We start from the raw sequence: 115,343 nt of genomic DNA, 5'->3' as shown, positions 1-115,343 counted from the left end.
TCTCGGATGATGACTTAATGGGAGGTAACACAGCGGTAATTGCTGAGCTATTTGCCCATGATGAAAACACACCTGAAATTAACTTCTCAGGTACATTCCAAACACTTCGACAAATCTTCAATAAGTCGGTGCAAAACACGAACGGTCAGGTTCAGTCCACATATAATCGTGGTTACATTACTATAAACTTGGCCAATATTGTGCTTGCTAACTTAGACCAAATCGAAGACCAAGCCACAAAAGATCGCATTCAGGGCGAAGCATTATTTATTCGAGGAACTACATTCTTTGAATTAGTGAAGCTATTTGCTCTTCCATATAGTGCGGGTAGTACGGATACTAATCCTGGTATTCAGCTAGTAACGGAACCTGAAGAAGATTACGCGAATATTCGTATGATCGACCGCAGTTCTGTAGAAGCCACGTACGATCAGATAATTTCTGATTTAACTACGGCTCGAGATTTACTTCCCCTATCTAATGGAAGTTTCGCAACTACCTATGCGGCATCAGCCATGCTGTCAAGAGTGTATCTGCAGCAAGCTGATTATCAAAATGCGGCTACAGAAGCGAACCGAGTTATTCAATCGTTTGAGTATAGCTTAGTATCTGATTACGAAGATGTATTCAATAATTCGAATAACAACACTACCGAGGATATTTTCGCTATTCAGGTGAGTGATCAAGATGGCGCGAATGACCTTAACTTATATTTCGCATCTGAAGAAAACAGTGGGCGTGGTGATATCAATATCCTTGACGCGCACACAAACCTCTATGAAGCTGGCGATGATCGACTAGATTTATTCTATTTCGATGTTTCAGGCGATAACTCAACTCCTCGTAGAACCGGTAAGTGGATGAACCAATATGGTAACATCAACACTATCCGATTAGCTGAAATGTACCTAACCCGTGCAGAGGCTAATTTCGAATTAGGCGTTGGTAATTATGTAGGGCCAAATACTCCTCGTGAAGACGTGAACGAAATTCGTGACCGAGTGAATGCCACTCCAATATTGGAAGTAAATTTCGACCTTGATGATATCTTACTAGAACGTAAGTTAGAATTAGCGTTCGAAGGGCAATTACTGCACGACTTAAAAAGACGTCAGATGGATGTAGGTACAGAGGCGTATAATTCTACCAGTATTATATTCCCAATTCCACAACGTGAAACGGATATCAATCCGAACTTAAATTAAAAGAATACCTCAAATCTTTAGGAGCACCGGTGAAAGCCAGTGCTTTTTTTATGCCTTTCAATGGTTGTTTTAAAGATTTTACACCATAGCTAAAAATCTACTTGATTAGCTCATCGCATTATCTGACTTTATCTTTCTATAAATTTTCACTAAAAAACAGATGCAATGAACTACGGTGTTAAGATGATGAGCAAAATGTTTGCTCTATCGCTCTGTTTGGTTTTAGTGGTTTCGGGTTGTAAAACAACGGGAACTACATCAAAATCAAATGGTGCTTCAACGGCTACTAAGCGGCCAACCCCAAAAGGTGATCTCAAGAAATTCAGTGAGGTGATCACGAAAGATGCAAAAACAGATGAGGGTCTGTTTAATGTGCATAAAGTAAAGGATTCGTTTTTCTACGAAATTCCGAATGAACTATTGAACAGAGAGATGCTACTAGTAAGTCGTGTAGCTGGTTCAGTTGAAAACTTTAGCTTTGGTGGTGCAGGCCAGAAAGCTCGTGGACAACAAGTAGTGAGATGGGAAAGAAAAGACAATAATATTCTACTTCGTCATGTGAGCTATTCGAATGTAGCTAGCGAAGAAGATCCTATCTACAAATCTGTTCGCAATAATAACTTTGAGCCTGTGATCTTTTCATTTAAGATTGAGGCCAATAACAAAGACACTTCAGGTGTAGTTATTGACGCTACAAAACTATATACCACTGATGTAGCATTATTAAGTGGATTGAGTAGTTTTCAAAGAAGAAACTTTCAAGTTCGAAGATTAGATGGTAGTCGTTCTTTTGTAAACAAAATTTCAAGTTACCCAGAGAACATTGAAGTACGTCACGTACTTACTTACGATGCGGCTAACCCGCCAGCTAATGGTGCTACAAATACACTTTCTATAGAAATGAATCAGTCGATGATTCTTCTTCCAGAAGAACCTATGACTCCAAGAAATTGGGACCAACGTGTAGGTTATTTCTCGATTAGCCAATACGATTATAGTTCTGATGAACACCGTGCGGCTCGTAATAGATTTATTACTCGTTACAAGTTAGTACCAAAAGACAAAGAAGCTTATTTGAGAGGTGAACTTGTTGAGCCTGTTGAGCCTATTGTATACTACCTAGATCCTGCTACACCGATTAAGTGGAGAGAATATTTAATCAAAGGTATTGAAGATTGGCAAGTAGCTTTTGAAGAAGCTGGATTTAAAAATGCGATCATCGGTAAAGAAGCACCATCTCCAGAAGAAGACCCAGAGTTTTCTCCAGAAGATGTGCGTTACTCTGTGATGCGTTACATCACAAATCCAATTCAGAATGCTCAAGGTCCACACGTACATGATCCAAGATCTGGCCAGATTTTAGAAAGTGATATCCTTTGGTACCATAACATTCAGAATCTACTTAGAAACTGGTATTTCATTCAAACAGCGGCATCGAACCCTGATGCTCGCCATGTAAAACTGTCGGATGAGATTATGGGCGAATTACTTCGTTTCGTAATGGCTCATGAGGTTGGTCACACGCTTGGTTTACCTCATAACATGGGTTCAAGTGTTGGTTATACTGTAGATCAATTAAGAGATCCTGAGTTCACCTCAACGCATGGAACAGCGCCTTCAATTATGGATTATGCTCGTTTCAATTACATTGCACAACCAGGTGATGGTGTAACTCAGTTTTACCCAAAAATAGGTGAGTACGATAAGTGGTCAATTAAGTGGGGTTACACTTGGTTACCAGATATCGATGAGCCATCTGACGAAGATGAAATCTTAAATGAATGGATTGTTGAGAAAAGTGGTGATCCGCTATACTGGTTCGGATATGCTAACGGCGCTGACCCAAGATCACAAACCGAAGCTATTGGTGATGATGCTATGAAAGCAAGTGAGCTTGGCTTAGCTAACCTTCAAGTGATTACGGATAACCTCATTGACTGGGTGGAAGAAGATGGCGAGAACTTTGACGATCTAGCTGAACTTTACAACAACGTATTAGGTCAGTGGAGAAGATATATGGGCCACGTTACTACTTATGTTGGTGGTGTTTACCAAAACTATAAGACCTACGACGAAGAAGGTGCTGTATATGAAGTGGTTTCAGAAGAAGATCAGCGTAGAGCGATGGAGTTCTTAAACAGACATGCATTCACTGCTCCAAGCTGGGCATTCAATAAAGAGATCTTAGATCGTATCAACCAATCTTCAGCAGTTGAGACTTTCCGTGGAGCACAAGCGGGCGTACTAAACAACTTGCTACGACCAGATCGATTAGGAAGACTTATTGAAGCTGAAACACGTACGGATAGTGATGTTTACACACTCATTGAAATGATGGATGATGTAAGAAATGGCGTATGGTCGGAAGCAAGAGCTAAGCGCAATATCAATGTCCACCGTCGTCATCTACAACGTGCTTACTTAGAAGCTATGGAAAGATTATTAACTACAGATAGCGGTAGAGGCGTTGATGTAAGTCAATCTGATATTCGTCCTGTAGTACGTAACGAGCTTAATATCCTTAAGCGGGATATCAATAGCGCTATTGCTGGCGGAGGATTAGATCGTGCAACTCGTATTCACCTAGATGATTCTAGAAACCGGATTGACGATATCCTTGACGGTAATAACGACTAATATTTATCTATAATATCAAAAGGGTAGCCTCGTGGCTGCCCTTTTTTGTTAACACTAAAAAAAAACCTATGAGAAAATTTTATACGATTAGTTTTGTTGTAGCTTTATTTCTAATGCTGAGCGCTACTGGGGTATCCGCTCAACAGTTAGATATGGAGTTATTAAAAGGGATGACCCCAAGGAATGTGGGGCCGGCAGGCATGAGTGGTAGAATCACAGCCATAGATGTTGTGAATTCAAATCCAGATATCATGTATGTTGGAGCTGCTTCAGGTGGCGTATGGAAGTCTGAAAGCGGTGGCATTAAATGGGAACCAATTTTTGATAATTACGGTGCAGCATCTATTGGTGCGATCGATATCCATCAAAAAAACCCTAACATTGTTTGGGTTGGTACTGGTGAAGGTAACCCAAGAAATAGCCAAAGTAGTGGTGCTGGAGTATACAAGAGTATAGATGGTGGCCGCACATTTGAGCTTATGGGATTAGAGGAAACACGTAATATTCACCGTGTTATCATTCACCCAGAAAATCCTGATGTTGTTTACGTTGGAGCTCAAGGTTCTGCTTGGGGCGATAGCGAAACACGCGGGGTATATAAAACTACTGATGGTGGTGAGACTTGGGAGAAAATCCTTTATATAAATAACCGTACGGGTATTGCTGATATGGTTATGGATCCTAATAACCCGAATAAAATCTTTGCAGCCATGTGGGAATTCCGCAGATGGCCGTGGACATTTAAATCAGGTGGTGAAGGCTCAGGTTTATACCGCACTATTGATGGTGGTGAAAACTGGGAAAAAGTTACTTCTGATGATGGATTTCCTGAAGGTAACTTAGGTAGAATGGGTGTAGCAATTGCACCAAGTAACCCAAATGTGGTATACGCACATGTCGAATCAAAAAAGAATGGTATTTACCGTTCTGATGATGGTGGTTACACGTGGGAACTTCGCCAAACAGTTGAAAAAGACCCTGAAGTAGGGAACCGTCCATTTTACTACGCTGAAATATATGTAGACCCGTTTAATGAAAATACCGTGTACAGTATCTACACGTATATATCTAAAAGTACGGATGGTGGGCGTTCATTCGAAAGTTTATATCCATACTATAATTGGGTTCATCCTGATCACCATGCCTTCTGGCTTAGCCCAACAAACCCTGGCTTTATGCTTGATGGTAACGATGGTGGTTTGAATATCACATACGACGGTGGCGATACTTGGAGATTCATCGATAATATTCCTGTAGGTCAATTCTATCATGTTACTGTAGACAACGACTTCCCATACAACATCTATGGTGGTATGCAGGATAATGGTACCTGGCAAGGACCTGCTTACGTGCTTCGCTCGGGCGGTATCCGAAATTCATATTGGGAAGAATTATTCTTTGGTGATGGTTTTGATGTATCGATGGACCAAAGTGATTCTCGATATGCATATGCAATGTCGCAGCAAGGAAATGTAGGCCGTATCGATTTAGAAACGGGTACTTCAAGATTTGTGAAGCCAAATCACCCAGAAGGAGAAGATTTACGCTTCAACTGGAATGCACCGATTAACTTCGATCCATTTGATGACGAGACTATTTATTTCGGCTCTCAGTTTGTTCACAAAAGTACCGACCGTGGTGAGTCGTGGGAAATTATATCTCCTGACTTAACAACCAACGACCCAGAAAAGCAAAAGCAGCATGAAAGTGGTGGTATCACTATGGATGCTACGGGTGCTGAGAACCATACTACACTACTAGCCATTGAGCCAAGTTCTGTAGAGCGTGGGCTAATTTGGGTAGGTTCGGATGACGGTAAAGTTCACATCACAAGAGATGGTGGCGAAAACTGGACCGATCTTACTAAGAACATCAAAGGAGTTCCTGCAAATAGCTGGGTTGCTCAAATCAAAGCTTCTAAGTTTAATGCAGGCGAAGCAGTAGCTGTTATTAACAACTACCGCCGTGATGACTGGGGCGTGTATGTAATGCACACCAAAGATTATGGTAAGAAGTGGACCAATATTGGTAAAGACAAAGGTATTGAAGGATACGCGTTGTCATTTGTTCAAGATTTAGAAGAGCCAAACTTAATGTTCTTAGGAACAGAGTTAGGATTATATGTATCGATTGATGCAGGTAAAAATTGGACTAAATGGACTAACGAATACCCAACGGTATCAACGTACGATATGGTAATTCATCCAAGAGAGCACGATTTAGTAATCGGTACTTTCGGCCGTGCTTTTTGGGTACTTGATGATATTCGCCCACTTCGTGAGCTAGCGAAAAATGGAGCTGATGAATTGAAGAAAACCATTAAGGTATATCCTGCACCGGTTGCAATTCAGGCTAAAACGCGTCAAGCTCGTGGTGTTCGTTTCGCTGCAGATGGTATGTTCAGTGGTGAAAACAGAATGATGGGAGCGATGCTAACCTACTCTGTGAACAGCGAGAATCTGAAGAAAGAAGGCGAAGAGAAGTCTGATAAAGATGAAAAAGTGACCATCGAAGTGTTCGATAGCTCGGGCAACAAGATTAGAACTTTTGAGCGCACTCCACAGCATGATGGTATCAATAGAACGAGCTGGGGCATGGAACGTGCGGGCTTAAGAGGACCAAGTCGTCGTAAAGCTCGTCCTAATTCTCCAGAACCATACGGAAGAAGTGTATTGCCAGGAACCTACAAGTTAGTATTTACCTATGGTGGTGAATCTGACTCAACAATGGTTACGGTTAAGCACGATCCACGTATTGAAGTGAGCATGGCCGCACTTCGTAGAACAGCCGAGTTACAAGACGAAGTAGCAGAGTTGAACGCTACCCTTGCAAAAGGAACTGATCAACTTATAGAAGCGATGGAAATCGTGAATACCTATGAGACCTTAATAAAAGCTGATTCTAGAGATAAAGAAGAGCTTAAAGAGGTAATGGAAGCCAACAAAGAAACCAAGCAGAAGATCGAAGATCTTATGAATATGGTATTTGGTGCTCCTGATAATCGCCAAGGTATTACTCGTAATCCTGCTCCAAATGTGATGCAGAAAGTTCGTGCACCATACCGCTATATGGGTAACGACTTCGACGGCCCTGGTTCGAATGAGCAAAACCTACTTCGTTTAGCTGAAGAAGAGGTTGAAATGGCCTTAACGAAGATCAATGAGTTCTTAAGAACGGATTGGTCTAGTTACCAAAGAACGATGGAGAGTGCAGACTTCAAGCTCTTCAAAGACCTTAGCCCAGTAGACATGAACTAACGTTCAGTTCAAACGGTTTAAATTTAAAAGCCTTCTTTCATATTGAGAGAAGGCTTTTTTTGTTTCTAGAATATTAACATCTTGCCTTAGCACTATACTCAAAGAGGTTCCCAATGGACGCTTTTATTGATTTTTTTGAAAATATCCCCACTGTATTTAGAGCAGGTATTTTAATTGGTGGGATATTCGTGTTTTGGATAATAGAAGGGGTGTTTCCACTTTTTGAGTTTGGCTATAAAAAAGTGCGTCACGCACTCATTAATGGACTTCTCACAGTCCTATTCGTAGTGATTGGTTTAGGTTTTGCAGGGGTACTGTTGTTTACATCAAATTGGGCTACGGCAAATGAATTTGGGCTTATTCATATAGTCGAGATTCCTATATGGTTGCAAGCTGTGATTGGGGTTATGGTATTAGATCTTATTGGGGCATATACGGTACACTGGGTTGAACATAAAGTGAAGCTATTATGGCGATTCCATCTCATTCACCACTCTGATACCACCGTAGATGTTACCACAGGACTTAGGCATCATCCCGGAGAAGCCGTGTTTCGAATGCTCTTTACTGTGGTGGGAGTGCTCATAGTTGGAGCACCAATATGGATTGTATTTTTATATCAAAGTCTTTCGGCACTATTCACCCACTTCAATCATGCAAACATTCAAATGCCAAAAAAGTTAGATAGGGCGCTCTCTTGGGTATTTGTAACTCCGTATATGCATAAAGTTCACCATCATTATACACAGCCACTCACTGATACGAACTATGGAAATATATTTGCAATATGGGACCGCATGTTTGGGACTTTTGCTGAAGTAGAGGATACCAATAATCTAAAATATGGCATCGACACTCACATGGATCCTAAAGAACATGATGATGTGCTCAACCTATTGAAGATGCCATTCCAAGAATACCGCCCACCTGTAGGGTCTAAGTTTGGGGATGAGGATCAAAAAGACAAAGGATAGCATTACTTAGCTCCTTTTCAATCATAGTTTTGTTTTACTACATTCATGAATCTATTAACTAATTAGGGAACATGAAGCTAATAAAACAAAGCATTTTAGGGATGATGGTGCTATCTCTGGCACTTTCAGGATCGGCCCTCGCTCAAAAAAAGTATTCTAAAAAACAGATCAATCGTTTTAAAAAAGAAGCTGCCGAAATCGTGCAAAGTCAGCATAAACAAACACAAGTCATGATCGACAAAGTGTTTAGTTTTGCAGAGTTAGGATTTCAAGAAGTAGAGTCTTCCAAATACCTTACTGATATACTTGAGAAAAATGGATTTACCATCGAGTATGGTGTTTCAGGAATCCCAACGGCGTGGTTAGCTACTTGGGGTTCAGGAGAACCCGTAATTGCTTTAGGAAGTGACGTGGACGGTATCCCAAAAGCTTCTCAAAAACCAGGTGTTGCGTATCATGACCCTATTGTGGAAGGGGCTCCCGGCCATGGAGAAGGGCACAATTCGGGTATTCCGTTAAATATCACAGCGGCTTTAGCGGTTAAACAAATTATGGAACGTGAGGGCATGCAAGGAACACTCGTTCTGTGGCCCGGTATCGCGGAAGAGCTAGTAGCAGCCAAAGCCTATTACACGCGCGATGGATTATTCGATGATATAGATATGACCATCTTCACGCACGTGAGTAGTGGGTTTTCAACCTCATGGGGACAAGCGAGGGGTACAGGACTAATTTCTGTAGAGTATACCTTCAAAGGAGAGTCGGCTCACTCAGCAGGATCGCCATGGAGAGGCCGTAGTGCCCTCGACGCAGCCGAACTAATGAATGTGGGGTGGAATTATAAACGTGAACATTTGCACCCCTTAAAACGCTCACATTCTATTATTACCAATGGAGGGGACCAACCAAATGTAGTGCCTTCGGAAGCATCGATCTGGTTTTACTTTAGAGATGTGACCTATGAAGGAATCATGAGTATGTATGAAGATGCCAATAACATTGCAGAAGGTGCAGCACTTATGACAGATACCGAAGTGAGTTCCAAAATTATTGGTTCTGCATGGCCACGTCATTTTAACAAAGTGGTAGCAGAAACCATGTTCGAAAACATTCAACAAGTAGGTATGCCTGAATGGTCAGAGGCGGACTTAACTTTAGCGAAAGCTGTACAAGAAGAAGTAGGGTCTAGGCCTCGCGGGTTAAGTAATAAAATTTCAGACTTGAGTGGCCCACTACCATCTCCAGTAAGTGGTGGTTCGGATGATATTGGAGATGTTTCGTGGAAGATGCCGACCATTACCCTTCGATTCCCTTCAAATATACCAGGGTTACAAGGCCATCACTGGAGTAATGCAATCGCAATGGCAACACCTATTGCTCACAAAGGAGCTACAGCAGGCGCAAAAGCTACAGCTATGACTGTTCTAGACTTCTTGATGTCGCCAAAGTTGGTGGAAGATGCATGGGATTATTTCAATAATGTTCAGACAAAAGAAACCACTTATGAACCAATGATAAGCGAAGATGATAAACCGGCCATTTACTTAAATAAAGGTATTATGAATACCTATAAGCCGTTGTTGACTCCTTACTATTTTGATGAAACAAAATACGATACTTATCTAGAGCAACTTGGGATTGAATACCCAACCATCAAAAAGAAAAACTAAAAGTAGTTCTGACTTACGAATTATAGAATAGGCTAGCATTCGCTGGCCTATTTTTTTGTGCAATTCATAGAAAATGAGTCTCAAAGTTAGATGAGGCACTCTTTTTAGTGCTTAAAAACGATGAATAGAACGATTATAATTTATTTTTAAAGCTAAATATTTGATATTGATTGAGTTTAATTCATTCAGTATGAAAAGAGTTTTAAAAATATCCCTCCTTATGCTTGTAACGGTTAGTTGCGGCTTGATTAATGGTGATAAAGGCTCAGAAAAATTAAAGCTTCCTCCCTATTTACTGTTTGAAAAAAAACAATTGCCAATCTCAGTGTTCAGGGGTACAAATCTAATTGATGGAGAAATTGTTCATATTTTTGGAGATGAAAAGTGGTTAGAATCTACCAACCATGGGATGACTTTTAGCATTAACTACAATCCTGATGGGGTGAGGTTTACTAAAGTCTTAGAATTTAATGACACTTATTATGCATTAGGTTCCCATGCCGTTAATCATCCTCAATTTGGGGACGTTGATTCCTTACCATTTATATTTGGAAACACGAACAGCATTTTTGTATCTGACGATGCAGAGACTTGGGAGCAAATGATAAGAATGGAGAATATGAGGGATTTCATTTTTCAAGATGATACCCTGTTACATATGGGTACTGATGGAGGTATAACTACATTAAATATGGTCTCTGATTCATCTCGTGTGAGGTTATTTTATTCTTCAAAGCTGTTTGACCTAATAAATGATTTCCATATCACAAAGACAGGGACAATTCTTGCTGGTTGCCATGATGGTATATTTAGATCTACTGATAGAGGGGAGAACTGGGAAAGAACTTCTAGGCCAGAAATATCAAAAAATGATGACAGTATAGATCATTTCTATAGGTCAAAGGATAGTATTTATGCTGTTGGTACAAAAATACATGTTTCGAATGATGATGGAATTACATGGAATCAAGTAGAATATGGCTTTACAAATGAGGAAGGAGATTTTATTGAAATAGGTGGAGAAGGAGTCTTTATTACCGAATCTGGATATATATATTCTGCGACTTATTATGGTCTTCTTATTTCAAGAATAGAAGAACCAAAAAATTCAACATTCATCTTAGAACATCCTATAGATAATAATGACTTAACCTATTCTAAATATGATGAAATATTAGCATTTAAGAATGGAGATATTATAGTGTTTGATGAAACACTGAATCAATATCAGCGAGGTATAAAGTTAATGGAGTCTTCTTTCTGGGATTGAATACCCAACCATCAAAAAGAAAAACTAAAAGTAGTTCTGACTTACGAAATTATAAAATAGGCTAGCATTCGCTGGCCTATTTTTTATAAAATTAATATAAAAGAGTATTGGGATTTCCCCTTCTTAGGGAAAGCTAAACTGATTAAAACCCCAACTACAACTACTACAAAGGCACCAAGCGGGTTCAGCCATAAAAACTCAATGGCTTTTGAATAACCTTCAGGAACTTGAGTCCAAGGGAAGAAGAAAGAGTAGTCGCTGGTATTGACATTGAAGAATAATCGGTCGAAAGTAAAAACAGATAACATCCCTGAAATCAGGCCAAGGAGAGCACCGGTTCCATTAGCTTTCTTTACCCATAGTAATAGGATGAAGACTCCGAGAATTGAGCCATAGAAATAGCTACCAATTTGATTGATAAGCTCAATGATGGATTTGGTTTCGCCGAGCATAAGAGCTGAAAAAGTAGCAATTACACCCCACATCACTGTTACAGATCTAGAAGATTTTAGGAAATGGGTTTCACCAGGATCATCGGGGCGAAGTCGTTTATACCAATCCACAATGGAAACGGTAGTTAAGGCATTCAACTCACTATCAATACTACTCATCGCCGCCGCGAATATACCCGCTACAATCAAGCCAACTAATCCGATGGGGATATACTTTAAGATGAAATATGGGAAGATGTAATTGGTATCGTTTACATCGGTTTGGCGAATTTCAGCTTGAAGCGCTAAATCTTTGGCTCGGATTTCATTAAATGCAGCATCGGCTTCAACAAAAGCTTGTTGAGCAACCTCGTTTCGATTTTTAACCGCCTTCATTGCAGCCGCTTCACGTGCCTCTAATGCTTGCTGATATTCTTGAGCTATCTGTGAACTAGCAGCAACTTGTTGTTCGGTTTGAGCGATGGGTTCGGTTGCTCGGAAGGAAATTGGAGCAGGTTGAAATACAAAAAATACATACATCATTACCCCAAGCAGTAAGATGAAGAACTGCATAGGTACTTTAGCATAGGCCGATAAAAGCAATGATTTTCTTGCCTCGCCTACGCTACTCGTAGTAAGATACCGCTGAACTTGAGTTTGGTCGGTACCGAAATAGGAGAGCATTAAAAAGAGTGCAGCAATTACACCACTCCACACATTGTACTTCTCACTCAAATCAAAGTTGAGATCTAAGGCGGTGAGCTTGTCTAAGCTACCTGCAAGGTAAAGAGCATCACTCATGCCTACATCATCTGGCATCTCAACCATGATTACTAGAAAACTGAATACAAGACCAAATACCATCACCGACATCTGCTTAACATCGGTTTGAATTACCCCGGCTACCCCGCCATACATCGTATAAAGCGTTGCAATAAAACCAATAATGAGAATGGTGATGCTAAGTGGTAGGTTTAATAATAATGCTAATACATAGCTAGGAGCAGCGATTACGGCACCAAGTGCAAGCCCACGAGAAATTAAGAATAGCCCACTTGTTGTGAGGCGTGTTTTTAATCCAAACCGTTCTTCGAGTACCTCATAGGCCGTAAAGGCTTTCATCTTTGAGAAGAATGGCACCAAGAACATGCAGATTAATATCATGGCGAATGGAATAGCTAAGTACACTTGCACAAAGCGCATATCTTCGACGTAGGCTATTCCTGTGGTTCCAATAAAAGTAATGGCGGATGCTTGTGTAGCCATGATGGAAAGCCCAGCGGCCCACCAAGGCATGTTTCGGCCAGCTAATAAGTAGCCTTCAATATTCTCAGAGTCTTTGCCTCGTCGAGTACCGTCCCAAATGGTGTAGAGTAAAAATAGCGAAAGTACTACCCAGTCGATCCAATGCATACTACGGTAGATTAAATGTTGTAGTGAACCACCAAAATATCAACACAAATAAAATCCCGGTGATAAACACACCTAAGTAAACTTTATTCCAACGAGTTGATTTTGAATCGTTTGATTGAGTTTCCATGGGGGATGATAGGAATTGTTGAAGAGATAAAAAAAGGTAAGCATTACTCAATTTTCATCCACTTTTATTCTTGGTGCTACTCTACTACCTTAGCGCTATGCAAAATAAGGGAAAAAAGTATACAGGGATACTTGTAGGATTAGGGGTGTTCGTAGCGATGTTGCTGCTACCAAGCCCAGAAGGATTAAGTGATGCTGCTTGGAAAGTGGCTGCCGTAACTACTTTAATGGGGATTTGGTGGATTACCGAAGCCATCTCCATTCCGGCAACCGCTCTACTTCCAATTGTATTATTTCCAATTTTAGGTGTTACTAGCATTAGTGAGGCTACTACTCCATACGCCAACCCTTTGATCTTTTTATTTATGGGTGGTTTTGTGATTGCACTAGCCATGGAGAAATGGAATCTGCACCGAAGGATTGCCATTCGCATTGTTCACGCAGTGGGAGTAAACCCTTCGTCCATCATAATTGGTTTTATCCTAGCCTCCGCATTTTTAAGTATGTGGGTAAGTAATACGGCTACAGCTGTGATGATGCTTCCTATTGCAGTTTCAATACTGGAACTGGTTTCAAAAGAACGTAGCCCGGATTCAGGGAAGCATAACTTTGAAGTAGTATTGGTACTCAGTATAGCTTATGCCTGTAATATTGGAGGGATGGGAACCATTATCGGAACACCACCAAATGCATTACTTGCTGGCTTCATGCTTGAAAATTATGGTATTGAAATAAGCTTCCTTGATTGGATGCTGATAGGCTTACCTATAATATTGGTGACTTTACCGTTAATGTATTGGTTGCTCGCAAAAGTGATATATCCCATTCGACTTAAAGAGTTGCCAGGGGGAAAAGCATTTATTCAGCAAGAACTGAATCGGTTAGGAACTATTAGTAAGCAAGAACAGCGAGTGGCTTATGTGTTTGTAGGTGCGGCTGTGTTATGGATGTTTCGTCCATTGTTAAGTGATATCCTTCCCGGACTTTCTGATGCGGGCATTGCCATTCTTGCGAGTGTATTACTCTTTATGATTCCAGCTTCACACAGTAAGCATACTTTTATATTGAATTGGACCGACACGAAGTCCTTACCATGGGGAGTGCTCATTTTATTTGGTGGTGGACTCAGTATGGCTTCCGCTATAAAAACTACAGGACTGGCGGCATGGATAGGATCGGGAATAGCCACATTGGGCAGCTGGCCTGTTTGGGTGTTTGTATTCTTAGTGGTGGCATTGATGATCTTCTTAACCGAAATGACGAGCAATACGGCCTCCACGGCTACTTTTTTACCAATATTGGCATCAGTGGCCTTAGGGCTTGGGGAAAACCCATTGTTGCTAGCCATTCCAACCGTGTTGGCAGCAAGTTGCGCGTTCATGCTACCCGTAGCAACTCCACCCAATGCGATTGTTTATGGAAGTGGTAGGGTTAGCATTCCAGAGATGACGAAAGCAGGACTATGGCTTAATACACTCTTCATCTTACTATTATCTATTGCAGCACTGACTTTAATAAAGTGGGTGTTTGAAATAGAGCTCGGTGTAATACCAACTTGGGCACAGTAATTACTGAGGTGTTGGTTTTGTTAATTGATCCAATAGCTTAAAGCATTCTGGCCCTACATTAAGCATGAGGTCTAGCACCGAACAGCCTTTCTCAAAGCCATTGTAACATTGGGGGTAGATAGGATGCTGCTTATCTGTTAAGGCAATTTCATATTGACGAGATGGCCGTTGGTAGTTTTTAGATTCGTGTTCTAAAAAAACGACATCCGCACCGATGTTCGCAGCTATTTCATCAGGGTAGGTACTATATCCTTCAACCTTACTACCCAATTCATAGTGGAGTTCAATTTCCAAATATCTACACATCCGGTCGAAGAAGTAAAGATTGAATTCAAGCAAGTATTCACATTCTTCCGCATACTTTAAATCAGCTAAAAGTTCATCCTCAAAATAATCGAACCAGGTTGCCTCTTTGTAATTATGAGCAATGGCATTCCATAGTGGGTCGAACCAACGTTGGCTATGATCGAGACGAACATCCTTAATCGCTTTCTTTCGATCTTCACTCAATATGGGCAAGTTAATCCACTGCTTGCCTTGCTCTCCCAATATCTCAGCACGATGTGTGCGCCCTTTCCTAGACCATTTTTCTACATCCGTGAATACAATTTGATCGGCTTTAAGCATGGAAGCTAAATCAAATAAATTAGGAGCAAATTGTGGGGTTAAGAGCGCTAATTGCACAATACTGATGATTGAATTTGGTGTTATTTGAAGAGGGTTAAGCCGCTGAAGAATTTATGAATCTAAAGAATCAGTATTTGCTTTAATTCTGAAATCTCAGAAACTAAGAAGTACTAGGTTCTATCTAATTTCAAGCTATATAATTCTTATATTTGAGGTCTTTCAAAGTAACACACAATTTTTAGATCACAATTTTCATGAGCGTTCGCGTACGTTTTGCTCCATCTCCAACAGGATTCTTACATATTGGTGGACTTAGAACCGCCCTTTATAATTACTTATTTGCTAGACATCACGGAGGGACTTTTGTTCTTCGTATAGAGGATACGGATCAATCGCGCTATGTAGAAGGTGCAGAGGCGGATATCATTCGTTCACTTGAATGGGCAGGAATGACTATCGATGAAGGTCCAACAAATCCCGGCGGAGTTGGCCCATATCGCCAAAGCGAGCGTAAAGAAATGTACTTGGAATACGCTAAGCAGTTGATTGAAAGTGACAACGCTTATTACGCATTTGATACCCCAGAAGAAATTGATGAGATGCGTGAACGACTTAAGAAGTCAGGGAATCCATCTCCGAGCTATGATTCTATTACACGTCAGTCGATGAAAAACAGCTTAACGTTGTCTAAGGATGAAGTTGAAAAGCGCTTAGCAAACGGTGATGATTATGTAGTTCGTTTGAAAGTGCCTCGCCGTGAAACGGTTAAGTTTGAAGATTTAATTCGTGGAATTGTTTCTTTTGATACGGCAGGTTTAGATGATCAAGTGTTGATGAAATCAGATGGTATGCCCACATATCACTTAGCAAATGTTGTGGATGATCATACAATGGGTATTACTCATGTGATTAGAGGAGAAGAATGGTTGAGTTCAGCTCCTAAGCATATGCTTCTGTATAAAGCTTTTGGTTGGGAAGCACCTACGATGGCTCATTTGCCGTTAATCATGTCGCCAAGTGGTGGTAAGCTTTCAAAAAGAAAAGCCGAAAGCGAAGGTATTCCAGTAAATACGAAAGATTATATCTCAGGAAACTATGAGCCTGAAGCGCTCATCAATTTCCTAGCTTATTTAGGATGGAGCCCAGGTGATGACTCTGAGATTCATGATATGAAAGAACTGTGTAAGCTCTTTACGCTTGATAGAGTGAGCAAAGGCGGTGCGGTATTTAACTACAAGAAACTGATGTGGTATAACGAGCATTATATCCGTGAGACTTCCGTTGAGGAGTTACAGCCACGTGTAAAAGTGCTTGCAGAAGAAATGGGCTTTGATACTAAAAGTGATGCGTACCTCAAAACAGTGGTTAAACTACTTCACGAACGTGTATCCAAAATTGATGAATTCGTTTCTATGGGCTCGTTCTTCTTCGAAGCTCCAAAAGAGTATGATGAAAAAGCCGTTAAGAAATGGAAGGACGATAGCGCTGACTTAGTAAAAGCGTGGACGGAAAAAGTAGATGCGCTTTCAGAAGAGGAATTCAAAGCAGCAACATTAAAGTCTAAGCTTGAAGAAACTATTGAAGAGCATGAAGTTGGTTTCGGAAAGCTGATGATGCCATTACGTATTGCCGTTACAGGTCAAGGCTTTGGTCCAGATTTATTTGAATCGCTTGAGCTACTTGGTAAGGAAGAAGTAATGGAGCGCATTGAAACGGCATTAAAGCGTTTAGATTAAATCAATTCAATTCGATTTAATTCACAGATGTAAAAAAGGCTCGTTACCAAATGGTAGCGAGCCTTTTTAGTTTCAATAAGTAATGTATGCTTACTTCTTACGAGTAACTACACCACCTTTTTGGCTATCAACTTTAATGGTATAGTTATTACCCTTGCTAATAATCCAACGTACCGTTACTGAACTCATTCCAGGAATATTGTTCACCTCTATGCGGTCTGGGCGATTCTTTTGTTCCGTAGTTTGATTCAGATCTCTGTTATTCACAATCATACCCGCTTCAACAGTAGCACCTTCGATGCTGATGATATTCGGAGGCATGATTTTATTATTTACATCAATACTTGCATGTGTTGGCATCAAACGAGTGTTAGTTACTACAGCGGTTACTTCTTTTAAGCCACCCCCTAAGTTCTTTTCTGTAATCTCGTCGATTTCAAGTTTTGGAGTGTGATAAGCATGGTAAATAGTAAATGCCATGTTACGATGTGCATCTTGCTCTAGCAAAAAGCCAGGATGAGCACGTCCAAAGTTTTTCTTGAATCCGCCAATTTCAATCTTGCCGTACTGAGGATGATCATATGGCTCCCACTTTACAGTAGCATCACCAAATAATAAGTACTTGTCGAATTCGTATGAATCGGTAGGCTTACGGTCGTTAGTTTGGAACATTTGGTAGCTAGTCCAAAGCTCGTTCGAGAAGGTGAATACTCCACGAACTCCATAGAACCAATCCAGCTCTCCACCAAATACATCATACAGATCATCGTACACTACTAAGTAGCGGTAACCTGGAATAAGGCGCTCTCCCATTCGGCCGAGCATATCATATACTTGAACATCTTGGCGATTGTAAGTACGGATATCTTCAGCTACACCAGGGCCACGTAATAACATTCCACCAGAGTTATGATAACTTTGTGCAGCGGCAATATTAGGGCGAGTCATCACGAAGTCTTTAACAGCGCGAGTTTCTGGTAATGAGAATGGATACTTGTGTGCACCACCTTGGATGTAATCAGGCTGCCAGTTCCATCCCCAATCACGGTTAGGATCGTAATAGCCCTCGCGATCTTCGTTAATACGGCCATCACCATCGTTATCTAAGCCTTCATAACCTAACATCTCGTAATCACCGTACTCATCACGTGGTACACGAATCATGCGGTTTGGATAAGTTGGGTCTTCACGGAAGGTTCCTCGATCACTCTTGCGGCGCATCATGGTAATATGACCGTCGCCATTTAAGTCATCCATAGGATCTTCGTCGATAAGGCCATCACCATCGTTATCAATAGGTTTTAAACCAGAACGTGGTGAACTAGCGGTATTCGCTTTGGTCATAAAGTGCTCACGTGCATCTGGGTTGATGGTAGGCACAATGTAGAAGGTCTTATCATTCAGTAATTCTGTAATGAACTCCACATCGCCGAACGACTCTGTTAGATACCAAGCGGTATATAGCGACATCTCCGTTCCCTGAATCTCATTCGAATGGATGTTTCCATCGATATAAATAGCAGGTTTACGATCTGGGTTACCGTTTTCGAAGTTAGAAACGGTTAGCATCCAAATGTCACGGCCTTCATAAGATTTACCAATAGAAGTACGCTTTGCTAATTTCGGATGTGCTTTCGCAATACGCTCGGTTAATTCACTAATACCTTTGTAGTTGTAGTAGTGATTCCAAGTTGCTTCAACTTTTGGGTTTTCAGGAGTACCAGCGGCTCTGAATACACCATCGGTTAATTGCGCTTTTGCCGACCCTGAGGTCAACATCAATACAAAGACAAAAGCAGTAAGTAGGGTAGTTTTAATATTCTTCATGATGCTATTACTTAATGGTTTGTTCTTTGATTGCGAAACCGGCCATTGGAGAACCAGCGGTAATCGTGATTTTGCCAGAACCTTGAATTAGCCAAGATTTGCTTACAAATCCGTCACCTGGAATTGCACGCTCAAAGCCTTGTTTCGGTCCACTGATTAAGCTCATGCCGTTAGCTAAGTCAATTTTCGTGATTACACTTCGTGCCCAGTTAGTACGTTGGCCTAAACGTGAGGCTGTTGGAAGTACTCCGCTGTTATAAACATCTACTGTTACACGTGTAAGGTTCTTACCTACACTTTCTGTTTTGAAGTTAACAAGCTCAACTTTTGGAGCTCGCTTAGCTACTTCAAGGATGAAATCGGTGTGCTTTGTGGCTAATTCCTCAACCTCGCTGTATGGAGGGTTTAGCTTGCTGTACGGCTTGATGCCACCTACTTCAACTTTCTTGCCAGGGAAGTCTGGATGGTTAATCTCAGTCCATTCAACAAATACATCTTGATTGTTGGCATCCGCCCACGCCAAAAACTTAGCGTCTGCATTTGTGAATTTTTTAGCTTTGTCATTTTCATCGGTTACTTCTGGTGTCCACCATGCTGGTGTACTGAAGCTGAAACGACCATAGTGGTAATATGCCCACTGAAATAAGTCACCTTGTTGTGGTGCACCCGATGGAGCTTTCCCCATATCAACCGTGTCGTTATATAACTCTGAGATAAGTTTATTTACATCGATATCTTCGGAATACCATCCAGCTACCACTCTTTTTGATGAAGCAGAACGGTTAAAGCTTAGTGGGCTTGAGAGGTTGTTCTCTGGTCCAAAACTAATAACTGCAAAAGTATTGCGAGCTTCTTCAAATAAGAAATCGAGTAGTCCCATAGTTTCTTTTTCAGAAACTGGGTTTTCACTAGAACCAGGCTTGAAGTATGGGAATTGGAAACTGAAGTTCTGGTTGATATTCACACCACCTTCACCGTCCTCATTAAAAGCACCGTCGTTATCATTATCTCTTCCTTCAGTAAACAAAAGGTATTTACCTGATTCCCCTTTCTTACCATTTGCTTTTACCATCACACGTGGGTCATCATTAAGAGCCTTCCATTCCCCCGTTGGGTCTTCAACACGCATCATAGTAATGAAGCCATCTTTGTTGAGGTCTTCAAAACCGTCTTCATCAAAATATCCATCACGGTCGGCATCAGTAGAGCGCATATTGCCATCTCTTTGCTGCTTTAGGTTTGCAAAGTAGAATTCAGTCGCATCAGGATTAAGGCGAGGCACTACATAAAAAGTGGTGCTTGCTAACAGTTCTTTCGTTTCGGCAGAATTCGCATTGGCAAGAAGCTTTTCAGCAAACTCTAAGGTGATTTCACTACCTACAATATGAGAAGCTTTAGCACCACCAATCACCGCAACAGCAGGATTGTTTTTTAGGTCGCCTGAGCCAATGGTTAATAACCACACATCATTGCCACCAATGGTTTTAGTAAGAGATGTGAGCTCGGTTAAGTTTTTATGTTTGTTGTTAAGGTCTTTCAACCGCTTAGTGAGTGTACTATAATCACTGTACGTATTTTGGGCCATTAATGGGGATGTACTCCAGATAAATCCCAACATCAGGCACGTACCCAGTACCTTGAATAGTTTATTCATAGTTAATTGCTTTATTATTGGAAATGTTCGGTAAAGTCTCTAGTTCAGCTAGCATTTCAAAATTCTGCCTGTAAAAAGTTTATAAGTACATCGTTCATAAAGAGATTAGAATCCGAATATGAATGGAATTTTTGGTGGATATGAATTATTGTAACTCGTCATTTTAAATCATTGTGTAGAAGGCTGTTATGAAGAATTACGTAGTTCTATTGATACTATTAGTGCTTGGGTGTACATCAACGGAAACGATTATGGATGTAGAGCAACCTGTTGGAAGGGAAAAAGCCGTGACCAACACGGAACAGCTCAAACAGATTTTCACTCAATCTGACACCTTTAAAAAAACGATAACAGGGTTTATGTTATTCGACCCTGAAGGCGATTCAACCATTTATGCAGTAAATGAAAACAAGTATTTGATTCCTGCTTCCAATACTAAATTGTTCACATATTATGCGGGTTTAAATGTACTTGGTGATCGAATACCCGCTTTAAAGTATGAGATTCGAGGTGATTCGCTGATTTTTTGGGGAACGGGCGATCCATCATTTCTACATCCTGATTTTGGGACTGATGATGTATACAACCTCCTGACTTCCTTTGACGGAGAGTTATTTTTCTCAGATAGCAATTTCGATGATGAGAACCTCGGTCCCGGTTGGTCGTGGGCTGATTATAATTCCTATTACTCGGCAGAGAAAAGTCCCTTACCCATCTATGGAAATATAGCCCGTGTTACCATCGAGACTATTGAGAAAAGACACATTGCTCAAGAGAATGGGGAATATCTCATCAACCCGAAAATATTTAATAAGTACATTAATGAAGGGGTATTAAGTGATGAAGGGAGGTTAGTACTTAGCAGAGAGCGAGTTGGGAATAACTTTGAATATGCCTATACCTCCGATACTACCCGAACCGAGACAGACAAGCCCTTTCATTATACCCCAGAGCTTATTGTAGAACTCTTGGCCGATACATTGAATAAACCGGTGGGGTATTTGCCCGATGCTCACCTTTCGTCAAACCATGAAACGATCTATAGTATGGAGGCGGATTCGCTGTATAAAAAAATGCTTCAGCCGAGCGATAATTTTTTAGCTGAACAGATCATGCTAATGGTTTCAAACGAGATCGGAGAGGATTTGAATAGCCGAGCAGGTATTCAATATGTGAAAGAAAACTTTTTGAATGATTTGCCAGATGAGGCGAATTGGAGAGATGGCTCTGGGTTATCTCGGTACAACTTATTTACTCCGCGAAGTATGATTGCTTTGCTTCAAAAAATTGATGATCAAGTAAATGAAGCACAACTACTAGACGCCTTGCCTCAAGGGGGAGAAAAGGGAACCATTCGTAGATTGTATGCCAATAAGGATGGGGGAGCTCCTTATGTATATGCTAAGACAGGAACCTTAAGTAACAATCATTGCTTAAGTGGCTATGTGTTCACCCGGTCGGGTAAGAAGCTTCTGTTCAGTTTTATGAACAACAACTATGTGATACCAACCAGAGAAGTTCAATCACAAATGGATGAGATTCTCTGGTTCATATACACGAATTATTAAGCTGTTTCTACTTTAGCGTCTTTAAGCATTCTGAATTTAATCTTGAACACTGCAAATATGATGGTCATAAATGGACTAATCATATTGAAGAACGCGAATGGGAGATAGGTGAAGGTGCTAACTCCGAGTACATTTGCATGGAAGGCACCACAGGTATTCCACGGAATTAGTGCCGAAGTAACAGTTCCGGAATCTTCCAAGGTACGGCTCAAGTTCTCAGGAGCTAGGCCTTTTTCTTTATAAATATCTGAATACATACGGCCAGGAACTACGATGGCTAGATATTGATCAGAAGCAGTGATGTTAAAGAACACACAAGTTCCCACTGTTGATGCCACAAGTGCACCTGCAGAATTAATACCACTAATTACGCTTTCAGCGATTCGTTTCAGCATACCGCTTTTTTCCATCACACCACCAAATATCATCGCTGATAAAATGAGCCAAACCGTGCCTAACATTCCATACATTCCACCAGAAGTAAGAAGCTCGTCAACTATGTCGTTACCCGTTTCAATGCTAATGGATCCATACATGGAAGTCATAACGCCTACGTAGGCTTTTTCCCAATTAGACTCTCCGAACTCTGCTACAGCATACACTAATTCAGGCTGAAAAATCACAGCGAAAATAGCACCCATTAATGCACCAATGGTGATAGCAGGGATAGCAGGCATCTTCTTAGAAATAAGAATTACCATGATCACTGGAACAATGAATAAAAAGGGATTGATATCAAATTTACTTGCAATAGCATCCAGAATAACCTGCGTTTCAGCAATCTCTGAATTTTCACCCTTCACAAAACCAAGCACTAAGAAAATACAGATGGATATAAGAATAGACGGCACCGTTGTATATGCCATATAACGAATATGTGTAAAGAGATCTGTACCAGCCATTGCAGGAGCTAAGTTGGTAGTATCACTTAATGGCGACATTTTATCACCGAAGTAAGCACCTGAAATAATAGCTCCAGCAATCATGCCTGCCGGAAGCCCCAAGGCTTTACCAATACCTACAAGAGCAATACCCACAGTAGCTGAAGTAGTCCACGATGAACCCGTTGCAACCGAAACAATAGCACATACAATACAGGCAGCCACTAGGAATATGGTGGGGTTCAGTATTTGAAGCCCGTAGTAAATCATTGCAGGTACAATTCCACTTAAAAGCCATGTTCCCGCAAGTGTACCAATCAATAAAAGAATAATCATGGATGACATCGCTGAACTGATACTATCAACAATACCGGCTCGAATTTCAGCCCAGTTAATACCCAGCTTCATAGCTACTAGTGCAGCAACAGCGGCAGAGAGCATAAGAATAATTTGATTAGAGCCATCTAGGGAGGCGTCGCCGAAAATTCGAACATTGATAAATAGAGCGACAATTAGAAATATGATTGGAATAAATGCCTGAAAAAGAGACGGTTTATCGTATTTGTAGGTCATCTTGATTTTAAAATGGTTAACACAACGTTAAATATCGTAACGCAAAATAGGTCTGAATAAACGTGGTTTTTTAACTAAAAACCAGTTCAAAAGCATGTTCATCACGAATTTCTCCCGTTTTAGCTTCGAAACGGCGTTCAATAAATTTTGCACCCCCTTGATAATCAATAAGTAAAATGGATGAACAGCGCGTGCCATAGGTATCCGTTTTAATGAAGATGGAAGAAATAGCTTTCTCCCATTTTAAAGGAATGCGGGTTGTAGGAAGCGCTTTGTCGTCGGCTCTACGATCGTTATGCAACAGCTTGAATAGTAACTCATGATCGAAATTCGCTTCGTTAGTAATAGTAGCTAAATCGAGTTTGGCACGTTCTAATTTAGGCCAAGGGGTGTTTAACAAGGCATTACTCAAGCCATGAATACCGGGTTCTAGTGCGGTTATTTCCTCGTTGATATTGGAGAAATGATAGATACCGTCTTCGTCCCCAAGTAGTAAATTGAAGCCATTGTAATCTGAAGCAGAACCTTTCAGTTGATGCAGATACACTTGGGCAGTTAAATCATTTTTTAAATAGTTAAGTACTAAATCGCCCCGGGTAGGTGCTTCTGATTTTTCTAAAGCAGGGTCGCGGTAATTTGTGAGAGCACCCCATTTGCCCCCTCGGTGTACGCCTAACCAAGTACCCTTCCCTTTAAGATCCTTGCCCGCAAAGATATCAGGGTAACCTTCTTCGCGCCAAAATTGAGCCTCGCGAGTTGGCCGCTCATAAAACTCATCTCTATTAGTCGCTAGTATGAGCTTATAGCGAGGATGAGTATTATATGACAGAGCGATCAAACACATAAAAAGACAACGAATTAGGTTTTATAAATCGGATGAATCTAAGCATATTAGTGCAACCATCTAAAGAATTTCCGTATAGCACCCCATGTTTTTAAATACTTTTAAACGCTTTAGGGATTTATTAATCATTGTTCTGGGGATAGTAGGCCTGTTTTGGTTTTTCTACGATTTACCGAGCCTCGAACCATTAAGTATAGCTCGACTCGAGTTAACAAGAGAAGAGGCCGTAGCAAAAGGAGATTCTATTCTTCAAGCATGGAATTTACTACCTACACAAGGTCGTAAAGAAGCCGATATCAGCAGTTTTTCTAATCTTATCCGTTCGGTTCAACAAAAAGAAGGCACTCGCTCTTTTATTGAGAATGCACAATCGGAGGATAACAAAGCATTCCCTTTCTACTTTTGGAAAGTACGGGAAGTGCCCGAATCGAGTCGGTTTAACCCAGCCCTTGCTCAAGCATATTCATTAAGCTTAAAAGGAGAACTATTTGGCATCGATACGCCTAGTGAAGTTCTAAAAGCTTCGAATCCATTCAATAAAGAGCTTATTAAAAAAGTATTCGGTATCGGTAGCTCTGGGTACAACGAGACGTTAGTAGACTCTCTTATTGCTGAGCTCATTGAGTTTCAAAATTCAGGGAATCAAGCTAGAACCTATTTCAATATACAGAAGATCGTAAATGAATTAGGGATTCAACGAAGTGCTTCAGCTCGCAGCGTGGTGAATGAACGCTATGTTTGGGATATGGCACGTTTCTACCTCAATGAAAGTATGTGGAATGCATTTGATTTCGAGGCGGATAGCTTAGAGTATGTGGAGGAAGGTGGATTGCGTTATGCGCGATTATTCTGGAAAACGGATACAGATATTATTGGCCAGCAACCTACACTGATCACGGAGATTCTGCCTGCAGGTATACTCAAGAAAATGGAAGCTACCATTGATGTAGGCGCTGTAGCTAAAAAGAAGGATTTCCAAATTAAGGAGACGTTGTTTCTAGCACTCATCTTGTTTTTTGGACTTTGGGTGCTCACCGTTTTCTACCTCCGTATTAAGGCCGGCGCTATTGATACCAAACCCGCATTTATCATAGCAATTCTTGCAGGACTACTACTTCCCGTTTATCTGGCTCTCAATATCTGGCCGAGTATTTCAGTAAGTAATAATGATTTTGATACCGCAATGCTCTTCGACCAATTGTTCGTGCTTGGCATTGTTGGAGCGATAAGTGCCATTGGCTTTTTTGTACTTACGGCGGTGAGTGATTCTATTTGTAGGCAGTATTGGCCAGAAAAACTCAAGTCATGGGATTTACTTCGAAGAGGGTTATTTAATAACAAACCTGTGGGCTGGTCGCTGGTATACGCGCTGTGTATTGGAGCATCTTTGGCAGGTCTTTGGGTGTTACTGATTCGTTTATTGCCAGACCTATTTTTTGAGGGTTGGGCAACCTTCATTAGTCATGATTTTGTGTTTTCATCAGTAGCGAATTTGGTTTACAACCTGCTTATCAGTTTGCTAGTGGTAATCATCGTTTACATGATTTTTTCCAATCAAGTAATCGCGCTTACCCAAAAAAAATGGCTCATTCCGATTATTAGTGGCATCATTTTTGGTCTTGTGCTAGATGAAGTGCTTCGTATTGACCTCACTGATTCAACCCAAACATTTATACTGAATGCTTTACTCGGTGCTTTCTTTGGATTGCTCTATTTGCGCTACGATTTTGTAACTATCCTACTGGGCTTTTTTGTGTTCTTTGGTTTTGTAACTACAAAAAATGGCTGGATTATAGATCAGTCGCCGGATGCTAACTCATTTTATTTATTCATTACGCTTCTCACGGTATTTGCTGCATCAGGAATTCTATTCATAAAAAGAGGTAGTGAACGGAAAGAACTACCGGATTATGTGCCTGAGTATATCGAAGTACAAGCGAAAGAACAGCGTGTTCAGCAAGAGTTAGACATCGCACAGAAGGTTCAAAAAACATTTTTACCTACTCAAATGAAAAGCTTGCCGGGTATTGATATGGCAGGTTGTTGTATACCTGCACAGGAAACAGGTGGGGATTATTATGATATGATCTCGTTAGGTGAAAACCGCACAGCACTGGCAATTGGAGATGTAAGTGGGAAAGGGATTCAAGCCGCTTTCTATATGACTTTTGTGAAAGGGGTGCTGCACAGTTTAAGCCCATTAATACTTTCGCCATTGGAGTTATTGAATCAGTTAAATCGATTATTCAATGAGAACGCCACTCGGGGAACATTTATAAGCATGATTTACGGTGTGCTAGAAGCAGATAAACGCATATTTACTTTTGCTCGTGCAGGTCACAATCCAATGTTGTTGATGAAGGCTGACGGTACTTCTCAATGGCTTCAAACCAAAGGGATTGGGATTGGAGTTGCTAAAGGGCAATCATTTATTCGAGGTACCATTGAAAGTGAACTTAAACTTGAAGAAGGCGATGTATTAGTGCTCTATACTGATGGAATTACAGAAATGCTCAATATCAGTAATCAATTTTATGGTGAAGAAGGACTTGAAGAATTAGTGAGAAAAGTTAGAAAAAAGAACTCAAGCACTATTCTAGATATAATAATACAAGACGTTACAGAGTTTAAGGGAGTAGCGAAGCAGCACGATGACATGACCCTTGTTGTTATCAAAGCTGATACCTCCGCAAATCAATAGTTTTCGTATATTCAGCCATGAAAAGAATTCAAATTTCAATACTTGTTTTATTTACGCTACTTATGGGTAGCACAGCTTTTGCTCAAAATCCAGAACATAACTCTGGAGTAGAGTGGCAATCGTTAGAAGAGGCACAAAAGAAAGCCAAGGAAACGGGCAAAAAAGTACTCATTTTCGGTTATGCCGATTGGTGTACCTACTGCCGAAAAATGAGGAAAGAAACCTACTCTCAAGACACTGTTCAAAAGAGTTTAGATTCTAACTTTATTCCGGTGCAAATTAATGCCGAATCGGAAGAAGAAGTAGTTTTTAATGGGAAGACCTATAAATCTTGGCAGCTCGCTCAGTATTTTCAGCTCAAATCATTTCCAACGCATTATTTTATTGATGACAAAGGAGAAGTGATTGGTGCACAACCAGGGTTTTTACCTACTGATGTTTTCATCCCAATGATGGATTACATCGGAGAAGATAAGTTTGGGAAAATTTCATTTATGGATTACCTGAACCAACAAGGAATTAAGTTAGACGTAGATCAGGAATGAGCTTAAGCCAATCTGTAGAAGATTATTTGAAAGCCATTTATGTGCTTCAAACGGAAGGCAATGGAGCCTCCACCAATAACATAGCAGAAGCACTGTCGGTGTCGTCTGCTTCGGTTACTAATATGCTTAAGAAATTATCAAAGCTTAAGCTTATCAATCATAAATCGTACCGCGGAGCTGAACTCACTAAAGCGGGAGAGAAGATCGCTTTAGAAGTGATTCGACATCATCGCTTGTTGGAGCTATACCTCAAAGAAGTGATGGGTTACTCGTGGGATGAAGTACACGATGAAGCAGAGAACTTAGAGCATCATATCTCAGAACAGTTCGAAGATAAAATTGCTGAACTACTAAATCACCCTACGCACGATCCGCATGGAGATCCGATTCCAACTAAAGATGGTGTAGTACCTGAGATGGCATCATTGGCTATCACAGATGCCGAGTTAAATGAGCCGTACCTAATCGGAAGAGTAAAAGATCAAGATCCTGAACTGCTTCGATATTTAGAGAAAACTGGGATTATCCCGGGTGTAAAGCTCAAGGTGATTGAAAAAGCCCCTTTCAATGGTCCCGTTAAAATTCTGCTAGAAGGCAAAGAAACCACTATTGGTAATGGTGTTGCTAAAGATGTGTACTTAGTAGAAGAGGTTGAGAGTTAGTTTTTTAAAAGTGCATACTTTCTGAATTCCTCGTCTCCACTTTCAGTTGTATACCCAAAAACATAGGTGTTTCCAATATCAGTGATAGTAAAATGACTAGGCACTTCAATTACACCAAGCCAATCTCCATTCGTATTCAATACGTCCCATTTTTGAGGTAAACTCGTGTCAATTCGATTACGTCTTGCCCAGAGATAACAATTAGCATCTACAATAATTTCATCAATTGAAGGTACATACTTGTTGAGTGGAAGTGGCTTGTTATAAAAAACACGATATCTCTTCTTATGAGCTTCGTTTTCCCAATCTTCAATTTCAGATTTATAAGACTGCCATACATCTTTAGTTAAAACCATGGGTGCATTATAATAGATGCTATCAACAGGTTCACCCAATGAGTTTAGAATTGAAATTTTAGGGTGAACTGAAGAACTAACTAAAAATGTATTTGCTTGGTAAGCCAGTAGAATAGGGTTCTTATCAAAAGGAATGAATGGAAAACTTGTATTCTCATCTATTTTTAATACCATCCGTCTTCTACTTGGTAAGCTTGTTATTCGCTGAATCTGGTTTGTTGAAGGGTTAAAAGAAAAAACGCTCCTATACATCTCTATTAAATCTCCATCTTGTCCCCTCAAATAACCTCCACCTTGAGATGCTAAAAATATCAGATTGCCATTTATTGTTGTATCGATTAATGCTAAACGGCCATGATCATCTGCCTTTGGATAATTTAATGTTGCTTGATAGTTCAAATCGTAATCAAAGAAATGAGCTCTATGATTAGAATTGTCTGTTAATAGTAGTTGTGCGCCTAGCTCATGTATTTTAATATTGGAGAATTCAGCGAAATCATTTGGTCCACGCCCCTCCTGCCCCGTTTGCTTAAGAAAGACTCCTGCACTATCAAATAAAAGAACCTGGCTTAGACCAGAGTTGGCAATGAGAATTTTATTATTGTCTAATATTCTTCCATCGCTGGCACGATATAGTTGTACTCCCGAATCATTATTACTCGAATGAATAATTAGATCGGGTTCTTTAGATAGCTCCCAAAATGAGTCGCTGTTTAAAGGGTGAGTGTTTCGGTTTTCAGAATTAGCGTGCTTTTTGAATTCATCGCCACTACACCCTAATAGAAATGATGAAATCAGTATAATTAATGTTCTTAAATACATAACGGCAAATGGTTTAACAGTAATTAACCCATTAGCTAGCAAAAAATAAAGGTCAATAATTTTAGTCACTTCAATAATTTTATTTTGTCTGTATAATTCATAATTTAGCCATGTCTAAATTTTAAATTAGATATATAACTATGCGAGTCAAGATTCTATTCCTTTTTATACTATTCAGTCCGTCAATATCCGTTTTTGCTCAACAAGCCACTATTAAAGGCAAGGTTACGTCACAAGGAGAGCCCATTGAATTTGTGAATGTGTATGTACTTGGTGCCGACAAAGGCGCTATCACAGATTCGGAGGGGGAATATTTAGTGAAAGGCATTAAGCCTGGCAAGTATCTCATCAAAGTATCCTACGTAGGATATCGAACCATAGAGCAAAGAGTAGAGCTGAAGGGAGAAGATGTTACTACGCTAAACTTTGAATTAGAAAGTGCTTCCATTCAAGGTGAGGAAATTGTAGTTACAGGGACCTTAAAAGAGATAACGAGAGCAAAAAGTCCGGTACCCGTCGAGCTTTATACTCCCAAATTTTTCAAGATGAATCCTACGCCATCGTTATATGATGCGATGCAAAATGTGAACGGGGTGCGCCCTCAATTAAACTGCAATGTGTGTAACACGGGTGATATTCACATCAATGGTTTAGAAGGCCCATATACTATGATTTTGATTGATGGAATGCCCATTGTGAGTGGATTGAGTACAGTGTATGGATTGTCAGGTATACCTAACTCTATGATAGAGAGAATAGAAATTGTGAAAGGTCCAGCCTCATCTTTATATGGATCAGAAGCAGTAGGTGGTTTGATAAATGTGATCACAAAAAAACCTGTTAATGCCCCCAAGTTTATGGCTGAAGGGATGGCTACATCTTGGAATGAGTATAACATTGATTTGGGTGCACGCTTCAGTAAAAAAGACGCTTTTGATGTACTTACTGGGGTGAATGTGTTCAATTACAGCAATACTATAGATCAGAACAACGATAACTTCACAGATGTAACCCTTCAAAAAAGAGCATCAATCTTTCAGAAATGGTCGTTTCATCGAAAAGAGAATAGACTTTTCAGCATCGCATTAAGAGCCTTATATGAAGATAGATGGGGTGGAGAAATGGATTGGAATAAATCTCACCGAGGGGGAGATGAGGTGTATGGCGAAAGTATCTACACCAAGCGCTGGGAAGTAATAGGAAACTACCAACTGCCTACCTATGAAAAACTTCTTTTCTCCTTTTCCTATAACTCCCACGACCAAGATTCTTATTACGGGGATTTACCATACATGGCACAACAAAACATCGGATTCGGTCAGTTAACGTGGGATACTGAAGTGGATAAGCATAGTTTATTGGTAGGAGCAGCGCTTAGATATACCTACTACGATGATAATACCCCGGCTACAGCAGATAGTGATAATGCGAACTTAAATAATCCAGATGTAGTGTGGTTGCCTGGTATATTTATTCAGGATGATATTAGTGTGAATGAAGCCACGAATGTGTTGCTGGGATTACGATATGATTATAACACCGTACATGGCAATATTTGGACTCCTCGATTTGCATACAAAGTAAGTCTGAACGATAAAAATATTCTTCGCTTGAATGCCGGTACTGGATTTAGAGTAGTGAATTTGTTTACAGAAGAGCATGCTTCTCTAACAGGAGCCCGTGAGGTTGTAATAGAAGAGGAGTTAAAACCTGAACAAAGCTATAATGTGAATCTTAATTACGAGCATAAGATCTTTGGCTCAGAAGGCTTTTATGCGGGTATTGATGGAACCATCTGGTATACATACTTCACCAATCAAATACTTCCAGATTACGAGAGTAATTCTAATCAAATAGTATATGATAACTTGGAAGGCCATGGCGTGACTCAAGGAGCTGCACTGAATGTAAACCTTGAATTTGAAAATGGCTTCAAGGTGATGGGAGGTGCTTCCTTTATTGATGTGCATACTGTTGAGAAAGATGATTCAGGAGTGAATCGTAAAACACGGCCATTGTTAACAGAGCGTTGGACAGGTACATGGGCTGTTACATACCCGGTCAAGTCATTAGGCTTGAAAATAGATTATACAGGTAATGTATATGGACCGATGAAGTTGCCAGTGCTTAATGAGCAAGATCCGAGACCAGACACTTCCCCTTGGTGGAGTATTCAAAACATTCAGTTTACTTGGAACCGATCTTCCAGTCCATTTGAAGTATATGCGGGAGTTAAAAACCTATTGAATTTCACCCCTCCGGCAAATAGCATAGCACGTTCTCACGACCCATTTGATAAAAATGTGACATTTGATGGAAATGGAGAACCTGTTGCAACGGCAAATAACCCACATGCTCTCACTTTTGATCCGAGTTACGTTTTTGCGCCTAACCAAGGCACAAGAATGTTTGTGGGCATTAGATACGAGTTTAGGTAATGTGGACATTTAAAAGCATATCACTCACCGTTATAGTGCTGTTCTTCAGTGTGCAGAACTTAAATGCACAGGAGTTGAAGAAAGTGACTTTTGAAGAATTGCCTACCCTTCAAGCACAAGAAAACCGCCCAGTATTGGTTTTTCTAACAGCCGATTGGTGCATGTATTGCAAAAGAGTAAAGCACACGGCTTTTGAGCAGAATGATATAATAGCCTCACTAAATAAAGATTTCTACTTTATCGAATTCGATGGGGAGAGTAAGAAGCCTGTTACGTTTTTAGGTCAAGTATATGAGTATAAACCTACAGGGCCGAATACAGGCACCCATGAATTAGCTGCTTTGTTAGCTACTGAAAATGGGGAACTGAGTTATCCTACTTTTTTAATATTGAATGCAAAGTTTGAACTACTTTATCGATATGCCGGCTACATGAAGACCTCTGAAATCAGGGAATTGCTTACGCTTGTTAAAAAGCATGAGGTGCAATAAAAAAGGCGACTAAATGTCGCCTTTGCTCTAAGATTAGTGTACCCAATCGGCTATAAATATATTGGTTGCTCTAGTGCCACCATTATTACGATTGGAAGAAAAAACTAGCTTCTTGCCATCATGCGAGAACATTGGGAATGAGTCAAAAGTGTCATCAAAGGTGATTTGTTCAAGACCAGTGCCATCAGGATTAATCATGAACAAGTTAAATGGGAAGCCACGCGTAGAATTGTGGTTGGATGAAAATATGATCTTTTCCCCAGAAGGGTGGAAGTAAGGAGCCCAGTTAGCATTTCCTAAGTTGGTTATTTGCTTCATGCCTGTACCGTCAACGTTCACGATAAAGAGTTCCATATCAGTAGGCTCTACTAAGCCTTCGGCAAGTAATGAGGTGTATTTCTCAATCTCCTCATCGGTTTTAGGGCGAGACGCTCTGAAGATGAGTTGTTTTCCATCTGGTGAGAAAAAAGCACCTCCATCATATCCTAGCTCATCGGTTATTTGAGTAACATTAGACCCGTCTACATCCATAATGAAAAGTTCTAAGTCGCCTGTTCGCATGGATGTGAATACAATTTTTGAACCATCTGGTGATACCGTAGCCTCTGCATCGTAACCAGGTGTAGTAGTGAGAGTATCAATGATTTCACCATCTAAGTTAGCTCTAAAAATGTCATACCCTTCATAGATAGGCCACACATAAGCACCGCCTGGTCCACGTTCTGGTACTTCTGGGCAGGAAATATCAGCTAAATGCGTAGAGCCATAAACGATGGTCTCATCAGGTAAAAAATAGGAACAAGTAGTTCGGCCAAGACCAGTACTAATTATAGGTGCTTCGAACCCTGGCTCTTGTTCCTCTGCATCCATATAGTAGATTTGATCACACTCGGTGCCCCAAGCAGGATTGTTAGATTGAAATACGAGCTTAGTATTGTCGTAACTCCAATAGGCTTCAGCGTTGTCGCCACCAAAAGTAAGCTGCTTGATATTCTTTAGGTGAACTTCTTGCTCATATCTAAGTGAATCGGTGTCTGACTTAGAGCATGCCATTAGTAATAACAGGGAAAGAATAAAGAATGATCTTTTCATAATTCAATAGGGTTTAAAATTTCAGCCCAAAAGTAGCAGAATTAAATGAAGTATGTGTGAAGGATTTACGAATTAAAGAATGGAACAATAAACAAGATGCTTTATACAAATCAGTAAATAAGAATTAACACAGAACATTATGAAGTACTCAAAATTATTTTTCACAGCATTATTGTCATTGTCAGTTTTAGCTGTTTCATGCACCAAGGAATCACAGAGAGAAGCTGAAGAGCTTGGAGACCAAATGGAGCAAACAGCTGAATCAATCGGAAATGATTTTAAAGCCGAAAAAGATCAATTCGTAGAGAAAACTGAACATGAGATGAAAGAATTGAACGAAAAAATCTCGAAGCTTGATGAAAAAATTGAGAATGCTTCCGATGAAGTAAAGCAAGAAACAGAAGAGGCGATGGATGAGTTAAAGCAGGAACGCGAAGAACTCAAAGCTGAACTTGCTGAACTTAAAGAAGCGAGCAAAGAAAATTGGGACGACGTAAAAGAGTCGTTCAACGATAAAATGGATGATTTAAAAGACGGCTATAATCAGCTGTTAGAGGACATCAAGATTGGATAAATAATTAGTATTCAATCCACAAAGCCCTGAACGCATTTTCGTGTTCGGGGCTTTTTTATTTTAGCTGAAGCTGTAGGGTTACATAGTAAGTTCGTGGAGGGGAAGGAATGATGCCCGGTCCTGGATAACCTGTTGCACGGCGCGTAAAGTAGCTTTTGTCTAAAAGATTATTGATTCCACTTTCTATTTTAAACCACTTCTTCGTAAAACTAAGCGACAAATCTACAATATCATAAGCAGGAATTTCGCCCTGTATGCCACTCTGGTTATCGCGAGGGTTTTGCCTAGCATTCGAGGCATCGGTGTATTGCTTACTGAGGTAGGTATATTGCAAAGAACCAATCAGGTTTTTATAGCCAGCATTAATACCGGTTTTTAAATTTACGAGTGGGATAAATTCAACTTCATTCCCTTCTACACCGGGGACTTCCGAAGATATATATTCTGATTTGGTAATAGCCGTATTAGCAAATACCGTAAGTTTTGCTTCTTTAGGGCTGCTACCGAATAACTCAAGTACGTTTAAGTCAATAAGGCTTTCTAATCCCACCATAAATGCTTGACCGATGTTGCCACGGTAACGAACTATTCGTCCAGTTTCTTCTTGTTCGCCACTTGCGTTAGTGCGGGTTTCAGCCCTTAGCACTTCTCCTAAACGGTCGTTGTAGGATAATGCAAAACCACTTAGATCGTACGATAAAATTGAACCGGCCTTTCCTCTAATTCCGAAATCGGTAGTGAATCCACTTTCATCAGAAATATTGGGATCCACTTGATAGGTGGGGTTAATAACTCGGATATCATTAAAGGTTACTGAGCGATAATTCTGCGAAACATTCGCATAAAACTCAGTTTGCTCATTCGGTAGATAACTGAATCCTGTACCTAATAGAAGAAAGTTTCTTTTGAAAGTTCGGTTGTCTTCGAAAGTTTGATTCTGAATTGGGTTTCCAGCTAAATCGAAATTGATGCGTTTATAAGTACCCGCACTTTGAGTTTTTATGTACTCGAATCGAAATCCTGGAGTGATGGAAAACTTATCACTCAGGTAAAAAATATGCTCACCAAATACGGCTAAGTTTTTGTTGGGGAACTCAAAATCAGACTGGTTTGGGTAATTAGGATAGCTCTGGGTAGCAGGATTAAAATTGGCATCGCTATCGGCACTTCCTGGGCCTTGAAAGGAAGTGTTATCAGATTGGTAGTACTTAGAACCAATCAGAAATACCGAATTTCGATCTCCAATTTTATAGCGATGTAAGAATCGAGTTTCTACTCCACCATTATTGAAGTTGCCTAGTATAAGATCACGGGGAGCAGTTGGGTCGTCGGTTTGAGAAACTCTATTTGTTCTAAAGCCAACTGATTTACGTGAAGCATCTAAACCAAATGCAGTTACACTCCACTCTGTTTGGTAGCTAAACTTGTGATTCAGTTTAAATGCTAGCAGCTTCCAATCTACTTCGAACCAATTTCTTTCACGATTGCTGAAGGTTGGATCGGTATAAAATTGAGCGTCTGTAAGTCCGCCCGGTTGTTGAGCTAAATATTTGAAGTAGGTGAACTCTAATTGAGCCGTAGTTTTTGGCGTCAGATCATAATTTAAAACGGTATAAAAATTATGAGAGTCATAATCAGAATTCGGCCTGAAGCCTTTACCAGTTTTGTAATTGTAGAAGCTGTAGTAGCCCAATTTATTATGCGTGCCACTTATGCTACTGAAGTTTGTAATAAGTTGATTTGATCCCATCGTTTGACGAGATAGGAATTCAAATTTCTCATTCGGATTTGGCGTCTTCATTTTGAAGTTAACTAAGCCACCAAACTGAGTTCCATATTGTAGAGATGCTGCTCCTCGAATTACTTGAATTTCTTTAAGAGCCTCGGTAGGAGGGGTGTAATAACTTTCGGGGTACCCTAGAACATCGGCACTAATATCGTAGCCATTTTGGCGAATGTTGAAATTAGCAGATCTATTGGGGTCTAATCCACGGCCACCGATATTGAGTTGAAGCCCAGCGTCATTAGATTCATAAATATTTAGGCCGGCTACTTGGGCAAAAACCTGACGAGCATTGTTAGTTGCGGTATTAGCAACCATCTTATCAAGTAACACTACTTCTGTTTTCTTACCAGCATAAATGGCCGTGCCTTCAACTTCGCGTAATCGCTTAATAGTGAAAATCTCTTCTCGTTGATTGGTTACAGCAACTTCTGTAAGCGTGCCAGATACCACCTGCATTTTAATATCTACAAGCTGATCTACGCCATCTACACGAATTACCTGGCTTTCAATAGCATAGCCAAGAGCAAAATAGAATAAGGTATAAACGCCATCAGGTAGTCCCGATATGGTATAAACCCCTTCTTTGTTCGTTCGGTAAGAACGCCCTGTTTCGTTGACGAAAACTTCTACATCGTTAATGGGTTCAAGACTTTGGCCAGCTACTACTTTACCTGTAATCTTGTATTGTGCATTAACATCGGTGAATACCCCACACAATAGTATAAATGATAGGATAAAAATTGATCTAGTCATTAAAAGGGAGGATCCAGGTTCGGTGTTTTAAAGAAGGGGTAATGGTTGTGAGATCCACATTTGGGTCAACATAAGGTTGACTACTACGGCCGTTCAGGGCTACATAGCTTTCAACATAAATTTGGGGATCTTTGATGCCTTCGTTTTTATAATAGTCCTCCAGAAAATACGCATATTCAAGGATAAAATCGGGCTGCGTTGCCATTTGTTTCTCTTGAAATGAAGTGAGGAATCTTGAGTTATCTATATAAAATTGTCTGCCTGTTTCTGGGTCTACTACTTTGAAATTGGCATAGCCCGCCTTTTCCATAAGCATCACCCTCCATGAAAAGCGATAGCCTTCTTCTGTCCAATACAAATTGCCGGGATATAGTAAGAAACGGAATGGTATCAGTAACTGAGCGATGAGTAAAACCGAGACTACTCCAAGGCTGGTTTTTTTCACCAAGTCACTCGAAAATGCATAAGAGCCTTGTTCTGCCTTAGGGATTTTTAAGAAGGATGTCCCTTTTCGAAGCTTAGCTAATACTCTTTCATGGAGTTCAGGAGAAAAGAATATCGTAGCACTGGCAATCATGATATAGGGGAACATACCAATTGGGAAAAGCACCCCTGTAAGCACATGAAAGGTGATCACTAAAATGAATGCAATGGCTCGAGTTCGTTTCCATAAGAGTAGAAAAGGAATACTGAGATCATAAATAGCTCCTGCCCAACTAAAAGCATAATGAGTCCATTCTTGTTGGAATAAGGACCCTAATAAAGGGATATCATATTTAGCTGGTAACCAGATTTGGAGGGGCATGGCTTTAAATAGCCAATCAGAATTGAGCTTGGCCAAACCAGCGTAAAAATACACTATACCAATCAGTAGCTTGATTGCATCCACACACCACTGAGGTATTTCCTTAACTCTGAGTTCTGGGATTCGCTTAGCATCTAATGAAAAGTGAGCGTTAGCCGGTAGCCAAATCATTAAAAAGCTTAAAACACTGATGAAGTAATAGTGATTTAAGTAGGTGGTTTTATCCATCAATTCTATGTAGGTAAAACTGAGGAAAAAGAGCAGAATCGAAGCTCTGTATCGATATCCTAAAGTGATACCAATTGTTGAAAGGCCACAGAGTATAAAGAGTAGATAAGTGTATGAGCCTAGTGGCTTAACCCACTCAAACCCATAATAGGAGAAGAAATAAGTAGGCTCTATATAAAGTTTTTGAATCCAGCCATTAGTAGCAAAACGAATGATGCTCCACAGCATCATGATTCCAAAGAGAATTCGGAATACAGCTAGTGGAGCAGCAGAAGTAGTACGTTGAAAATATGTAGCTACAGCGGATCTATTCAATGTTAATCGCCGTCGGCGTCTATATAATCTACATTAATGTTAAGTGCTTGGAGCATGTCAACTTTTAAGAATACCACGTTGCGTTGTAGTTGATCATATGTACTCAGCATAGCACTGTTGTCGGTATTGATTTGAACTCTGAAATTTGAGCTTAATGAATTCGCTTGTGAACGTGCTGATTCAAACTGAGTGTTAATACGATTACTTAAATCGGCACCTTCTTTCATTGTATTCAAGAAATCGAGGTAGCTTTTTAAACTCTCACCCGATCCATTCCCATCAAAGTACTCCCCGTTAAAGAAAGCCTGTGCCGCATCGATAGCTTCAAGGGCTAAGGCTTTTGAAAGCTCTTGGTTGTAATAAGCTTCAACATGTGTTGGAAGTGGTGAACCTGAAAACACACCGGCAGGAATACCAATTTTACCAGCACGAAGTACTTTCTCATAGTAGAACACATAATCGTTTACCATCATGTCTACGGATGAATTGGCTCCATTTCCTGAGTTCTGAACAAATTCTTCGCGATACCCCGCTTTCCAACTATCTAATACAGTATCTGTGAGCCCCTTCATTCGTTCAGTTACAGCTAGTAAATAAGTTTTATAACCATCGGCATTTTGATGGGTGGTATAATAATCTAAGATGTCACCGTCGTTAGTTGAAAGGCCAAACAATAGATAGTCTAAAGCAGGAAAACCTTGGCGGTCGTTTTCAGCAGGTAAACTCAAGTTATACGAACCGTCGGCGATATTTTTTTCTAACTCAGTAGTGTTAACTGGATAAATGTTCATGTTATCACGGTATCGAATTTGTGCAGCAGTACCAATTTCAAATTGGGATACATTTTGCCAGCTCAAATAAGCCGTTTCCCAGCTGTTGCGAAGCTGATCTAAGGTTGTTTGATTGGGAGTGGTAGTGAATGCTTCAGCGTCCGCATGTAGCGTAGCCATATGCCCACTAAATGCTTCGTAAGATGGAATAATGATATTATCAGCCCAGTTTTCAAGCATAGCTTGACGATCGAAGTCGTTACTGCTTGGTCCTGATAAATCAGTTTCTGTACAACTAACGGTTAGTACTGATAGAAGTAAAAAAAGGATGGTTAATGCTCTCATGATAAGGGGATATTAAACACAAAAAGCTGGCTGAATCATTTCAACCAGCCTGTTGAAATTTTAAATGGTTTAGCTTGCTGCTTGTTCAACGTTGAAGTTGAATTTAGCTGCAATGCTTGCTGAGATATCATCAAGAGTTTGTGGAGTTACATCCCATAATCCATTTTCGCCATCACCCATTAAATCGTTTAAGAATCCTTCTACTTCAGAGCGAGTGAAGAACGGTGCGTTGGTTCCAGGAATACGAGTAAACTGTAAGCTGTATACAAAACCATAACCTTCAGATAGATCGTGGAATGCAGCACCAAAGTCTTTTTCAGTACCAGAAAGTGCATCTTTTCCAGCTTGTAAGTAATAGATAGCGCGGATGGCAATTACAGCTGAAATACGATCTCTAATAATATTCGCTCGCTCATCACGGATGTCATATTCACTTGCTACAATTGCTGCTCTACCCGTTTTGAATGCATTATACACATCAACTCCTACCGTGCTGAACAATGGATTATCAACTACACGACCGAGGTATTTATTTAGGAAGTTATCATCTCCTAAAGTAGCTAATGGGTTAGCTGGGTCTTGAGAAGCACCAAATAGGTAACCATAAGCTTCATCCCACTTATGTTCCATATTGGTATAGTTTTGGCCATCAACAAGTACTTCACTGTTATTGTCTTGCTGGTTACTTCCTGCATCTAGTACTGAAACAGATAAGTAGTTATTAAGCATTTGATCTGTCATCAGGGCACCAATAAGTCCCTTTGCAACTAATTGATTGTACTCAAGGCCTTTTGCACTTACATAACGAGTAGAAGAACCATCGGCGATTTGACCTGCCACTCCTGGCCTCGCTAAAGAATCTTCGTTTGGGAATACTTCATTCACTTGTGCGCTAATCCACGCCTCAAAGTCAGCTTTTACTTCAGCACTTTCGGTAGTATTCGCTGAATAGAAATCAGCAGATGCAGCTACTTTACTTTTAATGCTTTTAGTTGATGCGTTTAATTCAGCATCAGTAAATGGGTCGGCGTCGCCACCTTGTGAGGTTTCGTTACGAAACATTTCAAGTAGCGACTCTTCGGTGGAAGTATCGAAAGCCATCATTGCGCTTACAAGTTCCGTAGCCATTTTGATGCGAGTGGTTTGACCACTGAAAGAAACAGAGCTGCTACCGTTTCTCGTAAAGGTGTAATCAGCAGGGATATCTAAGTCGATATCGTTATCTGTACTAATTCCACAAGAAATAAATGATATAGATAAAATAGAGATGAATAATAGTCTAGAGATCTTCATGAGGGGGATTATAGTTGTTATCTTAATTTAGAATAAATCTAAGTTAAGGGTATTTCAACTGGTCGTCAACCCTAATATGGAATAAATCTAAATAAAAATTAGTCCTGTGTTCCGGTCGATAGCAGCTCTAGAGCTTGAGCCATAATGTTCTTGCCCAGCTTGAAAAATCGCTCTTGATTACCGAGCGCTAAGAAGCCTAAGACTGATCGGAGTTCGGAGAGTAAAGTAGGAGGGTTTGTAATTAGAGTGTCTTCAGCAATGATATGATCCCAATCTAGTGCATGGGTAAAATCAACCCCGGCTTGTTTCATCACATTGTAATACACATTGGCCATCAGCCCATAACCAATGGTGGTAGGGTGAAGTCCATCTAAACTGAAGATGCCACCTTTATATATTTTTCCCTCATCGTTAAGACGTAAGAAATCGGTAGTGAGTATAGCCTCGCCTTTATCATTAACTAGGTGACGTGTGTTTTCATTACGCAATAGTGCTTGTATGAAAGCATCTGGATAGCTTCTTAGTGTTTCACCCCCTAAACGGCGCTTAGCCATATGCGCTACATTTTTAGCTATAGGCACTACATGCCACCCATATTCTTTGGCAACTTTTCGAATAATCATATTGAATTCATCCACTGTTAAATCAATATGTATGGCTTCATCTTTCGTAAGATGGGGATGTCTATCAGGATCGAAGTCTTCATCCCATATCCAAAATCGAGTATAGTAATCGAAATAGCCTAAGCGTTCTGAACTAAGATTCGAATTCACCCCTCTACAAACAGGAGGAATGGTTGGATAAGGAATGGTTGGAACAAATACTCTTTTAACTCCTAGTTTATGAATACGCTCAGCAAGTTGGCGATATTCCTTTTCAAAATGTTCGGGGCGGTAAATGGAGTGCTGCCGATGTGGAGTAAATGCCACTAAATCTTCTTCGGTAGACCATTTCAATTCTAAGTTTACAACAGCGCCTAAGGCATTATTATGGCCTAAACACACAATTAGATTTTCGATACCACCTTGTTCTTGTAGTAATTCGATGTTATCAAGTTGTGTGTTCGTGTAGTGGGTTTCCCCTAAAGTTGGGTTGAGCACCAATTGTGAAGTTACATACTTGGCATGTTCAGGTAGTACTCCAAAAACAGAGTAGCTTTCTTTGTTTTCATTGATGTACTCTTGGCTATTTTTATGGTTTACAATCCAAGAGTCATTGATGGCAAAGCCCCAAATAGACTGATTATGATAAGGCGTAGGTTGATTTATGCTGAGATCTTTCAGCCCGCCTTCCCAATATTTCTTAATGCGTTTTAAAGTCTTAAACGTGTGCGTAGCGGCCGCTGGATATTCCATCCAGTTAATATCAGACCCAAATTCATCGGCTAAACCACGTAGAATTACCTCTAAGTTGATGGGGATTCCAGCTTGAGCCGTAAACCTTGGTTGATGAAATGGCGGAAGTGGATCAAAACAACGGTGTAAAAAAGACGGGAAATTGATATCAGTACGATAGATTCCTCCATTCTTAAAGCCTTGAGAAAGGCTGTCTCCAACAACAACGAGTTTATGTTTGTAATTCTTTTTTGCGAACATGTTATAGATGCTTGAGCTAGGGCACAAGGGTGCGTAACTTCAGGCAAAAGAATAGCCACTTAATAATAAATCCCCAAAAGAATTATGAGCAATCGACTTCAGGAATTCAGAAAAAAAAGAGAAGAGCTAAATGACAAAACTATGGAGTTGGGTCACTTAGGAATTAAACGATTCTTCAACATGGATTCGAACACCTATAGAGAGGGTGCTTTAGATTCAAAAACAAAAGAATTGTTGGGCTTAGTGGCTTCAATGGTATTGCGTTGTAATGATTGCATCGACTATCATTTAGAGCAATGTGCAAAAACTGGGTCGACCAAAGAAGAGATTACAGACGCAATGAATGTGGCTTTAATTGTTGGTGGTAGTATCGTAATCCCACATTTGAGAAGAGGAGTAGAGACGCTTGAGTTCTTGGAAGAAGAAGGCGCTTTTAACTAATTCACCAGCATTCGTTGGTTTTGAAATAGTCGCCATTTACTAAATAGTAGATGGCGATTTTTATTTAATCTTCACAATAGTACATCCAGCGCCACCAAAATCTTCATTCGCTAAATTAAAAGACTTGATGTCGTTTCGCTCGTTTAAGTAGCTATGAACTTGGTCTTTTAAAATCCCATCACCTTTACCGTGAATGATTTCCACTTGATGCATCCCTCTGAATACAGCGCGGTCTAAGTAAAGCATTACTTCGTTGAGTGCTTTATCTGCTCTCATACCACGTAAATCCAAAGTAGGTTTAACGGCTTCTTTTAATGAAGAGTCACCTTCTAGAACGGCAGTACGGACTTTCTTTTTCTGCTTTTTCTTTTGAACCTCAACTTTGATGAGGTTCTTGTATTTCGTTTTAAGGCGAAGCCCATCGGCCTGAACTACGGCTTGCTTACCATTTATTTCAACAAGTTCACCGGTGGTGTTACCATCTACAAAACGTACATGGTCGCCAACTTTAGGTGGGGTTTCCGATTTCTTAAAACGAGCTTCTCTTTTTTCTTTAATATCCTCGAGCGACTCTTCAATATAAGCGCGTTCGCTCGCTATATCTTTTCGAATATTATTCAGGTCACGTTTGTTTGTGCGCTTCTCTTCAACGATTTGTTCAACCGCTTTCTCAATCTTTTGGTTGGCGCTATCCATGATCGACTTCGCCTCGGTAAGTGCTTTTTGGCGAATCTTTTCTTTCTCTTTATTAATCCCCTCAAGCTTATTCAGATAACGATTGCGATCTGTCTCGGCTTTAGATTTGAGTTGCTCAAATTTCTCTTTTAACTCATCTGCTTGTTGGGTTTTCGTCTCCAGTTCGGAGATCAAAGATTCCATTTTATCTTTCGATTCACCCAATAGCACTCGAGCACGCTGCAATACATTCCCTTTGATATTCATTCTTTGGGCAATCTCGAATGCATAACTGCTTCCTGGAATGCCTTTCTTGAATTTATAGGTAGGGGAAAGGGAGGCTTGATCGAACTCCATCGATCCGTTTACCGCATTTTCATGTTCATGGGCAAATACTTTAAGGCTACCGTGGTGAGTAGTTACAATCACCTTGCACTCATTGCGAAGCAAATGCTCAATAAAGGATTGAAATAAGGCACCACCTTCTTCAGGGTCGGTACCTGCTGCTGCCTCATCAATTAATACCAAGCTCCCCATTGTAAAGTTGTCCAATGTTTCTTGCATCCACTTAAGGCGAGAGGAGAAGGTACTTAAGTCATTTTCGATCGATTGATCATCTCCAAGATCAATGAAGAAACCATTGAAGATGGGTATTTCAGAAGTAGGATCAGCGGGTATAGCAAAGCCAGATTGAATCATTAATGAACAAATACCCACTGTCTTCATGGCAACCGATTTACCACCAGCATTTGGGCCTGTAATCATCAAACACCGTTCGTCGGGGCTTAATTCTAACTGCAGTGGTATGATGTCGTCTCTTTCTTCGTCTTTAAGCTGTAAGTTTTTAAGTAGAAGATTGGTGTTAAAAGCTTTCTTTAGTTTGAGGCGATTGTTCTGAGATATAATAGGAATCTCACCATCTAACTTTATAGACACTTTTGCTTTTGCTGCTATTACATCTATTTGTGCTAAGGTGTCTTCATTTTGAAGGAGGTAGTCTCCATTCTGCCGAATGTGATTGGTGAGCTCTTTTAGAATACGTTCAATTTCTTGCTGCTCTTCAATTTCAAACTGACGTATCTCATTATTAAGGTGTAGTGCTTCAACAGGTTCTAAATAAACTGTTTGCCCAGTACTGGAAACATCATGAATAAAGCCTTGGATCTGCCTTTTATATTCAGCCTGTACAGGGATTACCATTCGGCCATTACGAATGGTAGCTCCTTCATCCGACGACATCCCATCTTTTACCGCCTTCCGCATCAAACGGTTGATGGTTGATCTTAAGTCGTTCTTCTTAGTGTTTAACTTTCTTCGAATTGATTTGAGCTCTGGGCTCGCATCATCTTTTAATTCACCGGTATCGGTAACCTTTCCTTTGATGTATTGCTCCAATTCCTTCATGGGAATCAGCCTCTGAGCAATTACCGCTAACTCAGGTACGCTATCCTTTCGCTGTTCAATAAACTTTTTTACAAAGCGTGCAGTGCTGATAAGTTTTAGAACCTCAATAAATGCAGGTAATGGAAGGATGCTACCCGTAGGCTTGGCTCTTTGAACATAGGTCTTTAAGCCTTGTAACTCACCTAAAGGGAATGGATCTGGATCTCTTAGCAAGCTCATCATTTCGTTTGTCTGAGCAAGAAGAGTATGAACGGTAGGGCGATGATTGGATGGGTAAATCTCTCTTAATATCTCCTCGCTTCTAACAAATTGAGAATACAAGATAGTCTCTTCTCGTAATTGTTCGTAACCGAGTTTTTCTAAAAGTGATTCGGGGTAAAGCTTCATCAGAAATTTTAAGAAATTTGCCTTAGGTTCAAGCGACTAAAGATAACCTTAATTTTCTGCTCTATGAAACTCTCTCTTTTTCAAGCCGATGCATTTACATCAACTATGTTTAGTGGTAATCCTGCCGCTGTTTGTCCATTAGATGAATGGATATCGGATTCGCTGATGCAACAAATTGCGGCTGAAAATAATCTCTCAGAAACGGCCTTTTTTGTAGAAAGAGAAAATCATTTTGAATTGCGATGGTTCACACCCGCTACGGAGGTGGATTTATGTGGGCATGCAACGTTGGCAACCGCCCATATCATGTTCGAAGAGTTAGGTTATAAGCAAAAGGCATTGAGTTTCGAAACAAGGAGTGGAACACTGATGGTAGAAAGAGAGGGAGATAAGTTGAAAATGGACTTCCCTACCGATGATATGCCTGCTGTGGTGCCACCAGAGGTGCTATTTCAAGGATTAGGCGTCCGCTCAGATTTAGTTTTTGCCACAGACGATTATATGGTTGTATTAGAATCGGAAGAAGCGGTAGCTGAATTAAACCCAAACTTCAGACTACTATCTGAAGTGAATGCTCGTGGCATAATCGTTACTGCCCCCGGAGATAAGGTTGATTTTGTATCCCGGTTTTTTGCCCCTCAATGTGGTATAGACGAAGATCCGGTAACCGGTTCTGCTCATACAAAATTGACTCCTTATTGGGCACAGCGTTTGGATAAAACGGAATTAACAGCTCGCCAGATTTCGAAGCGTGGGGGCGATCTTTTATGTCGTTATAAGGGAGACCGAACAGAGATATTAGGTGAAGCCGTTACGTATCTAAAAGGTGAAATAACTATTTAATGGAATTCGAGCTACTATTATTAATCGGGTTATTTGCAGGGGTACTAGCTGGTTTATTGGGAATAGGTGGAGGTATAATTTTCACCCCGGTGCTTTATTTCCTTTTTGATGAACAAGGAGTAGAGAACCCTGTGCTATGGACGATTGGGTCTGGGTTGTTTTGCACCTTTGTGGCTGCGGTGGGTGGTACAGTTAGGCAATACATCCAAGATAATTTCTACTTAAAAGAAGGGGTGTTTTTAGGTGTATTAGGAATGATTGGGATATTTCTAGGTAAACAAATCATCACCTCACCCTATTATAATCGTGAGGCTTTCGTCATTTTCTTTAGCTGTATGCTTCTATATGCAGCCTTTATGTTGTTTCAGCGAGGTAGAGATAAGACGGATGAGCGTTCTAGAACATTTAGTGTAATCGGCTTTAAAACCGCATTTATTACCGGTGGTATCGGTGGTTTTGTAGCAGCTCTTGCAGGTGTTGGTGGGGGAGGAATCATGGTACCCATGATGAACTTATTTTTTAAACAACCTTTCAAAAAATCGGTAAGTGTTTCTCAGTTGGCTATGGTGATTATGGTTTGTTCAGGCTGGGTGCAATTAGCTTTTCTATCACCAATGGATGTGGGTATTACAATTGTAACGTATGGGTATGTTGATTTCGGAGCTTCTTTACCCTTGTCGATTGGGGGGCTTTGTGGTGGTTTTGTAGGGGCATTATGGAACCAAAAAATAAATAGAACTTATCTTCAGTGGGGCTTCGCTCTACTTGCCTTTGTAATGGCTTCTCGTTTAATCTGGAGCATCATCTAATAGCCTTCTCATATACGCTGGAAGTTACAAAGTGAGGGTATTGTTTGATGGGATACCTGTTTTTACGACTCTCTTTTGTCATGTCGACTGAAAGGAGACATCTAGAGATGGTGGATGTGGTAGGATAGATCTTTAGACTTCTCACATCCGTTCGAAGTGACAAGGGGTATCATCAATTAAAAAAGGAACCTCTTATCCAGAGGCTCCTTTTATTGTTAGCAATCTATAGCCAATCACCGAGTGATTGGAACTATAATCCAGTAAATCGAATGCTTGTTGAAGACACCAATCCCATGGTACCGTTCAAAAAGCGATATTTTTCGCGTTTCTTAGTCCATTATTTTTCTTAAGAAAGCAGGCTGATCGGTATCATCCTTACGGATTCGTTCAGTTCTACTTTGGAATGGAGCGATGTTATCACGCGCTGAAGTATCTTGAGTTGGCTCAGATTGTGAAGGTCTTGCATCTTCATAGTGCGATGACTCCACTTCAGGTTCTTCTTCCTGGCGAACGTTTAAGTCGCGACGTAGGTAAGAAGGAGTATCCAACTTCTTTAGGTTTCCTTCACCTTTATAAAAATCTCCAGATGTACGAGAGAATTTACTTGGTGTACCTGTTGGTTCTGCTACTTGAGAACGAGCTACATTTTCAGCGGCTGCATTTAGAGCAGATTTAGGAGCTACTTTTGCCTTCGTACGATCTTCAGCTAAATCGAAGCCTGTAGCGATTACAGTAACTCTGATTTCATCACTGAAAGTCTCATCAAGTACTGTACCTAAGATGATTTCCGCATCATCGCCAGCTTCTTGTTGAACAATACTAGTAGCGGTTGTTGTTTCACGCATACCTAATGCAGCACCTGCCGAGATGTTTACAAGTACGCTACGTGCTCCGCGGATACTAACCCCATCAAGTAGTGGTGAGTTTATGGCTGAACGAGCAGCGATTTCAGCGCGATCTGGACCTTCTGCTGTTGCAGAACCCATAATTGCAGCGCCACCATCAGTCATAGTAGTTCGAACGTCTGCAAAGTCAAGGTTGATAAGACCAGGCATTAAGATTAAATCGCTGATACCACGAGTAGCATTGTAAAGTACTTCGTTGGCAAGGGCGAAAGCTTCCATTAAAGAAGTGTTTTCGTCAGCGATATCAAGTAGGCGCTCGTTCGGGATAACGATAACCGTATCACAGTTTTTCTTTAGTTCAGTAATACCTTCAAGGGCATACTTTTTACGGATCTTACCTTCGCAATCGAATGGGGTAGTGATAATACCCACAGTAAGAATTCCTTTACGTTTAGCCATGCCTGCAACAACTGGGGCGCCACCGGTTCCGGTACCACCACCCATTCCTGCTGTCACAAAAATCATGTCGGCTGTTTCAATAGCCTCTTCAATTTCATGTCTGTTTTCTTCAACAGCTTCACGTCCTACTTCAGGGCGTGCACCAGCACCTAATCCGTTGGTTAGGGATGTACCTACCTGGATTTTGATGTCGGCGTGACTGTTTTTAAGTGCTTGGGCATCGGTATTAAGTGCGATATACTCTACACTATCCAAGCCCATGTTAATCATGTTGTTTATTGCGTTTCCGCCGCCGCCGCCAACGCCGACCACTTTGATCTTTGCGTTTTCTTGGCTTTGTTCGTCGAAAAAGAAGCGAGTATTATGGTTAGCCATGATAACTCCTGTTTATTTTTTTATTTACTGGATTACTATTTGTTAGTAGATGATTGCTGTTTTCTAAAGCTCTTTGAACCAACTTTTCATACGGTCAGCGATTTTAGTCATCACTTGTTCCATATTCTTACTTGGTTTTTGGGATGCAGGCATCATAGTTTGGTTGGTGGTCATGCCGGTTTTTAAAGCATGAACAACCAAACCTACACCTGTGGCGTAGATGGGGCTATTAACCTCTTCTACCAATCCTCCGGTTATACCGAGAGGGATACCGATCTTGGCATCCATACCTAATATTTCATTCGCTAATGGACAGATGTTTTTAATCAAGGAACCGCCACCTGTAAGTACTACACCAGCACTTAAGGCATCCGAGTATCCACTTCGTTTAATCTCGATGCCTACGATTTCCATGATTTCTTCCATTCGAGCCTGAATGATTTTGGCTAAAATGCTTTTGGTAATTTCTTTTGGAGGACGGCCAGCGATACCCGGTACGGTAATCACTTCGTCTTCCTGAATCATATCTGCATAACTTTCGCCATGCTTACGTTTTAGAGTTTCTGCTTGGTCGTCGAGTACACTTAGCCCAAGTCGAATATCGTCGGTTACTTTTTGCCCAGCTATGGCAATTACTGCGGTGTGACGGATGGTATTGTCTTGGAAGATGGCTACATCAGTAGTTCCCCCACCAATATCAACAAGTACCACGCCTGCCTCTTTCTCTTCTTCATCTAGTACAGAGTAAGAGGACGCTAGTGGCTCAAGAATTATATCTGCTACTTGATAGCCTGCTCTTTCCACACAGCGATAGATGTTTTTAGCCGCAGATACCAAGCCCGTGATAATGTGTACTTCTGCCTCCATACGCATTCCGCTCATTCCTACTGGGTCGCTGATACCGTCTTGCCCATCTACTACGAACTCCTGTGGAATTACGTGTAAGATTTGCTGATCGGTAGGAAGCATGATGCGTTGGCAATCTTCAAGTAGGCGCTCAACATCAAGTGCGGTAATTTCATTGTCTTTGTTGTTGATGGTAATCACACCTTTACTGCGCATACTACGGATGTGATCGCCCGCAATACCCACATTCACAGAGTTTACCTGAATCCCTGATGCTAACTCGGCTTGAGCAATAGCATCTTTAATGGCGTTCACTGTTTTATCGATATTAACAACTACACCACGATTAAGTCCATCGCTGGGTGCTTTCCCCACCCCCAGGATGTTGATCCTTTCGTGTTCAATAGAAGCAACGATCGCGCAAATTTTTGTGGTCCCTATATCGAGACCTACCATGATGTTTTCTGATTCAGACATTATAAATACCGCTGTGTTTTTTGATTGCTAAAGGCATTTTTTTGGGTGATTAACTTTCACGGGTTACCACCTGATTTATAAATCTTAGGTCTACCTGTTGCATACTTTCAATCCCCTTTACTCGGATTACATCAGTATAAAAGGCTTTCCAATTTTCGAGTTTAATCTGGAAGTCATTATTTCCGAATACCAGTTTAACTCCGTTTTCGTGGCTTAGGGCCACTACTCCTTCTTCAGGATGATATGCTACTTCACTAATCGTAGCCCATCCAAAATGATCTTTCTGAGCGTTCATCAGAAAACTACTGATCTGTTTGAACGCTGAACTTTTTAATGTGTCTCTACCCACTTCCGCTTTGAACCCATAAAGGAGGGGTAGGTCATGTGTAAATCCATCTACTAAAGGGAGGCGAACTCCTTCAGCATCTACGTATGCTCTTTTGTCTCCATCAATGAGTAAGGCAATAGGCTTACGCTCGGTTATATGAAAATTTAGATCACCGCTTGGTTCAACATATGGTGATACATGCTTCACGTAATGGAGCTGTTCTATTCGGTTTGAAATTTCATCCAAGTTTAAGCTATCAGGGCTGATTCCCATTGGAACTTGAGCTTGGCTTAGCAATTCTTCTGCTGAAGTCACATTGTTACCATCAAATGAAACGCTATCTACCACTACATTACGGTTCCAGTAGAGTGCTGCAAGCACAGCAATTCCAAGCACCATCATCACTGTGGTGGCCCAAGGAATTATTCTTCCTTTTTTAGGAGCGTTATTGGAATCCGTTTTACTCAGCGTTGCGATCCTCTGGTTTTCTCGGTTTAAAAGTTCCGGTTGTGAGCTCCTGTACAAAAGCTTCGCCAAATTTGTAAATATCTCCTGCCCCCATGGTGATGATGATATCACCGGGTTGTACAATTTCACGCAGGGTGTCGGTTACTAATTCTTTGTTCTCAACATATACCACATTCTTGTGCCCATACTGCTCTGCGGTATCCGAAATCAATTTTCCTGTAACACCTTCAATTGGTTTTTCGCGGGATGGATATACATCCGTAACCACCATCACTTCCGCATCAAAGAATGAGAGCCCAAATTCTTTGTAGAGTTCTTGAGTTCGAGAGTATAAATGCGGTTGAAATACTGCTACAATTCTGCGTTCAGGCCAGCCTTTATGGGCTGCACTTAAAGTGGCTTGTACTTCAGTTGGGTGGTGAGCGTAATCATCAATCACGATTACACCTTGCTCTTCAGCTTTCAACTGGAAGCGTCTAAATACGCCTTCATATCGTTCGAGGCCTTTTTTAATCAGCTTGAAGTCGATGTTCAATTCGATACCTGTGGCAACAGCTGCTAAGGCATTTTTCACATTATGATCGCCAGGAGCTTTGATAGTAATTACACCGAGTTTCTCACCGTCATTCATTACGGTAAAGGTGCTCGTAAACTTATTCATCTGAATGTCTACAGCACGAATCTGAGCTTGCGGAGTAAGACCGTAAGAAATGATACGACGCTCTAACTGTGGCAGTATACTGCGTACGTTTGAGTCATCAAGGCATACAACCACGGCACCATAAAAAGGGACTTTGTTCGCGTAGTCGATAAAAGCCTGCTTCACATCGTCTAAGTCATCGTAAATATCTAAATGCTCCGCCTCGATATTGGTGATAATAGCAATAGAAGGAGTAAGGCGAAGGAATGTTCGATCAAATTCATCAGCTTCAACAACTATAACATCACCTTTGCCTACCACGGCATTAGTTTTGTCGAAGCTATGCACTTTCCCGCCTACCATAATGGTTGGGTCGTAGTTACCATCTTGAGTAACATGGCCAATCATAGTAGTAGTGGTAGTTTTACCATGCGTTCCAGCTACGCCAATCCCGAACTTCATCTTCATTAATTCGGCTAACATCTCAGCTCGTTTAATGGTAGGGATGCGTTGCTCTATAGCCGCTTTAGTTTCCTCGTTTTCGTGAGCATTTACAGCACTGGTATATACAACTACATCTGCTCCTTCAATATTTTCGGGGGCATGGCCTTGATGAACAATAGCTCCAAGTTCTTTCAAGCGATCGGTTGTTTCGTTAGACGCACCATCCGAGCCTGTTACTTTGTAACCTCTTTGTAATAAGATTTCAGCCATCCCGCTCATACCAATACCACCTATACCTACCATGTGTATATGCTTGGTTCTTCCAAATACGGGCTGTGTTTGTATTCTATTCTCCATCAGTTCAGTTACGCGAGGTTTTGGCTAGTTCTAAAATATCTTTAGCAATGAGTTCAGCGGCATTTGGCTTAGCAAGCGATAATGCAGCTTTATTCATAGCTCTTAATCGTTCTTGGTTTCTGAGTAAATCATTTACCAGGTTGGGTAAAGCAGCTTTTGCCTCTCTATCAAGTATGAGTTCAGAAGCTCCTGCATCTACCATCGATTTGGCATTCATTGTTTGGTGATCTCCAGCAACATTTGGAGACGGGATTAACACACTTGGTTTGCCTGTAATCATCAACTCTGAACAGGAGCTGGCTCCAGCACGGCTCACAACTAAATCACTAGCTGCATAGGCCTCAGGCATATTGTCGATAAAAGCGGTGAGGCGAACATTGGAATATTTCTCTAGATCCACTTCGTCCAGCAAGCTATCGATATATCGGCTACCACACTGCCATATCACTTGGATATCTTTTAGCTCTTCTAAATTTTCTTTTACAGCTTCGTTGATAGTCTTGGCACCACCACTGCCACCCATAACCATGAGTACAGGTTTGGTTGACTCAAAATCAAAAGCTTCTAAGCCTACCTGTCTGTCGGCTGTTACCAGTGTGTTACGCGTTGGGTTTCCAGACTCCACGATATTCGCACCTGGGAAATACTTTGCAGCATCCGAAAATGCGGTATACACCTTAGAGGCATATTTAGCTAACATTCTATTGGTAACCCCTGGAAAACTATTCTGCTCTTGAATCACTACAGATACCCTTCTTTGAGCTGCTACCCAACCTGCAGGCCCTGCAACATATCCACCACACGAAACCATAACTTGTGGTTTGAAGCGGCTTATAATTCCAAAACTTTGTAGGATACTGGTTACCAATTTTAGCGGGAATAACAGATTCTTTGCTGTTAAACGGCGATGGAATCCACTAATCCAAACATTCTTGATAGCATATCCAGCCTTTGGTACGGCTTTCCATTCCATGTGATTTTTGGTACCAACAAAGAGAATCTCAGTATCAGGGTTTTCTGCTTTCAATGCATCGGCAATGGCGATGGCGGGGTATACATGTCCGCCAGTTCCACCTGCTGCTATCAATACGCGGGGCTTATCCATAATAAATTTCCCTCCGTCCTTGATAGTGTTTCGAAATATTTAACAAAATGCCGACCATCAGTCCTGCAAATAGCATATTGGTTCCACCATAGCTCACAAAAGGCATGGGTAAACCGGTTACAGGCAATAAGCCACTAGCTACACCTGCATTCACATAACCGTATAAAACTAATGTGAGGGTACAACCCACGGCCAATAACGATCCCAATGTGTCTTCAGCGCGTTTAGCAATAATGGCTATACCTCTGAATAAAATGAGGGTGAACAACAGTATTAAACTCATGGCGCCTAAAAGGCCATATTCTTCAGCAATGATGGCAAAAATGAAATCATTATATGGAGCTGGTAGGAAATCTCGTTGTGTACTCTTGCCAATCCCAACTCCTAGAAGTTCTCCTCGAGCTATAGCGATATGCGCTTGCTGTGCTTGGTAGCCTGCTCCTTGAAGAATTTCAGCGCTTTCAATGTCTTTAATTTGTCGAACGTATTCATCGATACGATTTTGGCGATTTTCTGAAAGCCCGAGCAATACCACCGCACCAAGTACACCCATAATCACAAGAGTGCTTAAATGCATAACATTCACTCGTCCGATGAACATCACAATCATGCAGATACCAAATAGTAAACCTGCACTACTAAAATCTTGTACGCCAATTAGTGCGCATGTAACACCAATCCAAAACATGATAGGGAGGAAGCTCTTCCCAAAATCTTTGATATAGTCCTGCTTTTCTGATAACAGTACACAGATATGAACAAGCAGAGCTACCGTTGCTAAAGTGGATGGCTGGAAGGTAAACCCGCCGATATTCAACCATCTTTTGGCTCCAAATTGTTCCACCCCGAATAGTAGCACAGCAATTAGTAGCACCCAGCTAACAACCATGCCTAAGCGACTAAATTTAGCTAAGGTGTGATAGTTTATTTTTGAAGCGATCAACATCACTATAAAGGAAACACCAAGTTTGAAGAGGTGTTCTGTAACAAGTGAAAATGCAGTTGTTGATTTTGATTCTGCGAAGTAAGCAATGGATGAGTACACCGCTAGCACCCCGAACATCATCAGCGCAACAATAGCCATCAAAAGATAGCGGTCGCTGCCTTGCGTACGGGTATCGATATCTTCAGGGCTGGTGCCTAAGATATTCGAAAGGTTGCTATGCGGACTCGTGTATATCATTAAAGCTTATGTACTTCGTCTTTAAAAACTCGACCTCGGTGTTCGTAATCATCAAACATATCGAAGGATGAACACGCGGGACTTAAAAGCACTACTTCGCCTTTTTTAGCTCCTTTTCGAGCCATTCGCACGGCTTCGGCCATATCGTTGGCTTTCTTGAAAATGGGTGCTGCTTGGCCTAGTTGCTCTTCAATGCGATTTTGGGATTCACCAATAGCTATAATAGTGTGAACCTTTTCTTTAATGAGGTCTACAATCTCAGTGTAGTCGTTGCCTTTGTCGCGCCCACCAATAATTAACGTCATGGGCACATGGATGCTATCAAGGGCAAACCAAACAGCATTTACATTAGTGGCTTTGCTATCATTTATGTACTTCACACCATCTAAAACACGTACGTTTTCTAAACGATGCTCCACACCCATAAATGAGCGAAGGCTTTCACGAATCGCATCATTTTTAATTTCAGCCGCACGTGCTGCTAGGGCAGTGGCTAAGCCATTATTGAGATTGTGTCTTCCATTTAATCCTACTTCATTAACCGGCATGAGTGTTTCTTCCTTGTTATTGAATTTGAAGATGATATCGTTATTGCGAACAAAGGCGCCTTCAGGCACTTCTTGCTGATTTGAAAAGCTCCATAACTTTGGATGCTTGTTCGAATCTTGCAGTTTCTCCACAAACGCTTTGATGGTTGGGTCATCGTAATTAAAAATGAACCAGTCATCCGTATTTTGATATTCTGTTATTCTGAATTTGGCAGCGGCATAGGAATCGAAATCATTCCCATATCGATCTAAGTGATCTGGTGTAATATTGAGTATCACACTGATATTTGGGTGGAATGAGTGTATATGGTCTAATTGAAAACTGCTGATTTCTAAAATCACATCTCGGTTATCCATTACTTGATCTGCAACTTCCGAAAAGGCCGTTCCGATGTTACCACCTACAGTAAAATTCTTAGTCGTTTGCTTCCAAGTATGTCCAATCCAGTTTGTAACCGTTGTTTTGCCATTACTTCCTGTAATAGCAACTACACGGTCGTTTGTAAACCAACTGGCCACTTCAATTTCTGAATACACTTTTTTGCCTTCATTCAAGTAAGACTGAACGATAGGCGCTTCGGTTGGAACGCCTGGGCTCAATACCATAAACTCGCCTTCTGAAGCCTTCTCGGTATGACCATGTTCCTCAAATGAAATGTGCTTTGCTTGTAGCTCATTCTTGAACTCTTCTTTGATCCCTCCAAAGTCGGATACAAACACACTAGCTCCTTGCCTTTTTAGCAATAGAGCAGCGGCTATACCACTTCTAGCGGCACCTATAACAACGATATGTTTATCCTTAACCGTCATTATCTAATTTTCAGAGTTAATAGACTTATGATTCCAAGCATCACTGTAATAATCCAAAAGCGAACTACGATCTTTTGTTCAGACCAACCCTTCTTTTCGTAATGATGGTGGATTGGAGTCATTAAAAAGACTCGTTTGCCTACGCCATATTTCCTTTTTGTGTACTTGAAGTAGGTTGTTTGTATGATTACTGAAAGTGTTTCGAAGAAGAATACTCCGCATACAAACGGTAATAAAAGTTCTTTGTGAAGCATCAATGCGAGTGCGCCAAAGGCACCTCCTAAAGCAAGGCTACCTGTATCTCCCATAAATACGGATGCAGGATTGGAGTTATACCACAAGAAGCCCATGCACGCACCAATTAAAGCCGCACAGAAAATGGTTAACTCACCGGCGCCCGGTAAGTACATAATGTCTAAGTAAGTCGATAAATCAGTTCGGCCAGATACATAAGCGAAGATGGCGAATACAAACCCACAAATGGCGGAAACACCTGATGCTAAACCATCCAAACCATCAGTTAAATTGGTGGCGTTACTTACAGCTGTAATCACAAAAACGGCCACGGGGATGTAAATTAACCAGCCTAGTTCTTCACCGAAGATTGCGTAGTCGATGTTTACATTCTTCAGGAATGGAACAGTTGATAGTGTATTTACATCGGCAAAGTCGGGGTGGAAGTACAATACTGATCCAACCACAACCCCTACAACAACCTGTCCAACAATCTTAAATCGACCTGCAAGTCCACTCTTGTCTTTCTTAACAACCTTGATGTAATCATCAATAAAGCCAACTGTACCAAGCGCGGCTAACACAAATACTACTAACCAAGCGTATATACTATCCATCTTCATAAAAAGAATAGAAGGAATGAGGATAGCGAGGAGTATGATAACCCCACCCATAGATGGAGTTCCTGCCTTAACTTTATGATGATCTAAACCAACATCATCGCGAATAACTTCTTTTAACTGCATGTTACTTAACCATGCAATGATTCGTCGGCCAATGATTAAACTGATAATAAGTGATGTAACCGCTGCTAAACCCGTACGCGTTGAGATATAGGCAACCGCACCAGCACCCGGGAATTCAATGGAGGCATCAAGCCATTTGAAGAGTTCGTATAGCATTAGTTGAGCCCTCCAAGTTTAGCTGTTAAGGCTTCACGTGCTACTTCACGGTCATCAAAATGATGACGTTCACCGTTAATTTCTTGGTAGTTTTCATGTCCCTTGCCTGCTATCAATATTATATCAGAGGCATTAGCAGTTTGAATGGCATATTTGATGGCTTCATCACGCGACGTGATACTGCTTACATTTTCAGTAGACTCAAAACCCTGAAGGATATCGGCGATTATGACGTCTGGGTTCTCAGTTCGAGGGTTATCACTAGTTACAATTACTAGATCTGCGAACTGTTCAGCCGCTTGCGCCATTTTTGGTCGTTTACTGGTATCACGATCACCACCAGCACCAAATACACAGATTAATTTCTGATCAGTACCTTCTTTCAGTGATTTTAATGTAGTAAGTACATTTTCTAGTGCGTCAGGCGTGTGGGCATAATCCACAATTACAGTAGGTAATTTATCCTTACCACTTTCTAGCGTCACATTTTCCATTCTACCTGGAGCACCATCAACCTTAGTAAGGGCATCTGCGATAACAGCGGAGTCAAGACTTAAGGCTTCACACACCAAATAAGCTTGTGCTATGTTATAGGCATTAAAGTTACCCGATAGTGAAGAAGAGAGTTCTTGGCCATGTACTTTAAGTTGTAGCCCTTCTGCAGTATTTGATAAAATGGCATTTCCTTCCTCTTCAAAACTGAATTTGATGAGTTGTGCATCACATTGAGCAATCATTCTCTTGCCATAGGCATCATCTACATTAACTATAGCTGTACCATCTGCAGGTAAACGATCAAACAGTAGCTTTTTTGCTGCTGCATACTCTTCGATATTATTGTGGTAGTCTAAATGATCTTGAGATAAATTTGTGAATACACCAATATCGAAGCTAAAGCCATTCACTCGTTCTTGATGAAGCGCATGCGAAGATACTTCCATAACTAAGTATTGAGATCCTGCATCCACCATAGCTCTCATATCTGAAGCCAATTCAATTGGATCGGAAGTAGTGAGTTTGCTATCAATGGTTTCATCTAAAATCTTTTTAGCTACAGTGCCCAACAATGAGGCTTTGTAACCACATTCCATAAGAATTTGATATACCAGAGTAGCCGTAGTGGTTTTACCATTTGTGCCCGTAATACCAACTACTTTCAACTGATTGGCAGGGTTGCCGGCCATCTTATGTGCAAGTGGACCTATTAAACTGCGTGTATTTTCCACTTCAATTATGCACACATCTTCGTCGCTATAAAACGACTCTTCACAGATAACTACTTTGGCCCCACGGTAGATGGCATCTTCCATAAAAGCATGCCCATCAACTTCATGCCCACGAATTGCAATAAATACAGACCCATCTGTAACCTGTCTTGAATCTTGAACAAGAGGTCCCACCACGGTATCAGATTGATACTTAGAGGTATCAAGTGGGTTAATGAATTCTATGAGTTCTTGAATGGTCAACTATTCTTCCTTCTGGGTGATTAGTTCTAATGTCTTTGCTTTTCCTCGAAGAGTAACAGAGCTACCTTTGCGCATGAATTGCCCAGCTAGTGGGAATTGCGAATAAATGGTACCTGAACGGATAATTTTAGTCTCTAAACCTAGATCAGCGAGAAGGGTACTTGCGCTTCTCATGCTCATACCGCGTAAATCTGGTATTTCTATTAACCCTTTGTCTAAATTCGAACTATCAGCAACCATTTTGGTTTCCGATAATGTGAGAATAATTTCTTGGTCACCTTCTAATGGTGTTCCTGCATCAATGTTTTGTGCAATTACATACCCATCGTCTCCTTTAATGGAGTATGGAATGTTCAATTCATCTAAAATTACTTGGCTGGCTGTTTTTGTATTTCCAACTAATAATGGAGCTTTAGGGATGTTTGGAAGCTCGTCCTCTGGCTTCATAGATTTTTGGATGTCACCGTCTAAAGCAGCAATACGTTTAGCTGTTTCACGGAAAATAGGTCCCGCTGTAAAACCGCCATAACCACTCGTTTTTGGCTCGTTTAAGAAGATAAGGCACACATATTTTGGATCTTCAGCTGGGAAGAAGCCAACAAAAGATGCTAAGTATTTATTAGAGTAACGACCTTGATAAACTTTCTTTGCAGTTCCTGTTTTACCAGCAATTCGAAGTCCTTCAATCTGAGCGTATTCACCCGTACCAGAGTCGGTTACAACGCTTTCGAAAACAGGCATTAACTTTTGAATAGTCTCACGATCGGCAACTCTTCGGATTTGCTCTGGTTCAGCTTTAAAAATCGTTTCGCCATGTTGGCTCTCAATACGCTCTACAAGATAAGGTCTCATCAAACTGCCCTCGTTTGCAAAGGCTGAATAAGCTTGAGCCACTTGAATAGGAGTGGCTAATAGCTCATAACCATGCGACATCCATGGAAGACTTACTAAACTCCATTCGTAGGGTTTGTTTAATACGCCGGCTACTTCACCTGTGATATCAATATTGGTTTCTGAGCCGAATCCAAGATTACGCGCATACTGATAAAATACTTTAGGCTGAAGTCGCATTGCGATTTCAGCCGTAGCAATATTGGAGGATTTTTGAATCACTTCTTGGAAGGTCATATCCCCGAGTGGATCGTGATCTCTCAATTTGAGCCCATGAATCTCAACTACGCCATCATCAGGTGTTTCGAATACTTCATCAAAAGAGATAACATTCTGTTCCACTGCAGCTATAGCAGTAACAAGCTTAAAGGTAGATCCGGGTTCAATCATATCCGAGATCGCAAAATTTCGACGATTTTCGTCTTCACTAGCTCCGGGGTTGTTTGGGTCATAGGTCGGGTAGTTCGCCATGGCTTTAATTGCACCCGTTTTAGGATCCATGATAATCCCAGTACCATAATCAGCTAAAGTCTTGTCGACCCCTTTTTTGAGTTCATCTTCCAGGATGGCCTGAATGTAAGAATCGATAGTAGTGTAGATTGAATGTCCGTTCTCAGGGAGTTTTTTAGGGGCACCAACATATGCTGAGATTCTATTGCGAGGGTCTCTGCGAACTTGCTGAACACCATCTTTGCCTTTCAATTCTTCATCATAGTAGGCTTCAAGACCTGTTCGTCCAGTCATGTTGTGGTTCACAAAGCCAAGTACATGAGCCGCTAAAGAACCAAAGGTATACTTTCGTTTAAAGCTCTCTTCAATAATTACACCTTTGATACCTAATGATTGAACCGCATTCTTTACAATAGGGGATAAGTCTTTCCCTAAAACGATATATCGAGATCGAGGCGATGCTGATGCTATACGGTTTTTGTAATGGGAAGCAGGAGTATTGGTTTCTTTAGCTAAGGTCTGAGCCAACTCATCAATATGAGCTTGAGTAACGGCGTAATTTCCTTTGCTGTCTTTCACTTTAGGATCGAGTGCAATGGTATAATTCGCCATATTAGTGGCAAGTAAAGTTCCATTGCGATCGTAAACATTGCCACGTTGGGCAGGGATTGGAATAGAATCGATAGCCTGCTGGCTCCATAGTTGGCGCAGTTCTTCCCCTTCCAGATAATTAATCCGAACTAATTGGAACGCAAGAACACAGGGTATGAGCATCATCAGCCCAAACACCAAGAACATACGACCTAATATGGGGTTACTATCTTGCATCACTCCTTAATCACTATCACTTTATCAGCAGGGCCACCGTTTATAAATCCGGCAGCTTCAGCTTTGTTATAGATGTCGGCAGGACCAACCATGCGATCATATTGTAATTGAAGCGCATCATGTTGGCTGCGAATGATGTTGTACTGGCTCTCGAGTTGCTGTACCTCTTCCAATAGTCTTTGCGTTGCAAATACATGGGTAAGGTATAAGAAACCAAAGGCGCCAAGTATGACCGTGCCTAAAATCACTTTCCAAGGCTTGATGTCTTGAAGTCGGCGTGTCATGGTTCTGTTCACTCTTTGGGCCGACTTTCGCTTACCATTCGATGATGGATTGGGGGAGTCGAGGTCGGGAAGAGGAACTCGGCGGAGGTTAGGTCGAGCTTCGCGCTTTTTAAGTGGGGATTGCACGATCATGACTGTTCTCCTTCAACTTTTTCGGCGATGCGTAGTTTAGCGCTACGAGCTGCCGAGTTTTTAGCAACCTCATCAGGCGATGGGGTTATAACCTGTCTGTTTACAGGCTTAATCGGGGAAATAACGTTTCCGTAAAAATCTTTCTCTTGTTCGCCCTCAAAGTTACCGGCTTTAAAAAACTTCTTAACAATGCGGTCTTCAAGCGAGTGGTACGACATCACAACGATACGCCCACCAGGCTTCAGTACTTCTAGCGATTGACTGAGTACATCTTTAAGTACATCAAGCTCTCTGTTTACCTCAATGCGAATGCCTTGGAATACTCGCGCTAACGACTTTACAGCAAACTTTGGAGGTACAATCTCTTTGATGATCGCAGCAAGCTCACCCGTTGTTTCAATAGGTCGGTTTTCAATAATCGCTTTCGCAATTTGACGGCTGCCACGTTCTTCTCCATAATGGAAGATTACATCTCGTAGGCGTTCGTACTCATATTCATTAACCACTTGGTAAGCTGATATTCCCGATAGGTTACCCATTCGCATATCAAGTGGACCATCTTCTTGAAAACTGAATCCACGTTCAGCTTCTTTAATTTGATGCGTTGAAACTCCAAGATCTAATAGGATTCCGGCTACCTGACCATGTACATGGGGAGGTAGAATGGTAGTCAGGTAACCGAAATTGCCTTTTATAATCTTAAACCGAGGATCTTGGCCAATGCGTTTAGAAGCAGCGGCAATAGCTTCATCATCTTGATCGATAGAATAAAGCGTGCCTTCATCACTAAGACGGGCTAAAATTTCTTTGGAATGCCCTCCACCACCTAAGGTGGCGTCTATATATATAGCGTCTTTGTCTGTGATTAGTGCATCCATGCACTCATTCAACATAACCGGGATGTGTTCGATATACTCTGACATCTTAGACCTCCCCGGAATCGGTGACGTCACCATCACCCAATACTTGCTCAAAAATGTCGGTGACAAAGTCCTGATCTAAACTTTCGTCAGCTTCGGTAAGCTTGGTAGGATCCCAAACTTCTATATGGTCGCCCATACCAACAAACACAACTTTAGAAGAGATTTCAGAATATGCTAAATGATCAGAGGGGACAGCAATTCTGTTCTGTTTGTCGAGAGATACGTCTTCAGCAAAACGTAGGAAGTGGCGTTTTACCAATCGCCCTTTTTTACTAAAGGAATTTACTTTAGATAAGCGTTCTTCTACTAATTCCCACTGGTCGTCTGGGTATAAATAGAGACATTTATCGGATTGGCTGCGCACGATTGTGAAGCGTTCTTGAGCGTCGGGACTGAGAGATTTACGCAGTTTGGCAGGGAAGGCTACACGACCTTTATCGTCTATACTATGCTCGTATTGTCCTTTAAAGCTAGGCACGGTTCCCGACCAGAAGATTTAAGATTGCTAAAAATTGGAATGTGCGAGTAGTCCCCACTATCTCCCACTTCACCCCACAATGTACCCTAATCTTCCATATCGTGTCAAGAATTTTGTTTAGGAATCTTAATATTTAACATGAAGCATGCATTGAACCCATCAATATACATAGAGAAAGCACTCAAAATGAGCTATAAATGCCGTTTTGAGTGCTTTAATTAAAATTGGGTAGAAAGTGGGAGGATTTTGTGGGAGAAAATGGGTGAATGGCTAAAATCAGCGATCGATGTGGTTATACTTTTGCATGATCTCCAAAATTGTATTGATAGGTAATGCTTTTTGATCACCGTTATGTCCTTCTATATCCTCGGCATGGAAAAGGGAGTTTAGAATAGCTTCTTCGGTTGCTTCAACAGTAGCTAAGAATAAGGGCGACATCGCTTTGTTATCTAAGTTCGAAATCTCTTTTACGGGCGAACGGTCGTCTAAATGAATACGCACACCTTCATGTGTTGAAAATGCAATTACATAATCACCACTTCCATTACTAGCGAAGCCCCCAACTTTAGCAATACCTAGAAAAGCTCGTCGTGCTAATCGTTTTAGGTTTCGTGCATTTAGAGGAGCATCGGTAGCTACAACAATCATTATTGAGCCATCTACATCATAGGGCACCACATTCGACAAGTAATGGTTCTTGAGTTCTTCACCAACCGGAACACCATCAATAGTAAGTACACCCCCGAAGTTGGATTGCACCAGTACCCCAACAGTATATCCTCCCAACTCTAGAGGTAGCGTTCGTGAAGACGAACCAATTCCACCTTTAAAACCTAAAGCTCTAGTGCCAGCCCCAGCACCAACATTGCCTTGTGCTACTTTACCAGTGTTAGCATTTTCAATCGCACTATATATATGGTCAAAATTCACATGACGACCACGAATATCGTTTAGGTAACCATCATTGGTTTCGCCTACAATTGGATTTACCGATCGCACATTCTGATTGCCTGACAGCTGTAACATGTAATCCGTTATAGCATTGGCAACCGTGTGAATACTTAAGGTATTGGTAAGGCCAATAGGTGTTTCAATTTCACCGAGTTCTTCTATTTGAGTAAAGCCTACCGCTTTGCCAAAACCATTTCCTACATAAACTGCAGCGGGTACTCGCTCACGGTACATATTTCCATCATGAGGCAGTATCATGGTTACCCCAGTATGTATTTGAGTGCCTACGTGTATAGTATGATGCCCAACTTTTACGCCATGAACATCCGTGATTGAATTCAATGGCCCGGGTGTTAAAATACCTGGTGTGATTCCAAAAGTTCGAACATCAGCACGTTGTTGAGCTGTAGCTGTTGATGCAATACCTATTATACAGAGAAGAAGAAGTAAGTTTTTCATACAAGTCCCATTTATTTGCAGGAGGATAAAACAAATTAGCAACAATTCAATGGAACAGTATAATGGGCTAAAGATTATATCTAGGACCAAATAGGGAAATAGACTATATAATATAGACATGAATTGAATTGAGAATATCAATGCAGTAGATACATGGAAAAGTTTGATGCTATAATCATAGGCACTGGTCAGGCAGGACCTACTATTGCAGCACGATGTGCAAAAGAAGGATTGAAAACAGCTATCATTGAAAAAGATAAATTTGGTGGTACTTGTGTGAACACTGGTTGTACTCCAACAAAAGCCATGGTAGCAAGTGCTAGAGTAGCCCATCAAGTGAATAGGGCCAATGAATATGGAGTAGAAATAGATGGCGAGGTATCCATAAACTTTTCAACTATAAAAAAGCGCAAAGATGAGCTAGTAAAGAATTCTTCGGAAGGGCTTAAAAAGTGGCTTTCAGAAACCAATAATTTAGAAGTGATTGAAGGCCATGCTCGATTTACATCAAATAAAGTTATACAAGTTGGTGAGCGTAGCTTAGAAGCCGATAAGATTTTTATCAATACTGGAGGGCGAGCATCTATTCCGGAAGGGGTGCAAAGTGCGGATTACCTTACGAATAAAGAAATCATGGAGCTGGATGAAGTCCCAGAACACCTAATTATAGTTGGGGGAAGTTACATCGGCTTAGAGTTTGGACAAATGTTTAGAAGATTTGGGAGCGAAGTTACCATCATTGAAATGCGAGATGAGATTATAGGAAGGGAAGATCCCGCATCTTCAAAATGCATTAGAGAAATACTAGAAGAGGAAGGAATCAAATTTCGATTGAATGCTAAATGCATCAGTGCTTCGAATGCAGAAAGTGGGGTAAAAGTGCAGGTTGACTGTAATGATGGCCCTCCTGAACTGGAAGGAAGTCATTTATTGGTGGCAACAGGTAGGAAACCGAATACCGATGATCTTGGCTTAGAGCTAACAGCCATTGAGACAGATGAGAAGGGATTTATTAAAACAGATGACACCTTAAAAACCTCTGTGAATAATATTTGGGCGGTAGGAGATGTAAATGGAAAAGGTGCTTTTACCCACACGGCTTATAACGATTATGAAATCGTGGTTGCAAACTTATTTGATGATGACTCTCGAAAAGTAAGCGATCGAATACTTTGCTATTCTTTATTCACCGATCCCTCATTAAGCCACATTGGTATGTATGAACAAGAAGCGAGATCATCAGATAAAAATGTGCTAGTTGGATATAGAGAGATGTCGAAAATAGCCCGCGCAAAAGAACGAGGTGAAACCAAAGGCTTTATTAAAATATTAGTTGATGAAGACACTGAGAAGATTCTGGGTGCAACAATTATTGGGGTGAATGGGGACGAGATCATCCATTCATTATTAGATGTCATGTATGCAGATAAACCCTACACCGTGATTAGTAGGGCAGTACATATCCACCCTACTATTTCTGAGTTAATACCCACCATACTCCAAGACTTAAAACCTTTAGAAGGCTAATTATTTAAGTATTTGAAGTGCTATTTCTATGATGTTTGAAAGCACTCCTGCTGCAGTGACTTCTTTACCAGCGCCAGGACCTTGTATCACGATGGGGGAGTGCGCATAACGTTGAGTGAATATCTGAATTAGATTATCGGTGCCCTTTAAACCTCCAATGGGAGAATCAGCTTGAACCTCTTCAATACCCACATGAATTTTTCCTTCCTCAAACACCCCAGTATATCGAAGTCGCTTGTTGTTCACTAATGCTTTCGCATTTCGATTCTTCCAATGAGTATCAAACTGCTTTAATTCTTTAAAGAAATCATCCAAGTCTAATTGGTCCAATCCTTTTGGAACGAGGGTCTCAACAGCGATGTCTTTTCTTTCAAGTTGATAGCCACATGTTCGCGCTAGAATTAAGAATTTTCGTGCAACATCTTCTCCGGATAAATCATCTCTTGGATCAGGTTCACTATATCCTTCACTCTTTGCGTTATAAACAACCTGACTGAACGGAACCCCTTGCTGTAACTGATTAAAGATATAGGTCATAGTTCCCGACACTACACCACTTATTCTAGTTACACGATCACCACTTTCTATTAAATCAGTAATCGTATTGATGACTGGGAGCCCTGCACCCACTGCGGTTTCATACTTATAATGAGCTACTTTGTCTTTATTCAGGCTAAATAGCGTTTCAAAATATGCTTGATCAAAGGTATTCGCTCTTTTACTTGGGGTAGCGATATGGATGCCGTGCTCTAATAACTTGGCATATTGTTTGGCTACTACTTCACTACCTGTAGCATCAACAAATACAAGATTGTTAAGCTGTTTGGAGATGAGAACGTCAACGATATGTTCCCAGTTTGTTGGTGATGCTATACTTGATAGTTCGGATTCAATATCTAGAGATTCCGGTAGCCAACTCACTTTTTTACTATTACATAATCCTAGTAAGTGGACATGAATTCGTGGATGCTCAAGCGCTTCGATTTGCTGAATGAGCGTGCCTCCAACGGCGCCAACTCCTGCTATAAATACATGGATGGTTGGTTTGGATGGATGTTTGGGTTTAGAAACTATAGCTTGGGTTTTGAGGTCTACATTACTCATGATTGGACTCAAGTAGATTTAAAAAATTGGAAATGTGTGTATTGATTTGCTCGAATTCGATCAGAAAAGCATCATGCCCATAGGGTGATGACACTTTTTGATATTGAGCATTTGGGAGTATATCAGCGAGTAATTGCTGTTCATTCGGGGGATAGAGTATGTCTGAATCAAAGCCTAATACAAGGGTGGGGACATTTCGTAAAGGGGTGCTCTCACGTTCCCGACTTATATCATGACTATCCATAGACTTGCTTAATACGATATAAGCATTGGCATCAAATCGTGTTGCGAGCTTAGAGCCTTGATATCTCAAATACGATTCGACTTCATAGATATCTTTTTCACCATTGATGGATCTACCAAACTTTGATTGATAGTTTTCGGGAGCTCTGTATGTAATCATAGCCATCGCACGGGCAGCTTTAAGTCCGTTTACAGGAGGGGCATCATCTTCATAAAAACCATTATCCCAATTTTTGTCTGCTTGTATGGCAAGCCGTTGTGCTTCACTGATGCCGATTGCCCAAGGTTGATGTTCAGCTCCCATTGCCATGAGAATAGCAGCGTGTACTCTATCATCCAATAAACTTAACTCAAGAGCCACCATTCCTCCCATTGATCCTCCTACAACAAGTTGAATCCCTTCAATGTTTAAATGGTCAAGTAATCGCTGTTGAAATCGGACAAGGTCACGAATTGTGATGTGAGGGAAATCAGCTCTATACTTTTTTTGTGTATCAGGGTTTATGGATGTTGGTCCTGTAGAGCCATAACAACTACCGAGGTGATTGATGCAAATCACAAAGTGTTTGTCTAAATCAATAACGCTATCCTCATGGAATAGACCGTAGAACCAATCTTTAGCATCAGAGTTGCCTGTAAGGGCATGGCATATCAATATCACGTTATCTCTTGAGGCATTTAATGTACCCCAAGTGTGATAAGCGAACTCTAGCTTACTGAAGGTATATCCAGCTTCCGTGTTAAACGGTGCAGTTGATTGATGAAAATGTTCGGACATAGTAATTTTTGTAATTGAATAAGAAGTGGACTGCACATTCCTGCACAGCCCACTTAGAGGTCAATTTGTTGAATTTTGAAATTGTATAGATCCCTTTACAGAAACAGGATTTTGAATAACATCTAATACCGGGCACTGTTCTTCAGTGAGTATTTTCAGTTTTTCAAGTTTGGTAGTATCTGTTTCGGTAGTATCAATAGTGGTGCTAAAGTGAACGGTATGGAACCCTGGGCGAATGTCTTTGTGAAGATTTAAAAACCCTCTTAGATCTAATTCTCCAGATGCTTCCACTTCAATCTTATTGATGGGGATGTTCAAAGTAACAGCGTAGGCTTTAACCACTATTTCTTGGCAAGCACATAAAGCTCCTAACAATAATTCAGTAGGAGTGGGAGCTTTATCGTTACCGCCAAGTACGCTTGGTTCGTCTGAATAGTAATCAAACTGCCGAGAGCTGATTTTGGCAAGAAGCCCGTCGGATAATTCAGATTTTGTTTTGAATACCGTATGCGCCTTACGCTCGTCTTCTTGAATCGCTTTAGATAAACTACTTACAGCCCGCCCTATTTGATGGGCAGAATTGAGTGTTGTTGGATTGGTTAAACTCATTGGGAACCTCCTAAACGGCTACAGCAGTTTTAATGGCATTGAATGAGTGCTCGAAATCAGCAATGATGTCGTCGATGTGCTCGATTCCTACCGATACTCGAATTAAATCACCCGTTACTCCCGATGCATTTTGCTCGATTTCATTTAGTTGCTGATGCGTAGTAGAAGCAGGGTGAATGAGTAAGGTTTTAGCGTCACCAACATTTGCTAAGTGACTAGCCAATTCCACCTTCTCGATAAAGGTGCGCGCTGCTTCATAACCTCCTTTAACACCGAAAGTAAATACAGATCCAAAGTGGTCTTTTTTGAAGTAGTACTTTGCTCTGTCATGGTAGTCATGAGATTCTAAGCCGGTAAAGTTTACCCATTCAACTTGTTCATGATTGTTTAACCACTCAGCAAGTTTTAAGGCATTGCTGTTATGTCTTTCAACACGAAGTGACAGGGTTTCTAAGCCTTGTAGTAGTAAGAAGCTATTGAATGGAGATTGTGCAGCTCCGAAGTCACGTAAGCCTTCAACACGAGCACGGATAGCGAAAGCGATGTTACCAAAAGGTCCCTCGTCGCCAAATACTTCCCAGAAATTTAACCCATGATATCCAGGTGATGGTTCACTGAAGAGCGGGTAATTTCCATTGCCCCAATTAAAGTTACCTCCGTCAACTATCACGCCACCAATTGAAGTACCATGTCCGCCAATCCATTTTGTAGCTGATGCAGTTACAATATTCGCACCATGTTCAATTGGACGAACGATAGCACCACCAGCCCCAAAGGTGTTGTCGACGATTAGAGCGATTCCATGCTTTTGAGCAAGCTTTGATAAACCTTCAAAGTCGGCCACGTTGCCGCGTGGGTTACCAATCGATTCAACATAAAGTGCCTTTGTGTTTTCATCGATCAGTTTAGCAAATGCCTCGATGGTGTCTTCTTCAGCAAAGCGAACATCTATTCCTAAGCGAGGAAGCGCAACTTTGAATTGGTTGTACGTTCCACCATATAAAAATTGAGTGGAGACCACGTTATCGCCTTTCTGAGCTAAGGTGGAGATGGCTAAAAACTGGGCGGCTACTCCTGAACTAGTGGCAACAGCTGCAACTCCTCCTTCAAGCGCAGCTATACGCTTTTCAAATACATCCGTAGTTGGGTTCATGATACGGGTGTAAATGTTGCCGAATTCACGCAGTCCAAATAGGTTGGCCGCATGTTCGGTGTTTTTGAAATTGTAAGAAGTGGTTTGGTAGATGGGAACAGCTCGTGATCCAGTTGTTGGATCTACTTCTTGTCCTGCATGTAGTTGTAAAGTTTCGAATTTTAAAGAACTCATTGTATTTGTGATTTTTGATTATTTGTTGAAATAAAAAAGCCCCTTTCGGGGATGAGTCCGAAAGAGGCATTACAAATACAAGCTCTTCGCACTCATCTTTCCATGCACTAGGCACGGCAGGATGTAGCACCTTTTTCATTGCATATAGCAATGAACGGTTGCCAAGGCTTCACAGGACCTGATCCCTCCACCTTTCTTGATGAGAATGCACGATGTTAAAGAACGAATAAAACTAACAGCCAATAAAAAAGTCCTTCAGATCATGCACTCCAAAGGACTTTTAAAACGATTTTGGTTATACCTTAGCCCTTTGTGTATATGTGCTTACAACACATCATACACATCATAGCTTGGTTGGTATATTGGCCAGTTAATTTCATTGCACAAATGTTAGGAGTAATTTTTTTTAGGTGCAACCCTAATTTTTTCGAGCATTAAAATTTAATTCTTATTGAGTTCTTTAAGCACATGTTCGATCGCTAAATCGAGCTGAGGGTCTTGCCCTAATAATCGATCTTTAAAAGTATTATCAGCTTCGATATCAGGCTTTACACCAGTCATTTCAAGGTTTTCACCAGTTAAAGAATACACTCCCCATGACGGTAAACGATAGAACGAACCGTCTACTAATCCTTTGCCAGAAGTAAAGATGATCCAACGATATGTTTCATTTCCAATCACGGTTCCTAAGCCTAGTTCTTTAAAACCGGCAGTTGTTACTTCGGCATCACTGAGCGACTGCTCATTGATCAATAGCACAATGGGTTTACTAGCAGGACTAAAATTCGGTTGCGGCGCTAATTCACCATCTCTATACGCCCAGTTTAGGTAAGGGCGCTGTGATAGAAACTGTAACACAGCGTCATGCACATTACCTCCCGTGTTATATCTTAAATCTAAGATGAGTCCATCTCTTGAATACGCTTCAGAAGTCATTTCAATGAGGAAATCATCCAGCGAGCCGCCACCCATATTTTTCATGTGAACATACGCGATACGTTTGTCTGATTGAGTGTCAACCCGGTGCTGGTTTGCATCCACCCATTCATCATATAAACCCGTTTTGATATTATTATAGGATGTAGGATGAATTTTAACAGTCTTTTCCTCATTGCCAGATTTAAAACTTAGTAGCAGTTCATCAGCTCTGTTCGGTGAGCTGAAATAAGATACTCTATTGATATCTGTGTGTACTGGTGTTCCATTTACAGCCGTTAGTATATCACCTTGAACGATGGGCGTTTTGCTTATATATGCGGGGCTTCCTTTTACCGTGCCTGCTACTTTATAAGGATTATCTTGGTCCCAAATAATACCAGTGGCTAAGGTGAAGGTTGAATGATAGGTGTTTTCCTCTTCACCAAATGTGCTAAAACCCATATGAGAGCTATTCAACTCTCCAAGCATATCGTTATTCAAACGGCGCAAATCCGCTCTAGATTGAACAAAGGGTAAATAAGATTTATATCTCTTTCGTATAGCTTTCCAGTCGATGCCATGGAACTCATTATCATAGAAATTCTCTTCAATATTAGCCCATAATTCATCAAACATTTGATTGAACTCATCCGCCAAGGAGCGTGTAAATTCAAACTCTAAGTCTATCTTGTCTGCTTTTGCCGATGAAGGATTAATCGATATAATATTACCTCTTGATAACCCAAATACTTTACCATCGATGGCAACAAGCCCTCCACCAAAAACAGGAGGGTCAATTTTTTGAGTTTTAGGATTATTAAAAGGCTCTAGGGTTGTTATCCAAAGGGAAGAACTTCCTTCATCATGATTGCTGCCATAGAAGATGTGTGTTTTGTTACCATCCTGAATAACAAAGGGACTAAATTGGTTTCCAAATATAGCTCCAACACGCTCCATGCGATCTAGTAATCCTTCCTCATTGATAGTAATTTCAATATTTGAATTGTCGTCTTTTTGATCCTTTTCATCTTCAGATTCATTGAATAATTCATCGAATAAGGTTGATTTAAATGGATCTTGATAGAGGTCTAGTGCCATTCTATACAAGTCGGCATCCCCACTTCCTCGTGGATAAGAGGGAGAAACACGGTTTGTCGCAAAATAGATGTATTTGCCTTCTGGTCCCCAATAAGGTCCGCTTTCACTAACACCAGTATTGGTGAGATTGAGGGTCTTTTTTGAATCTAAATGATGGACAAAAACATCGGTTTCGAAATTTCTCCTAGCCGAGTACAGTACATAATTACCATCAGGAGAAAAGGAGGGGGCATCGTTTTGGAAGCCCCAAAATTCATCTTCAACTATAAGCTCACTCTTAAATGACTTGAGGTCCATAACACGAAGCTCATTTCGCCCACTTAAATACACCCCTTTCGTCCGATCATGATTCAGAGTTATAAGGCGGTTGTTCTGACTGTCATTGCTATGTTGTTTGGCATTACTCGAACCATCAGCAGCAATTGTAAACCAGTTCTGGTAGCCATTTACAGTTTGGTTGAATAAAACGGTTTTGCTATCTGCTAACCATTTTACCTCAAGTACTCTTCCTGAAGGTGTTGTTGATAAATGACGTACAAATTTTCCTTTTATATCAGATATGAATAGTTCACCCCGTGATACAAATGCTAGTTTTTTGGAATCAGGAGAGACATCGAACGCTGAGATATTGCCCTTAACATCAAAATCTTGAGTTTTTGCCAGGGTGTAATTTTTGAAAACTCTAGGTCGAATGGGTGTGGTATTACCCGAGCGCACATCATACTTAAATAACTGATACTCTTTTTCGAAAACGATAGTGCTTCCATCCGCACTAATAGAAGGATTGTAGATAGAGGTATTAAAATTTGTGAGTCGTTTCTTTTGTCCTTCAACCAACTGGAACAAGTTGTACTCTTTGTTTCCTTCATCTGAAACGAAATAGGTATCGCCTGATTGTGACAGGATTACACCAAAATCTTTTCCTTCGTAATCAGTGTATTGTGTGAGAGTCTGAGTTTCGAGATTATATGATTTTATATCTGGATTGAATGATCCCACATATCGCTTACGGTGTTTAAAATTCCAACTTTCCCAGGTCTCATTGAAAAAGATTTCGCCAGTTTTGGGATGCACGGCGATATTGTGTGCCATATTATGATAATGGCTGAATATGCGTTTAGGGGTGCCTCCATCAATAGATACTTTAAATCCTGTAACCCTATTATATCGATTGGAGGCTATGTAAATATGCTTTGAGTCCCAATCCCACGACTCTACGATGTCATTGGCTTGGTGGTAAGTTAGCTGTTGGATTTCGCCACCCTGCATAGGCATGATGTAAACATCATTATTCCCAAACTGATTAGAGCTAAAGGCCAACCATTTTCCATCAGGAGAAATAGAAGGGGTTCCCTCATTGCCGTCCATGGCAGTTAAACGAACAGCATTGTCGCCATTAATATCCGACTTCCATAAATCTGATTCGTAGGTAAATACGATGGTCTTCCCATCTGGGGATATTGCAGGATCGCCTAAAAACCGTTCATTTTGAGCAGCGGTGGATATAGCTCCGAAAATAAAAAATAAGAGAGTGCAGAGAATGTGTGAATACTTCATAATTAAACCCGAATTATTGAATGAATTCGAGTTTAAAGTATTTGCACGAGAAAATCAGTATCCGAAATTACGAACCATATTCTCTTTTTCACGCCATTTGTCTCGTACTTTAACATGAAGGTCTAGGAATACTTTGCGGCCAACAAACTCTTCGATAGTAGCTCGTGAAGCCATACCTAATTTCTTAATCGCTTTGCCACCTTTGCCTATAATCATTCCTTTTTGAGAACTTCTGTTTACAATCACTTCGGCATTGATATAGTCCAGGTCCTCGCGTTCTTCATATTGAATAATATCGACCGTAGCAGAATAAGGGAGCTCTTCATGGTATTGTAAGAACACCTGTTCGCGAATAAGTTCAGATACAAAAAATCGTACGGGGTGTTCACTTAGCTCATCTTTAGGATAAAAGGGTGGTCCTGGGGGAAGTAATTTAGAAATCCCTTCCATGAGTCCACTCATGCCAACTCCTTCTAAAGCAGAAATAAAGACTGTGCTGTTAAATTCGTAATCCTCGTTTAATGCGGCAGCTAAGGCTTCAACAGTTTCCTGCTCGGCGGTATCAATTTTGTTAACTACTAAGATTACTGGTTTTCGAAGGTGCTTGAGGGTGTCGAAAGCATATTCCGGCATATTCTTTTCATGAGCATCTACTATAAACAGAATTACATCGGCTTCTCTTTCTGCCTTTTCTACAAAACGCATCATAGCTTTTTGTAGCTCATACTTAGGATGAATAATACCAGGCGTATCTAAAAATATAATTTGAGAATTCTCTTCAGAATGAATTCCAATTATTTGATGACGAGTAGTTTGTGGTTTATGAGTGGTAATAGAGAGTTTAGTCCCTAGAATCTGATTCATTAAGGTTGATTTGCCCGCATTAGGCTTACCTACTATGGCTACATAACCGGATTTATGGGGGGTATTCGTTTCACTCATTATGATTCTCTCCTTTGTTTCCTCTCCCGCGGAGAGGAAGACTCGTTGATTAAATTTCTACTTTTGTTAAAAAGCATATCCTGCCTTGGAGGAAAAGATATGTAACCGAGATCAATCACCTTTCAATGATCTTTATATAATTCTCTACTGTTTTGCCCAGTCCATCAAAAATGGCATCACTAATAAGTGCATGGCCGATACTCACTTCATTGAGGTGAGGCACCGCATCTATAAACGGTTTAAGGTTTTGCTGGTTCAAACCATGTCCACCGTTTACTTTTATACCAAAACCGTGAGCAAGTTCTGCTGCTTTCGCTAAGCGATCTAGTTCTGCTTTCCTCAATGTATCATCGGCAGCATTAGCATAATTACCAGTGTGCAATTCAATGGCATCAGTGCCTAATTGATGTGCTAGCTCAATGTCCTCAGGATTAGGATCTAAGAACAAACTGATTTCAATAGGATGTTTACGAATAGCAGGGAATACTCGCGACTTAAAATCTTCAAATACAGCTTTCATGTTTAAGCCGCCTTCGGTTGTTAATTCAAGTCGGCCTTCAGGTACTAGGGTGCAAAGATGAGGTTGTACTTTAGCCAAGATCTGAATCATCTCATCGGTTGCTGCCATTTCAAAATCTAAGGTGCCAGTAACAGCATCTTTTAAAGCAAACACATCTTCATCTTTTATATGCCTGCGGTCTCCTCGCAAATGGAATACTATACCTGAAGCTCCATGTTGCTCGCAGATTTTGGCCGCATCAACAGGGTTAGGATATCCTTCGCCTCTAGCATTTCGAAGTGTGGCTACGTGATCTATATTAACTAGCAATCTCATTCTTTTTCAGTAATTTGAATAAACTTTTGATTCATTTATACTACCTTCGAAGATAGACATTATTAATCAGTTTTATTACCAACCTGTACGGTATTTATGTCGTTAAAGCGAATAGTTGTTTTGTGGATTGTCCTGATGGCGTGTGGGACCGTGAAGAGAGGTACCATCCCATGGGAAGAAAGAAAAAAAGTTCCACCAAAAGTTGTAGAACAAAAGCCTACTAAAAAGCCAGCTTTGGCTTCTACGGCGAATGCATCTTCGGCTTCTAAAGCGCTTTCAAAAGATGAAAAGAAAATGAAAGAACTTTTAGATCGGGCTTATATCGATTGGAAAGGAGTACCCTATGTATTAGGTGGGAGTGGTTATAGTGGAGTTGACTGTTCCTCATTTATGCAGATTGTGTTACATGACTATTTTGAAATTAAGATTCCACGTGTTACCGCCGATCAAATCAAAGTTGGTAAGTCTGTAAAAAAGAAGAACATTAAAATAGGTGACCTCGTGTTTTTTAGAACGGGTAAAAAGACCCTGCACGTAGGTATAATGATAAATAACGAACAATTTTTGCACGCTTCAACAAGCTCAGGGGTGATGATTTCGGCACTTCAACAAAGGTACTGGAGCGATGCATATCTAACAACACGGAGAGTTTTCTGAGCTCAATTGCGATAGGTTTATATGACAAAAATTAAAAATAACACACTTATATACATAGCATCGATTGTATTAGTAGTGCTTATGGTGTTATCTCAAATAGCACCTTCTTATTCGGTTTATGAAAGGGAACTCGATGCTAGATTTATAAATATGGCTGGTAGGCAACGTATGCTCAGTCAACAAATTTTAAAGTTAGCATACGAGGCAAAAGACAAAGAATCTGTTGAGATAATTCAAACAATGAAAGAGGGTAATGCTCTCTGGGTTGATTCTCATTATGATCTTATTGATGGCAATGATCGGTTAAATTTCTCAGAACATCCTTTCCCTGAAGAACGTGCAAAGCTTAAAGATTTATCTAAGCTTGTAGAATTAATGAGCTCTGAAATTGTTGCGGTTGGAAGTGTTGATCAATTAAGAAATCTCATAGATCAGTTAGAACCTTATGAGCAACAATATCTGGCTCAGATGGATAATATCGTCTTGAATATGGAAATCAAGACAGAAGCTAAAATTGAAAAAGCAGTACGCTTTGAACGACTTTTCTTACTTCTCTCCATCGTTGTATTTGGGATTCTAAGCTTTTTCATTGCTCGCCCTTTTATCACAAACTTACAGAAGCAGTTAGATGAAAATGATGAGGAAAAAGAAAACCTAAATAAATTATTTAAAAGTGTTTTTGATAACTCGGGGGTTGGTATTGCACTAGTAGATAAAGAAGGAAAATTATTTGATGTAAATGAACAGTTTGTTCAAATACTGGGCTATACAAAAAAACAGCTTCTATCTATGACTTTTGCTGAGTTCACACATCCTGATGATGTGGATAAAGATTTAGCTTTATATCAGGAGCTAGTAGAAGGAAAACGTGATACCTATCAAATGGTAAAGCGATATATCTCTAAAGAAAAAGATATTATTTGGGTTGAGTTATCAGCTTCCTTGATTCGTGAAAGCGACGGTTCCCCAAAATATGGTGTAGGAATGATTCGCGATATTACCGATAAACGCAGAACCGAATCTACGCTTGATGATACTCGCGCCATATTAGACATCTCGAAGAAAATGAGCGGTATAGCCACTTGGGTGATAGATTTTGAAAATGATGAAAGAATTTATGATGAACAGGTCTTAGAACTGTATGAATTGGATTATAAACCTGAAGACATTGCTAAACATTTAATGAGCCTAGTGCACCCAAGTGATGCTCCAAAACTCAAAGAAGCTTTAGCGAATGCACGAACTAGTATTGATCCGTGGAAGGTAGAATACAGAATCGTCACCCCTTCAGGAAAATTGAAACATCTTGTTACAGTCGTAGCTGATATTCAGCTTAATGAGGAGGGAGATGTATCAAAAATAATTGGTACTACTCAAGATATTTCAAGAGTTAAAGAGAAAGAAAATGAACTGGAGCAGCAGAAGGCTAGTTTAGAGGACGCATTAAAGAGCTTAGCTGAGATTCAAGAAGTGGCACACATTGGTTCATGGGAAGTGGATCTTACAACAATGAGTGTTGATTGGTCGGATGAAGTGTATCGTATTCATGAAGTGCCAATAGGAACACCACTAAAAGTGGAAGAAGGAATTAATTTCTATAGAGAGGATTACCGCCCAGTTATAGAGGCAGCGATTAATAAGGCCATCGAAGATAGTAAGCCTTGGGATGAAGAGTGTATTCTTGTTACACAAACAGGTAAAGAGATTTGGGTACGTGCCATAGGGCATCCTGTGTATGAGAAATCGGAACTTGTTGGCTTGCGTGGGTTATTTATGAATATAAATGATCGCAAAATAGCTTCAATGCAAACAGAATTAAATGAACGCCAACTGCAACAGTTTGTACAGCAAGCACCCGTTGCAGTGGCTATGATAGATGCAGATTTAAACTTTATTACAGTTTCAGACCAATGGTATAATGAATTTGATTTAACTCAGGGCAGTTTAAATAATGTCAAGTTCCAGTCGATGAGTCATCCAATTCTGGATTATGTATTATGGGCCGATAGATTAAATAGAGCATTAAGTGGTAAAGTATTATCTAAAAAGAAAGAAGCCTTTACTTTAGATGATGGCGAACAAATTTGGCTTAAATGGAAGTTGATACCTTGGTACGATGATCCTGGTAAAATTGGTGGGTTAATCATGTATGCTGACGACATCACAATGGAGGCCAACTATACCGATGAGTTAGAGGAGAAAGTAAAAGAGCGCACGGCAGAGTTAGAGCTTCAAACACGAAAAATGGCGGCTCTTAATGAAGAGCTTGAATCATTTAGTTACTCCATTTCTCACGATCTTAGAGCTCCTCTCAGGTCCATAAATGGATTCTCAGATATTATGTTCGAAGACTATGCAGATGAACTTGATGAGGAGGGAAAACGAATACTCGGTGTCATCAAAAACAGCGCCCTTAAAATGGGTCGTTTGATCGATGATATTTTAGGATTCTCTAGACTAGGCCGAAAATCGATGCAGAAAGGCCCCGTAGACATGGTTGCTTTATTTGAAAGTATATGCGATGAAGAAGCACAGCATTATCCTGAAGGTAAAATAGATGTAAAAATTGGTAACCTTCCAATGATAAATGCCGATTTAGTATTATTAAAGCAGGTAGTTGTAAACTTGATTTCAAATGCATATAAATACTCTGCAAAAAAAGAAAAAATTGTTGTTATTGTAGAGGCAGTAGAAAAAGAGCACGAAATAGTTTATAGCGTTTCAGATAACGGAACAGGTTTCAACATGGATTATCACGAAAAACTTTTTGGAGTATTTCAACGATTACATTCAAATACAGATTTTGAAGGAACCGGTGTGGGTTTAGCAATAGTTAAAAGAATTATAAATAAGCATGGTGGTGAAATTTGGGCCCAAAGCGTAGAAGGGGAAGGTTCAACATTTTTCTTTTCACTACCCAAAAACTAACAAGAGGACAGAATGGACGTAAATAAAACAGTAGAGATACTACTTGTTGAGGATAGCGATCAAGATGCCGAACTGGCATTAAGAGCCCTCAAAAAAAACAATATTAGTAACAAAATTACTCGCTTACGAGATGGAGAAGAAGCTTTAGATTTCCTTTTCGGACGAGGCGAATTCGAAGGCCGAAGTGTCCATAATATTCCTAGAGTAGTGCTTCTGGATTTGAAGATGCCAAAAGTTGATGGCCTTGAAGTTCTAAAAGCAATTCGTGAAAATGAAATTACGGAAAAGCTACCTGTGGTAATGCTTACTTCATCAAAAGAAGAAAGAGATTTGGTTCATAGCTACGAACTCGGTGCAAATAGCTATATCGTAAAACCCGTTGAGTTCGAATCATTTACAAAATCAGTTCGTGATATTGGTTTTTATTGGATGATTCTAAATGAATTGCCGTAATTAAAAAATTGCTTTGGAATTAGTGGAGTCACATTGAAAGTTAAAGTTCTGATATTAGAGGACTCTGAACTTGATGCTGAATTATCTATTCGACAGTTAAGAAAAACCGATTTAGATATTATAGCGAAAGTTGTAGAGACAAAAGAAGATTTCGAGTCAGCGGTAGTTGATTGGAGTCCTGATGTAATTTTATCAGACTATAACTTAAAAACATTTTCAGGTGATCAAGCCCTTATTTATGCAAAAAAAATATCTCCTGAAATTCCTATTATTATGCTTTCGGGCTTCATGAGTCGTGAGGTTGAAGTCGACCTCTTAGAAAAGCATGCAAATGACATTGTCACGAAAGACAACCTTCAACGCCTTCCTTTCGCACTTCAAAGAGCACTGAATGAGCGCAGTGACAAGGAGAAACTAAATAAAACGTTATACGAGCTAGCTGGGAGTTTAAAATTTCAGGAAGCTTTAGCAGAGATTTCTTTAAACTTTAACAGCCTTCATACCTTAGAAAGTAAGCTCAATGATACCCTTGAGATTATAGGTAAAACAGCGAATGTATCGAGGGTTTACATTTTTGAGAACTTCAATGAGGGCCAAAACCTAAAAAATACCTATGAGTGGTGTGCTGAGGGGGTAGAGCCACACATCGAACACTTACAGAATTTAAGCTATAATGATAATCCGGAATGGCGTGAGTTAATCCTCAATGAGGGGCGAATTTATAGTGAAGACCTCTCCAACATACCAAGTCACATGAGAGCTATGCTGGAAGAACAGCATATTAAATCACTGATTGTGTACCCAATTTATATAGGGGATTATTATTTCGGTTTTGTTGGCTTCGACGAGATTAATGAAACACGGAAATGGACTGAGTCTGAAGATAAACTCCTTAAGTCGGTTTCAGGGATTATCAGTAATGCATATAGTGAATATCAGGCTGATGTAGAACTTAAAAAGTCGAATGAGATCTTAGGTCAACTACTGAATGAGAAAGAGATTCTCATAAAAGAAGTTCACCATCGTGTTAAAAATAACATGGCCGTAATATCAAGTTTCCTGCAACTTGATATGTTGAGAACTTCCAATCCTGAGATCAGCAAAGTGCTTGAGACAAACGTAACTAGAATAAGTTCAATTGCCATTATTCAAGAATTGATTTACCAATCCAATTCACTAACCCAAGTAGATATAGAGGCCAACTTAAACAAGCTATTTGTGATGATATCTCAAGTAGGGCGTATTCATGATTCCAATTTTAGGTTCAAAGAAAACTCTGTTCAAGTTACTCTTAATGTGAATCAGGCTGTGCCATTTTCTTTACTTCTGTCTGAACTTCTACTTACCGCATTTAAGATCAATCAGAATAACGAAGACTTTGTTAAAGACATCGACATTAGCTACCACTATGATGGTAAAAAAGTAACGGTAGAAGTGGTGAACCCAAATATCATAGAAGCCATTTGTGTGGCTCCTAATGAAATTGACCATACCGAGATCACCCATGTTTTAAGCCGACAACTAGATGCCGAAGTGGAAGCAAATAGTGAGGAAAATCTACTTCGAATTAGCTTCGAGAGATTAGATAAAAAGGGTTCTTCTAGCGCTCTTTAACTCTTTGAGTGCTCAAAAATATATTTCATCATGGTAGCATAGGCATCTGTTACTTGCTCACCTCTACGCTTCATCATTGCTTCCATCGCTTCAATAGCTTTATCAAATCGATATTCTGGATTTTGAAGTCCGTCGTACCACGTAAATGAAGGGATATACTTATCAGGGAAGCCAGTACAGAATATATTGGAAGATACCCCACATATGGTGCCAGTATTTAGCATCGTATTAATGGATGTTTTTGAATGATCTCCCATTACTGTGCCCATAAACTGCACTCCATCTTCAGAGGCTTGCTTAGTGTCCCAATTGGGTAAGTGCACTTTCCCATAATTGTTTTTCAAATTGGAAGTGTTAGTGTCTGCCCCCAAGTTACACCATTGGCCAATAATGGAATTACCCACATACCCATCATGCCCTTTATTGCTAAAAGAATGAAAGATGGAATTAGATACTTCCCCACCAACCTTACAATGAGTCCCCACTGTAGTGCCATCATAAATACGAGCGCTCATTTTGATAGTAGCACTATCACATACAGCTACAGGCCCTTTAAGAATACTGCCAGCTTCAACGGTAGCATTCATCCCAATATAGATAGGACCTTTGTCGGCAATTAAAATAGATCCAGCTTCTATGGTTGCCGTAGGGTGGATATAAATTTGCGATGGATTTGAAAGAATTACATGCGAGAAATCAGCTTCTGAAGGTTGTAATTTCAACCGTTGAATATCAGCTTCTATTTCACCGGCATTACTCGATAACATATCCCATAAATAGTCTAGGCTATGAGGTGCATTAGTTAACGCAATAGACTTGGAAGCGTCGGGTTTAAAGCCATGCTCAGGCTTTTGAGGTAATGATAATTTTGCAGCAATGCATACTCCATCGTAACTAAGTTCTTCGTTATCATTGAGCGATTGAATAGCAGATATAAGTTCTTGATTTGGTAGTACTCTAGAATTAATGCATACTGTTTGTAAATCTGGAACAAAATCATCAGATAAAAATAGACCTGATAGATACTCAGGTAGTAACCGAATATGATGCTCAATGCCTAAACTAAACATCCACTTTTCTTCAATGGTCTGAATACCAACTCTGAGATTAGAAAGAGGGCGACTTAATGTAAGTGGCTTAAAACGATTTGATAATTCGTCGTCAAAGAAAAGTAACTGCATTAACGGGTGAAATAATAGGTTGAAGTATAAAACTAGGTAAAGAATATCTATATTTGGCCTAAGCTGAAAAATAAAATTTCAATTAAGAGAATAAAATGTGCGGAATAGTCGGATATATTGGAGATAAAAAAGCTAGCGATGTAATTATAAAGGGGTTAAAACGATTAGAGTATAGAGGGTACGACTCAGCTGGAATTGCATATCAAAATGGGGAGCTTCAAGTAAAGAAAGGAAAGGGTAAAGTTGCCAAACTTGAAGCGATGTTAGACCCAAATGAGAATGCCACAGCAGGAATTGGGCATACACGTTGGGCTACTCATGGTGAACCTAATGATGTGAACTCTCATCCTCATACCAGTACGTCTCAAAAAATTGCTCTCGTTCACAATGGTATTATTGAGAACTATGGATCGCTAAAAAAAGTACTTCAAAACAAAGGGTATGAGTTTTATTCTGAAACGGATACTGAAGTTCTCGCAAAACTTATTGAAAGCTTTTTAGAAAATGGGGAGAATGAATTCAAGAAAGCCGTTCAGCTTGCATTAGCCCAGGTTGAAGGAACCTATGGTTTAGCCATCATCCATGCAGATCATCCCGATATAATTATTGCTGCACGAAAAGGCTCTCCGCTTTTGATTGGCGTGGGTAAAAATGAAATGCTCGTTGCTTCAGATGCTTCTGCAGTGGCAGAATACACCGACCAAGTAGTGTATTTAGAAGATGGTGAACTCGCAGTAATCGAACGTGACAATTACAATGTAGAGTCATCCGACAGTACCTCTTTAATAAAAGAAGTACACGAGTTGGCTATGAGCCTCGATGAAATTGAGAAGGGGGGATACCCTTATTTCATGTTGAAGGAGATTTTTGAGCAACCTAAAGCCATCGCGGATTGTTTGCGCGGTAGAATAGATCCTGAAAAAGGAACGGTTACGCTTGGCGGAATTGCGGATGTGATGGAAAAACTAGCAGGTGCAAAGCGTCTTGTGATTGCCGCTTGTGGTACCAGTTGGCATTCAGGAATAGTTGGTGAATATCTATTTGAGTCGTTAGTTAAAATTCCTGTAGAAGTAGAATATGCTTCAGAGCTTAGATACAAAGAGCCACTTATTGGCGAAGGCGATGTAATGATCGTAATCTCACAAAGTGGTGAAACAGCAGATACTTTAGCGGCCCTTCGACAAGCAAAAGAAAACGGCGCGCTCGTTCTAGGTGTGGTAAATGTGGTGGGTTCATCGATAGCAAGAGAAACCGATGCTGGAGTATATATTCACGCTGGACCAGAAATCGGGGTGGCCTCAACAAAAGCTTTTACAGCTCAAGTTACGGTACTTACATTAATCGCTATCATGCTTGCTCAATACAAGAAGAGCATAAGTGATGAAAAGGCAAAGAAATTAATTTCTGAGCTGGCTCTGATTCCTGAAAAGATGCAACAGGTATTAGATAAAAGTGAAAACCTCCGTGAGGTATCGAATCTATTTTCGTATGCACCTAATTTCTTATATCTAGGTCGTTCGGTGAGTTTCCCCGTTGCCCTAGAGGGAGCCTTAAAGCTAAAGGAGATCTCATACATCCATGCAGAAGGATATCCTGCTGCTGAGATGAAACATGGACCTATTGCTCTAATCGATGACATGATGCCGGTAGTAGTAATTGCAGGTACGAATCATACCAATGATAAAATGGTGAGTAATATCGAAGAGGTTCGCGCTCGAAAAGGCAGAATTATTGCAATTGTAACGGAAGGAAATGCTGAAGTAGAAGATTTATCAGAATTTAGTTTCTCCGTTCCTGATACGGAAGATGAACTCTCACCACTATTAACGGTGATCCCACTTCAAATACTCTCTTATAACATTGCTGTGAATAGAGGTTGTGATGTAGATCAGCCTCGAAACCTCGCAAAAAGTGTAACGGTAGAGTAAGTATTAAAGGATGTAACAGTTATCCACATTATTTTGTGGATAACTTGTTTTTCTGATTTAGTTTTTCGTTTTTCTAAGCTCAATCGTATAGAGTTAGTGAAATGAGAAAGTGGAAGGCACTTATTTTTAAAATAACAGTGTTACTTTTAGTCAGCATCGTTATTTTAACAGCCTAATATTTAAGTTATTTATGAACTGTTGGTATCTTATCCTACAAGAGTGGGATTTCTACGTACACAGTGCACGACCTATATGAAAAGCAACAACATCGATCTTTCTTACTTATACGAAATTACTGGAGGGAACAAAGGAGTAATTCACGAAATGATTTCTTTATTCTTAGAAGAAACTCCAAAACAATTTGCACTTTTACGTGAGCATACAGCGAATGAGGATTGGAAAATGGTCGGCCTCGAAGCCCATAAGCTAAAACCTACTTTTCTTTATGTAGGGTTAAATAACTTCTACAACGAAGCCGAAGAACTCGAGAAATCAGCAAAAGAAAAACGTGACTTAGATCAAGTTTCAGCTAAAATCGATGAGTTAGAAAAAGGCTTCTTAAGTGTTCAAGATGCCCTTGTAGAAAAGAAAAATGAATTAAGTTAGTACTTCTTTTTCCAAACCATCTGTTGATGGTCAATGCCATCCACAACGTACACTCCACCTTCTTTCACAAAGCCATACTTTTGGTAGTATTCGTCTAACTTAGCTTGGGCTTCTATTCGAATATTAGCCTGTGGATAATGTTCTGAGCAATATTGGATGCTCTCAGATATTAACGTCTTTCCTACATCTGTTCCACGATGTTTACTAGCTACTACAATCCGCCCAATTGAGGATTCATCTTCATATTTCTTCGTTGGCGGAAATATCCTGGCATAAGCGGCTAATTCATCCCGCAAATAGAGAAAAAAGTGTATAGCGTCAGCGTCGTGATTATCTATATCTGGATAGATGCAATCCTGTTCGATGATAAAGACATCCTGGCGTAATTTTAGGCAATCGTATAATTCACGGGCAGAGAGGTCATTAAAAGAGAGAAACTTTTTTTCCATGGTCAACTAAACATATTTAATAATAGCCCGTAGAGGGTAACGAATTTTAATCAAATTTTCAGAATATGATTTGGTCGTGGTTATTAAATAGTATCGCAGTATTTGCAACCTCAAAATTATTATCTGGGGTAGAAATTAAAAACTTTTGGAGCGCTGTTTGGGTTGCCGCACTTTTAGCAATCGTAAATATTTTCATTGCTCCAATTCTTCACCTCATTTCATTGCCTATTACAATTCTCACTCTTGGTTTATTCGCATTTGTAATAAATGCAGCTCTAATCATGCTAGTGGATGCCGTAATTGATGGATTTAAAATCAAGAATTTCGGGTGGGCATTATTATTTAGCTTGGTGATGTCTATAATTAGTAACGGACTTTTCTGGATATTCGGATAAGAGCATAAAAAAGGGAGATAGTTAAACTACCTCCCTTTATAATGTGTGCTTATTCTATTCAGTTACACTGAAAGAACTATAGGTTACTGCAAACAGCCTCTGTGAACGAATCTGTAGTTCCCTTGCCACCGATATCTAGGGTGCAAGCGTCTTTATTTTCTACAAGAGTTTTATAGATCGCTTTACGGATATTCTCTGCTATAGGCTTTTCATCTAAGTACTCTAACATGAGAAGAGATGAGAATAATAAAGCAATTGGATTCGCTTTATTCTGCCCAGCAATATCAGGTGCTGAACCGTGAACAGCTTCAAACATAGCTACATCATCTCCGATGTTCGCAGATCCTGTAACCCCTAAGCCACCTACTAATCCGGATGCTAGGTCAGATAGGATATCGCCAAATAAGTTCGTTGTAACTACAACATCGAACTGCTGTGGACGCATTACCATTTGCATGGCCATGTTGTCTACAATTAGATCTTCAAATTCTACATCAGGGAATTCTTTTGCTACTTCGCGCCCTACTTCTAAGAAAAGACCAGAAGTAAGCTTCAAGATATTAGCCTTGTGTACAAGAGTTACCTTTTTCTTGTTATTCTGTAGTGCATACTTGAATGCAGAAGTGATAATTTTTCTGCTCGCTTCACGCGTTACAACTGCGATACTTTCAGCGTGCGATTTGTCGTCGCCATCTACCCAATGTTCTTTACCGATGTAAAGGCCTTGAGTGTTTTCTCTAAAGATGACCATATCCACTTCCTTAAAGGTGGTATCTACATTAGGAAGTGTAATAGCAGGACGGATGTTACTATACAAATTGAACTTTTGACGCAGAGCCACATTGATAGATCTAAAGCCCGTACCTACAGGAGTTGTAAGTGGTCCTTTTAATGCTACTTTATGCTCTTCAATCGCCGCAACTGTTTCATCAGGTAATGGATTGTCATATTTCTCATATGCCCCAAGTCCTGCTTCGCGCTCTATCCACTCGATGGGTGCGCCAGCGGTTTCAAGAATTTTTTTTACAGATGCTGTGATTTCTGTTCCAATGCCGTCTCCGGCTATCAATACTACTTTTTTCATGAAGTGTGTTAGTCTTTAATATTCGCGGGTAAAGATAAAAACTTCTAAACCCTTTTGTTGACCGGATTCTTAATACAATTGTAATTTTATTTCCATTCCCTTAAAGCTATTGGGCTGAATAGCTTACTCTGTAAATGGTGCCTGATTCGTCGTCTGAAATTAAGAGCGAGCCATCTTCTAATTGTAATATAGCTACAGGCCTACCTTTAATATCCTCATCGCCTTGAAGCCAACCACTGATAAAAGGCTCGTAACTTTTTGGAGAGCCATTCTTGTCGAATTTGACCTGTGAGATTCTATATCCAACTTTTTCGCTTCGGTTCCAGCTGCCGTGTTCTGCGATCAATGCAGTATTTTTATAGCTAGTTGGAAACATATTACCTGTGTAGAAAATAACGCCCAATGGTGCTACATGGGCACCTAATTCTTGAACAGGTTTTTTGAAGTCGATGTTTTTCGTTTTACCATCTTCGCCATGCTCAGGATCCCAAATCTCGTTTCCATGCATGTATGGGTAGCCAAAATGTTGACCTTCAGCGGTGATCTCATTGAGCTCACATGGAGGGATATCATCGCCCATCCAGTCTCTGCCATTGTCTGTAAACCAAATATTACCCGTAGTTGGATGCCAAGTAAATCCAACGGTATTACGAATTCCTTTAGCTACTATTTCATGTTCTGAACCATCTGCATTCATTCTAGTAAGTGTGGCAAATAACGGGTTGTCTTCTTCGTGATTACAAATGTTACATGGTGCACCAATGGGTACATATAATTTTTCATCAGGACCGAATGCTATATACTTCCACCCATGATGACCTTCAGTTGGAAGTTCATCTATTATAAGAATGGGTTCAGGATTCTGATCATAATTACTATCAATATCTTCAAACTTCCAGATTTTACTTACTTCAGCAACATATAAATCACCATCTTTCATAGCTACTCCATTAGGGAGGCGAAGCCCGCTTGCAATAATATGGATGCTATCTGCTCTGAAATCATTGTTGGTATCAACAATAGCATATACGTTGCCTTTTCTTCTCGAGCCTACATATAGGATGCCATTATCACTCATGGCCATTTGACGGGCATTCTCAACATTTTCTGCAAAAACTGAAATTTCGAATCCAGCAGGTGCTTCCAAATATCCTAATGAAATACTTGGAGAGCCATCTTTTTCAGGGATAAAATTTTCATCCGTTTCGCAGCTTGATGCAAACATGATTACGAAACTTAATGCAATAAGTAACTGGATGTGCTTCATAAATATTAACTAAATAATTATTGGATGAAGCGAAGGTAATAAAACCAATGCAGAGATTTGGGGCTACATTGATTTTGAATGTAAAAGAATAGCGTGGAGTTTAAATTCTATCCCAAACAAATTGGGGAACACATTTAACTAATAGGGCTACCAGTCGCCATCGCTTTGTGATATACACTACTTTGCGCTTGTTCTGAATAGCTTTAATCATTTGCTGAACCGCTTTATCTGTTTCAGCTACCCAGAACATATTACGACCTCTAGCGGTCATTTCTGATTTAACAAATCCAGGTCGGATGTCAGTAATATGAATATCGGCATCCACATGTTTAGCTTTTTGTCTAAAGCCAATCATATAGTTGGATATGAAATGCTTAGAGGCTGTGTAAGCAGCGGCACTACCGATAGCTAAATGAGCCGCAAGTGAGGACATCCCAACGATTTGGCCATGCCCTTGTTTTGTGAAGTAATCGAACGCAAAGTGTGCACCATGGGCAAAGGCCACAACATTTACTTCAATAGTATTTTTATCGGCACGCCACGGTGGTAGCATTTTAGCAATCCCAACACCCGCATTGAGGATCATGATATCCATGCCTCCCATTTCATCAATAAGATGTTGGTACACACGTTGAGCTTCGTTGAAATCCGTTACATCCAGAGGATGGATGTAAGCGAGATCACCAATTTCTTCTTTAAGAGCTACAAGTTTTTCTTCTCTTCGACCCACCAAAGCTACACGGTGACCAAGAGCCGCATATTGTAGTGCAAGCTCACGACCTATTCCGGAAGTAGCACCGGTGATTAAGACTTTTTTCATAAACTATTAAGCTGTCTGTAGAGCAGGAACGCGTTGCTTTGCATATTCGAAAGCACCAAATAGAACTCCACAATAGAATAAATCGCCTAATACATTCATATGGAAGAATGGGATAGCAAATGTATAGCAAGCCATTAATCCTTCAAATGTCATAGGATACATAGGTGAAGTAACCCAAACACCGAAGTTGGAAATGAGAAAGAATAAAAGTGAAGCCGATAAACTACCTGCAATAACTCTCTTAAAGTCGATTTTCTTCAGCATTAGGATTCCAAATACAACAATCGCTGCGATAGCACCATAGGTCCAATAAAAGCCAGGCGAAAGGAATACAAACCCAGAATAATAGTCAGCATATAAAATGTTATTAACCAATAAATCACTCACGAAGAATGCTAATAGAGGTAGAGCGAAGGCTAATTTCTTATTTGAAAAGTAAGCAGCTCCGAATAACGACATTGCTCCAAGTGGTGCAAAGTTGTAAGGATGCGGAATCATTCTAGATACTGCCGCTAATAAGATAAATGCTGAGATGGTAAGTATTCGCTTGTTCATGCTATAAAATTTGATTAGCCCCTAAAATAAAAAAAGCATCGCCTCAATGAAACGATGCTTTTAAACTTTCTTAAGAAAATGCTTACTTGGCGTTAAGTTCCAAGTTTAGCTTAGTCTTTACTTCATTACCAATCACTTTATCAGATACATAATCGCCTGTACCCACACCAAATTCGTTTCTTAAAATTACGAATTCAGAGCTAATACCAGCGATTTTACCACCGCGTGGATTATCCATTACCCCTAAGAGTGTGAATGGAAGATCAAAATCTTTAGTAACATCTTTGATTGTTAGTTTACCCTCTGCAGTGAATTTACCGTCACCGTTTGATACAATTCGGTCACTTTTGAAAGTAATGTGTGGGTATTTTTCTGCATTAAAGAAATCGGCTGTTCTTAAGTGACCATCACGGCGTTCATTTTTAGTATTCACGCTAGCCACCATAATCGTAACATCGATCATGCTTTCGTCTAAATTCTGTGGATCAAATTTGATGTCAGCTTCGTAATTATCGAATGAGCCAGTTACATCGCTAAAAAAGTGGCGTATATCGAATGTTATTGAGCTGTGTGCTTTGTCTACGGTCCAAATGGTGCTTACGTATGTAGCAGCAATGGCAAAGCTGGATAAGAATAGAATGGAGAATAGTTTGATCGATTTTTTCATGACTGTATAAATTTTTTTAGTTGATGATTACCTGATGAACCAATTTTGAAATAAGATAATTCGTTTAATGTTAAACTATAATTAATAAAATTCAATATTGTATTTGTCTATCACACCGATAAGCTTTTATAGTTTTTACTTTGCAGGGCTGGTATATGCATTTCCTTTCACTCTAAATCGCCACGGAAGCTTGGCGTCTTCACCAACATAATCGACCCCAACACGTGGGCTTTCGATGATTTGATCCTCTTCATAGCATACACCACGATCTTCAATCCAAATAGGGGCTTTAGTAAGTAGATGTCCATAATTGTTAGTTGTAATACCTAGTGCTTGCGAAGCAATGCCTGGCCCACCTCCAACAGAGCGTTCCAGTTTTGTTTTATTCCGGCGTTCTAAAATAGTTGGGATTCCATCTAATGGTTCAATAGCTCGAATTAAAACAGCATCTGCAAGGCCTTTCTTATTGGTAACCACGTTAAATAGGTGATGAATGCCATAACAAAGGTACACATAGGCATGCCCAGCTTCGCCATACATGATTTTAGTGCGTTCGGTTTTTCCATGAATATGAGCATGACACGCTTTGTCCATCCGCCCATCATAGGCTTCAGTTTCAACAATAATTCCAGAAGTCATTGTACCGTTGAAAGAGGTGCAGAGAACTTTACCTAACAGTTCCTTGGCGATGAGTATAACATCATTTCTTTCGTAAAATGAGGGCTTAACAATCGAACTCATTAATCCAGTGCGGCATATGGGTTGTCTTCAACGGTAGGTTTATGGCTCTTATAAATATCGCGATAAGCACGAGCTAAAGTTGCTGATACTACAAAGAGAAAAGCGCTGTAGAAAGTCCAAACTCCAATTACGATCGCAATGGCATAACCTTGGTAGAAATATCTATAGCTCGCAAACGCATATTCTAAATAGCCACTCACAAGAAATTTAGCGAGTTCAAATAAGCAGGTATAGGTAAGGGCTCCCATAATAGCGATGTTGCGCGCAATACGTCGTTCACTTAAATATCTAAACACTATATAGAGCACTACAAAAGTGAACAAAATGGGGATGATGAAATTCAAGAAGTCGTAAATCCAGGGGAGGTTTATCACAATATCTGTAAAGGGCACATTGATGCTTTGCAAATTGATAAGTGATACAAATGAGACAATGAAGCTTAGGAAAAAGATAAGCGCACCAAAGATTCCGAAGCCAAAAAAGTTATAGACTACATCCACTACAGGATGTTTGCGCTCTTCAATATCAAAAACATCAAATAATACATGTTTTACAGCGTGCAGTAACCCTTGAGTAAAGAAGAGCAACACGATAATACCCACGATACCAAATACCTTACGAGCTCCAACCAAAGGGTTTAAAATATTCATTACGGTATCGGAACCGGTGATGATATCCGAAGCTTCAGCCTCGTAGGCGAAAGAGGGTAGGAATTCACTACCATATTGAACAATCATATCTAAGGCCTGATCGTAACTCAGCACGTACCCAATAATAGAAATGAGGATCAGGGTAAAAGGAATGGCACAAATAAAAAGGTTGAACGTGATAGCCGAAGCATTAAAGAATAGGTCTTTTTTGCCCGCTATTGTCACAGCATGCTTCCAGAATTCTTTAAATTTTTGCACAACCTCGTTATTAATAATTTTATGCAAAATACAGGGCTTGTTCTATTAATTCAAAACGGGAATAGCACATAGTTTTTAAGGCAATTCATTGGTATGTTCCATGCTACTATTGATCCAAAAAGTTAGCATTTAGTTCAATTAAAGCCGATGGCCGCGAAAAAGCAAACGCCCTTAATGAAACAGTACTTTGAGATTAAGGAAAAAAATCCGGGTACTATATTATTATTTAGAGTTGGTGATTTTTATGAGACCTTTTCTGATGATGCAGAACTGGTAAGTAAAGAATTAGGGATTACACTCACAAAAAGAAACAACGGGGGTGATCAAACACCCCTTGCCGGCTTCCCCTTTCATTCCTTAGATACCTATTTGCCAAAACTGGTTAAGAAAGGGTATAAGGTAGCGGTATGTGATCAAACAGAAAGTCCAGAAGAGGCCAAAAAAGCAGGCCGTAAAATAGTAAATCGTGATATCACCGAAATTACCACTCCGGGTATCACACTTTCTGAAAAGCTATTAGAACACAAACGTAATAACTACATACTGTCTATCCATTGGGCAAAGGATAGAATTGGTATTGCATTCTCGGATATCTCAACTGGGGAATTTGGTCTCAGCGAAACTCATGAAAAAACACTCCCAAGTTTCTTAGCATCCATTCAGCCTTCAGAGATTCTAGTTACTACAAAGCTGAAGAATAAGCTACCTGATGAAGTGAAGCACTTCAACATTACATATATCGAAGAATGGGTATATGAAGGGGACTATGGCTACAAGATTTTAACCGATCATTTTAAAACCCATTCCTTGAAAGGATTTGGAGTGGAAGAACTCAAAACCGCTCATGTGGCTGCAGGTTCATTGATGCACTATATGCGAGATACTCAAAAGGCATATTTGCGTCATCTTAGAAGACTCTATGCGTACGAGAGCAATGAATTTATGTCGCTAGACCCTGCAACTAAAAGGAACTTAGAGCTTACCGCGAGTTTGCAAGAAGGGGGCGTTGATGGTACACTTATCTCAATTATGGATCGCACTTGCACGGCCATGGGAGGGAGGTTACTTCGCCGATGGATCATGCGTCCGCTGAAACGACTGAAACCTATACAACAGCGCTTAGATGCTGTAGACGTACTTTTTAAAAATCACGAAGTCCGTAATAACCTTCGAGAAGAGCTTGATCAAGTTGGAGATTTAGAACGACTGATTTCTCGAATCTGCATGGGCCGAACTAACGCCCGGGATATCGTTCAATTAAAGCTGTCGTTGATTCAAATACCCAAGCTTAAAAGTTTATTTTCAGGTACGGAAGATCCTCTATTAGCGGATATCTCTGGCCGATTGAAGCTGATGATTGAATTACAAGAACGCATTCACAAAGCGTTAAATGATGAGCCTCCTGCTAGCATTCGTGATGGTAACATGATTCGAGAGGGTTTCAATCAAGAATTAGATGAGCTCCGTGATATTGCAAGAAATGGCAAAAAGTATATAGCTCAGATAAAGGATAAACTGTCTGAAGAGTCCGGAATACCATCACTAAAAATTGGGTATAACAAGGTATTTGGCTATTACATTGAAGTAACCAATTCCCATAAGGATAAAGTACCAGAGCATTTTATTCGAAAGCAGACACTAGTAAATGCCGAGCGTTACATTACTCCTGAACTAAAGGAAGTTGAAGAGAAAGTATTATCAGCGGAAGAGCGTAGTAAAACTTTAGAGTTTGAGCTTTTTGAAGAGGTTCGATTGTATGTAGCTGAGTTTGCTGATGAAATACAACAGATTGCTCATGCACTAGCCGAAATTGACTGTATTCAATGTTTTGCTGAAGTAGCTTTTAAGAATAACTATGCCAAGCCGGATGTTCGTGACTCGGAGGAAATAGACATTGTAAAAGGTCGGCACCCTGTAGTAGAAAAGTCACTCCCTCTTGGTGAACCATTTATCCCAAATGATATTCAATTGAGTAATGGTGATCAGCAGATCATGATTATTACTGGGCCGAATATGGCGGGTAAATCTATCATCTTACGTCAAACAGGTCTGATTGTATTGATGGCTCAGGTGGGAAGTTTTGTGCCTGCTGAATCAGCAATTATTGGAATGGTGGATAAGATATTTACTAGAGTGGGAGCTTCAGATAATCTGGCGGCAGGCGAAAGTACGTTTCTTGTTGAAATGAATGAAGCGGCGAATATCTTAAATAATGCCACTCCAAGGTCTCTAATCCTTTTAGATGAAGTAGGGCGAGGCACGAGTACTTTTGATGGATTAAGTATCGCATGGTCGCTGGCTGAGTATTTACATAATCAATCATCGGTAGCCGCAAAGACGCTATTTGCTACGCATTATCACGAGTTGAATGAGTTGGAGCAAATGTACGATCGCATCAAAAATTTCAATGTTCAGGTCAAAGAACATGAAGGGAAAGTGATCTTTCTACGTAAGCTAGTTAGAGGGGGTGCCGATCATAGTTATGGGATTCAAGTTGCAAATATGGCTGGTTTACCTGCAATGGTGATTGATAGAGCTAAAGTGATTCTCAAGAATTTGGAAAGCCACAGTTTAGATATCACCAATAAAAATGGCGCGATTGAAGAACAGGCTGGTAATAAAAAAGCGGCGGCTGAAAATCTATCTTCAAAAATCGAAAAACAGGACGAAGTGGAGCAAATGAATTTATTTGCCACTCATGTAGATCCGAGGCTAGAAACGGTTCTTAATAAACTTGAAGCGACCGACCCAAATAGAATGACTCCTATTGAAGCGTTGATGCTTTTAACAGAGTTGAAAAAACTTGTAGACCACTGAAACAGAATCAAGAATTAACACACCCCTAAATCCCCTCTCTAGAGGGGACTTTTTTAAATGCTTTATCAAAGCTAATATCAATAGAACATGAAACCCCAAGGTGGATTGCCTACTGCATTTTGTAATTGAACCATCTGAGTAATTCCGAAAATCAATGATAAGATCATTCCACTTACTATGATATTTCTAATTACAACCTTCATTAATCACTTTGTTTTTAGTCCCCTCTAGAGAGGGGATTTAGGGGTGTGTCAGAAGTTGATAACAAGCTATATTAAGCTAGAATGCCAAGAAGAAAGATAATACCATATAACCCGGCGCTTAAAGAACTTGCTAGAAAACTTCGTAATAATGCTACTAAAGCTGAACGAGTTCTATGGCATTCTCTGAGCGGTAAACAATGTTTTGGGTATGATTTTCATCGCCAAAAACCGATTGGGAATTATATAGTTGATTTCTTTTGTCAGGAATTAATGCTGGCCATTGAAGTTGATGGTGTGTCTCATAATCAGGAATCAGCCCAAATTAAAGATCGACAAAATGAAGAATTTCTAAATAGCATTGGAATAGCAGTACTAAGGTTTCAGGATTCTGATATATATCCTGAAAATAGAGATGCTTTAAGAGCCATTGAGGAGTATGTGATAGAATTTGAGAAATTAAACAAGGTTGACACACCCCCAACCCCTCTAGAGAGGGGATGACTAACTTTTCAAAGAATAGTTTTTATTACAAAAATAAGTAGCATGATTACTTTTATTGAGATTATAAAATTGTGTTTTTAGGAGTGAGGCTTTGAAAACATCTGCCAAGTATATAGCGGATCGAATTCGACTGATGATTGCCACTAAGCAATTTCAGGTAGGAGAGGTATTGCCATCTACTCGAGAGTTGGGACAACAGCTAGAAGCGAGTTTTCATACCGTTCGAAAAGCCTATCACGTACTCGCAGATGAAGGACTCATAACTAGTGAGCCTGGCCGCGGATTTGTAGTGAATCGTCAATCTCCTATGCTTGATAAGGCACAGCGTTTGGAAATTGGTGGAGAGAAAATACAATCGCTCGTTGAAGAATTGGTAGGTTATGGCCTAGATGATGCAGAAATAGAGATCCTATTTCAAGAGCAATTGGACTTTATGGAATGGCCTGATCGTATTCAATCGTGTGCAAGTGTGGGTGAGAATAATGAAATGGCATCGATGCTTTCCAGTGCTATCAAAAAACAAATCGGTGTTAAAAGTAAAACACTTTCTTTAGACGAGTATGATAATGCTGCTAAGTACGATGCGCTATTTGTACCTATAAAGTTTGTGCATCAATTTCGAAGTCTGTCAGAGTCCATAATGATTATACCCATTGTGTATATGTACGACCCTGAGATCCTTTACCAAATTAGTGAACAAGCAGGAATTCAAACTATCGGCTTAGTTACCGCTGATGAAGAAAGTATTCCCAAAATCATAAACGAATTAAAGCAATCTATTCCATTCGAAGGGTCCTTTGTTGCTGGAAGTATTTACGGGCGCTCACTACCATTATTCGTTAGAGATACCGATTTAATTCTCTATACCCAAGGGAGTGCTCGGCTCGTGGAGCAAAAGGTACCTATAAAAAATAGAATTCGATTAGATTATAGATTAGCTGATCGAAGTGCAGAAATGATCCGCGCTGAGTTGTGGGATCAATAATAGAAAGATTGATAAGCGGTTTTACCGTTGAAAAGAGAATTCATTGAAGATTAAGAAAACGATATCCAAAGCCATTTCGGCCATTCAGAAAGAGATTGAAGCAGTTAGGGAAACCCCGTCTAATGATGTGCTCATGAATGGAGCCAGAGAAAGCAAAGGCTCACATTACGTATATGTGTTTGAGACGAATAACCACGGACTGCGTTTCGCAGAAGAGATTCGAGCGAAGTTAGATAGCAAAGAACTCAAAGTGACGGAGCTGGAATTTAAAGACGGGAAAATTTGGTTGGAATTCCCTGAAGATTGTGGCGCAGCTATCGATGAAGTGTATCTGGAATGGGAGAATGATTTTGTGCTCAAGAAGATGGAAGAGCATTTAATGACTTTAGAGGATAAGGCCAAAGAAGTCCCACAACTTGAAGCACTTTTGAAACCCGCTCATAGTTTCGAAATGAAGTCGTCGGATCAAGCTATAAGCACGGATGGTATTCGAAATGCTTCCCAAACAGAAGCGATTCAAAAAGCCGTTGAAAATAACATATTGTACGTGTGGGGACCTCCAGGTACTGGTAAAACGGCCACTTTGGGGTTTATTACCGCAAACTTATTGAAGCAAGAAAAGCGGGTATTATTTGTTTCTAATACCAATCGAGCGGTGGATGTTGGTTTGATAAATACCGTGCAGGCACTAGAGGAAATTGATCCTGATTTTGACTTACAGCAAACAACTCGATTTGGAGATGCAGCTCTTGAGGATGACCGTTTGGAGTCGTTGTTGTTTGAGCATCAGGTGAAGAAGAAGCTAGATAGCAAGAAAGCCCAAGCCATTGAATTAAGTACAACTTTAGATCAATACAATGCCCTTCAAGAAAAGATAGATGAGATGATGGTGGACGGTGAAGAAGTACCGCAATCATTGGATCTACAATGCCAGCTATTGGGTGAAAAAGTGGATCGAGAAGGTGGAGTAGAAGTTCTACAAGATAAAATCGATCGACTGCTCAGTCTCAATGAACGTTACGAGCTAAAGAAAAAGCAATTGGTAGCAACCACGATGGCCAAAGTATGCACCTCGGAGCTGTTTTTTAATATCAGCTATGATGCAGTAGTAGTGGATGAGGCTTCAATGGCAGGCATCCCGTATTTATTACTGATGGCAGCCAAGAGTAAGAAACATCTGATCATTGCAGGCGATCCTATGCAGTTGCCACCCATTGCACTCAATAACGATCCGGATGCTCGGGCTTTTCTCGAACAAGACATATTCAGTTTTGTATCAGGGGCCGAAACGACCGAGCAGTTATTTGAATGGCATGATGATCACCCTGACTTTACCTGTTTTTTTGATACTCAATATCGCCTTCGTTCCGACCTCGCTGGGGTAATCAGTTCTGTTTTTTATGATGGCCGTTTGAAAAATGGTGCGATCATCGAAGAACAAGGAAAGGGAAGTAGTTCGGTGGCTTTGGTAGACTCATCGAAGTATGGACCACATATAGAGCAAGATCAAACAGAGCGTGGCTTTAAACCAAGTAATCATGTGCACCTTAAATTGATTGAGCAAAGCGTACGAAAACTCACTCTAAAGTATGCCGACGACAGTATTGGGGTGATAGTTCCCTTCCGCAGTAGTGTGTATACTGTGCGCAATCATTTGCGGGAAGAAGGCTATCGTTATGTAGAAGTAGGTACCATTCACACCTTTCAAGGACGAGAGAAGGAAGTAATTATCTTTGATACTGTGATGAGTGGTGAATTACAAAATGGAAGCCTAAGGCATTATTCCGTTCGCCCTTTTGATGAAACGAAGAACGGCTTAAGTGTTCCACGATTGTTAAATGTAGCTTTTTCACGTAGTAAACAGCTATTAGTAATTATAGCAGATATGAATCATGTGGAGCGAATTTATGGCAATAAGTTCCTTGGAAAGCTACTTGGGTCGATAAAAGAAATTTCTTTGTAAAAAGGGTTGATATATAATCTGATTTGGTCGTATATTTGTGGCCCTTTCGGGAACGGAAGGAAATTTACTGAAAAGCGAGAATAGCTCAGTTGGTAGAGCACAACCTTGCCAAGGTTGGGGTCGCGAGTTCGAGTCTCGTTTCTCGCTCATTTTCAAGCCTCTTAGATTTATCTAAGGGGCTTTTTTTATGGGTTTTATTTTTTCGGCGAGCAATGGCCGATCCGATGGGTGTGGGCATTGTTGCTTTGAATTTAGTTTGTAGCTCGGTCATCCATCGGACGGGCAATCCGCCCGATGGGGTTCCCTGGCCTTCCAGAGGGGAGTTAGGCTTTTATTCGAATTCAGCTAGCATGATCCAATGGATCGCCCATCGGATCGATGATGGAGGCTTAGATTCTTTGAATTCATCTGGTAGCTCGTTCATCCATCGGACGGGTAATCCGCCCGATGGGGTTCCCCGGCCTTCCAGAGGGGAGTTAAGCATTCTTCCGAATCTAGCTAAGTACAATCCGATGCATTGCCCATCGGATCGATGGTGGGTCTTTGTTGCTTTGAATTCATCTGGTAGCTCGGTCATCCATCGGACGGGCAATCCGCTCGATGGAGCTATGTGGCATTTAAGAAACCGATGAGTGGAAAGGAAATAAGATCATTACACCATAGCATCTCACATCTTCTCTTCGTTTCTTTGGCGCTATGGAAAAAAGAATCCCCTCCCACATTTTACCTGTAATCGTTATAGCACAATTTGCGGGGACTTCCTTATGGTTTGCAGGGAACGTGGTGGTACCAGATTTAATCACTGAACTAGGGGTCGACCAATCCTTTATAGGATTTATAACAATGGCAGTTCAGGCTGGTTTCATTTTGGGCACGCTGGTTTTTGCAGCATTAAATATGGCGGATCGTTTTTCACCGGTTAAGGTATTTCTACTTTGTGCGCTGGCGGGATCCTTGGCCAATTTTTCCTGTATATGGGCAACAGGTGTTTCTGAAGTAATTACGGCAAGAGTACTCACAGGATTTTTCTTAGCTGGTATCTATCCAGTGGGGATGAAAATTGCTGCTGATTGGCATGTGAAGGGTCTAGGAAAAGCATTGGGTTATCTTGTAGGGGCATTAGTGTTAGGTACCGCTTTCCCTCATTTATTAAAGTTTCTGGGTAGTGACTGGCCTTGGAAGTTTGTAATGGCTGGAACCTCTATTCTTGCATCATTAGGAGGGATATTGCTATTCCTAACCGTACCAAATGGACCTTTTAGAAGTACAGGCGGGGTGTTTACACCAAAAGTGTTATTTGAAGCATTCAAAGATAAAAACTTCCGCTCTGCAGCATTTGGATACTTTGGGCATATGTGGGAATTGTATGCTTTTTGGGCATTTATTCCTGTATTATTGATGGCTTACATACAACTTCATTCCGAAGTAGAATGGTCAATATCTCTGTATTCTTTTTTAATAATTGGAGTAGGAGCCGTGAGTTGTGCCATTGGTGGTTATTTTGCCTATCGCTTTGGAAGTAGAAAAGTAGCATTGATATCACTAGTGGTGTCTGGATTGTGTGGCTTTCTAATCCCCTTCACATTTGTCGGAAGTCCAATACTATTTATGCTGCTACTGTTTATATGGGGAATTTTCGTCATCCCAGATTCGCCACAGTTTTCGACCCTCGTTACTCGATCTTCAAATCCCGCTTATGTAGCAACCGGTTTAACCATTGTGAACAGTATTGGTTTCGCCTTAACTATTGTGAGCATTCAAATTATCAATTCACTGTGGACGTCTACACAAAGTCCGTATATATTCTGGATATTAGTATTCGGACCAATATTCGGAATCGTCCATATATCTCGATATCACGAAGAGAATTAATACCTTTTACAAGAATGTAAGCAATGTATTGAATGACAAAGCATAGGACTTTGTTAAGACCACAGAATAACCAAAAATTTAAAAGAGGAAATTATGCCAGATAAAAAAGCATCCGCCGTTTGGAACGGAGATCTTAAAAGTGGAAATGGAACTGTAGAAGTAGAAAGTGGAGCATTCGAAAGCTCCTATACTTTTGCCTCTCGTTTTGAGCAAGGGGAAGGAACGAACCCAGAAGAGTTGATTGGTGCTGCACATGCAGGTTGTTATTCGATGGCTCTATCAAATGAACTTCATTCGGCAGGCCATGAATCAAATAGTGTAGATACTAAAGCGGTAGTTACACTAGAAACAGTTGATGGTGCACCAACCATAAGTACAATCAAGTTGACTGCCGTTGCCGATGTGCCAGGCATGGATGAGTCGGAGTTTCAGAAAATTGCAGAAGCAACTAAAGATGCTTGCCCAGTTTCGCGCGCATTAAAAGCGGTGAATATTGAATTAGAAGCAAGTTTAAAAAACTAAGCTCCTGTATTTACTCAATTATAAAAGCCCTTCAGAAGTTCTGGAGGGCTTTTTTTATGGAGTTGTAATATTTAGATAAGAAATAAGACATTCTATTAATGAATGATGAGTATTAAACGATAATCCTTATTATTACATAGGTTTCAAAAAAGCTAAGGGGAAAATAATGAGGAAAGTGCTACGAATTGCATTCGTGGTATTGCTGTACGTGTTCATTTCAACAGGGATAATGGCACAATCAGTGAAGCACAATGCTTCGCTAGATACATCGTATGTAGTGAATTTATTGGATGAGTTATCCAATGAGATTAATAAAGGGAATATAGAACTAGCCAAGCAGAAGGCTAGAGAAGCAAAATCCATTTCTATAGAGATTGATTTCGATGATGGTATTGTAAGGTCTGAATTGACTTTAGTTGATGCCTACCTCACAGAAAAACTACTCGATTCTGCTGAAACCCTTATCCAACATCTTATCCTTACACATCCTGAAAGTAAGTACCGCGCAAGGATGCATAATTTTGAAGCGGTAGCCTATAATTATAGAGAGAATAACATTGAGGCTATTAACGCTTTCAATCAAGCTGAGAAATATTTAGATCGCGTACCTGCTGAAAGTAGAGATAGAATGGGAGCAGGAATCACGATGAACAGAGCTTCTTCCTATATGAAAATAGGGGATAGAATTTCTGGATTCGAAAGCTATTTATCTTCGTTACGCTTTGCTGAACAATCAGGAGATACACTCATTTTGATCATTGGGTTAAACAACCTCGGTGATAGCTATACAAACTTTAAAGAATTTGATAAAGCGGTCTTTTACCTAGAAAGAGCGCTAACTCTCGTTGAAGAAAAAGAACTTGATAGCGAGCGATTACGCATCTTGATGAACCTGGCCAATGCTAAAACAGGTCAAGAAGAATATTCGGAAGCAGAATCCTTGTACAAAGAAGCATTGGAGCTTCATAAAAAGGTCCGCCAAAATATCCCGCCCTATCAGATTCTATTCAATATGGGAAAGCTATATGTAGATATGGGCGAATATGATCAGGCCTATGAGTATTTAAGTGAATCGTTAGAGTATTGTGTTACATTAAATATTCCACAAGGGATCTACTTCAATCAATTTGGCTTGGGCCAGCTATATTTCTTTCAAAAAGATTACCCAAAAGCGATTGATTGGCTCAAAAAAGCTTATGTACAAGCTGAAATGATAGGCAGTTTGCCAATGATTCAAGATGCAAGAGAGTATTTATATGAGTCATATAAATTAAATGGGGCTTATAATGAAGCATTGGTTGTTTATGAAGAGTTTGTTCATGTAAATGATAGCCTTAAGGAAGTAGAGTCGAATAGTAAAATTGCGGAATTTAGAAGTGAGCTGGAGTTAGATCGGCAAACAGAGTTAAATCGACTGCTTGAGGAAAAACAGCATGAACAAGAGGCTCGTTTAGAAATACAATTTATATTGATTTTAGCGGCATCTATTGTGATTGCGCTCATTTTTATACTTCTGATTCAGAGTTATAGAGCTACTCGAAAAATGGAAGAGTTGAATGCTCAACTACAGAATCAAAAAGAGGAGCTTGAACAAGTAAGTAAAACGAAAGACAAGCTTTTTGCCATCATTTCTCATGATCTCCGCTCTCCATTATCGTCCATGCAAGGGTTGCTTTATCTCATTAACTCTGATCATCTCACCTTATCAGAGATTAAGGATTTGGTGAAGAATATTGAGCCTACTATGCGGAAGAATGTGGATACGATGGAGAACTTGCTCGCATGGGCACGTGAACAATTAAGTGGTGTTAAACTTTCCATCGACAACATAAATATTCAGCCGGTAGTGGAAGGAGTTATTGATAATCACTCTCTTCAAATTGAAGCCAAGAATATAGAAGTACATCAACAATATACCGTTACAAATGCACTTGCAGATAGCAACGCATTACGATTGGTGGTACGTAATTTAATCACGAATGCGATTAAGTTTACCCCAAAGGGAGGGAATATATTTATTCAATCCATTGAGGACTCTGAGGATGATAATATGGTTAGATTCAGCATCAAAGACACGGGAATAGGGATTCCAGAAAGCATGAGAGACACTTTATTCAAACCCTTTTCAGAAACCCGAAGAGGAACTGCTCAAGAAAAAGGGAGTGGCTTCGGGCTTAGTATCTGTAAAGAATTTGTTGAACGTATGAATGGAAGTTTGACTTTCGAATCAAAAGAAAACGAAGGCAGTACATTCATTATTAAACTTCCAAAAAGCTCTTAATCATTAATCTTAAGATCTTTGGCAAGCTCTTTGTCTTTGCTTGTTCTCCAAATAAACTGATCTAAGAAATAATGATGAAGTGCAAAGCCTAATAATAGTGCTTGCAGTAATCGATCGGTTCCAAAGTCAGCAAACATCATTTTTTTACTGGTAATCATAACGGGGATGCAGCCCGGGTGTACTTCAAAGGTACAACCAATAACTCGGAAGATGACCCCCATAGCAACCGCGGTTAGGATATAGCGTGGGAGCGATTTGGTAAGTTTAGCCGACCAACCAAACTTACTTGGGTCTTTGCTTTTCTTGTATCTGTTTTTGTGATGGAACCACACAATTGCATGGTATTGTAAATCATGAAAGATGGTTACGAAAGCACCGAATCCAAGTAAGCCTGCTGTTAATACCGCATCCGAATAGCAGATAAAAATATGCAAGGGTATAACAGCTAATAAGAACAATGCTTTTGGTAAGCTTACATGTTTACCTTGGCGCACAAGTACTACCTGACGCACGATATACACGATGGCTAAGGTGCCAATAATAGAGAGTGTAGTTACCGATACTAGTTGAACTGCTGAAATCCCAAGTGTGCTTTCAATGGAAGTTAAAACGGGAGCAATAAGGGTGTTCGTTTCTGGAAATCGAACGATAAATACTACAAATGGGAGTAACAACCCTGTGTAAAGAAGAGAAGAGTCTAGGTAGTAATCCCATTTAACGTCTTCTTTATTCTTTTTCTTATACAGAGCTAGAAAGCCATAATGTTGACGAACTACGTGCCAGTAAGCCCATAACCCAAATAGGGTAGTAAAAAGAATCCATGGGGTCTCATAGTTAGCAGAGCCATTGTTGTACAGCAAATAAGCAGAGAGGATAGCAATAGGGCCTGCTAGGAACCACAGTAAACTCCAAAGCAACAACTTCTTACGTTGTTTGAATTCTTGCTTGTCTAGATAAGTGCGGCTATAAGTTCCAAAGAAGTGGGGGCTGTCGATAAATGCTACCCAGAAAAACCAAATAGTTACCATATCCCAGCCTAGCCCGGCATACATAAACATGAGTAAGTACCCGCCTAAGGCACCACCTATAAACCAAATTAAGTCGGTCTTTTTATCAATAATCCAATTGGTGTTATACCAAGTTGAAGAAGCAGGTGCTGCTACATTTGTTGCCATAAATCCACACTTTTAAATTTTCGTCAAGTATAGTTAGTTGCCTCATTAATAGGAAATATAGCTTTAAGAAATAGGCCTTAAAATCTATGTTTGAAAAAATACATCAAGAAGTTTTGTTTAAACCATATCTAATTCAAAATTCCGATTATCATTTGTTATCTTAGTACACTTCAAGAATCAATCAAATTCGGAGCATTATTAATGAGCGATAAACCTCGCGAGTATTGTGGCATTTTTGGGATCTTTGATCATCCTGAAGCAGCCCTTGCCACGTACTATGGTCTGCACTCTCTACAACACCGCGGCCAAGAATCGGCTGGAATTGTAACTAGCTACTACGACGAAGAAAAAGGCAGAAATATCATGCCTTCATACAAAGATTTTGGACTTGTGTTGAATGTATTCAACAAGCCAAAAATCATGAACAAGATTTTAAAAGGTCGTTCAGCTATTGGTCACAATCGTTATTCAACTTCGGGTTCTTCAAAAAACCCAGCGAATATCCAGCCATTTAGAGTTCATTATCGTAGTGGGAACATCGCCATTGGTCACAATGGGAACCTCTCAAATGCTAAGCAAATTCGTGATCGCTTTAGAAAAGAAGGGGTGATTTTCCAAAGTACCTCCGATACAGAGCTCATTCTTCATTTGATATCGCATAGTATCAAACAAGATCAGATGGGGCAGATCATGGATGCTCTTCATCAAATTGAAGGTGCATACTGTTTAGTGCTTCTTACCGATGATAAATTGATTGCAGTTCGCGACCCAAATGGTTTCAGACCATTAGCCTTGGGCAAGAAAGATGGTAAGTTCTGTGTAGCTAGTGAAACGTGTGCCTTTGATATCAACGACGCTGAATACATTCGTGATATCGAGCCAGGTGAAGTTGTAGTAATTGATAAAGAAGCTACCGAGAAAGGGGAAGTGAAATCGTATTTCATAGAGCCTAAAGCAGGTACCCAAACAAGTCAGTGTATTTTTGAATATGTATACTTCTCGCGCCCAGATAGTATGATTTTTGGGGAGATGGTAGATAAGATTCGTCGTAATCTTGGTAAAGCTTTAGCCAAAGAGCACCCAATTGATGAAGTAGTTTCCAACATGGATGCCGATAAAAAACCGGTTGTTATTTCCGTTCCGGATTCGAGTAATACAGCGGCCATTGGTTATGCCAACGAGAACTTAAAAATGGGCAAGGAATGTAAGTATGATATCGGCTTAATCCGTAATCATTATGTTGGCCGTACCTTTATTTCTCCCGGACAAAAATCTAGAGAGCAGAAAGTTCGCACCAAGTTTAATCCAGTTCGTGGGGTAATTGAAGGCCGTTCTGTTATCATCGTTGATGATTCTATTGTTCGCGGTACAACTTCCCGTTACTTAGTGGATATGATTCGTGCATGTAACCCGGCAGAAATTCATTTCTTAGTAAGTTCACCACCTATTATCAGTCCATGTTATTACGGGATGGATTTCCCAACTCCTGAAGAGTTAATAGCGAATAAGTTTGATCGGAATGTGGAAAAAATCGCTGAAGAAATCGGTGTTGATAGCTTAAGATATCTCTCTGCCGATGGGCTTGTAAATGCTGTAAAGGAAGCGAATGTTTCTGAAAATGACTACTGTACGGCATGCTTTACAGGTAACTATCCTGTACCCGTTAATTTTGGTGTAGAAAAAGAAGAAAATGAACTTGTTTAATGGCAAAGCTACTTTTGTAACTAGTGCCACTAAAATTGAAGAGTGCCCAAAAGCCGATCTACCCGAAGTATGTTTTGCGGGACGGTCGAATGTTGGGAAGTCTTCGCTTATCAATGCGATTGTAAATCGTAAGAATATAGCTCGTACGTCTAATGTGCCGGGTAAAACCCAACAGATGAATTATTACCGCATTGGTGATGATTGTTATTTTGTTGATTTGCCAGGCTACGGGTACGCTAAAGTGCCTCAGAAAGAGCGCGAACGTTGGGGGAGGAATATCCGTAAATACCTAACGGAGCGAGAAACACTTCACCTTGTTATACATGTGGTAGACGCAAGGCACGAACCAACTGCCCTAGATCAAGATTTTTTCTATTGGCTGGCTTCAAACGAGATGCCATTTTGCGTACTCCTTTCCAAAGGGGATAAGCTTTCGAATAATAAATTGGCCCAATCTCGAAAAAAAGTGAAAAACATTTTAGCTGAAATGAACATTGAAGTTCCAATCATTGCATATTCAGCCAGCAGCCGAAAAGGTATTCCCGAGATTCAAAAACTCATCACAGAATTCATCGACCCAAAAGAATAAAAACTATGTCATATAAAGTTCTACTCCTCGATAATGTAGACCCAATTTGCGGAAATATATTTAATCAACGAGGGGTAGACGCTCATCAGCCCGGTAAATTAACGGAGGATGAGTTAAAGGCATGTATCGGTGAATACGACGCCATGGTAGTACGAAGTGCAACTACCATCACTGCAGATTTACTCAATCACGCTACAAATCTAAAGGTAATTGGTAGGGCAGGCGTGGGTGTTGATAACATCGATATCAAAGCTGCTACATCGAAGGGTATTCTTGTAATGAATACTCCCGATGGTAACACCATTTCTACAGCAGAACATACGTGTGGAATGCTTATAGCATTGGCCCGAAATATTCCTACAGCTGTAGCAACGGTAAAAGCGGGAGGTTGGGATCGTAAGAAGTACATGGGCACTGAGGTGCATGGAAAAACCTTGGGGATTGTTGGTCTAGGTAAAATTGGATCGGAAGTTGCTCGAAGAATGATTGCATTTGGTATGGAAATCATAGCCTATGATCCTTTTTCAACCCATGAACATGCCAATGAAATTGGAGCCAAATTAGTTGAATTAGATGAACTACTTGGGCAAGCTGACTTCTTAACGGTTCATACTCCGCTTACAGAAAAAACGAGGGGGCTGGTTTCACTTGTAAATGCTGACCGTATTAAAAAAGGGATGAAACTAGTTAATTGTGCTCGTGGAGGAATCTTCACTGAAGAAGACTTACCAAAACTGTTAGACATTGGAGTTCTAGGAGGTGTAGCCCTTGACGTATATACACAAGAACCACCAACTGAGGAAGTGTATACATACTTAAAGCATCCATCTATTATTTGTACACCGCACTTAGGTGCTTCAACAGAAGAAGCTCAGGAAAAAGTAGCCGAACAAATAGCTTCACAGATTACAGATGCGCTTGAAAATAAGAATTATAAAGGAAGCATTAATGGCAAGTCTATAGCTTTGCTTACTAACACCGAAGTACAGCCATATTTAGAGTTAGCAGAGCGATTAGGCACTCTAGCAATGCAGTTATCCCCAAATCATGCAAGTACTTTAGAATTTGAATACTCAGGAGATTGTGCTCGATTCGCAGATGTACTCACCGATGGTATTCTAAAAGGTATGCTTTCGAATTATGTTGATGATACCGTGAACCTAATCAATGCACGTTATTACGCCGACGAGCGTGGATTGAATATCAAAGAAGTGACTACAGCCAAGGGTAAAACGTTTAATGACTTAGTAACCATTCGTTTTGAAAAAGAATCGGACTACCAAAGTATTTCAGCGGCCGTTTTTGGGAGCAACGATTATCGCATCGTTCAGATCAATGAATATGGAATCGAGCTTCGTTTAGAAGGAGATATTTTGCTTTATCAGAACCAAGATGTGCCAGGAATGTTGGCTTCAGTAAGTGGGGCACTAGCTGCAAATAACATTAATATTGGTGCATTAGGATTGGGTAGATCTGAAAAAGGCTCGAGTGCTATAACCGCCTTGAATGTAGATAAAGTCTTGGAAGATCAAGAAGTGCAGAACATCGCTGGTTTAGAAGGAATTCGAAACCTAAGATATATCAGCTTTAGCTGAAATCACCGTCTTTATATCTCTGAATGAGTTTCTCCTCATTCACACGTTTGAACGGAACTAGATTATCTTCGGATGTAGAGGCGATGGTCATTTCTCGCTTTCCCAAAGCACCTCGGGTTTTGGCAACATACCACCCTGCATAAGCCATGGCTGCTCGGGCTTTACTTGCTGCACAGTAAGTAGTTAGAGTACATGTAGGTGCAGAAAAGCTTTTTAAAGTCTCAAATGTATTGGATGTCCACAATTCATCGTTCACTTCAGGAGAGAATGGATCATGAAAAATGAAACTAGCTGCTACTTCATTGAACTGGAATTGGCTAAATGGGCCATAATACACATGAAGAAACACATCTAAGTCAGGAAGTAGTTTAAAGCTATTCATTCCCGCTTTTAGAGATTTAAAAACATCGGTTAGCAAAGGAGTGAGTAACGTGTGATGTTCTAAATCAGAAAAGTCGAATTGTGCTGCCGTATCAGAAGTAATGGGAAAAGCTTCAACAGTGTAAAAATGAATGGTAGAGGTTGATTCAGCTTCTAAACAATAGTTAAGTAAAAGTAGAAAATTTAGACCTGTTCCAAAGCCTACTTCAAGCACATTAAAATCTTGATGGTCTTGGATGCATTGCACCACCCCAGAGGTTTCAAAGAAAACCTGTTTGCTTTCGGATAAAGCCCCATTAGGGTTATGGTAGTATTGATCGAAGGCTTCTGAATAAAGAGTAGTAGATCCATCTTTTGTAGTATGGATCCGATTATTTTGTTCAGTCATTTTGGCTTATAAGAACAGTTCCATATCCAGTCTTAATATTTACTTCTGGCCCACCGTCTGCAATTTTGCCCACCAATCGCTGTTTTTTTCGGTCGCCAGAAAATGAGAAGCCAGAATGTAGATCAATTTTAGTAGCTGTAATATCCAGATTTGCTGAACTGTTTAATGGAATATGTAATTCAATTTGGCCAGCACCATTTTCAATATTTACATCAGCGTTTAGCTCATTTAACTGAAGAAAAATGGGGCCACCACCTGAAATTACCGAAACCTGCCCTCTAGTTTCAGTGGCTTTAATATTACCCCCGGTAGTTTTCATTACTAGAGCACCTGCAAAATTATCAACTATCAGATGACCTCCTAAAGATTCTAAGGTCATCGTGCCTTCCGAGTCGTTTAAGGTAATACGCCCACCTTCAGTTAAAGCCGTCGTTACACCATCAATATCTTTTAGTCTGATATTCCCACCAAGAGTATGAAGGTTGTGCTTTCCAGAGATGAAGTCCATCTCAATATGGCCACCGGCTGTATATCCAGTAATGTTGGTATTAATAGGAACAGTTAAAGTGGTTTGCAACTGAATATTAGGAGACTCAATACCTTGATTTAAGTTGAGGTCGATATTTAGTGCTTCTTTTTCAACAATTATTGTCGATTGAATAAGCTCGTCTAGATAATCTGTATTGTCGATTTGACCTGAAGCATTAATACTGATGGATGCTTTTTCAGTATCTTTACCCTGAATAATAAGCGACCCGCTTTGAGTAAGAAGGCGTGCATTTTTAAGTGTAGTAGCGTCGAATTCCTCTGTAAAAGTATAAACACCAGAGGAGATTTCGCTCCACTCACCTTTTCTAACTTTATATTCTTTATTGATTCGAATTAAGCCTTCTTCAAAATTAAATTCGATCTTGATGTCTTCTTTTTCTAGCTCTGCTAATACTTTGTCGAACTCTGCTTTTAATTCATCATTGGTTTCTTTGGGAATAAGTGCTGAAAGCTTTCTGAGTTTATCTAGATCCGCCATGGAATCTAAATTTTTGAATTCCTCCATGCTTTGAGCATCGGAAAAATCATCCACATCTATGGTAAATGAAGGGTTGGGGATATGTGGAGGCATAGGAGGTTTAGGTGGCTCCTGCAAGGTGTACTGATCATGAGTTTTTGAATCATTTTTGTTGGTAATAAATACTGCAACAAAAAAAAGAAAAAGCCCTGCAACAATGATTTCCCAAGATCTAGATTTCATGTCCTTCGTTTTAAAATATTAGTGCCGGTTACCTACGAACCTTAACCTCTAAAGTTACACATTAGAAATTTAAACCGTATTATTGGATTTACTACGAAATTAGATAGATAAAATGCACGCACGAATAAAAGAATTAGCTCTGAAATATTTCCAAGAAATGGTGGGTACCCGGAAATATCTTCATCAGCATCCAGAATTGAGTTACCAAGAATTTGAAACTACCAAGTACATAAAATCTCGGTTAGACGATCTGGGCATTCCTTACGAGAGTCCACTAGAAACAGGGTGTGTGGGCATTATTGAAGGAGCTAAGAAATCTGATCGCGTAATTGCACTTCGAGCTGATATTGATGCTCTACCCATTCAAGAAGAAGGGGATTTTAAAAAAGAGTTTTATTCGAAAGTAGAAGGAGTGGCTCATTGCTGTGGTCATGATGCACACACCTCAAATTTATTAGGTGTGGCTACCATTTTGATGGAGCTTCGTGACGAAATAGAGGGGCGAGTACTACTCGTATTTCAACCAGGTGAAGAGCGTTTGCCTGGAGGTGGTAAGCTTTTATGTGAGACTGGTTATTTGCAATCACAGAATGTAAGCGCCGTGTATGGTTTACATACTTCGCCAAGTCATGCTCCGGGAACGGTAGCAACTCGAGTTGGACCCCTTATGGCAAGTCCTGATGAAATCGAAATTGAGATAATTGGGAAAGGAGGGCATGCAGCGCGTGCTCATGAAGCTATAGACCCAATTGTATTAGCTTCCCAATTCGTTAGTGGCGTGCAAAGCATCATTAGTAGAAATGTTGATCCAACAGAATCAGCGGTTATTACTATTGGTAAAATTGAAGGAGGGACTACCTATAACATCATTCCTGAAAGTGTGAAGATGTTGGGCACGGTGCGAACTTTCAGCAAATCCACTAAAAAATTAATCGAGCAAAAACTCGAAGCCTTGTTGAAAGGTATCACTGAAGCAGCTGGTGGCAGTTATACCTTTAAATTTAAACAAGGGTACCCAGCAGTAATTAATTCAGAGCAAGAAGCGCTTAATGTACTTGAGCAAACAAATGCTTTGTTCGGGGAAGATGCAGTTATTGATTTGGAACGCCCAAGTATGGCTGGCGAAGACTTCGCCTTCTATCAAGAGCATTTTCCAGGAGCATTTTTCTTTGTAGGTAGTGGAAGTGAAGAATCCGATTCTACCTATGTGTGGCATCACCCAAAATACAATGTGGATGATCGTTTCTTCTTAACGGCAGCCCCACTCATGGCTTCATTAGTATTAAATACAAAGTAACCGATGACAGGGCAAAACAGATCGTATTGGGAAGAAGAGCTCTATAATCAAAAATATGATGTGGTCATCATAGGGGCGGGACTTACCGGTATGTCGGCTGCTTATTTTTATAAACTCAATCAGCCCAATAAAAAAGTACTGGTGCTAGATCGTGGCATTTTCCCCATAGGAGCAAGTACACGCAATGCTGGATTTGCTTGCATCGGTAGTGTGGGGGAGTTGAAGAGTGATCTTGAGTTAGAAGATAAGTCGGCCGTAATGCAAAGAGTGAAAAGCCGATATGCTGGGCTAAACCTTCTTCGAGAGACCATTGGTGATGAAAATATGGACTACGGTAGTGTAGGCGGTTGGGAGATTTTCACAGAGCAAAGCGAGTATGACCAAGTGGCGGAGTTTGTGCCTCAATTAAATGAGTGGATGGAACAAACTATTGGAGAAGAAGAGGTTTATAAGCTTGGAGAGTATCAGGGGTATAAAGGGATTTTCAATAGAGTTGAAGGGCTTTTACATCCCGGGAAGGCATTAAAAACACTTCATCAAAAAGCAATTAATGTAGGGGTGGAGTTTCGTTGGGAAACAGAAGTGAATGCTATCTCAGAAGATCGAAAATCAATTAGCTTAGCTAATGATTGGATTATAGCATGCGAACAATTACTAGTGGCAACGAATGCCTTCAGTAAAAATCTTTTGCCAGATCTAGAAGTAACTCCAGGTAGAGGATATGTATTCATCACAAAGCCAATAGACCACTTATCTTGGAAAGGCACCTTCCACGTGGATGAAGGGTATATTTATTTTAGAAATCTAGGGGAAGACAGATTGTTGTTGGGTGGAGCACGGAATCAAGCTAAAAGTGAAGAAGAGACCGTGAATTTTGGAATCAATCCATCCATTAAAGCTCATTTAATTGAGTTTGCCAATGATGTACTCCAATTACCGAATGGTTGGAAAATCGACCGTGAGTGGTCGGGAATTATGGGTTTCACTCCATCAAAAGCTTATAAGCTAGAGCCTATAGGTGATCAAGCTTTTATTGCCGTTGGTTTAAGTGGAATGGGGGTTGCTTTAGGTATGCAATTGGGCAGAGATGTCGCTAAGCTTATGAGGCAGAATGGTTAATGTGCGAATGAAATTCTCGATATATTTCAACGAATTCACTTAACATCATCGCGGTTGCACCCCAAAGTGGTACTTCATGTACTTCCCATAATGGCACTTTATAGTTTATTTCTCGCAGGTTCCAATCTTCAGTTCTATTGATTTCATCTTTCAAAAACATCGAAATTGGAACTGTAAAAATTTCATCTACTTCGTTAGGGTTTGCACAAAACTCTTGTTCAGAATGAAGGAAGCCTACAATAGGGGTTACTAAATGCTCTGAATGGTTAATATACAATGGCGATAAGCTACCTATTGTTTCTACATTATCCATTTGTAAGCCAATTTCTTCATGGGCTTCGCGAATGGCTGTTTCCTCAAAACTTTCATCACCTTCACGCCCTCCGCCAGGAAAGCTGATTTGCCCAGCGTGCTTTATACCTGATGCTCTTAGGGTAAATATGATTTCAAGTTCATCCTTCCAAGTAATTATGGGAACAAGAACACTGCTATTCCTAAAATTCTGGTCTTTCGGAGAATAAGCAAGCCTTCCAGATTTTTCATGTTCTGGAATAGGACGCATTAAATTTTGAGCGTTTGCTCCTGGTAGAGATTGTTGCAGCCGTTGAATTAAAAAAGTCTTGAAATCTTTCATGGTGAGGAAAGTAACAAAACTGAATTAAGATTAGTTGTTCTTTTTAAGGTTTTAGCAAACAAGATTAGTACCCCACTTTCTATTAAATATTCGTACTTTTAGAGGTTCGAGAAACGGAACGGAATGGTATTCACGCCCACCTCGGTTTGAGTCAAAAGATTATTAATTGAACGATTATTTAAATATGACAAAGAAATACAACGTCTACGGAATTGGAAATGCTTTAGTAGATATCGATGTAGAAGTTAAAGAAGAGTTTTTGAACGAGCATGGTATTGCTAAAGGGCTTATGACTTTAGTAGACGAAGAGACACAGTTTCAGTTGTTGGGAGCTATCAACAATAAGAGTGTTGGTAAAAAGTCAGGTGGTTCTGCGGCTAATACTGTAATGGCGGTGTCTCAATTCGGCGGCAAAGCATTTTACTCCTGTAAAGTAGCTAACGATGAGTTCGGCGATTTTTACTTGAATGATTTGTCGAATGCTGGAATTGCAACCAACCTCGACAACGCTGATCGTGAGGATGGAATTACTGGTAAGTGCCTAGTGATGGTTACAGACGATGCCGACCGTACCATGAATACTTATTTAGGCATTACGACGTCTTTGTCTGTTGCAGAGGTTAATGAAGAAGCCATTAAAGCTTCAGAGTATGTTTATTTAGAAGGTTACCTCGTTGCATCGCCAACTGCTTTTGAAGCGATGAAGCTTACCAAAAAAATCGCTGAAGAGAATGGCGTTAAAACGTCTATTACACTTTCAGATCCGTCAATAGTAGAAGGATTTAAAGCTCCATTTAGAGAAGTGATTGGTGATAGTGTTGACTTATTATTCTGTAATGAAGAAGAAGCGATGGTATTTACAGAGTCATCAGATGTGATGGATGCTCGTGAAAAGCTAAAAGAAGTAGCTAAGCGATTTGTTATTACCCAAGGTAAAAACGGGGCTATGATTTTTGACGGCGATACCTTTGTTGATATCGAGCCATACCAAGTAAATGCTGTTGATACCAACGGAGCAGGCGATATGTTTGCAGGTACATTTTTATATGGAATCACCAATGGCCATAGCTATGCCGGCTCAGGTAAATTAGCTAGTCTTGCATCTTCAAAAGTCGTTTCTCAATTCGGTCCAAGACTCAGTAATACCGCTATTCAAGATATTTTGAAGGATATGCGATGAGTGGAATTGAAATTTTAGGCTGGACGGGTTTTGCAATCCTGATAGGGGCTTGGATCCCTCAGACACTTCAAACCATTAAGGCAGGTAAAACGGACATAAGCCTCGCGTTTATTTTGATGTATGTTTCTTCAAGTTTATTACTCACAGTTCATTCTGTGCTCATAAACGAACTAGTTTACATCGTCTTGAATGGGATGTTAACCGTAGGAAGTGCCATTAATCTTTACTATAAATTATTTCCGAGAAAAGATGCTGAATAGAGTCATACTCGCCACTAGAAATAAAAATAAAATTGAAGAGATGAGAGCCATTTTGGCTCCGCTTGGTATCGAATTAGTATCAGCCTTAGATATCCCTGATTTAGTAGATGTAGTTGAAGATCAAGATACCTTAGAAGGCAATGCACTTAAAAAAGCACGATATGTAAATAAGGTTACTGGAATACCAGCACTTTCTGATGACACAGGGCTAGAAGTGGAAGCATTGGATGGAGCACCTGGAGTCTATTCAGCGCGATACGCAGGGGAAGATGCTACTTATAATGACAATGTGATGAAGCTATTAGGGGCCTTGTCGGATGAGAAGAATAGAAGTGCCCAATTCAGAACAGTAATTGCCTTAGTGGATGATGATAAAGAGTATACTTTTGATGGCATTTGTGAAGGAGATATCACTCTAGATAAAAGGGGTGAAAATGGTTTTGGGTACGATCCGGTGTTTCAGCCAACAGGTTATGAAAAGACCTTTGCGGAATTAGATGCGGCAATCAAAAACAATATTAGCCATAGAGGAAGGGCTGTTCAGGCGTTTATTGAGTTTTTAAAAGACGCAGAATTGGATTAAAGGTGTAGTTCAGTTAGCTTGCCCAAATATTGAGGGTAAGTTTATTAAGGTTATGGATAGAAGAAAGTTTTTAAAGACAGGGTTGTTGGGGGGAGTACCATTTCTAACAAATGGCTGCGATTCTATAGATACAATAAAAATATCGAAGCCCATTGTGATTGCAACATGGCACACATCCGATGATGCCAATGAAGCGGCCTGGGATGTGTTAGAATCAGGCGGATATGCTTTAGATGCAGTAGAGGCAGGGGTAAAAGTAGAGGAAGCAGATCCTAATAATATGACCGTTGGTTATGGGGGAAGACCTGATCGCGAAGGCAATGTAACGCTTGATGCATGTATTATGGATGAAAAAGGCGATTGCGGTGCCGTGGTTTTTTTAAAGGATATCATGCATCCTATTTCTGTTGCTAGAAAGGTGATGGAAGAAACACCGCATATCATGTTAGCTGGTGAAGGCGCAAAGCAATTCGCATTAGAGCAAGGGTTTGAAGCGCAAAATCTATTAACGCCCAAAGCTGAACAAGCATGGCAGAAGTGGCTTAAAACTTCAGAATATAAGCCGGTAGTGAATATCGAAAATCATGATACTATTGGGATGCTCGCCTTAGATAAAGAAGGCAGACTTAGTGGCGCTTGTACTACAAGTGGTGCGGCTTGGAAAATGCACGGTAGAGTTGGAGATTCACCTATCATAGGGGCAGGTCTATTTATTGACCCAGAAGTAGGTGCAGCGTGCGCAACAGGCTTAGGGGAAGAAGTTGTGAAAACAGCAGGTAGTGCTTTGATCGTGGAACTTATGAGACAAGGAAGCACCCCAGAAGAAGCCTGTAAGGAAGCAGCTCAAAGAATAGTTGATAGGAATAAAAGAGAAAATCGAAGTTTAAAAAACACTCAAGTAGGATATATTGCTCTCAATAAAAATGGAGCCTATGGGGCTTATGGAATTCAAAAAGGTTTTAATTGTAGAGTGTACAATACCGAAGTAGGAAACCAAAGAATTGATGCAAAACATTTGATCTGATTACATATTCATGACCACAGGATTTACGCTACTTGATTACACCGTTTTAGTATTATATCTGATAGGAATTGCTGTTTTAGGATTGCGAGCATCTGGCAAGCAGACTTCAACAAGAGATTATTTTTTAGGAGGAGAAGGCATCCCGTGGTGGGCAGTTTTATTTTCAGTAGTGGCCACAGAAACTAGTACTCTTACCTTTATAAGTATACCTGCCGTAGCTTATGGCGGGAACCTCACTTTTCTTCAAATCACAATTGGATATGCCCTTGGTAGAATAGTAGTAGCACTGCTATTCCTTCCAAAATACTATGAAGGCGAGATGTATACAGCCTATCAGTTCTTGGAAAAACGATTTGGAGCTACCATGCGTAATGTGACCAGTTCTACTTTTATGGTTACACGATTATTGGCGGATGGAGTTCGTTTGTTTGCAACGGCTATACCACTAGCTATTATACTTCGATTAGGCGGTGCATTCATTGGCTGGGGCGATTTAGAACTATATCTCCTTTCTATATCTGTGATTTCTGTAATCACCTTGGTTTACACCTTT

92 protein-coding genes, 1 tRNA gene and 1 riboswitch (2 of these 94 cut by a window edge) are annotated in these 115,343 nt (G+C 40.3%); of the genes, 44 read left to right on the top strand and 49 right to left on the bottom strand.

All coding sequences use genetic code 11. The features are described 5' to 3' along the window. From B155_RS0105670 to B155_RS0105645, 6 genes are all read left to right on the top strand, one after another. Window positions 1-1,205, top strand: the 3' portion of a protein-coding gene (locus B155_RS0105670) for a RagB/SusD family nutrient uptake outer membrane protein (protein WP_026167220.1). 169 nt of this gene lie to the left of the window's left edge; 1,205 of the gene's 1,374 nt are visible here — the last part of the coding sequence; its start codon lies beyond the left edge, outside the window; its stop codon occupies window positions 1,203-1,205. A 165-nt stretch (window positions 1,206-1,370) separates the two neighbouring features. Continuing rightward, window positions 1,371-3,842: a zinc-dependent metalloprotease gene (locus tag B155_RS0105665; protein WP_018127281.1), complete on the top strand. Its 2,472-nt coding sequence runs from the start codon at window positions 1,371-1,373 to the stop codon at window positions 3,840-3,842. Between the two features lie 68 nt (window positions 3,843-3,910). Then, a complete protein-coding gene (locus tag B155_RS0105660) occupies window positions 3,911-7,099 on the top strand; it encodes a VPS10 domain-containing protein (protein ID WP_018127280.1) in 3,189 nt (1,062 codons plus the stop codon). Between the two features lie 113 nt (window positions 7,100-7,212). Then, window positions 7,213-8,073 (top strand): sterol desaturase family protein, encoded by an 861-nt coding sequence (locus tag B155_RS0105655; RefSeq protein ID WP_018127279.1) that lies wholly within the window; start codon window positions 7,213-7,215, stop codon window positions 8,071-8,073. A gap of 71 nt (window positions 8,074-8,144) precedes the next feature. Further along, window positions 8,145-9,743 (top strand): amidohydrolase, encoded by a 1,599-nt coding sequence (locus tag B155_RS0105650; RefSeq protein WP_018127278.1) that lies wholly within the window; start codon window positions 8,145-8,147, stop codon window positions 9,741-9,743. Window positions 9,744-9,933: 190 nt separating this feature from the next. Continuing rightward, window positions 9,934-11,013: a WD40/YVTN/BNR-like repeat-containing protein gene (locus B155_RS0105645; protein ID WP_157464734.1), complete on the top strand. Its 1,080-nt coding sequence runs from the start codon at window positions 9,934-9,936 to the stop codon at window positions 11,011-11,013. An 83-nt stretch (window positions 11,014-11,096) separates the two neighbouring features. Here the strand turns inward: B155_RS0105645 and B155_RS0105640 are convergent, their stop codons facing one another. Then, entirely contained in the window at window positions 11,097-12,857 is a 1,761-nt protein-coding gene (locus B155_RS0105640) for a sodium:solute symporter family protein (protein WP_018127276.1), read from the bottom strand. Between the two features lie 224 nt (window positions 12,858-13,081). On the opposite strand from B155_RS0105640, the gene B155_RS0105635 reads away from it, so the two are divergent. Next, complete coding sequence (locus B155_RS0105635; RefSeq protein WP_018127275.1) at window positions 13,082-14,551, top strand: SLC13 family permease; 1,470 nt, start codon at window positions 13,082-13,084, stop codon at window positions 14,549-14,551. On the opposite strand, the gene B155_RS0105630 is transcribed toward B155_RS0105635, so the two are convergent. Beyond that, the gene (locus tag B155_RS0105630) at window positions 14,552-15,235 is read right to left on the bottom strand and encodes a WbqC family protein (protein WP_018127274.1); all 684 of its coding nucleotides are present in this window, start codon (window positions 15,233-15,235) and stop codon (window positions 14,552-14,554) included. It lies immediately after the preceding gene. A gap of 197 nt (window positions 15,236-15,432) precedes the next feature. Here B155_RS0105630 and gltX point away from each other — a divergent pair, with 197 nt between their 5' ends. Then, window positions 15,433-16,914 (top strand): glutamate--tRNA ligase, encoded by a 1,482-nt coding sequence (gene gltX / locus B155_RS0105625; RefSeq protein WP_018127273.1) that lies wholly within the window; start codon window positions 15,433-15,435, stop codon window positions 16,912-16,914. A 90-nt stretch (window positions 16,915-17,004) separates the two neighbouring features. Here gltX and B155_RS0105620 read toward each other — a convergent pair whose 3' ends face one another. Together B155_RS0105620 and B155_RS0105615 are read right to left on the bottom strand one after the other, a co-directional pair. Further along, complete coding sequence (locus B155_RS0105620; RefSeq protein WP_018127272.1) at window positions 17,005-18,741, bottom strand: M14 family metallopeptidase; 1,737 nt, start codon at window positions 18,739-18,741, stop codon at window positions 17,005-17,007. A gap of 7 nt (window positions 18,742-18,748) precedes the next feature. Next, complete coding sequence (locus tag B155_RS0105615; RefSeq protein WP_040368059.1) at window positions 18,749-20,395, bottom strand: M14 family metallopeptidase; 1,647 nt, start codon at window positions 20,393-20,395, stop codon at window positions 18,749-18,751. A 188-nt stretch (window positions 20,396-20,583) separates the two neighbouring features. On the opposite strand from B155_RS0105615, the gene B155_RS13025 reads away from it, so the two are divergent. Beyond that, window positions 20,584-21,963, top strand: coding sequence for a D-alanyl-D-alanine carboxypeptidase/D-alanyl-D-alanine-endopeptidase (locus B155_RS13025; RefSeq protein WP_018127270.1), 1,380 nt, complete (start codon window positions 20,584-20,586; stop codon window positions 21,961-21,963). On the opposite strand, the gene nhaC is transcribed toward B155_RS13025, so the two are convergent. Both nhaC and B155_RS0105600 read right to left on the bottom strand, forming a co-directional pair. Beyond that, window positions 21,960-23,417, bottom strand: coding sequence for a Na+/H+ antiporter NhaC (nhaC, locus tag B155_RS0105605; RefSeq protein ID WP_018127269.1), 1,458 nt, complete (start codon window positions 23,415-23,417; stop codon window positions 21,960-21,962). The genes B155_RS13025 and nhaC overlap by 4 nt on opposite strands. A gap of 70 nt (window positions 23,418-23,487) precedes the next feature. Next, a complete protein-coding gene (locus B155_RS0105600) occupies window positions 23,488-24,261 on the bottom strand; it encodes an NRDE family protein (protein ID WP_018127268.1) in 774 nt (257 codons plus the stop codon). Window positions 24,262-24,346: 85 nt separating this feature from the next. Here B155_RS0105600 and B155_RS0105595 point away from each other — a divergent pair, with 85 nt between their 5' ends. From B155_RS0105595 to B155_RS0105585, 3 genes are read left to right on the top strand one after another with little or no spacing between them, the layout of a single operon-like run. Next, entirely contained in the window at window positions 24,347-26,962 is a 2,616-nt protein-coding gene (locus B155_RS0105595; protein WP_018127267.1) for a PP2C family protein-serine/threonine phosphatase, read from the top strand. A gap of 17 nt (window positions 26,963-26,979) precedes the next feature. Then, the gene (locus tag B155_RS0105590) at window positions 26,980-27,507 is read left to right on the top strand and encodes a thioredoxin family protein (RefSeq protein ID WP_018127266.1); all 528 of its coding nucleotides are present in this window, start codon (window positions 26,980-26,982) and stop codon (window positions 27,505-27,507) included. Continuing rightward, complete coding sequence (locus B155_RS0105585) at window positions 27,504-28,169, top strand: metal-dependent transcriptional regulator (protein ID WP_018127265.1); 666 nt, start codon at window positions 27,504-27,506, stop codon at window positions 28,167-28,169. Before B155_RS0105590 ends, B155_RS0105585 begins: the two co-directional genes overlap by 4 nt. Here B155_RS0105585 and B155_RS0105580 read toward each other — a convergent pair. Next, on the bottom strand, window positions 28,166-29,416 hold the full coding sequence (locus B155_RS0105580; RefSeq protein ID WP_040368058.1) for a 6-bladed beta-propeller: 1,251 nt from the start codon (window positions 29,414-29,416) through the stop codon (window positions 28,166-28,168). The two genes, B155_RS0105585 and B155_RS0105580, sit on opposite strands and share 4 nt — an antisense overlap. Window positions 29,417-29,487: 71 nt before the next feature. Here B155_RS0105580 and B155_RS0105575 point away from each other — a divergent pair, with 71 nt between their 5' ends. Both B155_RS0105575 and B155_RS0105570 read left to right on the top strand, forming a co-directional pair. Then, window positions 29,488-31,785: a TonB-dependent receptor gene (locus B155_RS0105575; protein WP_018127263.1), complete on the top strand. Its 2,298-nt coding sequence runs from the start codon at window positions 29,488-29,490 to the stop codon at window positions 31,783-31,785. Then, window positions 31,785-32,276 (top strand): thioredoxin family protein, encoded by a 492-nt coding sequence (locus tag B155_RS0105570; RefSeq protein WP_018127262.1) that lies wholly within the window; start codon window positions 31,785-31,787, stop codon window positions 32,274-32,276. The genes B155_RS0105575 and B155_RS0105570 overlap by 1 nt, the downstream gene beginning before the upstream one ends. 33 nt (window positions 32,277-32,309) lie before the next feature. On the opposite strand, the gene B155_RS0105565 is transcribed toward B155_RS0105570, so the two are convergent. Continuing rightward, window positions 32,310-33,368: a TolB family protein gene (locus tag B155_RS0105565; RefSeq protein WP_018127261.1), complete on the bottom strand. Its 1,059-nt coding sequence runs from the start codon at window positions 33,366-33,368 to the stop codon at window positions 32,310-32,312. Window positions 33,369-33,507: 139 nt separating this feature from the next. On the opposite strand from B155_RS0105565, the gene B155_RS0105560 reads away from it, so the two are divergent. Continuing rightward, window positions 33,508-33,942 (top strand): sll1863 family stress response protein, encoded by a 435-nt coding sequence (locus tag B155_RS0105560; RefSeq protein WP_018127260.1) that lies wholly within the window; start codon window positions 33,508-33,510, stop codon window positions 33,940-33,942. A 55-nt stretch (window positions 33,943-33,997) separates the two neighbouring features. On the opposite strand, the gene B155_RS0105555 is transcribed toward B155_RS0105560, so the two are convergent. The 5 genes from B155_RS0105555 to B155_RS0105535 form a co-directional block, all read right to left on the bottom strand. Continuing rightward, complete coding sequence (locus B155_RS0105555) at window positions 33,998-36,481, bottom strand: TonB-dependent receptor domain-containing protein (protein WP_018127259.1); 2,484 nt, start codon at window positions 36,479-36,481, stop codon at window positions 33,998-34,000. Further along, window positions 36,474-37,829, bottom strand: coding sequence for an HTTM domain-containing protein (locus B155_RS0105550; protein WP_018127258.1), 1,356 nt, complete (start codon window positions 37,827-37,829; stop codon window positions 36,474-36,476). Before B155_RS0105550 ends, B155_RS0105555 begins: the two co-directional genes overlap by 8 nt. A 2-nt stretch (window positions 37,830-37,831) precedes the next feature. Further along, window positions 37,832-38,944, bottom strand: a complete 1,113-nt coding sequence (locus B155_RS0105545) for an imelysin family protein (protein ID WP_018127257.1) — start codon at window positions 38,942-38,944, stop codon at window positions 37,832-37,834. Window positions 38,945-39,013: 69 nt separating this feature from the next. Continuing rightward, the gene (locus tag B155_RS0105540; RefSeq protein ID WP_018127256.1) at window positions 39,014-40,237 is read right to left on the bottom strand and encodes a DUF4856 domain-containing protein; all 1,224 of its coding nucleotides are present in this window, start codon (window positions 40,235-40,237) and stop codon (window positions 39,014-39,016) included. 98 nt (window positions 40,238-40,335) lie between these two features. After that, the gene (locus B155_RS0105535; protein ID WP_018127255.1) at window positions 40,336-41,832 is read right to left on the bottom strand and encodes a hypothetical protein; all 1,497 of its coding nucleotides are present in this window, start codon (window positions 41,830-41,832) and stop codon (window positions 40,336-40,338) included. A gap of 84 nt (window positions 41,833-41,916) precedes the next feature. Here B155_RS0105535 and B155_RS0105530 point away from each other — a divergent pair, with 84 nt between their 5' ends. Continuing rightward, a complete protein-coding gene (locus B155_RS0105530) occupies window positions 41,917-42,273 on the top strand; it encodes a carboxymuconolactone decarboxylase family protein (RefSeq protein ID WP_018127254.1) in 357 nt (118 codons plus the stop codon). Between the two features lie 60 nt (window positions 42,274-42,333). Here the strand turns inward: B155_RS0105530 and B155_RS0105525 are convergent, their stop codons facing one another. After that, window positions 42,334-44,739, bottom strand: coding sequence for an endonuclease MutS2 (locus B155_RS0105525; protein WP_018127253.1), 2,406 nt, complete (start codon window positions 44,737-44,739; stop codon window positions 42,334-42,336). Window positions 44,740-44,802: 63 nt separating this feature from the next. Between B155_RS0105525 and B155_RS0105520 the strand changes: the two genes are divergently transcribed. Beyond that, the gene (locus B155_RS0105520) at window positions 44,803-45,582 is read left to right on the top strand and encodes a PhzF family phenazine biosynthesis protein (protein ID WP_018127252.1); all 780 of its coding nucleotides are present in this window, start codon (window positions 44,803-44,805) and stop codon (window positions 45,580-45,582) included. After that, window positions 45,582-46,391 carry a sulfite exporter TauE/SafE family protein gene (locus B155_RS0105515; RefSeq protein ID WP_018127251.1) on the top strand — a complete coding sequence of 270 codons (810 nt, stop codon included), beginning with the start codon at window positions 45,582-45,584 and terminating at the stop codon, window positions 46,389-46,391. The genes B155_RS0105520 and B155_RS0105515 overlap by 1 nt, the downstream gene beginning before the upstream one ends. 329 nt (window positions 46,392-46,720) lie before the next feature. Here B155_RS0105515 and ftsZ read toward each other — a convergent pair whose 3' ends face one another. From ftsZ to B155_RS0105445, 14 genes are all read right to left on the bottom strand, one after another. Beyond that, window positions 46,721-48,070 (bottom strand): cell division protein FtsZ, encoded by a 1,350-nt coding sequence (gene ftsZ / locus B155_RS0105510; RefSeq protein ID WP_018127250.1) that lies wholly within the window; start codon window positions 48,068-48,070, stop codon window positions 46,721-46,723. A 63-nt stretch (window positions 48,071-48,133) separates the two neighbouring features. Further along, a complete protein-coding gene (gene ftsA, locus B155_RS0105505) occupies window positions 48,134-49,393 on the bottom strand; it encodes a cell division protein FtsA (RefSeq protein WP_018127249.1) in 1,260 nt (419 codons plus the stop codon). Window positions 49,394-49,442: 49 nt separating this feature from the next. Further along, window positions 49,443-50,123 carry a cell division protein FtsQ/DivIB gene (locus B155_RS0105500; protein WP_240386249.1) on the bottom strand — a complete coding sequence of 227 codons (681 nt, stop codon included), beginning with the start codon at window positions 50,121-50,123 and terminating at the stop codon, window positions 49,443-49,445. A 58-nt stretch (window positions 50,124-50,181) separates the two neighbouring features. Continuing rightward, window positions 50,182-51,630 carry a UDP-N-acetylmuramate--L-alanine ligase gene (gene murC / locus B155_RS0105495; protein WP_018127247.1) on the bottom strand — a complete coding sequence of 483 codons (1,449 nt, stop codon included), beginning with the start codon at window positions 51,628-51,630 and terminating at the stop codon, window positions 50,182-50,184. A gap of 4 nt (window positions 51,631-51,634) precedes the next feature. Continuing rightward, window positions 51,635-52,735, bottom strand: coding sequence for an undecaprenyldiphospho-muramoylpentapeptide beta-N-acetylglucosaminyltransferase (gene murG / locus B155_RS0105490; protein ID WP_018127246.1), 1,101 nt, complete (start codon window positions 52,733-52,735; stop codon window positions 51,635-51,637). Continuing rightward, window positions 52,728-53,918 (bottom strand): FtsW/RodA/SpoVE family cell cycle protein, encoded by a 1,191-nt coding sequence (locus B155_RS0105485; RefSeq protein WP_018127245.1) that lies wholly within the window; start codon window positions 53,916-53,918, stop codon window positions 52,728-52,730. The genes murG and B155_RS0105485 overlap by 8 nt, the downstream gene beginning before the upstream one ends. Next, the gene (murD, locus tag B155_RS0105480) at window positions 53,918-55,276 is read right to left on the bottom strand and encodes a UDP-N-acetylmuramoyl-L-alanine--D-glutamate ligase (RefSeq protein WP_018127244.1); all 1,359 of its coding nucleotides are present in this window, start codon (window positions 55,274-55,276) and stop codon (window positions 53,918-53,920) included. Before murD ends, B155_RS0105485 begins: the two co-directional genes overlap by 1 nt. Further along, entirely contained in the window at window positions 55,276-56,412 is a 1,137-nt protein-coding gene (gene mraY, locus B155_RS0105475) for a phospho-N-acetylmuramoyl-pentapeptide-transferase (protein WP_018127243.1), read from the bottom strand. Before mraY ends, murD begins: the two co-directional genes overlap by 1 nt. Then, window positions 56,412-57,881: a UDP-N-acetylmuramoyl-L-alanyl-D-glutamate--2,6-diaminopimelate ligase gene (locus B155_RS0105470; RefSeq protein WP_018127242.1), complete on the bottom strand. Its 1,470-nt coding sequence runs from the start codon at window positions 57,879-57,881 to the stop codon at window positions 56,412-56,414. The genes mraY and B155_RS0105470 overlap by 1 nt, the downstream gene beginning before the upstream one ends. Next, complete coding sequence (locus tag B155_RS0105465) at window positions 57,882-60,050, bottom strand: peptidoglycan D,D-transpeptidase FtsI family protein (protein ID WP_018127241.1); 2,169 nt, start codon at window positions 60,048-60,050, stop codon at window positions 57,882-57,884. Next, entirely contained in the window at window positions 60,050-60,466 is a 417-nt protein-coding gene (locus B155_RS0105460; RefSeq protein ID WP_018127240.1) for a hypothetical protein, read from the bottom strand. Before B155_RS0105460 ends, B155_RS0105465 begins: the two co-directional genes overlap by 1 nt. Continuing rightward, window positions 60,463-61,389 (bottom strand): 16S rRNA (cytosine(1402)-N(4))-methyltransferase RsmH, encoded by a 927-nt coding sequence (gene rsmH / locus B155_RS0105455; protein ID WP_026167218.1) that lies wholly within the window; start codon window positions 61,387-61,389, stop codon window positions 60,463-60,465. Before rsmH ends, B155_RS0105460 begins: the two co-directional genes overlap by 4 nt. 1 nt (window position 61,390) lies before the next feature. Next, the gene (gene mraZ, locus B155_RS0105450; protein WP_018127238.1) at window positions 61,391-61,867 is read right to left on the bottom strand and encodes a division/cell wall cluster transcriptional repressor MraZ; all 477 of its coding nucleotides are present in this window, start codon (window positions 61,865-61,867) and stop codon (window positions 61,391-61,393) included. 276 nt (window positions 61,868-62,143) lie between these two features. Next, window positions 62,144-63,277, bottom strand: coding sequence for a DmpA family aminopeptidase (locus B155_RS0105445; protein ID WP_018127237.1), 1,134 nt, complete (start codon window positions 63,275-63,277; stop codon window positions 62,144-62,146). 153 nt (window positions 63,278-63,430) lie between these two features. Between B155_RS0105445 and B155_RS0105440 the strand changes: the two genes are divergently transcribed. After that, window positions 63,431-64,804, top strand: coding sequence for an FAD-containing oxidoreductase (locus tag B155_RS0105440; RefSeq protein WP_018127236.1), 1,374 nt, complete (start codon window positions 63,431-63,433; stop codon window positions 64,802-64,804). Here the strand turns inward: B155_RS0105440 and B155_RS13020 are convergent, their stop codons facing one another. The 7 genes from B155_RS13020 to B155_RS0105405 form a co-directional block, all read right to left on the bottom strand. Next, a complete protein-coding gene (locus tag B155_RS13020) occupies window positions 64,805-65,908 on the bottom strand; it encodes a homoserine dehydrogenase family protein (RefSeq protein ID WP_018127235.1) in 1,104 nt (367 codons plus the stop codon). Then, window positions 65,901-66,929, bottom strand: a complete 1,029-nt coding sequence (gene metX / locus B155_RS0105430) for a homoserine O-acetyltransferase MetX (protein ID WP_018127234.1) — start codon at window positions 66,927-66,929, stop codon at window positions 65,901-65,903. Before metX ends, B155_RS13020 begins: the two co-directional genes overlap by 8 nt. Before the next feature lie 60 nt (window positions 66,930-66,989). Next, window positions 66,990-67,538 (bottom strand): OsmC family protein, encoded by a 549-nt coding sequence (locus tag B155_RS0105425; protein WP_018127233.1) that lies wholly within the window; start codon window positions 67,536-67,538, stop codon window positions 66,990-66,992. 10 nt (window positions 67,539-67,548) lie between these two features. Beyond that, window positions 67,549-68,865, bottom strand: a complete 1,317-nt coding sequence (locus tag B155_RS0105420; RefSeq protein WP_018127232.1) for an O-acetylhomoserine aminocarboxypropyltransferase/cysteine synthase family protein — start codon at window positions 68,863-68,865, stop codon at window positions 67,549-67,551. Window positions 68,866-68,954: 89 nt separating this feature from the next. Next, window positions 68,955-69,071, bottom strand: a riboswitch (SAM riboswitch). 235 nt (window positions 69,072-69,306) lie between these two features. Then, window positions 69,307-72,438 carry a S41 family peptidase gene (locus B155_RS0105415; protein WP_018127231.1) on the bottom strand — a complete coding sequence of 1,044 codons (3,132 nt, stop codon included), beginning with the start codon at window positions 72,436-72,438 and terminating at the stop codon, window positions 69,307-69,309. A gap of 54 nt (window positions 72,439-72,492) precedes the next feature. Continuing rightward, complete coding sequence (gene era / locus B155_RS0105410) at window positions 72,493-73,380, bottom strand: GTPase Era (RefSeq protein ID WP_018127230.1); 888 nt, start codon at window positions 73,378-73,380, stop codon at window positions 72,493-72,495. A gap of 115 nt (window positions 73,381-73,495) precedes the next feature. After that, entirely contained in the window at window positions 73,496-74,215 is a 720-nt protein-coding gene (locus B155_RS0105405) for a pyridoxine 5'-phosphate synthase (RefSeq protein ID WP_018127229.1), read from the bottom strand. Window positions 74,216-74,365: 150 nt separating this feature from the next. Between B155_RS0105405 and B155_RS13820 the strand changes: the two genes are divergently transcribed. Genes B155_RS13820 through B155_RS0105385 form a run of 4 tightly spaced genes read left to right on the top strand, consistent with a single transcriptional unit; the run spans window position 74,366 to window position 79,867 of the window. Then, window positions 74,366-74,872 (top strand): NlpC/P60 family protein, encoded by a 507-nt coding sequence (locus B155_RS13820; protein ID WP_169331276.1) that lies wholly within the window; start codon window positions 74,366-74,368, stop codon window positions 74,870-74,872. A gap of 21 nt (window positions 74,873-74,893) precedes the next feature. Beyond that, a complete protein-coding gene (locus B155_RS13565) occupies window positions 74,894-77,800 on the top strand; it encodes a PAS domain S-box protein (RefSeq protein WP_018127227.1) in 2,907 nt (968 codons plus the stop codon). A 12-nt stretch (window positions 77,801-77,812) separates the two neighbouring features. Then, the gene (locus B155_RS0105390) at window positions 77,813-78,253 is read left to right on the top strand and encodes a response regulator (protein WP_018127226.1); all 441 of its coding nucleotides are present in this window, start codon (window positions 77,813-77,815) and stop codon (window positions 78,251-78,253) included. 33 nt (window positions 78,254-78,286) lie between these two features. Beyond that, window positions 78,287-79,867, top strand: a complete 1,581-nt coding sequence (locus B155_RS0105385) for a histidine kinase dimerization/phosphoacceptor domain -containing protein (protein ID WP_018127225.1) — start codon at window positions 78,287-78,289, stop codon at window positions 79,865-79,867. Here the strand turns inward: B155_RS0105385 and B155_RS0105380 are convergent. Next, the gene (locus B155_RS0105380; RefSeq protein ID WP_018127224.1) at window positions 79,864-81,048 is read right to left on the bottom strand and encodes a putative sugar nucleotidyl transferase; all 1,185 of its coding nucleotides are present in this window, start codon (window positions 81,046-81,048) and stop codon (window positions 79,864-79,866) included. The two genes, B155_RS0105385 and B155_RS0105380, sit on opposite strands and share 4 nt — an antisense overlap. 95 nt (window positions 81,049-81,143) lie before the next feature. On the opposite strand from B155_RS0105380, the gene glmS reads away from it, so the two are divergent. Beyond that, the gene (gene glmS, locus B155_RS0105375) at window positions 81,144-82,976 is read left to right on the top strand and encodes a glutamine--fructose-6-phosphate transaminase (isomerizing) (protein WP_018127223.1); all 1,833 of its coding nucleotides are present in this window, start codon (window positions 81,144-81,146) and stop codon (window positions 82,974-82,976) included. A 252-nt stretch (window positions 82,977-83,228) separates the two neighbouring features. After that, window positions 83,229-83,582, top strand: coding sequence for an Hpt domain-containing protein (locus B155_RS0105370; RefSeq protein WP_018127222.1), 354 nt, complete (start codon window positions 83,229-83,231; stop codon window positions 83,580-83,582). Here the strand turns inward: B155_RS0105370 and B155_RS0105365 are convergent. Further along, on the bottom strand, window positions 83,579-84,031 hold the full coding sequence (locus tag B155_RS0105365) for a GNAT family N-acetyltransferase (RefSeq protein WP_018127221.1): 453 nt from the start codon (window positions 84,029-84,031) through the stop codon (window positions 83,579-83,581). The two genes, B155_RS0105370 and B155_RS0105365, sit on opposite strands and share 4 nt — an antisense overlap. A 65-nt stretch (window positions 84,032-84,096) precedes the next feature. On the opposite strand from B155_RS0105365, the gene B155_RS0105360 reads away from it, so the two are divergent. Beyond that, entirely contained in the window at window positions 84,097-84,426 is a 330-nt protein-coding gene (locus B155_RS0105360; RefSeq protein WP_018127220.1) for a phage holin family protein, read from the top strand. A 76-nt stretch (window positions 84,427-84,502) separates the two neighbouring features. Here B155_RS0105360 and B155_RS0105355 read toward each other — a convergent pair whose 3' ends face one another. The 7 genes from B155_RS0105355 to B155_RS0105325 form a co-directional block, all read right to left on the bottom strand. After that, window positions 84,503-85,510, bottom strand: coding sequence for an isocitrate/isopropylmalate dehydrogenase family protein (locus tag B155_RS0105355; protein ID WP_018127219.1), 1,008 nt, complete (start codon window positions 85,508-85,510; stop codon window positions 84,503-84,505). A gap of 106 nt (window positions 85,511-85,616) precedes the next feature. Beyond that, on the bottom strand, window positions 85,617-86,777 hold the full coding sequence (locus B155_RS0105350; protein ID WP_018127218.1) for a PQQ-dependent sugar dehydrogenase: 1,161 nt from the start codon (window positions 86,775-86,777) through the stop codon (window positions 85,617-85,619). Between the two features lie 100 nt (window positions 86,778-86,877). Next, window positions 86,878-87,597, bottom strand: a complete 720-nt coding sequence (locus B155_RS0105345) for an SDR family NAD(P)-dependent oxidoreductase (RefSeq protein WP_018127217.1) — start codon at window positions 87,595-87,597, stop codon at window positions 86,878-86,880. 6 nt (window positions 87,598-87,603) lie between these two features. Next, entirely contained in the window at window positions 87,604-88,152 is a 549-nt protein-coding gene (locus B155_RS0105340; RefSeq protein ID WP_018127216.1) for a DUF6580 family putative transport protein, read from the bottom strand. An 82-nt stretch (window positions 88,153-88,234) separates the two neighbouring features. Next, window positions 88,235-88,819, bottom strand: coding sequence for a YceI family protein (locus B155_RS0105335; RefSeq protein WP_018127215.1), 585 nt, complete (start codon window positions 88,817-88,819; stop codon window positions 88,235-88,237). A 135-nt stretch (window positions 88,820-88,954) separates the two neighbouring features. Beyond that, window positions 88,955-89,560, bottom strand: coding sequence for a DNA-3-methyladenine glycosylase (locus B155_RS0105330; RefSeq protein WP_018127214.1), 606 nt, complete (start codon window positions 89,558-89,560; stop codon window positions 88,955-88,957). Beyond that, window positions 89,560-90,468, bottom strand: a complete 909-nt coding sequence (locus B155_RS0105325) for a YihY/virulence factor BrkB family protein (RefSeq protein WP_157464732.1) — start codon at window positions 90,466-90,468, stop codon at window positions 89,560-89,562. The genes B155_RS0105330 and B155_RS0105325 overlap by 1 nt, the downstream gene beginning before the upstream one ends. A 174-nt stretch (window positions 90,469-90,642) precedes the next feature. On the opposite strand from B155_RS0105325, the gene mutS reads away from it, so the two are divergent. The 5 genes from mutS (at window position 90,643) to B155_RS0105295 (ending at window position 97,084) form a co-directional block, all read left to right on the top strand. Further along, window positions 90,643-93,285, top strand: a complete 2,643-nt coding sequence (gene mutS / locus B155_RS0105320; protein ID WP_205617754.1) for a DNA mismatch repair protein MutS — start codon at window positions 90,643-90,645, stop codon at window positions 93,283-93,285. A 284-nt stretch (window positions 93,286-93,569) separates the two neighbouring features. Then, entirely contained in the window at window positions 93,570-93,989 is a 420-nt protein-coding gene (locus B155_RS0105310) for an endonuclease domain-containing protein (protein WP_018127210.1), read from the top strand. A gap of 91 nt (window positions 93,990-94,080) precedes the next feature. Then, the gene (locus B155_RS0105305; protein ID WP_018127209.1) at window positions 94,081-94,974 is read left to right on the top strand and encodes a GntR family transcriptional regulator; all 894 of its coding nucleotides are present in this window, start codon (window positions 94,081-94,083) and stop codon (window positions 94,972-94,974) included. Window positions 94,975-95,017: 43 nt separating this feature from the next. Continuing rightward, the gene (locus B155_RS0105300) at window positions 95,018-96,937 is read left to right on the top strand and encodes a DEAD/DEAH box helicase (protein WP_018127208.1); all 1,920 of its coding nucleotides are present in this window, start codon (window positions 95,018-95,020) and stop codon (window positions 96,935-96,937) included. Between the two features lie 74 nt (window positions 96,938-97,011). Beyond that, window positions 97,012-97,084, top strand: a tRNA-Gly gene (locus B155_RS0105295). 184 nt (window positions 97,085-97,268) lie between these two features. Here the strand turns inward: B155_RS0105295 and B155_RS0105290 are convergent. Next, on the bottom strand, window positions 97,269-97,514 hold the full coding sequence (locus B155_RS0105290) for a hypothetical protein (RefSeq protein ID WP_018127207.1): 246 nt from the start codon (window positions 97,512-97,514) through the stop codon (window positions 97,269-97,271). A 119-nt stretch (window positions 97,515-97,633) separates the two neighbouring features. Between B155_RS0105290 and B155_RS0105285 the strand changes: the two genes are divergently transcribed. The 3 genes from B155_RS0105285 to B155_RS0105275 all read left to right on the top strand — a co-directional run bounded on the left by B155_RS0105285 (window position 97,634) and on the right by B155_RS0105275 (window position 101,612). Next, the gene (locus B155_RS0105285) at window positions 97,634-98,809 is read left to right on the top strand and encodes an MFS transporter (RefSeq protein WP_018127206.1); all 1,176 of its coding nucleotides are present in this window, start codon (window positions 97,634-97,636) and stop codon (window positions 98,807-98,809) included. Between the two features lie 93 nt (window positions 98,810-98,902). Continuing rightward, the gene (locus B155_RS0105280; RefSeq protein WP_018127205.1) at window positions 98,903-99,331 is read left to right on the top strand and encodes an OsmC family protein; all 429 of its coding nucleotides are present in this window, start codon (window positions 98,903-98,905) and stop codon (window positions 99,329-99,331) included. A 166-nt stretch (window positions 99,332-99,497) separates the two neighbouring features. Beyond that, window positions 99,498-101,612 carry a tetratricopeptide repeat-containing sensor histidine kinase gene (locus B155_RS0105275; RefSeq protein ID WP_083902106.1) on the top strand — a complete coding sequence of 705 codons (2,115 nt, stop codon included), beginning with the start codon at window positions 99,498-99,500 and terminating at the stop codon, window positions 101,610-101,612. Here B155_RS0105275 and B155_RS0105270 read toward each other — a convergent pair. Next, window positions 101,609-102,787: a hypothetical protein gene (locus B155_RS0105270; RefSeq protein ID WP_018127203.1), complete on the bottom strand. Its 1,179-nt coding sequence runs from the start codon at window positions 102,785-102,787 to the stop codon at window positions 101,609-101,611. The genes B155_RS0105275 and B155_RS0105270 overlap by 4 nt on opposite strands. A 201-nt stretch (window positions 102,788-102,988) precedes the next feature. On the opposite strand from B155_RS0105270, the gene purF reads away from it, so the two are divergent. From purF to serA, 3 genes are read left to right on the top strand one after another with little or no spacing between them, the layout of a single operon-like run. Beyond that, window positions 102,989-104,491 carry an amidophosphoribosyltransferase gene (purF, locus tag B155_RS0105265; RefSeq protein WP_018127202.1) on the top strand — a complete coding sequence of 501 codons (1,503 nt, stop codon included), beginning with the start codon at window positions 102,989-102,991 and terminating at the stop codon, window positions 104,489-104,491. Continuing rightward, complete coding sequence (yihA, locus tag B155_RS13010) at window positions 104,478-105,080, top strand: ribosome biogenesis GTP-binding protein YihA/YsxC (RefSeq protein WP_018127201.1); 603 nt, start codon at window positions 104,478-104,480, stop codon at window positions 105,078-105,080. The genes purF and yihA overlap by 14 nt, the downstream gene beginning before the upstream one ends. 5 nt (window positions 105,081-105,085) lie before the next feature. After that, on the top strand, window positions 105,086-106,675 hold the full coding sequence (serA, locus tag B155_RS0105255) for a phosphoglycerate dehydrogenase (protein WP_018127200.1): 1,590 nt from the start codon (window positions 105,086-105,088) through the stop codon (window positions 106,673-106,675). Here serA and mnmC2 read toward each other — a convergent pair. Together mnmC2 and B155_RS0105245 are read right to left on the bottom strand one after the other, a co-directional pair. Then, a complete protein-coding gene (gene mnmC2 / locus B155_RS0105250; RefSeq protein WP_018127199.1) occupies window positions 106,668-107,444 on the bottom strand; it encodes a tRNA (5-methylaminomethyl-2-thiouridine)(34)-methyltransferase MnmC2 in 777 nt (258 codons plus the stop codon). The two genes, serA and mnmC2, sit on opposite strands and share 8 nt — an antisense overlap. Beyond that, window positions 107,437-108,693, bottom strand: coding sequence for a DUF4097 family beta strand repeat-containing protein (locus B155_RS0105245; protein WP_018127198.1), 1,257 nt, complete (start codon window positions 108,691-108,693; stop codon window positions 107,437-107,439). The genes mnmC2 and B155_RS0105245 overlap by 8 nt, the downstream gene beginning before the upstream one ends. 112 nt (window positions 108,694-108,805) lie before the next feature. Here B155_RS0105245 and B155_RS0105240 point away from each other — a divergent pair, with 112 nt between their 5' ends. Further along, window positions 108,806-109,990 (top strand): M20 metallopeptidase family protein, encoded by a 1,185-nt coding sequence (locus B155_RS0105240; RefSeq protein ID WP_018127197.1) that lies wholly within the window; start codon window positions 108,806-108,808, stop codon window positions 109,988-109,990. Between the two features lie 3 nt (window positions 109,991-109,993). Beyond that, window positions 109,994-111,109: an NAD(P)/FAD-dependent oxidoreductase gene (locus B155_RS0105235; protein WP_018127196.1), complete on the top strand. Its 1,116-nt coding sequence runs from the start codon at window positions 109,994-109,996 to the stop codon at window positions 111,107-111,109. Here B155_RS0105235 and B155_RS0105230 read toward each other — a convergent pair. Next, the gene (locus B155_RS0105230; RefSeq protein ID WP_018127195.1) at window positions 111,090-111,743 is read right to left on the bottom strand and encodes an NUDIX hydrolase; all 654 of its coding nucleotides are present in this window, start codon (window positions 111,741-111,743) and stop codon (window positions 111,090-111,092) included. The genes B155_RS0105235 and B155_RS0105230 overlap by 20 nt on opposite strands. A 184-nt stretch (window positions 111,744-111,927) precedes the next feature. Here B155_RS0105230 and B155_RS0105225 point away from each other — a divergent pair, with 184 nt between their 5' ends. The 5 genes in view from B155_RS0105225 to B155_RS0105205 are tightly spaced (at most 52 nt apart) and all read left to right on the top strand, a layout consistent with a single transcriptional unit that may run on beyond the window. After that, window positions 111,928-112,923 carry an adenosine kinase gene (locus tag B155_RS0105225; RefSeq protein ID WP_018127194.1) on the top strand — a complete coding sequence of 332 codons (996 nt, stop codon included), beginning with the start codon at window positions 111,928-111,930 and terminating at the stop codon, window positions 112,921-112,923. Beyond that, a complete protein-coding gene (locus B155_RS0105220; RefSeq protein ID WP_018127193.1) occupies window positions 112,920-113,183 on the top strand; it encodes a PQ-loop domain-containing transporter in 264 nt (87 codons plus the stop codon). Before B155_RS0105225 ends, B155_RS0105220 begins: the two co-directional genes overlap by 4 nt. Continuing rightward, window positions 113,173-113,766, top strand: a complete 594-nt coding sequence (gene rdgB / locus B155_RS0105215; RefSeq protein ID WP_018127192.1) for an RdgB/HAM1 family non-canonical purine NTP pyrophosphatase — start codon at window positions 113,173-113,175, stop codon at window positions 113,764-113,766. The genes B155_RS0105220 and rdgB overlap by 11 nt, the downstream gene beginning before the upstream one ends. Window positions 113,767-113,818: 52 nt before the next feature. Further along, complete coding sequence (locus B155_RS0105210; RefSeq protein ID WP_018127191.1) at window positions 113,819-114,790, top strand: isoaspartyl peptidase/L-asparaginase family protein; 972 nt, start codon at window positions 113,819-113,821, stop codon at window positions 114,788-114,790. Between the two features lie 10 nt (window positions 114,791-114,800). Next, a protein-coding gene (locus B155_RS0105205) for a sodium:solute symporter (RefSeq protein WP_018127190.1) crosses the window boundary here: on the top strand, window positions 114,801-115,343 show its 5' portion. The gene runs 1,014 nt beyond the window's last position; the window shows 543 of its 1,557 coding nt (coding positions 1-543); the start codon lies at window positions 114,801-114,803; the stop codon falls past the right edge of the window.

It is taken from the genome of Balneola vulgaris DSM 17893 (assembly GCF_000375465.1).
Classification (GTDB): Bacteria; Bacteroidota; Rhodothermia; order Balneolales; family Balneolaceae; genus Balneola; species Balneola vulgaris.
Note: the sequence above shows the minus strand (reverse complement) of the source record. Positions and strands in the feature narration are given on the sequence as shown.

Bases quoted from the DNA above. Each gene is read 5' to 3' on its own strand.
- B155_RS0105665 (WP_018127281.1), top strand. From the start codon at position 1,371: ATGAACTACGGTGTTAAGATGATGAGCAAAATGTTTGCTCTATCGCTC.
- B155_RS0105660 (WP_018127280.1), top strand. From the start codon at position 3,911: ATGAGAAAATTTTATACGATTAGTTTTGTTGTAGCTTTATTTCTAATG.
- B155_RS0105655 (WP_018127279.1), top strand. From the start codon at position 7,213: ATGGACGCTTTTATTGATTTTTTTGAAAATATCCCCACTGTATTTAGA.
- B155_RS0105650 (WP_018127278.1), top strand. From the start codon at position 8,145: ATGAAGCTAATAAAACAAAGCATTTTAGGGATGATGGTGCTATCTCTG.
- B155_RS0105645 (WP_157464734.1), top strand. From the start codon at position 9,934: ATGAAAAGAGTTTTAAAAATATCCCTCCTTATGCTTGTAACGGTTAGT.
- B155_RS0105640 (WP_018127276.1), bottom strand. From the start codon at position 12,857: ATGCATTGGATCGACTGGGTAGTACTTTCGCTATTTTTACTCTACACC.
- B155_RS0105635 (WP_018127275.1), top strand. From the start codon at position 13,082: ATGCAAAATAAGGGAAAAAAGTATACAGGGATACTTGTAGGATTAGGG.
- gltX (WP_018127273.1), top strand. From the start codon at position 15,433: ATGAGCGTTCGCGTACGTTTTGCTCCATCTCCAACAGGATTCTTACAT.
- B155_RS0105620 (WP_018127272.1), bottom strand. From the start codon at position 18,741: ATGAAGAATATTAAAACTACCCTACTTACTGCTTTTGTCTTTGTATTG.
- B155_RS0105615 (WP_040368059.1), bottom strand. From the start codon at position 20,395: ATGAATAAACTATTCAAGGTACTGGGTACGTGCCTGATGTTGGGATTT.
- B155_RS13025 (WP_018127270.1), top strand. From the start codon at position 20,584: ATGAAGAATTACGTAGTTCTATTGATACTATTAGTGCTTGGGTGTACA.
- nhaC (WP_018127269.1), bottom strand. From the start codon at position 23,417: ATGACCTACAAATACGATAAACCGTCTCTTTTTCAGGCATTTATTCCA.
- B155_RS0105600 (WP_018127268.1), bottom strand. From the start codon at position 24,261: ATGTGTTTGATCGCTCTGTCATATAATACTCATCCTCGCTATAAGCTC.
- B155_RS0105595 (WP_018127267.1), top strand. From the start codon at position 24,347: ATGTTTTTAAATACTTTTAAACGCTTTAGGGATTTATTAATCATTGTT.
- B155_RS0105590 (WP_018127266.1), top strand. From the start codon at position 26,980: ATGAAAAGAATTCAAATTTCAATACTTGTTTTATTTACGCTACTTATG.
- B155_RS0105585 (WP_018127265.1), top strand. From the start codon at position 27,504: ATGAGCTTAAGCCAATCTGTAGAAGATTATTTGAAAGCCATTTATGTG.
- B155_RS0105575 (WP_018127263.1), top strand. From the start codon at position 29,488: ATGCGAGTCAAGATTCTATTCCTTTTTATACTATTCAGTCCGTCAATA.
- B155_RS0105570 (WP_018127262.1), top strand. From the start codon at position 31,785: ATGTGGACATTTAAAAGCATATCACTCACCGTTATAGTGCTGTTCTTC.
- B155_RS0105565 (WP_018127261.1), bottom strand. From the start codon at position 33,368: ATGAAAAGATCATTCTTTATTCTTTCCCTGTTATTACTAATGGCATGC.
- B155_RS0105560 (WP_018127260.1), top strand. From the start codon at position 33,508: ATGAAGTACTCAAAATTATTTTTCACAGCATTATTGTCATTGTCAGTT.
- B155_RS0105555 (WP_018127259.1), bottom strand. From the start codon at position 36,481: ATGACTAGATCAATTTTTATCCTATCATTTATACTATTGTGTGGGGTA.
- B155_RS0105545 (WP_018127257.1), bottom strand. From the start codon at position 38,944: ATGAGAGCATTAACCATCCTTTTTTTACTTCTATCAGTACTAACCGTT.
- B155_RS0105540 (WP_018127256.1), bottom strand. From the start codon at position 40,237: ATGAAGATCTCTAGACTATTATTCATCTCTATTTTATCTATATCATTT.
- B155_RS0105535 (WP_018127255.1), bottom strand. From the start codon at position 41,832: ATGTTCGCAAAAAAGAATTACAAACATAAACTCGTTGTTGTTGGAGAC.
- B155_RS0105530 (WP_018127254.1), top strand. From the start codon at position 41,917: ATGAGCAATCGACTTCAGGAATTCAGAAAAAAAAGAGAAGAGCTAAAT.
- B155_RS0105525 (WP_018127253.1), bottom strand. From the start codon at position 44,739: ATGAAGCTTTACCCCGAATCACTTTTAGAAAAACTCGGTTACGAACAA.
- B155_RS0105520 (WP_018127252.1), top strand. From the start codon at position 44,803: ATGAAACTCTCTCTTTTTCAAGCCGATGCATTTACATCAACTATGTTT.
- B155_RS0105515 (WP_018127251.1), top strand. From the start codon at position 45,582: ATGGAATTCGAGCTACTATTATTAATCGGGTTATTTGCAGGGGTACTA.
- ftsZ (WP_018127250.1), bottom strand. From the start codon at position 48,070: ATGGCTAACCATAATACTCGCTTCTTTTTCGACGAACAAAGCCAAGAA.
- ftsA (WP_018127249.1), bottom strand. From the start codon at position 49,393: ATGTCTGAATCAGAAAACATCATGGTAGGTCTCGATATAGGGACCACA.
- B155_RS0105500 (WP_240386249.1), bottom strand. From the start codon at position 50,123: ATGATGGTGCTTGGAATTGCTGTGCTTGCAGCACTCTACTGGAACCGT.
- murC (WP_018127247.1), bottom strand. From the start codon at position 51,630: ATGGAGAATAGAATACAAACACAGCCCGTATTTGGAAGAACCAAGCAT.
- murG (WP_018127246.1), bottom strand. From the start codon at position 52,735: ATGGATAAGCCCCGCGTATTGATAGCAGCAGGTGGAACTGGCGGACAT.
- B155_RS0105485 (WP_018127245.1), bottom strand. From the start codon at position 53,918: ATGATATACACGAGTCCGCATAGCAACCTTTCGAATATCTTAGGCACC.
- murD (WP_018127244.1), bottom strand. From the start codon at position 55,276: ATGACGGTTAAGGATAAACATATCGTTGTTATAGGTGCCGCTAGAAGT.
- mraY (WP_018127243.1), bottom strand. From the start codon at position 56,412: ATGCTATACGAACTCTTCAAATGGCTTGATGCCTCCATTGAATTCCCG.
- B155_RS0105465 (WP_018127241.1), bottom strand. From the start codon at position 60,050: ATGCAAGATAGTAACCCCATATTAGGTCGTATGTTCTTGGTGTTTGGG.
- B155_RS0105460 (WP_018127240.1), bottom strand. From the start codon at position 60,466: ATGATCGTGCAATCCCCACTTAAAAAGCGCGAAGCTCGACCTAACCTC.
- rsmH (WP_026167218.1), bottom strand. From the start codon at position 61,389: ATGTCAGAGTATATCGAACACATCCCGGTTATGTTGAATGAGTGCATG.
- B155_RS0105445 (WP_018127237.1), bottom strand. From the start codon at position 63,277: ATGAAAAACTTACTTCTTCTTCTCTGTATAATAGGTATTGCATCAACA.
- B155_RS0105440 (WP_018127236.1), top strand. From the start codon at position 63,431: ATGGAAAAGTTTGATGCTATAATCATAGGCACTGGTCAGGCAGGACCT.
- B155_RS13020 (WP_018127235.1), bottom strand. From the start codon at position 65,908: ATGAGTAATGTAGACCTCAAAACCCAAGCTATAGTTTCTAAACCCAAA.
- metX (WP_018127234.1), bottom strand. From the start codon at position 66,929: ATGTCCGAACATTTTCATCAATCAACTGCACCGTTTAACACGGAAGCT.
- B155_RS0105425 (WP_018127233.1), bottom strand. From the start codon at position 67,538: ATGAGTTTAACCAATCCAACAACACTCAATTCTGCCCATCAAATAGGG.
- B155_RS0105420 (WP_018127232.1), bottom strand. From the start codon at position 68,865: ATGAGTTCTTTAAAATTCGAAACTTTACAACTACATGCAGGACAAGAA.
- B155_RS0105415 (WP_018127231.1), bottom strand. From the start codon at position 72,438: ATGAAGTATTCACACATTCTCTGCACTCTCTTATTTTTTATTTTCGGA.
- era (WP_018127230.1), bottom strand. From the start codon at position 73,380: ATGAGTGAAACGAATACCCCCCATAAATCCGGTTATGTAGCCATAGTA.
- B155_RS0105405 (WP_018127229.1), bottom strand. From the start codon at position 74,215: ATGAGATTGCTAGTTAATATAGATCACGTAGCCACACTTCGAAATGCT.
- B155_RS13565 (WP_018127227.1), top strand. From the start codon at position 74,894: ATGACAAAAATTAAAAATAACACACTTATATACATAGCATCGATTGTA.
- B155_RS0105390 (WP_018127226.1), top strand. From the start codon at position 77,813: ATGGACGTAAATAAAACAGTAGAGATACTACTTGTTGAGGATAGCGAT.
- B155_RS0105380 (WP_018127224.1), bottom strand. From the start codon at position 81,048: ATGCAGTTACTTTTCTTTGACGACGAATTATCAAATCGTTTTAAGCCA.
- glmS (WP_018127223.1), top strand. From the start codon at position 81,144: ATGTGCGGAATAGTCGGATATATTGGAGATAAAAAAGCTAGCGATGTA.
- B155_RS0105370 (WP_018127222.1), top strand. From the start codon at position 83,229: ATGAAAAGCAACAACATCGATCTTTCTTACTTATACGAAATTACTGGA.
- B155_RS0105365 (WP_018127221.1), bottom strand. From the start codon at position 84,031: ATGGAAAAAAAGTTTCTCTCTTTTAATGACCTCTCTGCCCGTGAATTA.
- B155_RS0105360 (WP_018127220.1), top strand. From the start codon at position 84,097: ATGATTTGGTCGTGGTTATTAAATAGTATCGCAGTATTTGCAACCTCA.
- B155_RS0105355 (WP_018127219.1), bottom strand. From the start codon at position 85,510: ATGAAAAAAGTAGTATTGATAGCCGGAGACGGCATTGGAACAGAAATC.
- B155_RS0105350 (WP_018127218.1), bottom strand. From the start codon at position 86,777: ATGAAGCACATCCAGTTACTTATTGCATTAAGTTTCGTAATCATGTTT.
- B155_RS0105345 (WP_018127217.1), bottom strand. From the start codon at position 87,597: ATGAAAAAAGTCTTAATCACCGGTGCTACTTCCGGAATAGGTCGTGAG.
- B155_RS0105340 (WP_018127216.1), bottom strand. From the start codon at position 88,152: ATGAACAAGCGAATACTTACCATCTCAGCATTTATCTTATTAGCGGCA.
- B155_RS0105335 (WP_018127215.1), bottom strand. From the start codon at position 88,819: ATGAAAAAATCGATCAAACTATTCTCCATTCTATTCTTATCCAGCTTT.
- B155_RS0105330 (WP_018127214.1), bottom strand. From the start codon at position 89,560: ATGAGTTCGATTGTTAAGCCCTCATTTTACGAAAGAAATGATGTTATA.
- mutS (WP_205617754.1), top strand. From the start codon at position 90,643: ATGAAACAGTACTTTGAGATTAAGGAAAAAAATCCGGGTACTATATTA.
- B155_RS0105310 (WP_018127210.1), top strand. From the start codon at position 93,570: ATGCCAAGAAGAAAGATAATACCATATAACCCGGCGCTTAAAGAACTT.
- B155_RS0105290 (WP_018127207.1), bottom strand. From the start codon at position 97,514: ATGACCGAGCTACCAGATGAATTCAAAGCAACAAAGACCCACCATCGA.
- B155_RS0105285 (WP_018127206.1), top strand. From the start codon at position 97,634: ATGGAAAAAAGAATCCCCTCCCACATTTTACCTGTAATCGTTATAGCA.
- B155_RS0105280 (WP_018127205.1), top strand. From the start codon at position 98,903: ATGCCAGATAAAAAAGCATCCGCCGTTTGGAACGGAGATCTTAAAAGT.
- B155_RS0105275 (WP_083902106.1), top strand. From the start codon at position 99,498: ATGAGGAAAGTGCTACGAATTGCATTCGTGGTATTGCTGTACGTGTTC.
- B155_RS0105270 (WP_018127203.1), bottom strand. From the start codon at position 102,787: ATGGCAACAAATGTAGCAGCACCTGCTTCTTCAACTTGGTATAACACC.
- purF (WP_018127202.1), top strand. From the start codon at position 102,989: ATGAGCGATAAACCTCGCGAGTATTGTGGCATTTTTGGGATCTTTGAT.
- yihA (WP_018127201.1), top strand. From the start codon at position 104,478: ATGAACTTGTTTAATGGCAAAGCTACTTTTGTAACTAGTGCCACTAAA.
- serA (WP_018127200.1), top strand. From the start codon at position 105,086: ATGTCATATAAAGTTCTACTCCTCGATAATGTAGACCCAATTTGCGGA.
- mnmC2 (WP_018127199.1), bottom strand. From the start codon at position 107,444: ATGACTGAACAAAATAATCGGATCCATACTACAAAAGATGGATCTACT.
- B155_RS0105245 (WP_018127198.1), bottom strand. From the start codon at position 108,693: ATGAAATCTAGATCTTGGGAAATCATTGTTGCAGGGCTTTTTCTTTTT.
- B155_RS0105240 (WP_018127197.1), top strand. From the start codon at position 108,806: ATGCACGCACGAATAAAAGAATTAGCTCTGAAATATTTCCAAGAAATG.
- B155_RS0105235 (WP_018127196.1), top strand. From the start codon at position 109,994: ATGACAGGGCAAAACAGATCGTATTGGGAAGAAGAGCTCTATAATCAA.
- B155_RS0105230 (WP_018127195.1), bottom strand. From the start codon at position 111,743: ATGAAAGATTTCAAGACTTTTTTAATTCAACGGCTGCAACAATCTCTA.
- B155_RS0105225 (WP_018127194.1), top strand. From the start codon at position 111,928: ATGACAAAGAAATACAACGTCTACGGAATTGGAAATGCTTTAGTAGAT.
- B155_RS0105220 (WP_018127193.1), top strand. From the start codon at position 112,920: ATGAGTGGAATTGAAATTTTAGGCTGGACGGGTTTTGCAATCCTGATA.
- rdgB (WP_018127192.1), top strand. From the start codon at position 113,173: ATGCTGAATAGAGTCATACTCGCCACTAGAAATAAAAATAAAATTGAA.
- B155_RS0105210 (WP_018127191.1), top strand. From the start codon at position 113,819: ATGGATAGAAGAAAGTTTTTAAAGACAGGGTTGTTGGGGGGAGTACCA.